The 111,835-nt window shown below is 58.8% G+C and carries 114 protein-coding genes, 1 tRNA gene and 1 pseudogene (1 of these 116 cut by a window edge); 68 read left to right on the plus strand and 48 right to left on the minus strand.

Translation table 11 applies throughout. The features are described from left to right. Positions 1 to 226: integrase core domain-containing protein (locus F475_RS22495; RefSeq protein WP_146602951.1), on the plus strand; the 226-nt coding region annotated here is incomplete at its 5' end. A 59-nt stretch (positions 227 to 285) separates the two neighbouring features. Here the strand turns inward: F475_RS22495 and F475_RS22500 are convergent. After that, on the minus strand, positions 286 to 1,614 hold the full coding sequence (locus F475_RS22500) for an OprD family porin (RefSeq protein ID WP_018926508.1): 1,329 nt from the start codon (positions 1,612 to 1,614) through the stop codon (positions 286 to 288). Between the two features lie 897 nt (positions 1,615 to 2,511). Between F475_RS22500 and F475_RS22505 the strand changes: the two genes are divergently transcribed. Continuing rightward, positions 2,512 to 2,937 (plus strand): HIT domain-containing protein, encoded by a 426-nt coding sequence (locus F475_RS22505; protein WP_018926507.1) that lies wholly within the window; start codon positions 2,512 to 2,514, stop codon positions 2,935 to 2,937. A 3-nt stretch (positions 2,938 to 2,940) separates the two neighbouring features. Further along, complete coding sequence (locus tag F475_RS22510) at positions 2,941 to 3,150, plus strand: SlyX family protein (protein ID WP_018926506.1); 210 nt, start codon at positions 2,941 to 2,943, stop codon at positions 3,148 to 3,150. A 60-nt stretch (positions 3,151 to 3,210) separates the two neighbouring features. Here the strand turns inward: F475_RS22510 and F475_RS30910 are convergent, their stop codons facing one another. Beyond that, entirely contained in the window at positions 3,211 to 3,813 is a 603-nt protein-coding gene (locus tag F475_RS30910; RefSeq protein WP_019651434.1) for a cold-shock protein, read from the minus strand. A gap of 463 nt (positions 3,814 to 4,276) precedes the next feature. Between F475_RS30910 and F475_RS22520 the strand changes: the two genes are divergently transcribed. From F475_RS22520 to nadA, 18 genes are all read left to right on the plus strand, one after another. After that, on the plus strand, positions 4,277 to 4,615 hold the full coding sequence (locus F475_RS22520; RefSeq protein ID WP_111454753.1) for a ribbon-helix-helix domain-containing protein: 339 nt from the start codon (positions 4,277 to 4,279) through the stop codon (positions 4,613 to 4,615). A gap of 136 nt (positions 4,616 to 4,751) precedes the next feature. Next, complete coding sequence (locus F475_RS22525) at positions 4,752 to 4,973, plus strand: FmdB family zinc ribbon protein (RefSeq protein WP_010457489.1); 222 nt, start codon at positions 4,752 to 4,754, stop codon at positions 4,971 to 4,973. Between the two features lie 122 nt (positions 4,974 to 5,095). Next, positions 5,096 to 6,871 (plus strand): aspartate--tRNA ligase, encoded by a 1,776-nt coding sequence (gene aspS / locus F475_RS22530; RefSeq protein WP_018926502.1) that lies wholly within the window; start codon positions 5,096 to 5,098, stop codon positions 6,869 to 6,871. Between the two features lie 120 nt (positions 6,872 to 6,991). Further along, the gene (locus F475_RS22535) at positions 6,992 to 7,738 is read left to right on the plus strand and encodes a YebC/PmpR family DNA-binding transcriptional regulator (protein WP_018926501.1); all 747 of its coding nucleotides are present in this window, start codon (positions 6,992 to 6,994) and stop codon (positions 7,736 to 7,738) included. 143 nt (positions 7,739 to 7,881) lie between these two features. After that, positions 7,882 to 8,406 (plus strand): crossover junction endodeoxyribonuclease RuvC, encoded by a 525-nt coding sequence (gene ruvC / locus F475_RS22540; protein ID WP_018926500.1) that lies wholly within the window; start codon positions 7,882 to 7,884, stop codon positions 8,404 to 8,406. Positions 8,407 to 8,521: 115 nt separating this feature from the next. Further along, entirely contained in the window at positions 8,522 to 9,133 is a 612-nt protein-coding gene (gene ruvA / locus F475_RS22545) for a Holliday junction branch migration protein RuvA (protein WP_007933256.1), read from the plus strand. Then, positions 9,134 to 10,195, plus strand: a complete 1,062-nt coding sequence (gene ruvB, locus F475_RS22550; RefSeq protein ID WP_111454754.1) for a Holliday junction branch migration DNA helicase RuvB — start codon at positions 9,134 to 9,136, stop codon at positions 10,193 to 10,195. Between the two features lie 127 nt (positions 10,196 to 10,322). Beyond that, on the plus strand, positions 10,323 to 10,790 hold the full coding sequence (gene ybgC / locus F475_RS22555) for a tol-pal system-associated acyl-CoA thioesterase (RefSeq protein ID WP_007933231.1): 468 nt from the start codon (positions 10,323 to 10,325) through the stop codon (positions 10,788 to 10,790). Next, positions 10,780 to 11,475 carry a protein TolQ gene (tolQ, locus tag F475_RS22560; RefSeq protein ID WP_018926498.1) on the plus strand — a complete coding sequence of 232 codons (696 nt, stop codon included), beginning with the start codon at positions 10,780 to 10,782 and terminating at the stop codon, positions 11,473 to 11,475. Before ybgC ends, tolQ begins: the two co-directional genes overlap by 11 nt. A gap of 23 nt (positions 11,476 to 11,498) precedes the next feature. Further along, the gene (gene tolR / locus F475_RS22565) at positions 11,499 to 11,951 is read left to right on the plus strand and encodes a protein TolR (RefSeq protein ID WP_167331185.1); all 453 of its coding nucleotides are present in this window, start codon (positions 11,499 to 11,501) and stop codon (positions 11,949 to 11,951) included. After that, on the plus strand, positions 11,951 to 13,030 hold the full coding sequence (tolA, locus tag F475_RS22570) for a cell envelope integrity protein TolA (RefSeq protein ID WP_018926496.1): 1,080 nt from the start codon (positions 11,951 to 11,953) through the stop codon (positions 13,028 to 13,030). Before tolR ends, tolA begins: the two co-directional genes overlap by 1 nt. A gap of 29 nt (positions 13,031 to 13,059) precedes the next feature. Then, on the plus strand, positions 13,060 to 14,328 hold the full coding sequence (tolB, locus tag F475_RS22575; RefSeq protein WP_018926495.1) for a Tol-Pal system beta propeller repeat protein TolB: 1,269 nt from the start codon (positions 13,060 to 13,062) through the stop codon (positions 14,326 to 14,328). 52 nt (positions 14,329 to 14,380) lie between these two features. Beyond that, positions 14,381 to 14,878: a peptidoglycan-associated lipoprotein Pal gene (gene pal, locus F475_RS22580; protein WP_003178634.1), complete on the plus strand. Its 498-nt coding sequence runs from the start codon at positions 14,381 to 14,383 to the stop codon at positions 14,876 to 14,878. Positions 14,879 to 14,884: 6 nt separating this feature from the next. Then, positions 14,885 to 15,724 (plus strand): tol-pal system protein YbgF, encoded by an 840-nt coding sequence (gene ybgF / locus F475_RS22585; protein WP_064616359.1) that lies wholly within the window; start codon positions 14,885 to 14,887, stop codon positions 15,722 to 15,724. A gap of 166 nt (positions 15,725 to 15,890) precedes the next feature. Further along, positions 15,891 to 16,538 carry a 7-carboxy-7-deazaguanine synthase QueE gene (gene queE, locus F475_RS22590; protein ID WP_018926493.1) on the plus strand — a complete coding sequence of 216 codons (648 nt, stop codon included), beginning with the start codon at positions 15,891 to 15,893 and terminating at the stop codon, positions 16,536 to 16,538. Position 16,539: 1 nt separating this feature from the next. Further along, positions 16,540 to 17,232, plus strand: a complete 693-nt coding sequence (queC, locus tag F475_RS22595; protein ID WP_064616361.1) for a 7-cyano-7-deazaguanine synthase QueC — start codon at positions 16,540 to 16,542, stop codon at positions 17,230 to 17,232. Positions 17,233 to 17,295: 63 nt separating this feature from the next. Next, positions 17,296 to 17,371 (plus strand) — tRNA-Lys (locus F475_RS22600). A gap of 262 nt (positions 17,372 to 17,633) precedes the next feature. Continuing rightward, on the plus strand, positions 17,634 to 18,692 hold the full coding sequence (gene nadA, locus F475_RS22605) for a quinolinate synthase NadA (RefSeq protein ID WP_018926491.1): 1,059 nt from the start codon (positions 17,634 to 17,636) through the stop codon (positions 18,690 to 18,692). A gap of 63 nt (positions 18,693 to 18,755) precedes the next feature. Here nadA and F475_RS22610 read toward each other — a convergent pair whose 3' ends face one another. The 15 genes from F475_RS22610 to gap form a co-directional block, all read right to left on the minus strand. After that, positions 18,756 to 19,244 carry an RDD family protein gene (locus F475_RS22610; RefSeq protein WP_111454755.1) on the minus strand — a complete coding sequence of 163 codons (489 nt, stop codon included), beginning with the start codon at positions 19,242 to 19,244 and terminating at the stop codon, positions 18,756 to 18,758. Between the two features lie 96 nt (positions 19,245 to 19,340). Next, positions 19,341 to 19,553 carry a cold-shock protein gene (locus F475_RS22615; protein WP_007934683.1) on the minus strand — a complete coding sequence of 71 codons (213 nt, stop codon included), beginning with the start codon at positions 19,551 to 19,553 and terminating at the stop codon, positions 19,341 to 19,343. Positions 19,554 to 19,946: 393 nt separating this feature from the next. Then, the gene (gene gcvT / locus F475_RS22620; protein ID WP_111454756.1) at positions 19,947 to 21,071 is read right to left on the minus strand and encodes a glycine cleavage system aminomethyltransferase GcvT; all 1,125 of its coding nucleotides are present in this window, start codon (positions 21,069 to 21,071) and stop codon (positions 19,947 to 19,949) included. A gap of 33 nt (positions 21,072 to 21,104) precedes the next feature. After that, positions 21,105 to 22,481, minus strand: coding sequence for an L-serine ammonia-lyase (locus tag F475_RS22625; RefSeq protein WP_111454757.1), 1,377 nt, complete (start codon positions 22,479 to 22,481; stop codon positions 21,105 to 21,107). 179 nt (positions 22,482 to 22,660) lie between these two features. Further along, positions 22,661 to 25,513: an aminomethyl-transferring glycine dehydrogenase gene (gene gcvP, locus F475_RS22630; protein ID WP_086944501.1), complete on the minus strand. Its 2,853-nt coding sequence runs from the start codon at positions 25,511 to 25,513 to the stop codon at positions 22,661 to 22,663. Positions 25,514 to 25,524: 11 nt separating this feature from the next. Beyond that, positions 25,525 to 25,902, minus strand: a complete 378-nt coding sequence (gene gcvH, locus F475_RS22635) for a glycine cleavage system protein GcvH (RefSeq protein ID WP_111454758.1) — start codon at positions 25,900 to 25,902, stop codon at positions 25,525 to 25,527. A 438-nt stretch (positions 25,903 to 26,340) separates the two neighbouring features. Beyond that, positions 26,341 to 27,849: a sigma-54-dependent transcriptional regulator gene (locus F475_RS22640; RefSeq protein ID WP_111454759.1), complete on the minus strand. Its 1,509-nt coding sequence runs from the start codon at positions 27,847 to 27,849 to the stop codon at positions 26,341 to 26,343. Between the two features lie 145 nt (positions 27,850 to 27,994). Next, positions 27,995 to 28,357 carry a DUF5064 family protein gene (locus tag F475_RS22645; protein ID WP_111454760.1) on the minus strand — a complete coding sequence of 121 codons (363 nt, stop codon included), beginning with the start codon at positions 28,355 to 28,357 and terminating at the stop codon, positions 27,995 to 27,997. Positions 28,358 to 28,422: 65 nt separating this feature from the next. Then, positions 28,423 to 29,352 carry a carbamate kinase gene (arcC, locus tag F475_RS22650; protein WP_018926482.1) on the minus strand — a complete coding sequence of 310 codons (930 nt, stop codon included), beginning with the start codon at positions 29,350 to 29,352 and terminating at the stop codon, positions 28,423 to 28,425. 95 nt (positions 29,353 to 29,447) lie between these two features. Beyond that, positions 29,448 to 30,458, minus strand: a complete 1,011-nt coding sequence (locus tag F475_RS22655; protein ID WP_018926481.1) for an ornithine carbamoyltransferase — start codon at positions 30,456 to 30,458, stop codon at positions 29,448 to 29,450. Between the two features lie 69 nt (positions 30,459 to 30,527). Continuing rightward, the gene (gene arcA / locus F475_RS22660) at positions 30,528 to 31,784 is read right to left on the minus strand and encodes an arginine deiminase (protein ID WP_111454761.1); all 1,257 of its coding nucleotides are present in this window, start codon (positions 31,782 to 31,784) and stop codon (positions 30,528 to 30,530) included. A 51-nt stretch (positions 31,785 to 31,835) separates the two neighbouring features. After that, a complete protein-coding gene (gene arcD, locus F475_RS22665) occupies positions 31,836 to 33,263 on the minus strand; it encodes an arginine-ornithine antiporter (RefSeq protein ID WP_111454762.1) in 1,428 nt (475 codons plus the stop codon). Positions 33,264 to 33,709: 446 nt separating this feature from the next. Beyond that, positions 33,710 to 35,041, minus strand: a complete 1,332-nt coding sequence (locus F475_RS22670) for a CoA transferase (protein WP_111454763.1) — start codon at positions 35,039 to 35,041, stop codon at positions 33,710 to 33,712. 206 nt (positions 35,042 to 35,247) lie between these two features. Beyond that, positions 35,248 to 35,712, minus strand: a complete 465-nt coding sequence (locus F475_RS22675; RefSeq protein ID WP_064616377.1) for a methylglyoxal synthase — start codon at positions 35,710 to 35,712, stop codon at positions 35,248 to 35,250. Between the two features lie 18 nt (positions 35,713 to 35,730). After that, positions 35,731 to 36,732, minus strand: a complete 1,002-nt coding sequence (gene gap / locus F475_RS22680) for a type I glyceraldehyde-3-phosphate dehydrogenase (RefSeq protein ID WP_018926476.1) — start codon at positions 36,730 to 36,732, stop codon at positions 35,731 to 35,733. Positions 36,733 to 36,951: 219 nt separating this feature from the next. On the opposite strand from gap, the gene edd reads away from it, so the two are divergent. From edd to F475_RS22735, 11 genes are all read left to right on the plus strand, one after another. Next, positions 36,952 to 38,778: a phosphogluconate dehydratase gene (gene edd, locus F475_RS22685; RefSeq protein WP_018926475.1), complete on the plus strand. Its 1,827-nt coding sequence runs from the start codon at positions 36,952 to 36,954 to the stop codon at positions 38,776 to 38,778. Further along, the gene (locus F475_RS22690) at positions 38,775 to 39,725 is read left to right on the plus strand and encodes a glucokinase (protein ID WP_086944506.1); all 951 of its coding nucleotides are present in this window, start codon (positions 38,775 to 38,777) and stop codon (positions 39,723 to 39,725) included. Before edd ends, F475_RS22690 begins: the two co-directional genes overlap by 4 nt. Before the next feature lie 160 nt (positions 39,726 to 39,885). After that, positions 39,886 to 40,617, plus strand: coding sequence for a response regulator (locus F475_RS22695; RefSeq protein ID WP_007934711.1), 732 nt, complete (start codon positions 39,886 to 39,888; stop codon positions 40,615 to 40,617). Next, on the plus strand, positions 40,607 to 42,076 hold the full coding sequence (locus F475_RS22700; RefSeq protein ID WP_111454764.1) for an ATP-binding protein: 1,470 nt from the start codon (positions 40,607 to 40,609) through the stop codon (positions 42,074 to 42,076). Before F475_RS22695 ends, F475_RS22700 begins: the two co-directional genes overlap by 11 nt. Positions 42,077 to 42,305: 229 nt before the next feature. Further along, entirely contained in the window at positions 42,306 to 43,565 is a 1,260-nt protein-coding gene (locus F475_RS22705; protein ID WP_111454765.1) for an AGE family epimerase/isomerase, read from the plus strand. 117 nt (positions 43,566 to 43,682) lie between these two features. Further along, complete coding sequence (locus F475_RS22710) at positions 43,683 to 44,984, plus strand: ABC transporter substrate-binding protein (RefSeq protein WP_064616384.1); 1,302 nt, start codon at positions 43,683 to 43,685, stop codon at positions 44,982 to 44,984. 143 nt (positions 44,985 to 45,127) lie between these two features. Then, the gene (locus tag F475_RS22715) at positions 45,128 to 46,036 is read left to right on the plus strand and encodes a carbohydrate ABC transporter permease (RefSeq protein ID WP_018926470.1); all 909 of its coding nucleotides are present in this window, start codon (positions 45,128 to 45,130) and stop codon (positions 46,034 to 46,036) included. Further along, positions 46,029 to 46,874, plus strand: a complete 846-nt coding sequence (locus tag F475_RS22720; RefSeq protein WP_019581464.1) for a carbohydrate ABC transporter permease — start codon at positions 46,029 to 46,031, stop codon at positions 46,872 to 46,874. The genes F475_RS22715 and F475_RS22720 overlap by 8 nt, the downstream gene beginning before the upstream one ends. Before the next feature lie 2 nt (positions 46,875 to 46,876). Next, positions 46,877 to 48,037 (plus strand): ABC transporter ATP-binding protein, encoded by a 1,161-nt coding sequence (locus F475_RS22725; RefSeq protein ID WP_018926468.1) that lies wholly within the window; start codon positions 46,877 to 46,879, stop codon positions 48,035 to 48,037. A 129-nt stretch (positions 48,038 to 48,166) separates the two neighbouring features. Further along, positions 48,167 to 49,513, plus strand: coding sequence for a carbohydrate porin (locus tag F475_RS22730; RefSeq protein ID WP_018926467.1), 1,347 nt, complete (start codon positions 48,167 to 48,169; stop codon positions 49,511 to 49,513). Positions 49,514 to 49,629: 116 nt separating this feature from the next. Then, positions 49,630 to 50,484, plus strand: a complete 855-nt coding sequence (locus tag F475_RS22735) for a D-hexose-6-phosphate mutarotase (protein ID WP_111454766.1) — start codon at positions 49,630 to 49,632, stop codon at positions 50,482 to 50,484. Positions 50,485 to 50,531: 47 nt separating this feature from the next. Here the strand turns inward: F475_RS22735 and F475_RS22740 are convergent, their stop codons facing one another. Continuing rightward, entirely contained in the window at positions 50,532 to 51,392 is an 861-nt protein-coding gene (locus tag F475_RS22740; RefSeq protein ID WP_172901244.1) for a MurR/RpiR family transcriptional regulator, read from the minus strand. Positions 51,393 to 51,619: 227 nt separating this feature from the next. Here F475_RS22740 and zwf point away from each other — a divergent pair, with 227 nt between their 5' ends. The 4 genes from zwf (at position 51,620) to F475_RS22760 (ending at position 55,416) form a co-directional block, all read left to right on the plus strand. Beyond that, positions 51,620 to 53,089, plus strand: a complete 1,470-nt coding sequence (gene zwf / locus F475_RS22745) for a glucose-6-phosphate dehydrogenase (protein ID WP_018926464.1) — start codon at positions 51,620 to 51,622, stop codon at positions 53,087 to 53,089. Continuing rightward, on the plus strand, positions 53,076 to 53,789 hold the full coding sequence (pgl, locus tag F475_RS22750; protein WP_111454767.1) for a 6-phosphogluconolactonase: 714 nt from the start codon (positions 53,076 to 53,078) through the stop codon (positions 53,787 to 53,789). Before zwf ends, pgl begins: the two co-directional genes overlap by 14 nt. Before the next feature lie 17 nt (positions 53,790 to 53,806). Continuing rightward, positions 53,807 to 54,472 (plus strand): bifunctional 4-hydroxy-2-oxoglutarate aldolase/2-dehydro-3-deoxy-phosphogluconate aldolase, encoded by a 666-nt coding sequence (locus F475_RS22755; RefSeq protein ID WP_018926462.1) that lies wholly within the window; start codon positions 53,807 to 53,809, stop codon positions 54,470 to 54,472. A gap of 218 nt (positions 54,473 to 54,690) precedes the next feature. Beyond that, positions 54,691 to 55,416, plus strand: a complete 726-nt coding sequence (locus F475_RS22760) for an intradiol ring-cleavage dioxygenase (protein ID WP_018926461.1) — start codon at positions 54,691 to 54,693, stop codon at positions 55,414 to 55,416. A 2-nt stretch (positions 55,417 to 55,418) separates the two neighbouring features. Here F475_RS22760 and F475_RS22765 read toward each other — a convergent pair whose 3' ends face one another. Both F475_RS22765 and F475_RS22770 read right to left on the minus strand, forming a co-directional pair. Further along, positions 55,419 to 56,600, minus strand: a complete 1,182-nt coding sequence (locus F475_RS22765) for an aminotransferase class V-fold PLP-dependent enzyme (RefSeq protein ID WP_111454768.1) — start codon at positions 56,598 to 56,600, stop codon at positions 55,419 to 55,421. 25 nt (positions 56,601 to 56,625) lie between these two features. Further along, complete coding sequence (locus tag F475_RS22770; protein WP_007949456.1) at positions 56,626 to 56,862, minus strand: DUF3820 family protein; 237 nt, start codon at positions 56,860 to 56,862, stop codon at positions 56,626 to 56,628. Positions 56,863 to 57,064: 202 nt separating this feature from the next. Between F475_RS22770 and F475_RS22775 the strand changes: the two genes are divergently transcribed. Further along, the gene (locus F475_RS22775; RefSeq protein WP_111454769.1) at positions 57,065 to 57,532 is read left to right on the plus strand and encodes a PA2169 family four-helix-bundle protein; all 468 of its coding nucleotides are present in this window, start codon (positions 57,065 to 57,067) and stop codon (positions 57,530 to 57,532) included. A gap of 232 nt (positions 57,533 to 57,764) precedes the next feature. Here F475_RS22775 and F475_RS22780 read toward each other — a convergent pair whose 3' ends face one another. Together F475_RS22780 and F475_RS22785 are read right to left on the minus strand one after the other, a co-directional pair. Then, a complete protein-coding gene (locus F475_RS22780) occupies positions 57,765 to 58,235 on the minus strand; it encodes a MaoC family dehydratase (RefSeq protein ID WP_018926458.1) in 471 nt (156 codons plus the stop codon). A 44-nt stretch (positions 58,236 to 58,279) separates the two neighbouring features. Next, a complete protein-coding gene (locus tag F475_RS22785) occupies positions 58,280 to 59,224 on the minus strand; it encodes an alpha/beta hydrolase (RefSeq protein ID WP_018926457.1) in 945 nt (314 codons plus the stop codon). A gap of 233 nt (positions 59,225 to 59,457) precedes the next feature. On the opposite strand from F475_RS22785, the gene fadD2 reads away from it, so the two are divergent. Both fadD2 and fadD1 read left to right on the plus strand, forming a co-directional pair. Next, a complete protein-coding gene (fadD2, locus tag F475_RS22790) occupies positions 59,458 to 61,146 on the plus strand; it encodes a long-chain-fatty-acid--CoA ligase FadD2 (RefSeq protein WP_064616391.1) in 1,689 nt (562 codons plus the stop codon). Positions 61,147 to 61,502: 356 nt separating this feature from the next. After that, positions 61,503 to 63,203, plus strand: coding sequence for a long-chain-fatty-acid--CoA ligase FadD1 (gene fadD1 / locus F475_RS22795; protein WP_018926455.1), 1,701 nt, complete (start codon positions 61,503 to 61,505; stop codon positions 63,201 to 63,203). Between the two features lie 217 nt (positions 63,204 to 63,420). Here the strand turns inward: fadD1 and F475_RS22800 are convergent, their stop codons facing one another. After that, positions 63,421 to 63,798 carry a hypothetical protein gene (locus F475_RS22800; RefSeq protein WP_018926454.1) on the minus strand — a complete coding sequence of 126 codons (378 nt, stop codon included), beginning with the start codon at positions 63,796 to 63,798 and terminating at the stop codon, positions 63,421 to 63,423. Between the two features lie 201 nt (positions 63,799 to 63,999). Here F475_RS22800 and F475_RS22805 point away from each other — a divergent pair, with 201 nt between their 5' ends. The 3 genes from F475_RS22805 (at position 64,000) to def (ending at position 65,837) form a co-directional block, all read left to right on the plus strand. Further along, positions 64,000 to 64,191: a CsbD family protein gene (locus tag F475_RS22805; RefSeq protein WP_018926453.1), complete on the plus strand. Its 192-nt coding sequence runs from the start codon at positions 64,000 to 64,002 to the stop codon at positions 64,189 to 64,191. Positions 64,192 to 64,356: 165 nt separating this feature from the next. Then, on the plus strand, positions 64,357 to 65,301 hold the full coding sequence (locus tag F475_RS22810; RefSeq protein ID WP_018926452.1) for a YihY/virulence factor BrkB family protein: 945 nt from the start codon (positions 64,357 to 64,359) through the stop codon (positions 65,299 to 65,301). Then, the gene (gene def / locus F475_RS22815; RefSeq protein ID WP_018926451.1) at positions 65,298 to 65,837 is read left to right on the plus strand and encodes a peptide deformylase; all 540 of its coding nucleotides are present in this window, start codon (positions 65,298 to 65,300) and stop codon (positions 65,835 to 65,837) included. Before F475_RS22810 ends, def begins: the two co-directional genes overlap by 4 nt. 19 nt (positions 65,838 to 65,856) lie before the next feature. On the opposite strand, the gene F475_RS22820 is transcribed toward def, so the two are convergent. Next, on the minus strand, positions 65,857 to 66,276 hold the full coding sequence (locus tag F475_RS22820) for a GNAT family N-acetyltransferase (RefSeq protein WP_019581452.1): 420 nt from the start codon (positions 66,274 to 66,276) through the stop codon (positions 65,857 to 65,859). A 340-nt stretch (positions 66,277 to 66,616) separates the two neighbouring features. Between F475_RS22820 and F475_RS22825 the strand changes: the two genes are divergently transcribed. The 4 genes from F475_RS22825 (at position 66,617) to F475_RS22840 (ending at position 70,079) form a co-directional block, all read left to right on the plus strand. Then, on the plus strand, positions 66,617 to 67,558 hold the full coding sequence (locus F475_RS22825; protein WP_111454770.1) for a fatty acid desaturase: 942 nt from the start codon (positions 66,617 to 66,619) through the stop codon (positions 67,556 to 67,558). A gap of 24 nt (positions 67,559 to 67,582) precedes the next feature. Beyond that, positions 67,583 to 68,374 carry a phosphate/phosphite/phosphonate ABC transporter substrate-binding protein gene (locus F475_RS22830; RefSeq protein WP_111454771.1) on the plus strand — a complete coding sequence of 264 codons (792 nt, stop codon included), beginning with the start codon at positions 67,583 to 67,585 and terminating at the stop codon, positions 68,372 to 68,374. A 131-nt stretch (positions 68,375 to 68,505) separates the two neighbouring features. Continuing rightward, positions 68,506 to 69,069, plus strand: coding sequence for a sigma-70 family RNA polymerase sigma factor (locus tag F475_RS22835; RefSeq protein WP_111454772.1), 564 nt, complete (start codon positions 68,506 to 68,508; stop codon positions 69,067 to 69,069). Continuing rightward, positions 69,066 to 70,079, plus strand: a complete 1,014-nt coding sequence (locus F475_RS22840; RefSeq protein ID WP_064616399.1) for an ABC transporter substrate-binding protein — start codon at positions 69,066 to 69,068, stop codon at positions 70,077 to 70,079. The genes F475_RS22835 and F475_RS22840 overlap by 4 nt, the downstream gene beginning before the upstream one ends. 57 nt (positions 70,080 to 70,136) lie before the next feature. On the opposite strand, the gene gstA is transcribed toward F475_RS22840, so the two are convergent. Then, positions 70,137 to 70,739 carry a glutathione transferase GstA gene (gene gstA / locus F475_RS22845; RefSeq protein ID WP_111454773.1) on the minus strand — a complete coding sequence of 201 codons (603 nt, stop codon included), beginning with the start codon at positions 70,737 to 70,739 and terminating at the stop codon, positions 70,137 to 70,139. Positions 70,740 to 70,838: 99 nt separating this feature from the next. On the opposite strand from gstA, the gene F475_RS22850 reads away from it, so the two are divergent. After that, on the plus strand, positions 70,839 to 71,738 hold the full coding sequence (locus tag F475_RS22850) for a LysR family transcriptional regulator (protein WP_111454774.1): 900 nt from the start codon (positions 70,839 to 70,841) through the stop codon (positions 71,736 to 71,738). Positions 71,739 to 71,836: 98 nt separating this feature from the next. On the opposite strand, the gene F475_RS22855 is transcribed toward F475_RS22850, so the two are convergent. The 3 genes from F475_RS22855 to F475_RS22865 form a co-directional block, all read right to left on the minus strand. Continuing rightward, on the minus strand, positions 71,837 to 72,580 hold the full coding sequence (locus F475_RS22855; RefSeq protein ID WP_018926442.1) for an NAD(P)-dependent oxidoreductase: 744 nt from the start codon (positions 72,578 to 72,580) through the stop codon (positions 71,837 to 71,839). 43 nt (positions 72,581 to 72,623) lie between these two features. After that, a complete protein-coding gene (locus tag F475_RS22860; RefSeq protein WP_019651718.1) occupies positions 72,624 to 73,256 on the minus strand; it encodes a glutathione S-transferase family protein in 633 nt (210 codons plus the stop codon). 64 nt (positions 73,257 to 73,320) lie between these two features. Further along, positions 73,321 to 74,352, minus strand: coding sequence for a LacI family DNA-binding transcriptional regulator (locus F475_RS22865; RefSeq protein WP_018926440.1), 1,032 nt, complete (start codon positions 74,350 to 74,352; stop codon positions 73,321 to 73,323). A 215-nt stretch (positions 74,353 to 74,567) separates the two neighbouring features. On the opposite strand from F475_RS22865, the gene F475_RS22870 reads away from it, so the two are divergent. Beyond that, positions 74,568 to 75,101, plus strand: a complete 534-nt coding sequence (locus tag F475_RS22870; RefSeq protein ID WP_019581445.1) for a gluconokinase — start codon at positions 74,568 to 74,570, stop codon at positions 75,099 to 75,101. An 81-nt stretch (positions 75,102 to 75,182) separates the two neighbouring features. Next, positions 75,183 to 76,535 carry a GntP family permease gene (locus F475_RS22875; RefSeq protein WP_111454775.1) on the plus strand — a complete coding sequence of 451 codons (1,353 nt, stop codon included), beginning with the start codon at positions 75,183 to 75,185 and terminating at the stop codon, positions 76,533 to 76,535. Between the two features lie 65 nt (positions 76,536 to 76,600). Here F475_RS22875 and alaC read toward each other — a convergent pair whose 3' ends face one another. Further along, on the minus strand, positions 76,601 to 77,809 hold the full coding sequence (gene alaC, locus F475_RS22880) for an alanine transaminase (protein ID WP_007934798.1): 1,209 nt from the start codon (positions 77,807 to 77,809) through the stop codon (positions 76,601 to 76,603). Positions 77,810 to 77,948: 139 nt separating this feature from the next. Between alaC and F475_RS22885 the strand changes: the two genes are divergently transcribed. The 3 genes from F475_RS22885 (at position 77,949) to F475_RS22895 (ending at position 79,756) form a co-directional block, all read left to right on the plus strand. Further along, positions 77,949 to 78,611 carry a LysE family translocator gene (locus F475_RS22885; RefSeq protein ID WP_018926436.1) on the plus strand — a complete coding sequence of 221 codons (663 nt, stop codon included), beginning with the start codon at positions 77,949 to 77,951 and terminating at the stop codon, positions 78,609 to 78,611. Positions 78,612 to 78,680: 69 nt separating this feature from the next. Next, complete coding sequence (locus tag F475_RS22890) at positions 78,681 to 79,166, plus strand: GyrI-like domain-containing protein (RefSeq protein WP_111454776.1); 486 nt, start codon at positions 78,681 to 78,683, stop codon at positions 79,164 to 79,166. A 101-nt stretch (positions 79,167 to 79,267) separates the two neighbouring features. Beyond that, positions 79,268 to 79,756, plus strand: a complete 489-nt coding sequence (locus tag F475_RS22895; RefSeq protein WP_018926433.1) for a GNAT family N-acetyltransferase — start codon at positions 79,268 to 79,270, stop codon at positions 79,754 to 79,756. A 38-nt stretch (positions 79,757 to 79,794) separates the two neighbouring features. On the opposite strand, the gene F475_RS22900 is transcribed toward F475_RS22895, so the two are convergent. Next, positions 79,795 to 80,400, minus strand: a complete 606-nt coding sequence (locus F475_RS22900) for a pyridoxamine 5'-phosphate oxidase family protein (protein WP_007934805.1) — start codon at positions 80,398 to 80,400, stop codon at positions 79,795 to 79,797. 19 nt (positions 80,401 to 80,419) lie between these two features. Beyond that, positions 80,420 to 80,905: an N-acetyltransferase gene (locus F475_RS22905; protein ID WP_111454777.1), complete on the minus strand. Its 486-nt coding sequence runs from the start codon at positions 80,903 to 80,905 to the stop codon at positions 80,420 to 80,422. Positions 80,906 to 81,044: 139 nt separating this feature from the next. On the opposite strand from F475_RS22905, the gene F475_RS22910 reads away from it, so the two are divergent. From F475_RS22910 to F475_RS22920, 3 genes are all read left to right on the plus strand, one after another. Further along, positions 81,045 to 81,470 carry a nuclear transport factor 2 family protein gene (locus F475_RS22910; RefSeq protein WP_111454778.1) on the plus strand — a complete coding sequence of 142 codons (426 nt, stop codon included), beginning with the start codon at positions 81,045 to 81,047 and terminating at the stop codon, positions 81,468 to 81,470. Positions 81,471 to 81,568: 98 nt separating this feature from the next. Next, a complete protein-coding gene (locus F475_RS22915; protein WP_111454779.1) occupies positions 81,569 to 81,913 on the plus strand; it encodes a YciI family protein in 345 nt (114 codons plus the stop codon). 76 nt (positions 81,914 to 81,989) lie between these two features. Continuing rightward, positions 81,990 to 83,225 (plus strand): RNA polymerase sigma factor, encoded by a 1,236-nt coding sequence (locus F475_RS22920; RefSeq protein ID WP_111454780.1) that lies wholly within the window; start codon positions 81,990 to 81,992, stop codon positions 83,223 to 83,225. Positions 83,226 to 83,256: 31 nt separating this feature from the next. Here the strand turns inward: F475_RS22920 and F475_RS22925 are convergent, their stop codons facing one another. Beyond that, positions 83,257 to 84,111 carry a LysR family transcriptional regulator gene (locus F475_RS22925; protein WP_018926428.1) on the minus strand — a complete coding sequence of 285 codons (855 nt, stop codon included), beginning with the start codon at positions 84,109 to 84,111 and terminating at the stop codon, positions 83,257 to 83,259. Between the two features lie 89 nt (positions 84,112 to 84,200). Here F475_RS22925 and F475_RS22930 point away from each other — a divergent pair, with 89 nt between their 5' ends. Beyond that, on the plus strand, positions 84,201 to 84,638 hold the full coding sequence (locus tag F475_RS22930; protein WP_111454781.1) for a multidrug/biocide efflux PACE transporter: 438 nt from the start codon (positions 84,201 to 84,203) through the stop codon (positions 84,636 to 84,638). 60 nt (positions 84,639 to 84,698) lie between these two features. Here F475_RS22930 and F475_RS22935 read toward each other — a convergent pair whose 3' ends face one another. The 4 genes from F475_RS22935 to F475_RS22950 form a co-directional block, all read right to left on the minus strand. Then, positions 84,699 to 85,421, minus strand: a complete 723-nt coding sequence (locus F475_RS22935; RefSeq protein WP_018926426.1) for a TylF/MycF/NovP-related O-methyltransferase — start codon at positions 85,419 to 85,421, stop codon at positions 84,699 to 84,701. Continuing rightward, positions 85,418 to 86,284, minus strand: coding sequence for a hypothetical protein (locus tag F475_RS22940; RefSeq protein ID WP_111454782.1), 867 nt, complete (start codon positions 86,282 to 86,284; stop codon positions 85,418 to 85,420). The genes F475_RS22935 and F475_RS22940 overlap by 4 nt, the downstream gene beginning before the upstream one ends. Before the next feature lie 205 nt (positions 86,285 to 86,489). After that, positions 86,490 to 88,106, minus strand: a complete 1,617-nt coding sequence (locus F475_RS22945; protein ID WP_111454783.1) for an inorganic phosphate transporter — start codon at positions 88,104 to 88,106, stop codon at positions 86,490 to 86,492. Positions 88,107 to 88,375: 269 nt separating this feature from the next. After that, positions 88,376 to 89,398, minus strand: coding sequence for a transporter (locus F475_RS22950; protein ID WP_018926423.1), 1,023 nt, complete (start codon positions 89,396 to 89,398; stop codon positions 88,376 to 88,378). A 275-nt stretch (positions 89,399 to 89,673) separates the two neighbouring features. Between F475_RS22950 and F475_RS22955 the strand changes: the two genes are divergently transcribed. Together F475_RS22955 and F475_RS22960 are read left to right on the plus strand one after the other, a co-directional pair. After that, positions 89,674 to 91,299: a methyl-accepting chemotaxis protein gene (locus tag F475_RS22955; RefSeq protein ID WP_111454784.1), complete on the plus strand. Its 1,626-nt coding sequence runs from the start codon at positions 89,674 to 89,676 to the stop codon at positions 91,297 to 91,299. 294 nt (positions 91,300 to 91,593) lie between these two features. Next, positions 91,594 to 91,956 (plus strand): hypothetical protein, encoded by a 363-nt coding sequence (locus tag F475_RS22960; protein ID WP_111454785.1) that lies wholly within the window; start codon positions 91,594 to 91,596, stop codon positions 91,954 to 91,956. 16 nt (positions 91,957 to 91,972) lie between these two features. Here the strand turns inward: F475_RS22960 and F475_RS22965 are convergent, their stop codons facing one another. From F475_RS22965 to F475_RS22975, 3 genes are all read right to left on the minus strand, one after another. Next, positions 91,973 to 93,133 (minus strand): GAF domain-containing sensor histidine kinase, encoded by a 1,161-nt coding sequence (locus tag F475_RS22965; RefSeq protein ID WP_111454786.1) that lies wholly within the window; start codon positions 93,131 to 93,133, stop codon positions 91,973 to 91,975. A gap of 158 nt (positions 93,134 to 93,291) precedes the next feature. Continuing rightward, positions 93,292 to 93,597, minus strand: coding sequence for a PepSY domain-containing protein (locus tag F475_RS22970; RefSeq protein ID WP_007934833.1), 306 nt, complete (start codon positions 93,595 to 93,597; stop codon positions 93,292 to 93,294). A 172-nt stretch (positions 93,598 to 93,769) separates the two neighbouring features. Next, complete coding sequence (locus tag F475_RS22975) at positions 93,770 to 94,897, minus strand: glycerophosphodiester phosphodiesterase (protein ID WP_018926417.1); 1,128 nt, start codon at positions 94,895 to 94,897, stop codon at positions 93,770 to 93,772. Positions 94,898 to 95,133: 236 nt separating this feature from the next. Here F475_RS22975 and F475_RS22980 point away from each other — a divergent pair, with 236 nt between their 5' ends. Next, on the plus strand, positions 95,134 to 95,460 hold the full coding sequence (locus F475_RS22980) for a DUF2025 family protein (protein WP_064616425.1): 327 nt from the start codon (positions 95,134 to 95,136) through the stop codon (positions 95,458 to 95,460). Between the two features lie 72 nt (positions 95,461 to 95,532). Here F475_RS22980 and F475_RS22985 read toward each other — a convergent pair whose 3' ends face one another. Further along, positions 95,533 to 95,856: an antibiotic biosynthesis monooxygenase gene (locus tag F475_RS22985; protein WP_111454787.1), complete on the minus strand. Its 324-nt coding sequence runs from the start codon at positions 95,854 to 95,856 to the stop codon at positions 95,533 to 95,535. Continuing rightward, on the minus strand, positions 95,853 to 96,560 hold the full coding sequence (locus F475_RS22990; RefSeq protein WP_111454788.1) for a CTP synthase: 708 nt from the start codon (positions 96,558 to 96,560) through the stop codon (positions 95,853 to 95,855). The genes F475_RS22985 and F475_RS22990 overlap by 4 nt, the downstream gene beginning before the upstream one ends. A gap of 15 nt (positions 96,561 to 96,575) precedes the next feature. Here F475_RS22990 and F475_RS22995 point away from each other — a divergent pair, with 15 nt between their 5' ends. Continuing rightward, positions 96,576 to 97,535, plus strand: coding sequence for a LysR family transcriptional regulator (locus tag F475_RS22995; protein WP_111454789.1), 960 nt, complete (start codon positions 96,576 to 96,578; stop codon positions 97,533 to 97,535). Here F475_RS22995 and F475_RS23000 read toward each other — a convergent pair. Both F475_RS23000 and F475_RS23005 read right to left on the minus strand, forming a co-directional pair. Continuing rightward, the gene (locus F475_RS23000; RefSeq protein WP_018926412.1) at positions 97,510 to 98,055 is read right to left on the minus strand and encodes a DUF1003 domain-containing protein; all 546 of its coding nucleotides are present in this window, start codon (positions 98,053 to 98,055) and stop codon (positions 97,510 to 97,512) included. The two genes, F475_RS22995 and F475_RS23000, sit on opposite strands and share 26 nt — an antisense overlap. Positions 98,056 to 98,196: 141 nt before the next feature. After that, on the minus strand, positions 98,197 to 98,805 hold the full coding sequence (locus F475_RS23005) for a TetR/AcrR family transcriptional regulator (RefSeq protein ID WP_018926411.1): 609 nt from the start codon (positions 98,803 to 98,805) through the stop codon (positions 98,197 to 98,199). Between the two features lie 215 nt (positions 98,806 to 99,020). On the opposite strand from F475_RS23005, the gene F475_RS23010 reads away from it, so the two are divergent. Continuing rightward, positions 99,021 to 100,079: an MBL fold metallo-hydrolase gene (locus tag F475_RS23010; protein WP_111454790.1), complete on the plus strand. Its 1,059-nt coding sequence runs from the start codon at positions 99,021 to 99,023 to the stop codon at positions 100,077 to 100,079. Between the two features lie 44 nt (positions 100,080 to 100,123). Here F475_RS23010 and F475_RS23015 read toward each other — a convergent pair whose 3' ends face one another. After that, a complete protein-coding gene (locus F475_RS23015; RefSeq protein ID WP_111454813.1) occupies positions 100,124 to 100,318 on the minus strand; it encodes an XRE family transcriptional regulator in 195 nt (64 codons plus the stop codon). Positions 100,319 to 100,329: 11 nt separating this feature from the next. Continuing rightward, positions 100,330 to 100,647 carry a helix-turn-helix domain-containing protein gene (locus F475_RS23020; RefSeq protein ID WP_018926408.1) on the minus strand — a complete coding sequence of 106 codons (318 nt, stop codon included), beginning with the start codon at positions 100,645 to 100,647 and terminating at the stop codon, positions 100,330 to 100,332. 254 nt (positions 100,648 to 100,901) lie between these two features. Here F475_RS23020 and bglX point away from each other — a divergent pair, with 254 nt between their 5' ends. Continuing rightward, complete coding sequence (bglX, locus tag F475_RS23025; RefSeq protein ID WP_111454791.1) at positions 100,902 to 103,265, plus strand: beta-glucosidase BglX; 2,364 nt, start codon at positions 100,902 to 100,904, stop codon at positions 103,263 to 103,265. 69 nt (positions 103,266 to 103,334) lie between these two features. Here bglX and F475_RS23030 read toward each other — a convergent pair whose 3' ends face one another. Then, the gene (locus F475_RS23030) at positions 103,335 to 104,102 is read right to left on the minus strand and encodes a helix-turn-helix transcriptional regulator (protein WP_111454792.1); all 768 of its coding nucleotides are present in this window, start codon (positions 104,100 to 104,102) and stop codon (positions 103,335 to 103,337) included. Between the two features lie 112 nt (positions 104,103 to 104,214). Between F475_RS23030 and F475_RS23035 the strand changes: the two genes are divergently transcribed. Both F475_RS23035 and F475_RS23040 read left to right on the plus strand, forming a co-directional pair. Continuing rightward, a complete protein-coding gene (locus F475_RS23035) occupies positions 104,215 to 105,033 on the plus strand; it encodes a sulfite exporter TauE/SafE family protein (protein WP_111454793.1) in 819 nt (272 codons plus the stop codon). A gap of 100 nt (positions 105,034 to 105,133) precedes the next feature. Then, the gene (locus F475_RS23040) at positions 105,134 to 106,309 is read left to right on the plus strand and encodes a hypothetical protein (RefSeq protein WP_111454794.1); all 1,176 of its coding nucleotides are present in this window, start codon (positions 105,134 to 105,136) and stop codon (positions 106,307 to 106,309) included. Positions 106,310 to 106,316: 7 nt separating this feature from the next. Here the strand turns inward: F475_RS23040 and F475_RS23045 are convergent, their stop codons facing one another. Together F475_RS23045 and F475_RS23050 are read right to left on the minus strand one after the other, a co-directional pair. Next, entirely contained in the window at positions 106,317 to 107,306 is a 990-nt protein-coding gene (locus F475_RS23045) for a hypothetical protein (RefSeq protein ID WP_111454795.1), read from the minus strand. A 31-nt stretch (positions 107,307 to 107,337) separates the two neighbouring features. Beyond that, positions 107,338 to 107,781: pseudogene (locus tag F475_RS23050) on the minus strand (BRO family protein); the annotation flags it as partial. Between the two features lie 565 nt (positions 107,782 to 108,346). Between F475_RS23050 and F475_RS23055 the strand changes: the two are divergent. The 4 genes in view from F475_RS23055 to F475_RS23070 are tightly spaced (each overlapping or abutting the next) and all read left to right on the plus strand, a layout consistent with a single transcriptional unit that may run on beyond the window. Then, positions 108,347 to 108,610, plus strand: coding sequence for a hypothetical protein (locus F475_RS23055; RefSeq protein WP_111454814.1), 264 nt, complete (start codon positions 108,347 to 108,349; stop codon positions 108,608 to 108,610). Beyond that, the gene (locus F475_RS23060) at positions 108,585 to 110,549 is read left to right on the plus strand and encodes a hypothetical protein (RefSeq protein WP_146602952.1); all 1,965 of its coding nucleotides are present in this window, start codon (positions 108,585 to 108,587) and stop codon (positions 110,547 to 110,549) included. The genes F475_RS23055 and F475_RS23060 overlap by 26 nt, the downstream gene beginning before the upstream one ends. After that, a complete protein-coding gene (locus tag F475_RS23065) occupies positions 110,524 to 111,282 on the plus strand; it encodes a hypothetical protein (protein ID WP_111454797.1) in 759 nt (252 codons plus the stop codon). The genes F475_RS23060 and F475_RS23065 overlap by 26 nt, the downstream gene beginning before the upstream one ends. Further along, a protein-coding gene (locus F475_RS23070; RefSeq protein ID WP_111454798.1) for a hypothetical protein crosses the window boundary here: on the plus strand, positions 111,269 to 111,835 show its 5' portion. It continues 177 nt past the right edge of the window; only the first 567 of its 744 coding nucleotides appear in the window; its start codon is at positions 111,269 to 111,271; its stop codon lies off the right edge, out of view. The genes F475_RS23065 and F475_RS23070 overlap by 14 nt, the downstream gene beginning before the upstream one ends.

Below are 111,835 nucleotides of genomic sequence, written 5' to 3' on the forward strand. Positions count from 1 at the left end.
CAAACATGGAATCAGGTGCTCGATGACCGACGGGTATGACTGTTATCAGAACGCTTTGGCAGAGCGTGTGAACGGGATCTTGAAGACAGAGTTTCTGCTTCACCGACCTAGAGATCTGGCCGAGGCGATTCGAATGGTCGACGAGTCGATAAGCATCTACAACAGCAAACGTCCGCACCTATCGTTGAAATGCAAAACGCCCGATGCGGTGCATCGGGCGTTTTGAGGGTGAAACAGGTGTAAACCTATTTCAGGACTAGACAACCGCGAACTAACTTTCTGCAATTACAGAATGTTGAGCGGGTAGTCGGTGATCAGGCGGAACTCAGAGATATCGCCTTCGCCTTCGTCTGCGTTGGCGGTGTGCCATGCTTGACGGATGCGGAACGACAGATCTTTAGCTGGGCCGGATTGAATTACGTATTTAACTTCCACGTTGGTTTCGTGGTGTTTACCGTCTGCACCGTACAGGCCAGCGTAAGGGCTGCCTGCTGGAGTGTTGGTGCCGTCAATGTCCCAACCTTTCACGTAACGGGTCATGAAGCTCAGACCAGGGATGCCGTATTCGGCCATTTTCAGGTCGTAACGGGCCTGTACCGATTTCTCGCCAGGGGCGTTGAAGTCAGAGTACTGGATGGAGTTGGCGAGGAAGATCGAGTCGCCACCACGGTTGTTTTTACCCACGCCGATATAGTCGAACGGAGTGTCGCCATTCACTTTCTGGAAGCCCAGGGTGATGGTGTGTGCCTTCAGGAACGAGAAAGCAGCAGCGAGGGAGTAGGCGGTGTTATTGATTTCGCCTGCTTTAGCGCTACCAGTGTCCCTGGTGTTGTAGATGTTACCGTCGAAGTTGATCGACTGATCGCCACCCAATGCGAGGGTGTAGTTCGCGTTGGCGTAGTACTGGTTCCAGATGTCTTCGAGCTTGGCACCGTAGAGCGACACGCTCAGGTCTGGGGTAATGCCGTACTTGCCACCGAAGTAGTCGATGGAGTTGGCTTTCACGCCAGCGTAGGTTGCCCACAGGTCGCCATCACGGGCATTTCGGTCCTGACTGGTCGCCGAGTAGAAGTGACCGGCTTCGAGGTCAAGGTCTTTGACTTCGCTGCTCTGCAGTTGGATACCGCTGGCAGTTTGGTGAAGGATGCGGGAGCCGCCAACAGCGAACACCGGAGAAGTGCTTGGCTGCATGTCGCCGATTTTCAGCTCGGTCTTGGAGATGCGGAACTTGGCGGCAGCGCCGGCTTTGCCCTGGTTGTTTTCGACTTCGCCATCATTGCCCACGGGCATGTTGCCGGTACCCGAATACTTGTCGGAACCGTCCAGCTTAATGGCCAGTTGGCCCCATGCTTCAACGCCAACACCGATCAGACCTTGGGTGTAGCCCGAGCTGTACATGCCCTGGATGCCCTGGGTCCAGTCTTTGTCATCGACGGCGCCGTCTTTCTTGTTACGGTTGTAGTAGTAGTTGCGAACCAGCAAGTCGAGCTTGCTATCTTCAACAAAACCTTTGGCGTCAGCCTGGTCACTTACGAAAGGTGCGGCCGTAGCCAATTGAGTACTGGCTGCTGCTGCAACTGCCAGTGCGATCATGCTCCACTTCATCACGCGCATCGTGATTTGCTCCTTTGGTTTTTAGAAGAGTACTGCCGTCCCACCTGTTTTATTATCTGGGCGGCTCTTTCTTTTTGTGTCGGCGCAAACTTATATCACGCCGACCCTATTGGCGATACTTGCACATCTAACCTTTCAGCTTCTTTACGACCCTGTCGCAAATGGCTGGGTAGATGTCGCAAATTCACAGTCCCGACGCAATCGGACTGACAACTTCAGCGCTGTTTTCCAGGGCTTGAGCATCGGTAAAAAAGAGTCCCTGGTCCTGCACTTGAATCTCCATCGGGCAACCCTGCCACTGTTTTTATTGGCCTTAAGGCTTCCACTTCCAGCGGAGCACTTATAGACGATACGGGGGTGAATGCAACAAGCGTGCACAAACCAGAATTCTGTTGCTGTTTTTTTCTGAAAGCCTGCCTGTTGCTGTAAAAACCTCATAAAACCGGGGGGTTCAAGCTCGTTTTTCTTAGGCTTGACGCCATGCTTTGCATCGTGGTTACCACATTGGAGCTGCGAGGTGACAACCAAAAACGTTACCGGTTCACCCCGTCAGTGAGTAATTGGCGGATGCTGACGCACTGAGCGTAGACGCGTTGTGCGGTTTTGGTGCAAAAAATTTTATTTCCTGTACTGAATTCACACATGGTGGCGTTGCCGTGGGTTCGAACAGTGCGTTGTTTATGGGCTGTTTCGGCGTTTTTTCCGTGATGGCCGGTTCCGTCATGGTGCGTCCCGAATCAAAATGGCGCATCTCGGCGCGCCCGCAGGGCGGTGCTGGCGGCAGTTCGTCGTGAAGCGCATGGCATTCGCAGGTATGCTGCCGTCCTGTCGCTTGGTGCGCCGTCTTTCGGTGGGGGCGCTAAGCTGAAAAAGGATGACCAGAGGGGAGTGTGCGCTGTGTTCGCTTTAGATCCACGACTTCAACAAGACACGTTGCCAATCGGCGATTTCCCGCTCTGCCGGTTACTGCTGTCCAATGATTCGAATTACCCCTGGTTCATCCTCGTGCCACGCCGCGAGGATATCAGTGAAATATTTCAGCTGGATGGCGCAGATCAACAGCAGCTGTGGCGGGAAACGACTGAGCTGGCGGAAATCCTCAAGGACTCTTTCGACGCGGACAAGTTGAACGTCGCGGCCCTGGGTAACGTCGTCAATCAGTTGCATATGCATGTGATTGTGCGCAAGCGTGAGGACGCCGCCTGGCCAGCTCCGATCTGGGGCAAACAGGAGGCCAAGCCATACAGTCCAGAGCAGATCGCGACGATTCGCGAGCGACTGCGTCTGGTATTGACCGACGATTTCAAGTTTCTGGAGGGCTGAATCATGAGCCTGGGCGAGCGCGTTACCGATCTGGAAAGCCGACTGGCATTTCAGGATGACACCATCCAGGCATTGAATGATGTGCTGGTGGCGCAGCAGCGGATGGTCGAGCGTCTGCAATTGCAAATGTCGGCGTTGCTCAAGCGGCAGGAGGAAATGGCCGGCCAGTTTGCGACGCTTGAAGAAGAAGAGGCACCACCGCCTCATTACTAAGAAACAGGCAATAAAAAACCGCGAACAGCCAAGCTGTTCGCGGTTTTTTTTAGCCTTGAATCAGCGGCGCGGCAGTGCGGCGATCACATCTTCGGCTTGCAGGCCTTTGTCACGATTCATGACGGAGAACTCCACGCGCTGACCTTCCACCAGAACGCGGTGGCCTTCACCGCGAATCGCCCGGAAATGCACGAAAATATCATCGCCGGAGTCGCGGGAAATAAAGCCGAAGCCTTTGGAGGTGTTGAACCATTTGACGGTGCCAGTATCGCGGTTGCTCATGTCATAGCTTGGCGCGGCGGCGGCTGGTGAAGATTTGTAGAAGCTGATGGCCAGGTGCAGGAATACGGCGATCAGGGCAGCGACCAGGCTGAACAGAACGGCAGGTTGACCGGCGATGACAGGCATCGGAGCGATCAGCGTCAGGGTTTGCAGTACGACAGCCAGAACCAGCAAAGCGCTGACCAGGTTTTGCAATTGATGACGCGGGCCTTTGTTCCAGTAAGGGATAACAGGCGCGAGGGTGAGGTTGAGCAGGCCGAAAAAGGCCAGGTAAAGCGCATCGGGTTGTTGCAGGTAAGGTACCGCTTCGGATCGCAGGCTAGGGATGAAGGACAGCAGCAGGGCTGCTGCGCCCATTAGCAGGTGGACGATTTTCAACATTTTGATTAACTCACGTTAAGACGGATCACAAGGAAGAGCTGATAGAGCACGGTTCGCTTCAGAACAATAAGAGGCGTTGGGCACGTACCTGATATCAGCCTATGCGCAGCCCCCGGAAAATAGGTGGTAGCGACACACTGCCTATTTAACAGCAAAGCCTGCGGCTACTCAAATCAGGCGGTCCGGCGGTGTTTCCATTGGCATGGCGCGCGGATGACGATGCCGAGTGTTATTCGTGCGCTGTGTTTCTCGGATCTTTCGCCTTTTCGTTGAGTGATGTTGCGTCAGTTTTCGTAGGAAATCGTCCGGCCTAGGACGAGCTCCATGATCGCCCCTTCGTTGTTGGCTTATCCTACGTTGATGGTCATAAAGTCATCTGGATATACCGTAGCGCCTGCGCTTTTATAAGGAAACGGAATATGGCCCTTACAAGCAGCAAGGATGACAAAGGAGTGTCAACGGTATGGTTCATGAAGACAGGCAAGGCGAGGGGAGGAACGGTCCACTCAAGGATATAAGGATTGATTCACTTGTCGGCGAATTCGATATGGGGCTGGCCCAGCCCTTATCCCGGTCGGTGCGTTTGAATGGTTTTGCGACCTGTTTGCGGCTTGAACAGGTCTATTGGGATATTTTGGGCGACATGGCCAAGGTCAATTGCTGCTCGGTCAGTGCGCTGTTGTCCCATGTGGATCGCGAGGTGCACTTGCGCCATGGCGGGGTGAAAAATTTCACCGGGCTGGTGCGGGTTGTCTGCGTCGTGCACAGCCTGAAGGAGGGCAGTTGCCCCGTCATGGCTTAGCGAGAGCGGCTGAATGAGTCGAGTGTCGGTCTGTGCAGTCTTACGGCTGCACAGGCTGCATTTAATGGATATAATCCCGCTCTTTGCCGCGAAGCCCTGCATGCGCGGTAGCAATCTGATCGCCGAGACAACCCCCATGCCGATGTACGATTACCAATGTGCTTCCTGTGGTCATCAGTTGGAAGCCATTCAAAAGATCAGCGCAGCACCGCTGGTCGACTGCCCTGCCTGCCAGGCGCCAGAGCTTAAAAAGATGCTGTCCATGCCCGGTTTCCGCCTCAGTGGCACCGGCTGGTACGAAACCGACTTCAAGACCGGTTCCAAGAAAAATCTGGCCGGTGGCGACAAAGCTGACTAGGGTCTAGCGCCCGGGCTGAACGACACGCGCGAGCTCTTGCATCATCTGGCACCTTATTCAAGTGCGGTGGTGCGGCAAGACCTCCACCCGAATTTCGAATTACGAGAAGTGAAACCACTACCATGATGCGCAGCCATTATTGCGGCCAACTGAACGAAAGCCTGGAAGGCCAGGAAATTACCCTTTGCGGATGGGTTCACCGTCGCCGTGACCATGGCGGGGTGATTTTCCTCGATATCCGTGATCGTGACGGTCTGGCCCAGGTGGTGTTCGATCCGGACCGTGCCGAGAGCTTCGCCGCCGCCGATCGCGTGCGCAGCGAGTACGTCGTGAAGATCACCGGCAAGGTTCGCCTGCGTCCGGCCGGTGCAACCAACGCCAACATGGCGTCGGGCATGATCGAGGTCCTGGGCTACGAGCTGGAAGTGCTGAACGAATCGGAAACTCCGCCGTTCCCGCTGAACGAGTTCTCTGACGTTGGCGAAGAAACCCGCCTGCGTTATCGCTTCCTTGATCTGCGTCGCCCTGAAATGGCCGAGAAGCTGCGTCTGCGTTCGCGCATGACCACCAGCATCCGCCGCTACCTGGACGAGAACGGTTTCCTCGACGTCGAGACGCCGATCCTGACCCGTGCGACGCCGGAAGGCGCGCGTGACTATCTGGTGCCGAGCCGTACTCACGCCGGTTCGTTCTTCGCCTTGCCGCAATCGCCTCAGCTGTTCAAACAGCTGCTGATGGTGGCCGGCTTCGACCGTTACTACCAGATCGCCAAGTGCTTCCGCGACGAAGACCTGCGGGCTGATCGCCAGCCGGAATTCACTCAGATCGACATCGAGACCAGCTTCCTCGATGAAAAAGACATCATGGGCCTGACCGAAGGCATGATCCGCAACCTGTTCAAGGAAGTGCTGGGTCTGGAATTCGGCGAATTCCCGCACATGACCTTCGAAGAGGCCATGCGCCGCTACGGTTCCGACAAGCCAGACCTGCGTAACCCGCTGGAACTGGTGGATGTTGCCGATCAGCTCAAGGAAGTCGATTTCAAGGTGTTCAGTGGCCCGGCCAATGACCCGAAATGCCGTATCGCCGCCTTGCGCGTTCCAGGCGGTGCGAGCATGCCGCGCAAGCAGATCGACGATTACACCAAGTTCGTCGGCATCTACGGTGCCAAGGGCCTGGCGTACATCAAGGTCAACGAGCGTGCTGCCGGTGTTGAAGGTCTGCAGTCGCCGATCGTGAAAAACATCCCGGAAGCCAACCTGAACGTGATCCTCGATCGCGTGGGTGCGGTCGATGGCGACATCGTGTTCTTCGGCGCCGACAAAGCCAAGATCGTCAGCGAAGCCCTGGGCGCGCTGCGGATCAAGCTGGGTCATGACCTCGAGCTGCTGACCTGCAAGTGGGCGCCAATGTGGGTCGTCGACTTCCCGATGTTCGAAGAGAACGACGACGGCAGCTTCAGCGCCTTGCACCACCCGTTCACCGCGCCGAAATGCACTCCTGAAGAGCTGGAAGCCAACCCGGCTGGCGCTTTGTCCCGTGCCTACGACATGGTTCTGAACGGCACCGAGCTGGGTGGCGGTTCGATCCGTATCCACCGTAAGGAAATGCAACAGTCGGTGTTCCGTCTGTTGGGTATCAACGAAGCGGAACAGGAAGAGAAATTCGGCTTCCTGCTCGACGCCCTGAAATATGGCGCGCCGCCGCACGGTGGTCTGGCCTTCGGTCTGGACCGTCTGGTGATGCTGATGACCGGCGCCCAGTCGATCCGTGAAGTGATCGCCTTCCCGAAAACCCAGAGTGCTGCGGACGTGATGACGCAGGCTCCGGGCGTGGTAGATGCCAAGGCGTTGCGTGAGCTGCACATTCGTCTGCGCGAAACGCCAAAGGCAGAGTAAGGCTGACCGCAAAGGCGCATCCTGTGGGATGCGCCTTTTCTTTAGGTCGAGATTTTTTTGTTGCTGGCCGACACTCCCTGTGTGGCGGGCGATGTTTCAAAGAGAAATTCGGAGCGAGTTATGGCGGGTCATTCCAAGTGGGCGAACATCAAGCACCGCAAAGAACGTCAGGATGCCAAGAAGGGCAAGATTTTCACCAAGTGGATTCGTGAGCTGACGGTCGCTGCCCGTCAGGGCGGCGCTGATCCGGGCTCCAACCCGCGTCTGCGTCTGGCGCTGGATAAAGCGCTGGGTGCGAACATGAGCCGCGACATCATCGACCGCGCGGTGGCCCGTGGTGCCGGCGCTGCCGATACCGATGACATGGTCGAGCTGACCTACGAAGGCTATGGCCCGGGCGGTGTGGCGGTGATGGTCGAATGCATGACCGACAACCGCAACCGCACCGCGGCCGCAGTTCGCCATGCGTTCAGCAAGTGCGGCGGCAACCTCGGTACCGACGGTTCGGTGGCTTATCTGTTCGAACGCAAAGGGCAGATTTCCTTCGCGCCAGGGGTTGATGAAGACGCGCTGATGGAAGCAGCCATGGAAGCCGACGCCGATGACGTGGTGACCAACGAAGACGGCTCCATCGACGTGTTCACCTCGTTCGCCGGCTTCTATTCCGTGCGTAACGCCTTGGAGGCCGCAGGCTTCAAGGGCAGCGATGCGGAAATCGTCATGTTGCCGACCACCAGTGCCGAACTGGATCTGGAAGGCGCCGAGAAGGTTCTCAAGCTGATCGACATGCTCGAAGACCTGGATGACGTGCAGAACGTGTACTCCAACGCGGACATTCCAGAGGCGGTGGCCGCGCAGCTCGGTTGATGCCTTTATAAAGATCGCAGCCTTCATCAGCCCTGCAGGCGCTGGCGAAGCCTGCGATCTTTTGATTTTCAGAATGAAAAGATCGCAGCCTTCGGCAGCTCCTACGGTTACTCTCAGATATTCGCACTAGCTTCGCAGGCGTTATGACTTTAATTCTTGGTATCGACCCCGGCTCGCGTATCACCGGTTACGGCATTGTTCGCGATACTGGCCGTGGTTGTGTTTACGTGGCATCGGGCTGTATCCGCACCGGTGCTGGCGAGTTGCATGAGCGTCTGCAGATCGTCTATCGCGGCGTGCGTGAAATCATTCAGACTTATGGCCCGGTCACCATGGGCATCGAAAAGGTGTTCATGGCGCGCAATGCCGACTCCGCGCTGAAACTGGGGCAGGCCCGTGGCGCGGCGATTGTCGCCGGCGCCGAAGAGAGCCTGGAAATTGCCGAGTACACCGCAACCCAGGTCAAGCAGGCCGTGGTCGGCACCGGCGCCGCCAATAAAGAACAAGTGCAAATGATGGTCATGCACATGCTGAAACTGACCAGCAAGCCGCAAATCGATGCCTCGGATGCCCTGGCCATCGCGATTTGCCACGCTCACACCCGTTCCAGCCTGTTGCCTCATGGCCTGGGCGCGGCACGCAGTCGTGGCGGGCGCCTGCGTCTCTGATAGCATCAGCAATCATTTTTTTTGGGATGAGGGTTTTGCGCCTGTGTTGTCGGCGCAAAACCCTTGTTCTGTCAGTCGCCAGCACTGATCTGGCCAACGCTCAAGGATCTGAAACGTGATTGGACGCTTGCGCGGCACATTGGCTGAGAAACAGCCGCCGCACCTGATTCTGGATGTAAACGGTCTGGGGTATGAGCTGGAAGTGCCCATGACCACGCTTTATCGCTTGCCGTCGGTCGGTGAACCGCTGACCTTGCACACCCATTTGGTCGTACGCGAAGACGCGCAGTTACTCTATGGCTTCTTCGGCAAGCGTGAGCGAGACTTTTTTCGCGAACTGATCCGTCTCAATGGGGTAGGGCCGAAACTGGCGTTGGCCCTGATGTCGAGCCTGGAAGTCGACGAGTTGATCCGTTGCGTGCAGTCCCAGGACACCTCGGCACTGACCAAGGTGCCGGGCGTTGGCAAGAAGACTGCCGAGCGTTTGCTGGTGGAACTCAAGGATCGCTTCAAGGCCTGGGAAACCGTACCGAGCATGTTTGCGTTGGTGCCGAACCAGCCGGATGCGCCAGCGCAACAAGTCGCTGCCGCCGAAAATGACGCGGTCAGCGCGCTGATTTCCCTGGGCTACAAGCCGCAGGAAGCCAGCAAGGCGATTTCTGCGATCAAGGAGAAAGGTTTGAGCAGTGAAGACATGATTCGTCGCGCCCTTAAGGGAATGATCTAAGTGATTGAAGCTGATCGTCTGATCGCCGCTACGGGTGGCCCCCGTGAGCGCGAAGAAGTCCAGGATCGGGCGATTCGTCCCGTCAGCCTGGCCGAATACATTGGCCAGCCGACCGTTCGCGAGCAAATGGAGTTGTTCATCCAGGCCGCGCGCGGGCGCAATGAATCGCTGGATCACACCCTGATTTTCGGCCCGCCGGGCCTGGGTAAAACCACCCTGGCCAACATCATTGCCCAGGAAATGGGCGTGTCGATCAAAAGCACCTCGGGGCCGGTCCTCGAGCGTCCTGGTGATCTGGCTGCATTGCTGACCAATCTTGAGCCCCATGACGTGCTGTTCATCGACGAGATCCATCGGTTGTCGCCGATCGTCGAAGAAGTGCTGTACCCGGCCATGGAAGATTTTCAGCTCGACATCATGATCGGCGAAGGGCCGGCCGCGCGCTCGATCAAGCTTGATCTGCCACCGTTTACCCTGGTTGGCGCTACCACCCGTGCCGGTATGCTGACTAACCCGTTGCGCGACCGTTTCGGGATCGTCCAGCGCCTGGAGTTCTACAGCACCGCCGATCTGGCAACGATTGTCAGCCGTTCGGCGAACATTCTCGGTTTGCCGCTGGACCCGGAAGGCTCCTTTGAAATCGCCCGGCGTGCCCGCGGTACACCGCGAATCGCCAACCGCTTGCTGCGCCGGGTCCGGGATTTCGCCGAGGTTCGTGCCAAGGGCCACATCACCAAACCAATCGCCGACCTGGCCTTGAACCTGCTGGATGTCGATGAGCGTGGCTTCGACCATCAGGACCGACGCCTGCTGTTGACCATGATCGAGAAGTTCGACGGTGGGCCGGTGGGGGTGGACAGTCTGGCCGCTGCGATCAGCGAAGAACGCCACACCATTGAAGACGTGCTGGAGCCGTACCTGATCCAGCAGGGCTATATCATGCGCACGCCGCGGGGGCGGGTAGTGACCCGGCATGCGTATTTGCACTTCGGCTTAAACATTCCGTCACGATTGGGCGAGATGCCCGTGGTAGACGAGTTCCTCGATGCCGTGGACGATTAATCACCTTTGCGTGCTGATTTATTCGGGGTTTGTGCTGTCCCAGGACGGTACTTTCGCCAGAAAGCCGCGAATCAATGAAAAACAGTTGCCTGGCCGGATTGGCAACCTGAGGAGTAAGCACTAGAGTATGCGCGCGCAAAACGGGCTTGAGCCGTTCGCACATCGTTGTCGCGTTTATTACGAGGACACCGATGCCGGCGGCATCGTGTATTACGTCAATTACCTCAAGTTTATGGAACGGGCTCGAACCGAGCGGCTCCGAGAGCTGGGCTTTGCCCAGTCGGCGCTGGCAGGGGAGGACCTGTTGTTCGTCGTGCATTCCAGCGAAGCGCGTTACCACGCGCCGGCGCGACTGGACGACGAACTGCTGGTAAGCGCCGAAGTAATTGAATTGAACCGGGTCAGCCTGCGCTTCAAACAGCAGGTCAGGCGGGCTACGGATAACGTGCTGCTCTGCGAAGGGCAGTTTCTGGTGGCCTGTGTGCGCACTAACAGTTTGAAACCCCGGGCCATTCCCGAAGCTCTACGTGCGGCCTTTGCCGACGTGAGCGGCGCGGGTACACACTCAAAGCAGGAGATAAAGCGTGGAAGCTAACGTCGTCGACCATTCCTCCATGTGGAGCCTGGTCAGCAATGCCAGTGTCGTGGTGCAACTGGTAATGCTGATCCTGGTAGCCGCATCGGTGACCTCGTGGATCATGATCTTTCAGCGCAGCAACTTGCTGCGCGCCGGTCGACGTGCCCTGGAGAGCTTTGAAGAGCGCTTCTGGTCCGGTATCGACCTGTCCAAACTCTACCGTCAGGCTGGCAGCAACCCTGATCCGGATTCCGGTGTCGAGCAGATCTTCCGTGCCGGCTTCAAGGAATTCTCCCGTCTGCGCCAGCAGTCGGGCGTTGATCCGGAAGCGGTCATGGAAGGCGTGGCGCGTGCCATGCGCGTAGCCATCTCCCGCGAGGAAGAGAAGCTCGAGCAGAGCCTGCCGTTCCTCGCCACCGTCGGTTCCGTCAGCCCGTATATCGGTCTGTTCGGTACAGTCTGGGGCATCATGAACTCCTTCCGTGGTCTGGCGACTGCCCAGCAAGCGACCCTGGCCACTGTGGCTCCAGGTATCGCCGAAGCACTGGTTGCTACTGCGATCGGTCTGTTTGCCGCCATTCCGGCCGTTATCGCCTACAACCGTTTTGCTGCCCGCAGCGAAACCCTGCTGGGCCGCTATTACACCTTCGCCGACGAATTCCAGGCGATCCTGCACCGCAAAGTGCACACCAGCGAAGAATAAGCAGGTAATTTCCAATGGCTTTAATCGCTCGAGCTCGCAAAAAGCGCAAGCCGGTTGCCGAGATGAACGTGGTGCCTTACATCGACGTGATGCTGGTACTGCTGGTCATCTTCATGGTGACCGCGCCGATGCTCAATCAGGGCGTGAAAGTTGATCTGCCCAAGGTTTCCAGCGAAGCCTTGCCGCAGGACAACAACACTCAGGTCCTGACCATTTCGATCAAGGCTGACAAGACCTACTACTGGAACCTTGGCAGCGAAGTCGACACCGAAAAGCAGCAGGACAAGGCCATGACCTTGCCGCAAATGACCGACGCCGTGACCAAGATCATTCGCGTTGGTAACGGTAACGGTAAGCGCACGCAGGTGTTCATTCGTGGCGACAAAACCGTCGATTATGGCTCCGTCATGGGCGCCATGGGCGGGTTGCAGAAGGCCGGGGTCGGTAATGTTGGCTTGATTACCGAGGCGCCCTGATGCAGCAACTGCGAGAGCCGTCCGCCTCGGAAAGCTACTTCTGGCCTAGTGTCTGGGCGATTGTCTTGCACGTGCTGGTGTTCGGCATGCTGTTCGTCAGTTTCGCCTTCACACCGGAGCTGCCGCCGGCCAAGCCGATTGTCCAGGCAACCCTGTACCAGCTGAAATCGAAAAGTCGGGCGACCACCCAGACCAATCAGAAGATCGCGGGTGAGGCGCAGAAATCTGCTGCGCGTCAGACCGAAGTCGAGCAGATGGAACAGAAGAAGGTCGAGCAGGAAGCGGTGAAGGCTGCGGAACAAAAGAAAGAAGAAGCGGCTCAAAAGGCCGAGGAAGCCAAGAAGGCCGACGAGTCGAAGAAAGCGGAAGAGGCGAAAAAGGCTGATGAAGCCAAGAAAGCCGACGAAGCGAAGAAGACCGCCGAAGCCAAAAAGGCCGAAGAGAAACAATTGGCTGATATAGCCAAGAAGAAAGCCGAAGAAGAAGCCAAAAAAGCTGCTGAAGAAGAGGCCAAGAAAGCGGCCGCTGAAGAAGCGAAGAAAAAGATCGTCGAAGACGCGAAGAAGAAAGCCGCGGAAGACGCCAAGAAGAAAGCTGAAGCGGAAGAGGCGAAGAAGAAAATCGCCGAAGACGCGAAGAAGAAAGCGACTGCCGATGCCGCGAAGAAGAAAGCGCAGGATGCGGCTCGCAAATCGGTAGAGGACAAGAAGGCTCAGGCTCTGGCTGACTTGCTGTCCGATAAGACCGAGCGTCAGCAGGCTTTGGCGGATGAGCAAGGCGATGAAACCGCGGGCAACTTTGATGATCTGATTCGTTCGCGAGCATCTGAAGGTTGGGCGCAGCCACCGTCGGCCCGCAAGGGCATGAAGGTGATTCTGCAAATCAACATGCTCCCTGACGGAACGATCTCCGGTGTTTCGGTTGCTCATTCCAGCGGTGACGCGCCGTTCGACAGTTCTGCAGTCGCGGCTGTAAAAAATATTGGTCGATTGACCGAAATGCAGGGTCTGAAGCCAGCTGATTTCGCACCCTATCGTTCATTCAAGATGACATTCACACCTGAGGATCTAGCCTTGTGAGAAACCTTCTTCGAGGACTGCTTGTAGTCATGTTCTGCTTTGCAGGACTGGCCACGGCAGATGAAAAAAATATCCTGGTCAGCAGTGGCAGCTCCCAGGCAACTCCAATTGCCGTTGTGCCTTTCGGCTTCCAGGGCGGTAGCGTGCTGCCGGACGACATGGCTGAGATTATCGGTAACGACCTGCGCAATTCGGGTTACTACGCGCCGATTCCAAAGCAGAACATGATCAGCCAGCCAAGCCAGGCCAGCGAAATCATCTACCGTGACTTCAAGGCGGTGGGTGCCCAGTACGTCATGGTCGGCAGCATTGTTCCGGCGGGCGGTCGCCTGCAGGTGCAGTACGCACTGTTCAACGTCGCCACCGAGCAGCAAGTGCTGACCGGCAGCGTGTCGGGCGGTGTCGATCAACTGCGCGACATGGCGCACTACATCTCCGACCAGTCGTTCGAAAAACTCACTGGTATCAAAGGTGCGTTCTCGACGCGTCTGCTGTACGTGACGGCCGAGCGTTTCTCTGAGAAGAACACTCGCTACACACTGCAACGTTCGGACTACGACGGTGCCCGTGCCGTGACGCTGCTGCAATCGCGCGAGCCAATCCTGTCGCCGCGTTTCGCACCGGATGGCAAGCGCATTGCCTACGTGTCGTTCGAGCAGAAGCGTCCACGCATTTTCATGCAGAACATCGACACCGGTCGCCGTGAGCAGATCACCAACTTCGAAGGCCTGAATGGCGCGCCAGCCTGGTCGCCGGATGGCAATCGCCTGGCATTCGTGTTGTCGAAAGACGGTAACCCGGACATCTACGTGATGAACCTGGGGTCGCGTCAGATCACCCGTGTCACCAATGGTCCAGGCATCAACACCGAACCGTTCTGGGGTAAGGATGGTTCGACCATCTACTTCACCTCTGACCGTGGCGGCAAGCCTCAGATCTATAAAACCAGCGCAGGCGGTGGTGGTGCGGAGCGTGTGACCTTCATCGGTAACTACAACGCCAACCCTAAACTGTCGGCCGATGAAAAGACCCTGGTAATGATTCACCGCCAGGACGGTTTCACCAACTTCAAGGTGGCGGCCCAGGATTTGCAGCGCGGTAGTGTAAAGATCCTCACTGATAGCACTCTGGACGAGTCTCCTACTGTTGCGCCCAACGGCACCATGGTAATCTACGCCACCCGCCAGCAGGGCCGGGGAGTCTTGATGCTCGTGTCCATTAATGGACGCGTGAGGCTCCCGCTTCCTACCGCACAAGGCGAAGTCAGAGAACCGTCCTGGTCCCCTTACCTGAACTGACGCGGCGCTATACGTTTTACTTAACACACTGGGGTTCATTAGGAGTTTCACGATGGAAATGCTGAAGTTTGGTAAATTTGCTGCGCTGGCTCTGGCCATGGCTGTAGCTGTAGGTTGCTCGTCCAAAGGCGGCGACAACGCCGGTGAAGGCGCTGTAGATCCAAACGCTGGTTACGGCGCTAACACTGGTGCAGTTGACGGCTCCCTGAGCGAAGAAGCTGCTCTGCGCGCAATCACCACCTTCTACTTCGAATACGACAGCTCGGACCTGAAGCCAGAAGCCATGCGCGCTCTGGACGTTCACGCCAAAGACCTGAAAGCAAACGGCGCTCGCGTTGTTCTGGAAGGCAACACCGACGAACGTGGTACTCGTGAGTACAACATGGCACTGGGCGAGCGTCGTGCGAAAGCCGTTCAGCGCTACCTGGTACTGCAAGGTGTTTCCCCAGCTCAGCTGGAACTGGTTTCCTACGGCGAAGAGCGTCCAGTTGCTACCGGCAACGACGAGCAGTCCTGGGCTCAAAACCGTCGTGTCGAACTGCGTAAGTAATTCGTCATGCGAACGTGCCGTCGTGCTGTAACTATTTTGGCTCTCAGTCTCGCACCGCTTGCGGTGTGGGCTGCGGTTCCTGTGGTCGAGGACAACTCCGGCTATAACAATAGCGGGAGCAGTTATCCGCCTGCAGGTTACGGTACGAACGGCGCCTATGCCGGGGGAGGGGTTTCGGCCCCTGTCTCGGCACAGGGCGAGCTGTTCAACCAACTGCAATCGATGCAGGAGCAGATCTCGCGCCAACAAGGCATCATTGAAGTTCTGCAAAATGATGTAGCGCGCATGAAGCAAGAGAACTTGGAGCGATATCAGGATCTTGATCGGCGCATAGGAACCGGCGTTGCACCAGCCGCGACTCCTGATAATTCTTCCGCCGGTGGCAATTTGAATGCCCCCGGTGCAGCAGCCGGCGCAGGTGCGGGAGCGGCTGCCGCTCAAGCCCCGGCCGCGGGTGGCGAACCGGCTGACCCGGCGAAGGAAAAACTGTATTACGATGCAGCCTTCGACCTGATCAAAGCCAAGGATTTCGACAAGGCCAGCCAGGCTTTCACCGCATTCCTGCGCAAATACCCGAACAGCCAATACGCGGGCAATGCCCAGTACTGGTTGGGGGAAGTGAACCTGGCCAAAGGCGATCTGCAAGGTGCGGGTCAGGCATTTGCCAAGGTTTCGCAGTTGTACCCCAAGCACCCCAAAGTGCCTGATTCGCTGTACAAGCTCGCTGATGTAGAGCGTCGTCTCGGTCATACCGACCGGGTCAAAGGCATTCTGCAACAGGTCGTGTCCCAATATCCGGGCACTTCCGCCGCTCAGCTGGCGCAACGGGACTTGCAGCGCATGTAAGCCTGTTTAGCCCGTTTTGAAGAAACCCGCGCTTGTCGCGGGTTTTTTCGTTAGAATTCATGCCCTTTTTATGAAACACGCTTTTTGGGATCTGCGCGTTGGCGGGGTTCCTTGAAGTGCCTGACGGAGGCGGACAGCCTGTTTAGCTGTTACGCCCGTGGCGACTATGCAAGACACATTGAGAATCACCGAAGTTTTCTACTCGTTGCAGGGTGAAACGCGGACTGCCGGGCTGCCCACTGTTTTTGTGCGCCTGACCGGTTGCCCATTGCGTTGCCAATACTGCGACAGCGCCTACGCGTTCACTGGCGGCACCCTCCGCACGCTCGACGACATCCTCGAGCAAGTGGCCGGTTTTCGCCCGCGTTACGTCTGTGTCACGGGCGGTGAGCCCTTGGCGCAGCCCAATGCCATTCCCTTGCTCAAGCAGTTGTGTGACGCCGGTTACGAAGTGTCGCTGGAAACCAGCGGCGCGCTGGACATCTCGGCGGTCGATCCACGGGTCAGTCGCGTCGTCGACCTGAAAACCCCGGGTTCGAAAGAAGCCCACCGCAACCGCTACGAGAACATCGAACTGCTCACGCCCAACGATCAGGTGAAGTTTGTCATCTGCTCGCGGGAAGACTATGACTGGGCCGTGTCCAAGCTGATTCAATACGGTTTGAACGAGCGTGCCGGCGAAGTCCTGTTCTCGCCGAGCCACCATGACCTGAATGCACGTGATCTGGCGGACTGGGTGGTGGCGGACAATCTGCCTGTGCGTCTGCAATTGCAGCTGCATAAATATCTTTGGAATGACGAGCCGGGGCGCTGAAATGACTGAACAACTGAACACTGCTGAAAAACGTGCGGTCATCCTGCTGTCCGGCGGCCTAGACTCGGCGACGGTCGTGGCCATGGCCCGTGCCGAAGGCTATAGCTGCTACACCATGAGCTTCGATTACGGTCAGCGCCACCGTGCCGAACTGCAAGCCGCCGAGCGTGTTGCCCGCGACTTGGGTGTGGTCGAGCACAAGGTGATCGGCCTGAACCTGAACGGTATCGGCGGCTCGGCCCTGACCGACAGTTCCATCGACGTACCGGAGGCGCCGAGCGAAGGCATTCCGGTGACTTATGTGCCGGCGCGCAACACGGTGTTTCTGTCCCTGGCGTTGGGTTGGGCCGAAGTGCTGGGTGCGCGTGACATCTTTATCGGTGTAAACGCGGTGGATTATTCCGGTTACCCGGATTGCCGTCCCGAGTTCATCGAAGCCTTCGAGCTCATGGCTAATCTGGCGACCAAGGCCGGTGTAGAAGGGAATGGCTTCCGTATCCAGGCGCCCCTGCAGAACCTGAGCAAGGCGCAGATCGTTCAGGCGGGCGTGAAGCTTGGCGTCGATTACGGGCTGACCGTTTCCTGCTATCAGGCGGACGATAACGGCCGTGCTTGCGGTAAATGCGACAGCTGCCGTCTGCGTGCAGAAGGCTTTGCGGCGGCCGGAATCAGCGACCCGACACCTTATTTTTGATTTATTTCAAATTAGGTGTTGAATAGTCCTTAAAAATCAGTATTATACGCGCCACCACACAGCGGGTCGTTAGCTCAGTTGGTAGAGCAGTTGGCTTTTAACCAATTGGTCGTAGGTTCGAATCCCACACGACCCACCATTTTAAAAAATCTGGAAGGCCCACGTAAGTGAGGATTTCCGGGTTTTTTTTTGCCCGCGATTTGAGGTTGTCCCGGTCCGGGATCGCACCGAGTGACGCAGGTCAGAATCATCTTTTGCATCCGCCGGATATTCTGTAGCCTTGCGCAGCTTCAACGCTGTCCATGCCTGATGAATACTCACTCTCCCGGCGGTACCCCGAAGGGTCCGGAGCCGGGTGTATACTCGACTTTCGCGCGAAAGCGCCTGCAGGTCTTGCGAACATGACGCAGATTTCCGAACGCCTTCTGGTTCAAGCCCACCTCGACGCCAAGCAGCCCAAGCCGCTGACAGCCGAGGAAGAGGCTTATTACCGCACAGCCATCGCAGCCGAGCTCAAAGCTCAGGACGCGGTGCTGGTTGCACACTTCTATTGTGATCCAGTCATTCAGGCCCTGGCCGAAGAAACCGGTGGCTGCGTCTCCGACTCTCTGGAGATGGCCCGCTTCGGCAATGCTCACCCGGCCAAGACCGTAGTGGTCGCCGGTGTGAAATTCATGGGCGAAACCGCCAAGATCCTCAACCCTGAAAAACGTGTGCTGATGCCAACCCTGGAAGCGACCTGCTCGCTGGACCTGGGTTGCCCGGTGGACGAGTTCTCGGCGTTCTGCGATCAGCACCCGGAACGCACGGTGGTGGTATATGCCAACACCTCGGCGGCAGTCAAAGCCCGGGCGGATTGGGTGGTGACTTCAAGTTGCGCGCTGGAAATCGTCGAAAGCCTGATGGATAACGGCGAAACCATCATCTGGGGCCCGGACAAGCACCTGGGGACTTACATCCAGCGCCAGACCGGCGCCGACATGCTGCTGTGGGACGGTGCCTGCATCGTTCACGAAGAGTTCAAGGCCAAGCAGCTCGAAGACATGAAGGCGCTGTACCCGGACGCGGCCATTCTGGTGCATCCGGAGTCGCCGACCGCCGTGATCGAATTGGCCGATGCGGTGGGTTCCACCAGTCAGCTGATCGCTGCCGCGCAAAGCCTGCCGAACAAGACCCTGATCGTTGCCACCGACCGCGGCATCTTCTACAAGATGCAGCAGCTGTGCCCGGACAAGGTCTTTATCGAAGCGCCAACGGCCGGTAACGGCGCGGCTTGCCGCAGTTGCGCGCATTGCCCGTGGATGGCGATGAACACCCTTGAACGCACGCTGAAGAGCTTGAAGGAGGGGACCAACGAGATCTTCGTCGATCCGGCGTTGATTCCGCAGGCGATTCGGCCGTTGAAGCGCATGCTCGATTTCACGCAGGCGGCGCGGATGAAGCTGGCGGGTAACGCCTGATTCGTTGGCAGTGAGCCAAAAAAAACGCCCCGGGTTGATCGGGGCGTTTTTGCATCTGGAGGATTATTTGGTCTTCTTCGGAATCCGCACCAACTGGGTGTTGGAATAGATGTCGTGCCAGCTGCGCTTCTGCTTGTCGAACAGCGACCAGAAGAACCCCAGCCCGAGGCATAACCAGGACGCGATCGACACCACAAAGCGCAGCAGCGCCTGCCACAGGCTGATGGATGAGCCGTCGACGTTCTGTACGCGGATGCACCACACCTGCATGCCCAGGGTCTGGCCCGACCAGGTCCAGAACTTGGCGAAGAAGCCGAACAGCACAAACAGCAGAACCGTCGACAGCAGTGGGTCACCGTCCAGGGCGCCGGCCTCGGTCAGGGTGCGCATCCGGTCTTCGCCGATGATCGCCATCTGGATCATCTTGTAGATGCCGCTGGTGACGATCAGCAGCGCGGTGCACAGCAGGAAGTCGTAGAACATCGCTGCCAGGCGACGACCCAGGCCTGCGGCGGGAAAGTCGCCTTGGGGGTTGAGCAGGTGTTTCGACATGGCTGCCTCAGAACGGAAAAAAGAAGCCATTTTACGGATTTGCGCGCACAAAAAAGCCCCTGATGTCAGCATCAGGGGCTTTTTCGTAACAGAAGATTAGCCTTCTGCTTGTACTTCGTCAGCCTGCATGCCTTTCTGGCCTTGCACAGCAACGAACGTCACTTTCTGGCCTTCTTTCAGGCTCTTGAAGCCGTTGCCCTGAATAGCGCGGAAATGCACGAACAGATCCGGACCGCTTTCTGGAGTGATAAAACCAAAACCTTTCTCGTCGTTAAACCACTTGACGGTACCGCTCTGACGTTGGGACATTTCTTATTTCCTTTGACGCAAAAATGAATGACAGTCTCCTTCTCGTGAAAGAGTACTGGGGCTGGTTGCAGGAGAGTAAGAAGACGTCGAACGGGATGTAGCTAACTTGTAGGCTACTGCCCAGGTCACGATTTCCAAGCGACCCATGCAAACACAGTGAACAAACTCTACGCCAACTACGGGAGAAAAAACAAGCCCCGCGAAGGCCCGGATTTCCTCAGGTTGATGGCAATTAGAGTGGTCACTAGTGCGGGCTTATTCGATCGAGTTGTTCATTGCTTTTCGATTGTTATAAGTAACGTTCATAAACGAAACGTATGCACTATTTTATGGCGGTTGCGTTACAGATTAGTGCACTGTTAACGCAACCGCGTTACTTATAGAAACAGTCAATCAGCCACGATAGTAGCGTTGTGGAACAAATGGCATTTTGCTTACAAGCAAAGGCACCTTTTTCCCACGCACAATGGCCCAAACTGGCGTTTCCAAAACGGTATAAGCGCTGTCGAGGTAACCCATGGCCAAAGGACCGCCCAAGGTCGGACCGAAGCCGCCGCTACAAACGCTGCCGATGATTTCGCCAGCTTCGTTGACGATCTCTGCACCTTCACGCACCGGTGTACGTTCCTGCGGCAGCAGGCCAACGCGCTTGCGGCTGACACCGGTTTGCTGTTGGGCGAACACGGTTTCGGCGCCAGGGAAACCGCCGGCCCGCGCACCATCGGCACGTCGAGGCTTGGAGATGGCCCACAGCAGGCTTGCTTCGATCGGCGTGGTTTCAGTGTTCATGTCGTGGCCGTACAGGCACAGACCGGCTTCCAGGCGCAGGGAATCGCGGGCGCCGAGGCCGATGGCCGCGACTTCCGGTTCGGCCAGCAGGGCGCGAGCCAGCGCTTCGGCGTTGGCCGCCGGTACGGAGATTTCGTAACCGTCTTCACCGGTGTAGCCCGAACGGCTGACAAAGCAGTCCACGCCCAACAGTTTCACGCGGGTGAACTGCATGAAGGTCATCTTCGCAACTTCCGGTGCCAGGCGTGCGAGCACGGTGACGGCGGCCGGGCCTTGCAGAGCGAGCAGGGCACGCTCTTCGAACAGCGGTTCAATGGTGCACTGGTCGCCGATGTGCTTGCGCAGGTGCGCCAGGTCTTGGTCCTTGCAGGCGGCGTTGACCACCAGGAACAATTCGTCGTTACCGAGGTTGGCGACCATCAGGTCGTCGAGGATGCCACCGGTCTCGTTGGTGAACATCGCGTAGCGCTGCATGCCCTCCGGCAGGTCGATGATGTCCACCGGCACCAGGGTTTCCAGGGCTTTGGCGGCGTTGGCACCGGTCAGGCGGATCTGGCCCATGTGCGACACATCGAACAGCCCGGCCTGATCACGGGTGTGCTGGTGTTCTTTCATCACGCCCAACGGGTATTGCACCGGCATGTCATAACCGGCGAACGGCACCATGCGGGCGCCGAGTTCGAGGTGCAGTGCGTGCAACGGGGTCTTCAACAGTTGTTCGGTGGACATATACAGCTCCTGAAAATAGTGCAGATGCGCGCATCAGCACTCGATAATGTTGACCGCCAAACCGCCACGGGCGGTTTCCTTGTATTTGCTTTTCATGTCGGCGCCGGTCTGGCGCATGGTGCGGATGACCTTGTCGAGGGAGACGAAGTGCTGACCGTCGCCACGCAGGGCCATGCGCACCGCATTGATGGCCTTGACCGAACCCATGGCGTTGCGCTCGATGCAAGGCACTTGCACCAGTCCGCCAATCGGGTCGCAGGTCAGGCCGAGGTTGTGTTCCATGCCGATTTCGGCCGCGTTTTCCACCTGCTGCACCGTACCGCCGAGCACTTCGCACAAGGCGCCGGCCGCCATGGAACAGGCAACGCCGACTTCACCCTGACAGCCGACTTCGGCGCCGGAGATCGAAGCGTTTTCCTTGTACAGAATGCCGATTGCAGCGGCCGTCAGTAGAAAACGCACCACGCCGTCTTCGTTGGCACCGGGGATGAAGCGCATGTAGTAATGCAGCACCGCCGGGATAATGCCGGCTGCACCATTGGTGGGCGCAGTGACCACGCGTCCGCCGTTGGCGTTTTCTTCATTGACCGCCAGGGCGTACAGGTTGACCCAGTCCAGTACCGACAGTGGATCGCGCAGCGACGATTCCGGGTTTTTGCACAGTTGCCGATGCAGCGCCGCCGCCCGCCGTTTGACCTTCAGCCCACCGGGCAGGATGCCTTCGTTGCGGCAACCGGCGGCGACGCAGTCTTGCATCACTTGCCAGATCTTCAGCAGTCCGGCACGGGTTTCCGCTTCCGGGCGCCAGGCGCTTTCGTTGGTCAGCATCACCTGACTGATCGATAAACCGTAAGTGCTGCAGTGACCAAGCAGGTCCTTGGCGCTTTTGAACGGGAAGGTCAGCGGTGTGGCGTCTTCAACGATGCGATCGGCACCGGCCGCGTCTTCATCGACCACGAACCCGCCACCGACCGAGTAATACTCGCGGCTGCGCACTTGCAGGCCGGCCGCGTCGAACGCGCGAAAGATCATGCCGTTGGGGTGATAGGCCAACGGTTTACGAATCATTGCCAGGTGTTCTTTCTCGTTGAACGCGATGCTGTGTTCACCGAGCAGGTTCAAGCGACCGCTGCTGCGAATCTCTTGCAGGCGGGCGGTGACGGTTTCGGTGTCCACGATGTCCGGGTGTTCGCCTTCCAGGCCCAGCAATACGGCCTTGTCGCTGCCGTGGCCTTTGCCGGTGGCGCCGAGCGAGCCGTAGAGCTCGACTTTGACGCAGGTGGTTGCCGATAGCAGCCCTTCACGGCGCAGACCTTCGGCGAAGCGCGCAGCGGCACGCATCGGGCCGACGGTGTGGGAGCTGGAGGGGCCGATACCAATTTTGAACAGGTCGAACACGCTTAACGACATGGTTGTTCTCCGGTTTTCTTGTTATAGGCGTTAGATGAAACCGTAGGAGCGAGGCTTGCCCGCGAAGGCGTTGTATCAGCCACCATCAATGCTGAATATGAAATCGCCTTCGCGGGCAGCCTCGCTCCTACAGAGAGTGCGGTGTTCTTGAGGGGGGCGAGCAACTCGCCCCCTTTAGATCAAGCGTAGCTTTCGATCGACGGGCAGGCGCAGACCAGGTTGCGATCGCCAAACACGTTGTCGACGCGACCGACCGGTGGCCAGTACTTGGCTTCGATCAGCGACGCTACCGGGTAAACGGCTTGCTCGCGGCTGTACGGATGAGTCCACTCGCCGACGATTTCCGCAGCGGTGTGCGGGGCGTTTTTCAGCGGGTTGTCATCCTTGTCCAGCGTGCCGTTTTCCACCGCGCGGATTTCTTCGCGGATGCGGATCATGGCGTCGCAGAAACGGTCCAGTTCTTCCTTGGATTCGCTTTCGGTCGGCTCGATCATCAACGTGCCGGCCACCGGGAACGACATGGTCGGGGCGTGGAAGCCGAAGTCGATCAGGCGCTTGGCCACGTCATCGACGCTGATGCCGCTGCTGTCTTTCAGCGGACGCAGGTCGAGGATGCATTCGTGCGCCACCAGACCGTTGCTGCCGGTGTACAGCACTGGATAGTGCTCTTCGAGGCGACGGGAAATGTAGTTGGCATTCAGGATCGCCAATTGCGAAGCGCGCTTGAGGCCGGCGCCACCCATCATTCGAATGTACATCCAGGTGATCGGCAGAATGCTCGCGCTGCCGAACGGTGCCGCGCAGACCGCGCCTTCCTTGCGTTCCATCTGGGCGTGGCCCGGCAGGAACGGCGTCAGGTGCGACTTGACGCCAATCGGGCCGACGCCTGGGCCGCCACCGCCGTGTGGGATGCAGAAGGTTTTGTGCAGGTTCAGGTGCGATACGTCGCCGCCGAACTTGCCCGGTGCGCAGAGGCCGACCATGGCGTTCATGTTCGCGCCATCGATATACACCTGACCGCCGTTGTCGTGAATGATGCCGCAGATTTCGCGGATGCCTTCTTCGAACACACCGTGGGTCGACGGGTAGGTGATCATCAGCGCGGCGAGGTGTTCGCGGTGCTCGATGGCCTTGGCGCGCAGGTCTTCGATGTCGACGTTGCCGCGGGCATCGCACGCGGTCACAACCACACGCATGCCGGCCATGTTGGCGGTGGCCGGGTTGGTGCCATGGGCGGACGACGGGATCAGGCAGATGTCGCGACGGTCTTCGCCACGGCTCTGGTGGTAGGCACGGATCGCCAACAGACCGGCGTATTCACCCTGGGAACCGGCGTTCGGTTGCAGGGAGATCGAGTCGTAACCGGTGGCGGCGCAGAGCATCGCTTCCAGTTCATCGGTCAGTTGCTGATAGCCGGCGCTTTGCTCGGCCGGAGCGAACGGGTGCAGGGCACCGAATTCAGCCCAGGTCACCGGGATCATTTCGCTGGCGGCGTTGAGTTTCATGGTGCAGGAACCCAGTGGGATCATGGTGCGATCCAGGGCCAGGTCCTTGTCCGCCAGTTTGCGCAGGTAGCGCATCAGCTCGGTTTCGGAGTGATAACGGTTGAACACCGGGTGGCTGAGGATTGGCGATTGGCGAACCAGTGCGGCCGGGAGGGTGCTTTGGACCGAGGCGGCCAATGCAGCGAAGTCCGGCAGGGCCTTGCCGTCGGCCAGCAGGCTCCACAGGGTTTCGACGTCAGCCTGGCTGCTGGTTTCGTCGAGGGACAGACCCAGACGCTCAGCATCGACCACGCGCAGGTTGATCTTCTGCGCATGAGCCTTGTCGTGCAGGGCCGCCGTTTGCGCGCCGGTTTTGATCGTCAAGGTGTCGAAGAAGCTGGCTTGCTCGACGCTCAGGCCCAGTGCGCTCAAGCCTTTGGCGAGGATCGCGGTCAGGTGATGAATGCGATTGGCGATCTGCGTCAGGCCTTTCGGGCCGTGGTACACGGCGTACATGCTGGCGATGTTGGCCAGCAGCACCTGGGCGGTGCAGATGTTGCTGGTGGCTTTCTCGCGACGGATATGTTGCTCGCGGGTCTGCATGGCCAGGCGCAGGGCCGGCTTGCCGAAACGGTCCACGGAAACGCCGACCAGACGGCCCGGCATGTCGCGCTTGAACGCATCCTTGGTGGAGAAGTACGCCGCGTGCGGGCCACCGAAGCCCAGCGGAACGCCGAAGCGTTGCGCGCTGCCGATGGCCACGTCGGCGCCGAACTCACCCGGCGGGGTCAGCACGGTCAGGGCCAGCAGGTCAGCAGCGACCGCGACCAGCGCATTCGCCGCGTGGAAGCGTTCGGTCAGTTCGCGGTAATCGAAGACGTCACCGTTGCTCGCCGGGTATTGCAGCAGCGCGCCGAAGAATGGCGTCACGTCGGTCAGTTCACGCTCGTCGCCCACCACAACGTCGATGCCCAAAGGCTCGGCACGGGTGCGCAAAACGTCGAGGGTTTGCGGGTGGCAATGAACGGAGGCGAAGAAGGCGTGGCTGCCTTTGTTCTTGCTCAGGCGTTTGCAGAACGTCATGGCTTCGGCAGCAGCGGTGGCTTCGTCCAGCAGCGAGGCGTTGGCGATCGGCAGGCCGGTCAGGTCGCTGATCAGGGTCTGGAAGTTCAGCAGCGCTTCGAGACGACCCTGGGAAATTTCTGGTTGGTACGGGGTGTAGGCGGTGTACCAGGCCGGATTTTCCAGCAGGTTGCGCAGGATCGGCGACGGCGTGTGAGTGCCGTAGTAGCCCTGACCGATGTAAGTCTTGAACAGCTGGTTTTTACCGGCGATGGATTTGATCAACGCCAGGGCATCGGCTTCGCTCAGGCCGTCTTCGAGACCGAGGACGCTGGTGCCTTTGATGCTGTCGGGAATGACGCTGGCGCTCAGGGCTTCCAGGGAGTCGAAACCGAGGCTGTTGAGCATGGCTTGCTCGTCGCCTGCACGCGGGCCGATGTGGCGGGTGATGAATTCGTTGGCGGTCGTCAGATTGACTTGAGTCATGTCGGCGCTCCTCAGGCTTGGGCTTTGATCAGACGGTCGTAAGCGTCTTGATCCAGCAGTTGGCCGACAGCCGAGGCGTCGGTTGGCTTGAAGCGGAAGAACCAGCCTTCGCCCAGCGGATCTTCGTTGACCAGTTCAGGGCTGTTATCGAGGGCCGGGTTGGTCTCGACCACTTCTCCGTCCAGAGGCATGTACACGCCGCTGGCAGCTTTTACCGACTCCACGGTGGCGGCTTCTGCGCCTTTGTCGTAGGACTGCAGCTCAGGCAGTTGTACGAAAACCACGTCGCCCAGTGCGTTCTGTGCGAAAGCGGTGATGCCGACCGTAACGGTGCCGTCAGCTTCGGTGCGCAGCCATTCGTGATCTTCAGTAAAACGCAACTCGCTCATGGAAACTCCTAAGGGGGCCAGACTCGTCTGGTGGACGCGATGGAATGCAGGGGCAAAAACCCTGCTTTATAGGAGGTTACTAAGCAAAAAGGCGGCCAATGTTATTTTTATGTTTAAAAACAATAACTTATAAGTTTTCGTAAGCCGTTATATTTCTGCAGCTGTAGCGAAATCGCTACAGCCTGAAGCAAAGAAAAAAGCCTAGGTGGATCAAAGCCTTGCACAGCGCTGATCGGGAGAGGGTGTATCGATATCGTTCCACTGTAGCGCTTTCAGTACAGATGGAGGTCGCTTTTTGGCATGGTTTTGAAGGCGACATGATCGTTCCCACGCGCAGCAAAGGAATGCCTCAATGGACGCTCTGCGTCTGCTCTTGGAACGCGGAGCGTCCCGGGCTGCATTCCCACGCAGAGCGTGGGAACGATCACCGAGTAAGCCTCACGGCTTATTGGGAATCCCGTACTTGCGCAACCGATGGGCAATCGCGGTGTGGGAGGTTTGCAGGCGGCTGGCCAGTTGGCGGGTCGAGGGGTAGCTGACGTAGAGCTTTTCCAGCAGGTCCTTCTCGAACGCTTCCATGGCCTGTTCGAGGCTGTCGACCTCAATGTCGCTCTGGCGCGCCACAGAGGTGCCGGCGATGTCGAGGTCGCCGATGTCCACCAGGCTGCTTTCGCAAATCGCCGCGGCGCGGAAGATCACGTTCTGCAATTGCCGTACGTTGCCTGGCCAGCGATTGCCCAGCAGCGCCGGGTAAGTGCCGGGGGCCAGGCGACAGACCGGGCGCTGGATCTGCGCGCAGGCCTGCTGCATGAAGTAACGCGCCAGCAGCAAAATGTCCTGGCCGCGCTCGCGCAGGGGCGGGACTTCGACATTCAGCACGTTGAGGCGATAGAACAGGTCTTCGCGGAAAGTGCCTTCGCTGACCATTTTTTCCAGGTCGCGATGGGTCGCGCTGAGGATCCGCACGTTGACCTTCACTTCGCGATCGCCGCCAACCCGACGGAAGCTGCCGTCGTTGAGAAAGCGCAGCAGTTTCGCCTGCAAATACGGCGACATTTCACCGATCTCGTCGAGAAATACCGTGCCCTGGTTGGCCAGTTCCATCAGCCCCGGCTTGCCGCCCCGTTGCGCCCCGGTGAAAGCGCCGGGGGCGTAGCCGAACAGTTCGCTTTCGGCGAGGTTTTCCGGCAATGCCGCGCAGTTCAAGGCCAGGAACGGCGAACTGTGGCGGGCGCTGATGGCGTGGCAGGCGCGGGCCACCAGTTCTTTGCCGGTGCCGGTTTCACCCTGGATCAGCAACGGTGCATCGAGGGCTGCGACGCGCTGGGCGCGGGCCTTGAGCGTACGAATCGCCGGGGATTCGCCGAGCAGCGCATCGAAACCTTCAGCGTGATCGTGGTGCAGCGCCGAGAGGCGTTCACCGATGCGGTTCGGTTGATACAGGGTCAGCAGGGCGCCGGCGTCGGTGATCGGCGTGGCATCCAGCAGCAGGGTTTGACCGTTGACGGTGATCTCGCGCAGCGGCAGGCGGAAGCCGTTTTCCAGCAATGTGTCGAGCAGCACCGGGTCGGCAAACAGCTCGCTGATGCTTTCACCCGCCGGTTCGCGACCGTACAGGGCAATCAGTGCCGGGTTGGCCAGCAGCACCTTGCCGGCGCTGTCCAGGGCCAGCACCGGGTCGGTCATGGCGGCGAGTAGCGCATCGAGCTGCAAGTGACGGCGTTGGCCGGGAAGGATGTCGACCACCGTCACCGCTTGTACACCACGCACGTTGAACAGCGCATCGCGCAGCTCTTCGAGCACGGCCGGGCTCAAGGTCGGGGCGTCGATGTAGACGTTGGGCGGCACCATTTCCACCGCATCCAGATTGAGATTGCGCCCACCGAGCAGAGCCAGGACTTCCTGGGTGATACCGACGCGGTCGATGAAACTGACGTGGATGCGCATGGGGCGGTTTGGTTCTGGAGTGCGGAGGGTGGCAAGTATGCCTTGGGGCGGGCCAATGGTGAAATCCTGTACAGGACTTCATGACAACGATGATCTCCTGTGGGAGCGGGCAAGCCCCGCTCCCACAGGTTCAGCGTTCACCGTTTTATCCCAGGTGTTCAGGTTTGACCGGGTCGCCGGATTTGATGTCGAGTTGGGCCCGCACGTCTTCAAACATTTCGTCGTAGTACTTGTGCATGGCGCCGATGTTGGCGGTCTTGGGCATGCCGTACTTTTGCGCGATGCGCGTGGCGTGGCGGGCAAAGTCGAAGGCCTGGTCCTTGGGCAGATAAAACTCTTCATTATTCAGCTCCTTGCCCTCGACCGAACCACGCAGCGTGAAGAGCATGCCTTGGCCTTCCTTGGGATCCTGAGCAATTTTGTATTCAATGTGCAGGTTGTAGCTGTAATCGTCCTTGTTCAGCGCATGGCGCTCGATGTGCAGGTGTCCGGGTTCGAACGTAGCCATTGGCGTCTCTCCTTCAAAGGCATTGAATCAGGGCAGACCTCACGCCTGCCCCCCTGCGTTTCTTTCTATTGATAACTGATGCCAGGTGTCGCTGTGCTGATACGGGTGCCTGCCTTGCCCTGGATGATCGCTTCGATGTCCGAGAGTGAACCGATTACCGCGACTTTCCCAGTATGGCGGGCGAACTCGCAGGCCGCCTGGACCTTTGGTCCCATGGAGCCGGCGGCGAAGCCGAGTTTGTCCATTTCATCGGGGTGAGCCTGGGCGATGGCTTTCTGGGTGGGCTTGCCGAAATCGATAAAGGCCGCATTGACGTCAGTGGCGATCACCAACAGATCGCTTTCCAACTGTTCGGCCAGCAGTGCCGAGCACAGGTCTTTATCGATCACCGCTTCCACACCCTGCAGTTTGCCGTTGGCGTCGTAGATCGTCGGGATGCCGCCACCACCGGCGCAGATCACGATGCTGCCTTTTTCCAGCAGCCACTTGATCGGGCGGATTTCGAAGATACGTTTGGGTTTCGGGCTGGCGACCACGCGCCGGAACTTGTCGCCGTCCGGGGCGATGGCCCAGCCTTTCTCGGCGGCGAGTTTCTCGGCGTCGGCCTTGGAATAAACCGGGCCGATCGGTTTGCTGGGGGCCTGGAACGCCGGGTCGTTGGGGTCGACTTCGACCTGGGTCAGCAGGGTGGCGAACGGCACTTCGAAGTCCAGCAGGTTGCCCAGTTCCTGTTCGATGATGTAGCCGATCATGCCGTCGGTTTCGGCGCCGAGTACGTCCAGCGGGTAAGGCGAAACCTGGCTGTAGGCCGCCGCTTGCAGCGACAACAGGCCGATCTGCGGACCATTGCCGTGGGCGATCACCAGTTGGTTGCCGGGATGAATCTTGGCGATCTGTTCGGTGGCGATCCGGATGTTCGCGCGCTGGTTGTCCGCGGTCATGGGCTCACCCCGGCGGAGCAGGGCGTTACCGCCCAGAGCAATGACGATACGCATAGTGCAGTCCTTCTAAATAGGGGCGGGCAATCTGATCTCCCTGATGATCGTGCCCACGCTCTGCGTGGGAACGATCATGAGCAAGTGTTCAGCCGTCAGATATCCGCCAGCGCCGACACCAGAATAGCCTTGATGGTGTGCATACGGTTTTCCGCTTGCTCGAAGGCGATGTTGGCCGGCGATTCGAAGACTTCTTCAGTCACTTCGACGCCGTTGGCCAGGTGCGGATAGCGTGCGGCGATGTCCTTGCCGACCTTGGTTTCGCTGTTGTGGAACGCCGGCAGGCAATGCATGAACTTCACGCGCGGGTTGCCCGAGGCCTTCATCATGTCGGCGTTGACCTGATACGGGAGCAGTTGCTCGATGCGCTCGTCCCACGCTTCCACCGGCTCACCCATCGACACCCAGATGTCAGTGTGGATGAAGTCCACGCCCTTGACCGCGGCTTTCGGGTCTTCGGTGATGGTGATGCGCGCACCGCTCTCTTCGGCGAAGGCTTTGCACTGATCGATGAAGTCCTGATGCGGCCACAGCGCTTTCGGTGCGGCGATGCGCACGTCCATGCCGAGTTTGGCGCCGATCATCAGCAACGAATTACCCATGTTGTAGCGCGCATCGCCCAGGTAGGCGTAGCTGATGTCGTGCAGCGGTTTGTCGCTGTGTTCGCGCATGGTCAGGGTGTCGGCGATCATTTGCGTCGGGTGGAATTCAGCGGTCAGGCCGTTGAATACCGGTACGCCGGCGAACTTGGCCAGCTCTTCGACGATTTCCTGTTCGAAACCACGGTACTCGATGGCGTCGAACATCCGCCCCAGCACGCGGGCGGTGTCCTTCATGCTTTCCTTGTGGCCGATCTGCGATGACACCGGGTCGATGTAGGTGACGTGGGCGCCCTGGTCATGGGCCGCGACTTCGAAGGCGCACCGGGTGCGGGTCGAGGTTTTTTCGAAGATCAGCGCGATGTTCTTGCCTTGCAGGTGCGGACGCTCGGTGCCGGTGTATTTGGCGCGCTTGAGGTCGCGGGACAGGTCCAGCAGGTAGTGCAGCTCGCGAGTGGTGTGGTGCATCAGCGAGAGCAGGCTGCGGTTGCGCATGTTGAAAGCCATGATTGGATCTCCTTGGGTGTCGGTTATCCCCTCGGCCGTGCTGGATAAGCATCGGCCAAGGCTCGAAAGTTAATAATCGATAGGGTCGCGAATGATCGGGCAGGTCATGCAGTGGCCACCGCCACGCCCGCGCCCGAGCTCACTGGCGCTGATGGTGATGACCTCGACGCCGGCCTTGCGCAGCAGGGTGTTGGTGTAGGTGTTGCGGTCGTAGCCGATGACCACGCCTGGCTCCACCGCCACCACGTTGTTGCCGTCGTCCCATTGCTCGCGTTCGGCGGCAAAGGCGTTACCGCCGGTTTCGACGACGCGCAGCGCCTTGAGGTTGAGGGCCTTGGCCACGGTGTCGAGGAAGCTGGTTTCTTCACGGCGCACGTCGATGCCGCCCGGTTTGCTTTCATCGGGGCGCAGGCTGAAGGCGACGATCTGCTTCACCACTTCCGGGAAAATCGTCACCAGGTCGCGGTCGCAGAAGCTGAACACGGTGTCCAGGTGCATCGCCGCGCGGGATTTCGGCAGGCCGGCGACGATGACTCGTTCCACGGCTTTGTTCTTGAACAGGTTGACCGCCAATTGGCCGATGGCCTGGCGGGACGAGCGCTCGCCCATGCCGATCAATACCACGCCGTTGCCGATCGGCATCACGTCACCGCCCTCAAGGGTAGCGTTGCCGTGGTCCTGGTCGGGGTCGCCGTACCAGATCTGGAAGTCGGCGTTGGTGAACTGCGGGTGGAATTTGTAGATGGCGGTGGCCAGCAAGGTTTCCTGACGACGCGCCGGCCAGTGCATCGGGTTCAGGGTCACGCCGCCATAGATCCAGCAGGTGGTGTCGCGGGTGAACTGGGTGTTGGGCAGCGGCGGCAGAATGAAGCTGGAATGACCGAGGAAGTCGCGGAACATCTGAATGGTCTTGCCACCGAAACTGTCCGGCAGGTCATCGGCGGAAACCCCGCCGATGAGGAATTCGGCGATCTTGCGTGGCTCCAGGCTACGTAGCCAGGCCCCCACTTCATGGACCAGGCCGAGACCGACCGAATTGGCGGTGATCTTGCGCTCCAGAATCCAGTCCAGCGCTTCAGGCATCGCGACGATGTCGGTCAGCAGGTTGTGCATTTCCAGCACGTCGACACCACGCTCGCGCATCTTGGTGACGAAGTCGAAGTGGTCGCGTTTGGCTTGGGCGACCCACAGCACATCATCGAACAGCAGTTCGTCGCAGTTGTTCGGGGTCAGCCGCTGGTGGGCCAGGCCGGGGGAGCAAACCATGACTTTGCGCAGTTTGCCGGCTTCGGAATGGACGCCGTACTTAACTTTTTCCGTGGTCATTACCGTGTTCCTCCAGATGAAAACAATCAGGTGCTGCTTTTCATTACAGTGCTAAAGGGTCAGAAAACCGGCATACAGCCCATAGGCCGCCACCAGGGCGCCTACGACGACGGCGGCGAAAATCAGCTTCTCGACGTTAGTGAAAACCGGTTTGTCGACTTCAAGTTTGGCCTTGGCGAACAGGATCGCGCCGGGGGCATACAGCAGGGCGGAGAGCAGCAGGTATTTGACGCCGCCGGCGTACAGCAGCCAGATCGCGTAGATCAGTGCGATGCCACCGATGACCAGGTCTTTGCTGCGCTCGGCCGCAGCGTTTTCATAGCTCTCGCCGCGCACTGCCAGCAGCAGGGCATAGGCCGCCGACCACAGATAGGGCACCAGGATCATCGACGTGGCGAGGTAGATCAGCGACAGGTAAGTGCTGGCCGAAAACAGTGTGATGATCAGAAACAGCTGCACCATCGCGTTGGTCAGCCATAGCGCGTTGGCCGGTACAAGGTTGGCGTTTTCACGGCGCAAAAACGCCGGCATGGTGTGGTCCTTGGCGGCAGCGAACATGATCTCCGCGCACAGCAACACCCATGACAGCAACGCCCCGAGCAAGGAAATGATCAGGCCGACGCTGATCAGCACCGCGCCCCAATGACCGACCACATGTTCCAGCACCGCGGCCATCGACGGGTTCTGCAGTTTCGCCAGCGCAGGTTGGGTCATGATCCCCAGGGACAACACGTTCACCAGCATCAGGAACAACAGCACGGTGATGAAGCCGATGACGGTGGCTTTACCCACGTCGCTGCGTACTTCGGCACGGGCCGAGAAAATGCTCGCGCCTTCGATGCCGATGAACACCCACACGGTGACCAGCATCATGTTGCGCACCTGGTTCATCACACTGCCCAGGTCAGGGTTTTTGATGCCCCAGATGTCGGCGGTGAAGATCTCCAGTTTGAACGCGAACAAGGCGATCAACACGAACAGCAGCAGCGGTACGACCTTGGCGACGGTGGTCACCAGGTTGATGAACGCCGCTTCCTTGATTCCTCGTAAAACCAGAAAGTGCACCGCCCAAAGCAGCAGCGAGGCGCCGATGACGGCAGCAACGGTGTTGCCTTCGCCGAAGATCGGAAAGAAATAACCGAGGGTGCTGAACAACAGAACGAAGTAACCCACATTGCCCAGCCAGGCACTGATCCAATATCCCCAGGCCGACGAGAAACCCATGTAGTCGCCGAAACCGGCCTTGGCGTAGGCATAAACACCGCCATCCAGCTCAGGCTTGCGATTGGCCAGGGTCTGGAAGACGAAAGCGAGGGTCAACATGCCCACTGCGGTGATTACCCAACCAATAAGAACAGCACCGACATCCGCACTGGCGGCCATGTTCTGGGGCAAAGAGAAGATTCCGCCACCAATCATTGAACCGACCACTAAAGCAACGAGCGCACCGAGTTTCAGTTTTCCGGGGGATTCAGACATAGCATGACTCCAGTGCAGGAGAAGAGAGACAACAGAGTAGTTCTGCTGGCTGTTCAATCAGCTGACATAGATCAGTGCATGGGCACATTCCATTGTTAATGAAAGACTTATGTATCTTTCTCGGACATCGCGGTTTTGCCGGGGAAGTCCTGTTCAGAGGGGGGTAAGTCAGGTGGGCGTAAGCGGTATTGCTTGGGCTTTGAAATTAGTGTGTTTCTGCGGTTTCGCCAATTTTCTGATAACTGTTTATATGACAGATTTGATTTATCAGGTGCGCGGTACTGGAATTAATGAATAAACGTTATTTCGTTTTATCTGTTTAGTTAAAAATAACTACGTGACAGTGTTTGCAGTGACTGTTCTGGCCTCATCGCGGGCAAGCCACGCTCCCACAGGATCACGCTGTACCTGTGGGAGCGGGCTTGCCCGCGAAAGCTATCTGATGATCACCACCACTGCGCGCGATGGGCGCCCAGTTCCCCGGCCGGCAGCGCCCATTGCAGTGGCGTCCCGGTGATCTTCAACGGCACCTGTAACCGATGGGCCGGTCCCCACGGCGTTTGCTCAATCAACATCCCTTGATCGTGGTCATCCTCTGCGCGCAACGGCTCGTTGGTTCCGGCGCCATGTTCGATCAACAGCTTCGCCGTCCGTGCCAGCGACAGCCGCGCAGAGCCACCGTGCCCCAATAGCTTGATCGCACTGGCCGCCATCAAATACCCCGTGGCGTGATCAAGGGCCTGGACCGGCAGCGGTGTCGGTTTATCCGCCTTCTTCCAGTGCATGCCCGCGTCGGCAATCCCGCTGCTCATCTGCACCAGGCTGTCGAAGCCGCGACGGTTCTGCCAAGGGCCGCTCCAGCCGTAAGCGTTGAGGCAAACATCGATCAGGCCCGGGGCCAGTGCCTGGCGTTGGGCGATGCCGTAACCCAGGCGTTCCAAGGCATCGGCGCGGTAGCCGTGGAGCAGGATGTCGGCGTCCTTGAGCAGGCTTTCGAACACCGCGCGATCGGCTTTGTCGTGCAGATCCAGGCGCGCACAGCGTTTGCCCAGGGTGACTTCCGGCACCACGCCCGGTTCGTTCCAGGTCGGTGGGTCGATGCGCAGCACGTCGGCGCCGAGCCCGGCGAGGAAGCGGCTGGCGATCGGGCCGGCGAGCACTCGCGTGAGGTCCAGTACCTTGATTCCGGCCAGCGGTTGCGCCACCGAGCCTTGCCACGGTTTGGCGTTCTGGCTGCCATCGGCGCTGAATTGGATCAACGGTTCGGCGTTCACGGCTTGACCTTGGGGGTGAGCTTGCCATTGCTTCCAACTGCGCATTTCGGCGGCGCATCCACCGGCCGCGACCACCGCCTGTTCCAGATCGCTTTTCGCCCACTGAGCCACTTTGCTCGCCATCGCTGCGCGGTCGGCACAGGCGCCGAGCACTGATTCAGCAGCGGCGCGGTGATGGGGCGCGTTGGTGTGCAGGCGGATCCAGCCGTCCTTGGTCGCGTAGTCGCCGGCGACCGGGTCCCACAGCGGCGGGACGCTCCAGCCCATGGGGCGGATCGAGGTGGCGAACCAGAACGACGCCAGGCGGCGGTCGACTTCAAGGCTGGGCAAGCGACCGGTTTGTTGATGCAGCAGTTCGCTGGCGGCCTGGCCGGCGGCAGCAATGCTGGCGCAAGCCAGATCGGTCACGGCAAACGCCGAGGGCAGGGCGCCGCTCGAGGTGAACGGGATTGGGGTGTGGGGCAAGCCGAGTGCGGCTTGAATGGACGTGAGTAAATCAGTCATCGAAGGCCCTCCGGAGCGAGAGCCCGAGCATAGTTCAAAAAGACGGCTCGGCCAGATGAAATCCTGTAGAGAGAGCGGTGCGGCGATCCGACTTGCCCGCGAAGTCGTTGACCGTGTTGCGACCTTCGCGGGCAAGCCTCGCTCCTACGGGGATATGCATTCCCGTGGGAGCGAGCCTGTTGTCACAGAGGATTTATGCCAGCGCTTTACCCGCGCCCCTGCAGATAGGTCGCGTAATCCGGGATGCGGTGTTCGTGAGCCTGATCCATCAACGGGCTGCTGAGCAGGTAGTCGGCGCTGCATTCGTTGCAGGCCACGGGGATGTTCCACACCGCCGCGACCCGCAGTAATGCCTTGATGTCCGGGTCGTGGGGTTGCGGTTCGAACGGGTCCCAGAAGAACACCAGCATGTCGACCCGCTGCTCGGCGATTTGCGCGCCGAGCTGCTGGTCGCCGCCCAGTGGACCGCTGATCATACTTTCTACCGGCAGGCCGAGGCGTTGTTGCAACAACAACCCCGTGGTGCCGGTGGCGACCAGTTCATGCTGCGCGAGTTTGTCTTTCTGTCGCTCGGCCCAGTCCAGCAAAAACACTTTGCAATGGTCATGGGCGACCAGGGCGATACGCTTGCGCGCCGCCATGGTCTTATGCGTAAAGCTGATACCGATCATCGGTTGCTGCTCCACGGTTTACTCTGCGTTGCAGAGCGCCAGGCAGTTATCGAGCATGCGGTTGGAGAAGCCCCACTCGTTGTCGTACCAGGCCAGCACTTTGAGCAGCTTGCCGCTGGACTTGGTGTGGTTGGCGTCGAAGATCGACGACAGCGGGTTGTGGTTGAAGTCGCTGGATACCAGCGGCAGGGCGTTGTAGCCGAGAATCTTCGAGTGTTGGCTGGCTTGTTTGAGCAATGCGTTGACTTCATCGGCCGACGCTTCGCGCTTGAGCTGCACGGTCAGGTCCACCAGCGACACGTTGATCACCGGAACACGCACTGCCATGCCGGTCAGTTTGCCCGCCAGGTCCGGCAGCACCAGGCCTACCGCTTCAGCGGCGCCGGTCTTGCTCGGGATCATGTTCTGGGTGGCGGAACGGGCGCGGTACGGATCGGTGTGGTAGACATCGGTCAGGTTCTGGTCGTTGGTGTAGGCGTGAATAGTGGTCATCAGACCGCTTTCGATGCCCAGCTCGCGGTGCAGCACCTGGGCCACCGGGGCCAGGCAGTTGGTGGTGCACGAAGCGTTGGAGATGATCTGGTGCGACTGGCGCAGAATGTCGTGGTTAACCCCATAAACCACAGTGGCGTCGGCGCCCTTGGCCGGGGCCGAGATAATCACTTTGCGCGCGCCGGCCGTAATATGGGCGGCGGCTTTGGCACGGTCGGTGAACAGACCGGTGCATTCGAACACGACGTCGACCTTCTCTGCGGCCCAGGGCAGTTCGGCCGGGTTGCGAATGGCGCTGACCGAAATACGGTCGCCGTTGACGGTCAGGCTTTCCTGATCGTGCTGGACATCGGCATCGAATGTGCCGTGAACGGTGTCGTATTTCAGGAGGTGAGCATTCATCGAGCTGTCGCCCAAGTCATTGATTGCCACGATCTGCAGATCCTGACGATAGCCTTGGGTATACAGTGCGCGCAGGACATTACGGCCGATACGGCCAAAACCATTGATTGCGATTCGAAGAGTCATTTACAGCGCCGCCGTCGTTTTGTTGTTGGAATTACAAGATTATTCGCAAAAAAATAGAAAACAAGCCTTTTTAGTGGCAATATTTTGTTTTATCTACAACGAGTGACCTGAATCAACTGGTCCGAATGATCAAGAAAGCCGTCTGTCATCCCGATCACAACGGCGTTTGATCAGCATAGACAATCAGGTCGCCACATCCGTTAGCCTGGAGTTCTACACATGCATCCCCGCGTCCTTGAGGTCACCGAACGGCTTATCGCCCGCAGCCGCGCCACGCGTGAGGCTTACCTTGCATTGATCCGTGGCGCCGCCAGTGACGGCCCGATGCGTGGCAAGCTGCAATGCGCCAACTTCGCCCACGGCGTGGCCGGATGTGGCAGCGACGACAAGCACAGCCTGCGGATGATGAACTCCGCCAACATCGCAATTGTTTCGTCATATAACGACATGCTCTCGGCGCACCAGCCGTACGAAGTCTTTCCTGAACAGATCAAAAAAGCCCTGCGCGAAATCGGCTCCGTCGGCCAGTTCGCCGGTGGCACCCCGGCCATGTGCGATGGCGTGACCCAGGGCGAACCGGGCATGGAACTGAGCCTGCCGAGCCGTGAAGTGATCGCGTTGTCCACCGCCGTGGCGCTGTCTCACAACATGTTCGACGGCGCGCTGATGCTCGGTATCTGCGACAAGATCGTGCCGGGCCTGATGATGGGCGCGTTGCGCTTCGGTCATCTGCCGATGATTTTCGTGCCGGGCGGGCCGATGGTGTCGGGCATCTCCAACAAGCAGAAAGCCGATGTGCGCCAGCGCTACGCCGAAGGCAAGGCGACCCGCGAAGAGCTGCTGGAATCGGAGATGAAGTCCTACCACAGCCCTGGCACCTGCACCTTCTACGGCACCGCCAACACCAACCAGTTGCTGATGGAAGTCATGGGCCTGCACTTGCCGGGCGCCTCGTTCGTCAACCCGAACACGCCGTTGCGCGATGCCCTGACCCGCGAAGCGGCGCATCAGGTCACGCGCCTGACCAAGCAGAATGGCAACTTCCTGCCGATCGGCGAAATCGTCGACGAGCGTTCGCTGGTCAACTCCATCGTGGCCCTGCACGCCACCGGCGGCTCGACCAACCACACCTTGCACATGCCGGCCATCGCCATGGCTGCGGGCATCCAGTTGACCTGGCAGGACATGGCCGACCTCTCCGAGGTGGTGCCGACCCTGAGCCACGTGTACCCGAACGGCAAAGCCGACATCAACCACTTCCAGGCGGCGGGCGGCATGTCGTTCCTGATCCGTGAACTGCTGGAAGCCGGCCTGCTCCATGAAAACGTCAACACCGTGCTCGGCCACGGCCTGAGCCGCTACACCCAGGAGCCGTTCCTCGATAACGGCGAGTTGGTCTGGCGCGAAGGCCCGATCGAAAGCCTCGACGAAAACATCCTGCGCCCAGTGGCTCGTGCATTCTCGCCAGAAGGCGGTTTGCGGGTGATGGAAGGCAATCTCGGTCGTGGCGTGATGAAGGTCTCGGCAGTCGCCCTGGAAAACCAGGTCGTCGAAGCCCCGGCCATGGTGTTCCAGGATCAACAGGACCTGGCCGATGCATTCAAGGCCGGTCTGCTGGAGAAGGATTTTGTCGCGGTGATGCGCTTCCAGGGGCCGCGCTCCAACGGCATGCCGGAACTGCACAAAATGACGCCATTCCTCGGCGTGCTGCAGGACCGTGGCTTCAAAGTTGCGTTGGTGACCGACGGACGCATGTCCGGCGCCTCGGGGAAAATCCCGGCGGCGATCCACGTCAGCCCCGAAGCTTATGTGGGCGGCGCTTTGGCACGGGTGCGTGAGGGCGATATCATCCGCGTCGATGGCGTCAAAGGCACCCTGGAGCTTAAGGTGGACGCCGAAGAATTCGCAGCACGCGAGCCGGCCAAAGGCCTGTTGGGCAACAACATCGGCACCGGTCGCGAACTGTTTGGTTTCATGCGCATGGCCTTCAGCTCCGCAGAGCAAGGCGCCAGCGCCTTTACTTCTGCCCTGGAGACGCTTAATTGAAACTGGCTTTGGTCGGTGACATCGGTGGGACCAACGCACGTTTCGCGTTGTGGAAAAACCAGCAGCTGGAATCGGTCCAGGTGCTGGCGACGGCAGACCACGCCAGCCCGGAAGAAGCGATTGCGCTGTACCTGAACGGGCTCGGCCTGGCGCCGGGTTCGATCGGTTCGGTGTGCCTGTCGGTGGCCGGCCCTGTGAGCGGTGATGAATTCAAGTTCACCAACAATCACTGGCGGCTCAGTCGCAAGGGTTTCTGCAAGACCTTGCAGGTGGATCAACTGCTACTGGTCAACGATTTTTCGGCCATGGCGCTGGGCATGACCCGCTTGCAGCCGGGCGAGTTCCGGGTGGTCTGCGAAGGCACGCCGGAACCGTTGCGGCCAGCAGTGGTAATCGGTCCGGGTACAGGCTTGGGCGTAGGCACGTTGCTCGATCTGGGCGAGGGCCGTTTTGCCGCGTTGCCGGGGGAGGGTGGTCACGTCGATCTGCCGCTGAGCAGCCCGCGGGAAACCCAACTGTGGCAACACATCTACAACGAGATCGGCCATGTCAGCGCTGAAACGGCATTGAGCGGCAGTGGTTTGCCGCGAGTGTACCGGGCGATCTGCGCGGTGGATGGTCACACGCCTGTGCTCGACACACCTGAGGCGATCACGGCGGCCGGGCTGGCGGGTGATCCGATTGCCCTGGAAGTGCTCGAGCAGTTCTGCTGCTGGCTCGGTCGCGTGGCCGGCAACAATGTGCTGACCACCGGTGCACGGGGTGGTGTGTACATCGTTGGCGGGGTGATTCCACGGTTTGCCGACTTTTTCGTTAAAAGCGGTTTCGCCCGGTGCTTTGCCGACAAGGGTTGCATGAGCGATTACTTCAAAGGCATTCCGGTGTGGCTGGTGACAGCGCCGTATTCCGGCCTTGTTGGCGCGGGTGTGGCGCTGGAGCAGGCCTGAGACCGCGTCACCTCATTCGCGGGCAAGCCTCGCTCCTACAAGGAATGTCACGAACCCTGTAGGAGCGAGGCTTGCCCGCGAAGAGGCCGGAACAGACAACATAGATCCATGATCGATCAGGCATAATCCTCCCTAACACAAACAACAAGGACGCCGCCCCGTGAGCTCAGTCAACAAGTCGATTTTGTTGGTCGATGACGATCAAGAGATACGCGAGTTGCTGGACACCTACCTGACCCGTGCCGGTTTCCAGGTCCGCACCACGCCCGATGGCGCAGGCTTTCGTCAGGCGCTGAACGAGGCGCCGAGCGATCTGGTGATCCTCGACGTGATGCTGCCGGACGAAGATGGTTTCAGCCTCTGCCGCTGGATCCGCCAGCACCCGCGCCAGGCCCACGTGCCGATCATCATGCTCACCGCCAGTTCCGATGAGGCTGACCGCGTCATCGGCCTGGAACTGGGCGCCGACGACTACCTCGGCAAGCCCTTCAGCCCCCGTGAATTGCAGGCGCGGATCAAAGCCTTGTTGCGTCGCGCGCAGTTCGGTCAGGAGCGTTCCGGCGGTGAAGTGCTGGCCTTCGACGACTGGCGGCTGGACATGGTCAGCCATCGGCTGTTCCACACCGACGGCGAGGAAGTGATTCTCTCCGGCGCCGATTTCGCCCTGCTGAAATTGTTCCTCGATCACCCCCAGGAAATCCTCGACCGCGACACCATCGGCAACGCCACCCGTGGCCGTGACCTGATGCCGCTCGATCGCATCGTCGACATGGCGGTCAGCCGTTTGCGCCAGCGTCTGCGCGACACTGAAAAGCCGCCGCGGCTGATCCGGACCGTGCGTGGCAGCGGCTACCAATTGGCAGCCAACGTGGTTGCCGGCAATGGTCACTGAGTTCCTGCGCAAGCTCGCCGGGCGCGTGCCGGTGCCGCGCTCGCTGCTCGGGCGCATGTTGCTGCTGACCCTGTTGGCGGTGCTGTTTGCCCAGACGCTGTCGAGCGTGATCTGGGTTTCGCAACTGCGTGCTACCCAACTCGAAGGCCTGGTCACCAGCGCCCGCAGCCTGGCCCATTCGATGACGGCCAGCGTCAGTTATTTCCGCTCGTTGCCTGTGGCGTTCAGGCCGCTGGTGCTCGACCAGTTGCGCAGCATGGGCGGCACCCGGTTCGTGGTGACCCTCAACGACAAACCCTTGGGCATGGAAGTGCTGCCGATCACGCCGCGCAAAGAAGCGGTGCTCAAAGCGGTGGACGAAGTGCTGCGCCAGTCGCTGGGCCAGGACGCCGATATTTCGGTGACGTTCGTCAGCCCCGAAGACCTGCGGATCTTCAATAGCGGGCTGAAACTCGATGAATTGCCACGCTCCTGGGCGCACTACGCGTTGACCCTGGAGCCAGTGAACCCACCGGTGCTGGTCACGCAAATCCAGATGGCGCCGGGGGAATGGCTGTACATCGCTTCGCTGTTGCCCGAGCCCTACACCAGTCTTGAAGAACAAGGCCTGCCGGCACAGCAAGTCTGGTTTATCGTGCTCACCAGCGGCTTCTTACTCCTGTTCATCGGCCTGCTGGTGCACTGGCAGAGCCGACCGCTCAAACGATTGGCGCGGGCGGCGCGGGACATGTCCCTGGGTGCCGACGTCGAACCGGTCGCTCAGGGCGGCGGCAGTGAAGTGGTGGAAGTCGGTCGCGCGTTCAATGCAATGCGTGAACGCATCAGCCGTTACCTGACCGAGCGCAGCCAGTTGTTCAGCGCGATTTCCCATGACTTGCGCACACCGATCACTCGGCTGCGACTGCGGGTCGAACTGCTTGAAGACGAGAAGCTGCAAGCCAAGTTCGGTCGTGATCTGGATGAGCTGGAGTTGCTGGTCAAAGGCGCGCTGCAATGCGTGAAAGACACTGACATCCACGAAAACATCGAGCCGGTGGACCTCAACCATGTGCTCGACTGCCTGGTGGAACCGTATCTGGCGCCTAACGGCAATGGCCGCGTGACTCAGCAGGGGCGGGCGCTGCTGCCGTATCCCGGCAAGCCACTGGCGCTCAAGCGCTGCATCGGCAACCTGATCGACAACGCTTTGAAGTACGGGCAGAACGCGCATCTGCACATCGATGACGACGAGAGCGCGTTCGTCCTGCATGTCGACGACGAAGGCCCGGGTGTGCCGGAGCAGCGGCTGGAGCAAGTGTTCGAGCCGCACTTCCGCCTGGCCGGGCAGCAACAGGGTTATGGCCTGGGGCTGGGGATTGCCCGCAACATCGCCCATAGCCATGGCGGCGAAGTCAGCCTGCAAAACCTGCGTGAAGGCGGGTTGCGCGTGACGTTGCAGTTGCCGCGACCAATGGATTGAAAGCGACCCTGTGGTGAGGGGGCTTGCCCCCGTTGGGGCGCGGAGCGGCCCTGAAAGAGGGACTGCTGCGCAGTCCAACGGGGGCAAGCCCCCTCGCCACAAGTAACCACTCACTTCAAAATCAGGGTGAATGTCACAGGTCGGTGACATAACGCTCCCCCTTCGTTACCTGCCCGCCACCGACCGTTGTTTAGACTGGTCCCAGTCATAACAACAAAAAAGGTATCGCATGGACACCTTCCAACCCGCCTTCAGCAGTTGGCTGAACGCGCCTGCCCATCAGCAATGGCTCGCCGCCGAAGGCCTGCGCCTGTTGGCATTTGCCAGGGCTTCAAAGCTTCCCGAAGGTTTCGGCAACCTTGATGAAAAGGGACGCCTCCCAGCCAGCGCCCAAGCCGAAACCATGAACACCGCGCGCATGACCCACAGCTTCGCCATGGCCCACATCCAGGGTTTGCCGGGGTTCGCGGAGCTGGTGGATCACGGCGTCAAAGCCCTCAGCGGGCCGCTGCGTGACGCCGAACACGGTGGCTGGTTCGCCACGCCCGAACACCGCGACGGCAATACCGGCAAAGCCGCTTACCTGCATGCCTTCGTGGCGTTGGCCGCGAGTTCTGCGGTGGTTGCCCAGCGTCCCGGTGCGCAAGCCTTGCTCGATGATGCGATCCACATCATCGACAGCCATTTCTGGAGCGAGGAGGAGGGCGCCATGCGCGAGTCCTTCAACCGCGACTTCAGTTGTGAGGAAGCCTATCGCGGCGCCAACAGCAACATGCACGCCACCGAAGCCTTTCTCGCCCTGGCCGATGTCACCGAGGACCACCGCTGGCTGATTCGCGCGCAGCGCATCGTCGAGCGTGTCATTCACGAACACGCCGCCGCCAACGATTACCTGGTGGTCGAGCATTTCGACCGCGACTGGCAGCCGCTGCGTGACTACAACCACGACAACCCGGCCGACGGTTTCCGCCCTTACGGCACCACGCCGGGTCATGGTTTCGAATGGGCGCGGTTGTTACTGCACCTTGAAGCGGCGCGGGTACAGGCCGGGATGCTCACGCCGGGCTGGCTGGCCACCGATGCGCAAAAACTCTTCGAGCATAATTGCCGTCACGGCTGGGACATCGACGGTGCGCCGGGCATTGTCTACACCCTCGACTGGGACAATCGCGCGGTGGTTCGTCATCGTTTGCACTGGACTCATTGCGAAGCCAGCGCCGCCGCCAGTGCGCTGCTAAAACGCACCGGTGATGAGCAATACGAGCGTTGGTACCGACTGTTCTGGGAATTCTGTGACAGTCATTTCATCGACCGCTGCGATGGCAGCTGGCATCACGAGCTCGATCCGCTGAACCGCCCGAGCGCCGATATCTGGGCCGGTAAACCTGACCTGTATCACGCTTGGCAAGCCGTATTGATCCCGCGCCTGCCATTGGCGCCGAGTATGGCCAGTGCGCTGGCGCAATTGTCCCAGAGCGCTCCTGTGTAACCATGTGGTGACATTCGCGCGTCCCTTCGTTACCTGCGAAGGGCTATCCCCTGTTTAAAATCCTATGCAGCGCAAGCACCAGACTTGCATGCATAACAACAAGAAAGGTACTACTAGATGAATGCGATTTCTCGCCTCGCTACTGTCATTTCTCTCGCTTCACTGCTTCCCGTTGCTGCATTCCCGCTCAGTGCCCTTGCCGCCGATTCCAAAGGTTCGGTGGAAGTCGTTCACTGGTGGACGTCTGGTGGTGAAAAAGCAGCTGTCGATGTGCTCAAGGCTCAAGTCGAAAAAGACGGCTTCACCTGGAAAGACGGTGCAGTCGCCGGCGGTGGCGGTGCCACGGCCATGACCGTACTCAAAAGCCGCGCCGTGGCCGGTAACCCGCCGGGCGTAGCACAGATCAAAGGCCCGGACATTCAGGAATGGGCGTCTACCGGTCTGCTCGATACCGACGTCTTGAAAGACGCTGCCAAAGCTGAGAAGTGGGACAGCCTGCTCGACAAGAAAGTCTCCGATACCGTGAAGTACGACGGTAACTATGTGGCCGTGCCGGTGAACATTCACCGCGTCAACTGGTTGTGGATCAATCCGGAAGTCTTCAAGAAAGCCGGCATCGAAAAAGCGCCAACCACCCTTCAGGAATTCTACGCGGCCGGTGACAAGCTCAAGGCTGCGGGCTTCATTGCGCTGGCCCACGGTGGCCAGCCTTGGCAAGACAGCACCGTGTTCGAAGCGGTGGTCCTGTCGGTCATGGGCGTCGATGGCTACAAGAAAGCCCTGGTCGATCTGGATAACGCGGCGCTGACCGGTCCTGACATGGTCAAGGCGCTGACCGAGCTGAAGAAAGTCGCGACCTACATGGACGCCGACGGCAAAGGCCAGGACTGGAACCTGGAGGCGGCCAAGGTCATCAACGGCAAGGCCGGCATGCAGATCATGGGTGACTGGGCCAAGAGCGAGTGGACAGCGGCCAAGAAAGTCGCTGGCAAGGATTACGAGTGCGTAGCCTTCCCGGGCACCGACAAGGCCTTCACCTACAACATCGACTCGCTGGCGGTGTTCAAGCAGAAAGACAAGGGCACTGCTGCAGCTCAGCAGGACATTGCCAAGATCGTGCTGGGTGAGAACTTCCAGAAAGTCTTCAGCATCAACAAGGGTTCGATCCCGGTTCGAAACGACATGCTGAGCGACATGGGCAAGTACGGTTTCGACTCCTGCGCCCAGACGGCTGCCAAAGACTTCCTGGCGGACGCCAAGACCGGTGGCTTGCAGCCGAGCATGGCGCACAACATGGCGACCACGCTGGCGGTACAGGGTGCTTTCTTTGATGTCGTGACCAACTTCATCAACGATCCGAAAGCCGATCCTGCCACTGCCGCCAAGCAACTCGGCACTGCCATTAAAGCGGCCAAGTAATGCTTGGCCTGTAGGAGCCGGCTTGCTGGCGATAGCGATGTGTCATTCAACGCAGATGTCGACTGACACACCGCCTTCGCCAGCAAGCCGGCTCCTACAGGGGACCTGGCCGAATTCTCTCTCTCTTCGTACTGGATCTTCCCATGAGTTCTGTTGCTGTGTTCAGCAAGGCCTCGCCGTTCGATGCATTGCAGCGCTGGCTCCCCAAGCTGGTGCTGGCGCCGAGCATGTTCATTGTTCTGGTGGGGTTCTATGGCTATATCCTGTGGACCTTCGTTCTGTCGTTCACCACTTCGACCTTCCTGCCGACTTACAAATGGGCGGGTCTGGCGCAGTACCAGCGGCTGTTCGACAACGATCGCTGGTGGGTAGCGAGCAAGAACCTGGCGCTTTTCGGCGGCATGTTCATCGGCATCACCCTGGTGATCGGTGTGTTGCTGGCGGTGTTTCTTGATCAGCGCATTCGTCGCGAAGGTTTCATTCGCACCATTTACCTGTACCCGATGGCGCTTTCGATGATCGTCACCGGTACTGCCTGGAAATGGCTGCTCAACCCGGGCATGGGCCTGGACAAATTGCTGCGTGACTGGGGCTGGGAAGGCTTTCGCCTGGACTGGCTGATCGATCCGGATCGCGTTGTGTACTGCCTGGTGATCGCGGCGGTATGGCAAGCCTCGGGCTTTATCATGGCGATGTTCCTCGCCGGTCTGCGTGGCGTTGATCAATCGATCATCCGTGCCGCCCAGATCGATGGCGCGAGCATGCCGCGCATTTACCTGAAAGTGGTGTTGCCGAGCCTGCGCCCGGTGTTCTTCAGCGCAGTGATGATCCTGGCCCACATCGCTATCAAGAGTTTCGACCTGGTAGCGGCAATGACCGCCGGTGGCCCGGGTTATTCCTCCGATCTGCCTGCGATGTTCATGTATTCCTTCACCTTCAGTCGCGGCCAGATGGGCATGGGCTCGGCCAGTGCGATTCTGATGCTCGGTGCGATTCTCGCGATCATCGTGCCTTACCTGTACTCCGAGCTGAGGGCCAAACGTCATGACTAGTTTCGCTGCCAAACCTGCCATCAGCCTGAGTCGCATCGCGATCTATGGCGTGCTGCTCCTTGCGGTATTGCTGTACCTGATACCGCTGGTGGTCATGCTGTTGACCAGTTTCAAGACGCCGGAAGACATCAACTCCGGCAACCTGCTGAGCTGGCCGACCGTGGTCAGCGGTATTGGCTGGATCAAGGCCTGGGGCACGGTTGACGGGTACTTCTGGAACTCGATCAAGATCACCGTTCCGGCGGTAATGATCTCCACGGCCATCGGTGCGTTGAACGGCTATGTGCTGTCGATGTGGCGCTTTCGCGGCTCGCAGTTGTTCTTCGGCCTGCTGCTGTTCGGTTGCTTCCTGCCATTCCAGACGGTCCTGCTGCCGGCCTCGTTCACCCTCGGCAAGATGGGCCTGGCCAGCACAACGACAGGCCTGGTGTTCGTGCACGTGGTCTACGGCCTAGCGTTCACCACGCTGTTTTTCCGTAACTACTACGTCAGCGTTCCCGATGCACTGGTGAAGGCAGCGCGGCTCGATGGTGCGGGGTTCTTCACCATCTTCCGCTTGATCATCCTGCCGATGTCCACCCCGATCATCATGGTCTGCCTGATCTGGCAGTTCACTCAGATCTGGAACGACTTCCTGTTCGGCGTGGTGTTCTCAAGCGGTGACTCGCAACCCATTACGGTGGCGTTGAACAACTTGGTCAACACCAGTACCGGGGCCAAGGAATACAACGTTGATATGGCGGCGGCAATGATCGCCGGGTTGCCAACCCTGCTGGTCTATGTGGTCGCAGGTAAGTATTTCGTGCGCGGGCTGACGGCCGGCGCAGTCAAGGGGTAATCATGGCTACGCTCGAACTTCGCAATGTAAACAAAACCTATGGCCCCGGCCTGCCGGACACCCTCAAGAACATCGAGCTGTCGATCAAGGACGGTGAGTTCCTGATTCTTGTAGGCCCTTCGGGTTGCGGTAAATCGACCCTGATGAATTGCATCGCCGGCCTTGAGACCATCACCGGCGGCGCGATCATGATCGGTGACCAGGACGTCAGCGGCATGAGCCCCAAAGACCGCGACATCGCCATGGTGTTCCAGTCCTACGCGCTGTACCCGACCATGAGCGTGCGCGAAAACATCGCGTTCGGTTTGAAGATCCGCAAGATGCCTGCCGCCGATATCGACGCGGAAGTCGCTCGCGTGGCCAAGCTGTTGCAAATCGAACACCTGCTCAACCGCAAGCCGGGTCAGCTCTCCGGTGGTCAGCAACAGCGCGTGGCCATGGGTCGGGCGTTGGCGCGTCGGCCGAAGATCTACCTGTTCGACGAACCGCTGTCCAACCTCGACGCCAAGCTGCGGGTCGAGATGCGCACCGAAATGAAACTGATGCACCAGCGCCTGAAAACCACCACGGTCTACGTGACCCACGACCAGATCGAAGCGATGACCCTGGGCGACAAAGTGGCGGTGATGAAGGACGGGATTATCCAGCAGTTCGGTACGCCGAAAGACATCTACAACAACCCGGCCAACCTGTTCGTGGCGAGCTTCATCGGTTCGCCGCCGATGAACTTCATCCCCCTGCGTTTGCAGCGCAAGGACGGCCGTCTGTTGGCGCTGCTCGACAGCGGTCAGGCGCGCTGCGAATTGCCGCTGGGCATGCAGGATGCCGGTCTCGAAGACCGCGAAGTGATCCTCGGCATGCGCCCGGAGCAAATCGTGCTGGCGAACGGCGAAGCCAACGGCCTGCCGACCATCCGCGCCGAAGTGCAGGTCACCGAACCGACCGGTCCCGACACCCTGGTATTCGTCAATCTCAACGACACCAAGGTCTGCTGCCGTCTGGCACCGGACGTCGCACCAGCCCCGGGCGAGACCCTGACGTTGCAATTCGATCCATCGAAAGTGCTGCTGTTCGATGCCAAGACCGGTGAGCGTCTGGGCGTTGCCGGCCTGCCAAAAACCGAAGCTCACAGCGCCAACGTGGCCCAGTTCAAAGGCCGCTGAAGATCAAATGTGGGAGCGAGCAAGCCCGCTCTCACAGGGGGGATTAGTGGCGGATGGAGACATCCGTCGCAATCGATGTAAACCGCGTTAGATAAAAACAGTTAATAACAATAAAACGAGGATGTAGGGATGAAGAAGAAGAACAACGCTCAGCTGATCTGCCAATTGTCAGCGGTTGCGGCGATGATGCTGGCCGGTAGCGTACACGCGGCTGACGCGTTCAGTGCCGATTCCCAGTGGATGACGGGGGACTGGGGTGGCGAGCGGACCAAGCTGATCGAGCAAGGTATCGACATCAAGGCCGACTATGTCGGTGAAGTGGGCGCCAACCTGCACGGCGGCTACAACGACGACAAAACGGCGCGTTACGCCGACCAGTTTGGTCTGGGCGTGGCGCTGGACCTGCAAAAACTGTGGGGCTGGGATAACACCCAGGCCAAGATCCAGCTCACCAACCGTAACGGTCAGAACATCTCCAATGACCGTGTCGGTGACCCGCGTGCCGGCACCTTGAGCTCCTCCCAGGAAGTCTACGGCCGTGGCCACATGGTCCGTCTGACCCAGCTGTGGATCAAGCACCAGTTCCTCGACGGGAAACTGGACGTCAAGGCTGGTTACTTCGGCGAAGGCGAAGACTTCAACACCTTCCCTTGCGAGTTCCAGAACCTGGCATTCTGCGGTTCCCAGGCGGGTAACTGGGCGACCGGTATCTGGTACAACTGGCCGGTCATGCAGGCAGCGGTTCGCGTGAAGTACAACATCACGCCTGAGTTCTATGCGCAGATCGGCGCGTACAACCAGAATCCATCGCAACTTGAGCACGGTAACGGTTTCAAGCTCAGCGGCAGTGGTACCAAAGGCACCGTCTTGCCGGTTGAATTGGTCTGGTCGCCGAAGGTCAACAACCTGCCGGGCGAATACCGTGTTGGTTACTACAAGAGCACGGCCGACGCCAATGACGTCCGTAAAGACGACAACGGCAATGATGCAGCGACCACCGGCAATGCCTATCGCAGCCATGACAGCAAGCACGGTTACTGGTTCGTGGCGCAGCAACAACTGACCACCCATAACGGTGATGCTTCGCGCGGTCTGAACATCGCGGCCAACGCCACCTTCCACGACAAGGACACCAACTTCGTCGACAACTACCAGTCGCTGATGTTTGTTTACAAGGGCCCGTTCGATGCGCGTCCAAAAGACGACGTCGGGATCGGTTTCTCCCGTATCCATGTCAACGATGACGTGAAGAAAAACTCCGAGTTGGTCAACGCCGCCAATGGTGTCACCGACTACAACGATCCACTGTTCGCGCCACTGCGCAGCACCGAGTACAACTACGAGATCAACTACGGTTTCCACGTTACCAACTGGCTGACGGTGCGTCCTAACTTGCAATACATCACTCACCCGGGTGGTGTGGATGAAGTTGATAACGCGCTGGTCGCCGGCCTGAAAATTCAGTCGGTGTTCTAACGCTGTTGCGATAAGCTCCTCTCTATGTGCGCATATTTGCGGACGGCCATGGCTGTCCGCTTTTTTTTGGGGGTGGCGCACCCTCGGGTGACAGATGATTTTCAGGACCGTGGCACATGCTTGAGCATCCGCTACAACGCTTCTTCAAATCCTTGCGCGAACGTCCGGTGTTTGCGTGGGAGCGCTATCAGATGCGCGACGTGCTGGTGATCGACCATCCGCTGTGTCAGGCGGTGTTCAGTCGTCAGGGCGCGCAGTTGTTGCACTTCCAGCCGAAGGGTCAGAAACCCTGGTTGTGGTGCGCGGCGAAATGGCCGCACGTGGGTGCGATTCGCGGCGGCGTGCCAGTGTGCTGGCCGTGGTATGGCCGCCACCCAAGCGAAAACGCCTGGCCGTCCCATGGTTGGGCGCGCCTGCTCGACTGGAAACTGCTCGACAGCAGCAGTGACGACGATGGCGTGCGCCTGCACTGGCAGTTACAGCTGTGCGACTGGCAAGTGGACTTGCATGCGCACCTGGGCGAACGCATGGATTTGCACATGAGCACCGAGCATCAGGACGACATGCCGTGCCAGTTGAGTCAGGCGTTGCACGCCTATTGGCGTATTGGTGACGTCGGTGAGATAGCGCTGTCTGGGCTCGAAGGAGCGCAAGGTTACGACCAGTTGAACCGCCAGGCTTGCCAACAGGAAGGCGAGTTGCGGGTCGACGGTGGGTGTCAGCGCGTGTTCCAGCATGACGGCGAACTGCAGCTCAAGGACCACGCCTGGCAGCGCGAACTGTGCATCGACACCGGTGATCATGCGGACACGGTGGTCTGGCATCCCGGCTCGCGGCCATTACTGGGCGTGAGCTGGAACGAGATTTCCGAGTTCGTCTGTGTGGAAGCGGCCAGCGGCGGCACCGACAGCCTGTGCCTGGCGCCGGGGGAGCGGGCGTATCTGAGTTTGCAGGCGCGGGTTGGGGCGTAGCTGATAGTGATCATTCCCACGCAGAGCGTGGGAATGATCGGTGTAGGTTAATTAAACTCATCCCCAATCGGATACCGACTGGCATTGAGGCTTTCCTTGATCTTGCGCAAATGCGGCTGGAAATCCACGCCTCGGCGTAAGGTCATGCCGGTGGCGAGCACATCGAGCACGGTCAGCTGAATGATCCGCGAGGTCATCGGCATGTAAATGTCGGTGTCTTCCGGCAACGGAATGTTCAGGCTCAAGGTACTGGCCTTGGCCAGCGGCGAACCTTCGGCCGTCAGCCCCAGCACCGAAGCGCCGTTTTCCCGGGCGATGCGCGCTACTTCCACCAATTCGCGGGTGCGGCCGGTGTAGGAGATGATCACGAACAACTCACCGGTGTGGGCCACCGAGGCAATCATGCGTTGCATCAGCACATCGGCATGGGCGGTCACTGCCAGGTTGAAGCGGAAGAACTTGTGCTGCGCATCCAGTGCCACCGGGGCCGAGGCGCCGAGGCCGAAGAAGTGGATCTGCCGGGCCTGGATCAACAGGTCGACGGCGCGGCTGATCAGGTTCGGGTCCAGTGCCTGGCAGGCGCTGTCCAGGGACGCGATGGCGCTGCCGAAGATCTTCTGGGTGTAAGCCTCGGGGTTGTCGTCGGCTTCCACCGCACGGCTGACATACGCCGCGCCGCTGGCCAGGCTCTGGGCCAGCTGCAGTTTCAGTTCAGGGTAGCCGCTGACACCGAATGAGCGGCAGAAACGGTTGACCGTCGGCTCACTGACCGACGCGGCCTGGGCGAGGGCGGCGATGCTGAACCGGGTCGCCTGCTGTGGGTTGAGCAGGATCACTTCGGCGACTTTGCGTTCTGCCTTGTTCAGGTCTTCGAGGCGACTCTGGATCTGTTCCAGTAAATTTCGCACGCGGTCCATATGGGGTTCCTAAATTCACCTGCGCAAACAAGCGCTCGGCTATGCAAATTGGGCCTTTGATACGGCCCATAACGGTGGCCTATCCTACTGATGGCTCCGACCGACCACCACTCGGAATCTATATTTTGCGAAAATGTTGTGGTTATTACTACATTTTCCCTTGAGTGATGCCTTGAAAAAAGGTATTTGTAGCTTAACTTGATAAAAGAACAAACATCATGCCTTCGATTACGGTTGAACCGTGCACCTTTGCCTTGTTCGGCGCTCTCGGCGATCTAGCCCTGCGCAAGCTGTTTCCTGCCCTTTATCAACTCGATGGTGCCGGCCTGCTTCATGAGGATACGCGCATTATCGCACTGGCCCGTGAACCTGGCAGCGAGCAGCAGCATCTGGCGTTCATCGCCACCGAGTTGCGTCGCTACGTGGGCGCCAAAGAGCTGGATGAAGCCGTGCTCGAGCGCTTCCTGGCCCGGTTGAGTTACCTGCATGTCGACTTCCTCAAGGCTGACGATTACGTCGCCCTGGCCGAGCAGGCCGGCAGTGCCCAGCGGGTGATTGCCTACTTCGCCACGCCGGCTGCGGTTTACGGTGCTATTTGCGAGAACCTGTCGAAGGTCGGCCTGACCGAAAACACCCGCGTAGTGCTGGAAAAACCCATCGGTTCTGACCTGGAATCCTCGCGCAAGGTCAACGACGCCGTGGCGCAGTTCTTCCCGGAGAACCGCACCTACCGTATCGACCACTACCTGGGCAAAGAGACCGTACAAAACCTGATCGCCCTGCGTTTCGCCAACAGCCTGTTCGAAACCCAGTGGAACCAGAATTACATTTCCCACGTGGAAATCACCGTGGCCGAGCAGGTCGGGATCGAAGGCCGTTGGGGTTACTTCGACAAGGCCGGCCAGCTGCGGGACATGATCCAGAATCACCTGCTGCAGTTGCTGTGCCTGATCGCCATGGACCCGCCGGCCGACTTGTCCGCCGACAGCATCCGCGACGAGAAAGTCAAAGTGCTCAAGGCACTGGCGCCGATCAGCCCGGAAGGCCTGACCACTCAAGTGGTGCGCGGCCAGTACATCGCCGGTCACAGCGAAGGCAAGTCGGTGCCGGGGTATCTGGAGGAGCCTAACTCCAACACCCAGAGCGACACCGAAACCTTCGTTGCCCTGCGTGCCGACATTCGCAACTGGCGTTGGGCCGGCGTACCGTTTTACCTGCGCACCGGCAAGCGCATGCCGCAGAAGCTGTCGCAGATCGTCATCCACTTCAAGGAACCGTCGCACTACATCTTCGCCCCCGAGCAGCGCTTGCAGATCAGCAACAAACTGATCATCCGCCTGCAACCGGACGAAGGCATTTCCTTGCGTGTGATGACCAAGGAACAAGGCCTGGACAAGGGCATGCAGTTGCGCAGCGGTCCGTTGCAGCTGAATTTTTCCGACACCTGGCGCAGCGCACGGATTCCCGATGCCTACGAGCGGTTGTTGCTGGAAGTGATGCGTGGCAATCAGAACCTGTTTGTCCGTAAAGATGAAATCGAAGCCGCGTGGAAGTGGTGTGACCAGTTGATTGCCGGGTGGAAAAAGTCCGGTGATGCGCCCAAGCCGTACGCGGCCGGGTCCTGGGGGCCGATGAGTTCCATTGCACTGATCACGCGGGACGGGAGGTCGTGGTATGGCGATATCTGAATTGAAACTGCCTCAGGGCGTCAGCGCCCATGAGTTCAAAAAACCGATGCTGCTGGCCGAAGGCCTGGCATTGGCAGTGGCCAAACAACTGAGCGACGCGATTGCCGCACAAGGCACAGCGACGCTGGTGGTGTCCGGTGGGCGCAGCCCGGTGGCATTTTTCCAGCACCTGGCCAAGCAGGCGCTGGACTGGTCGAAGGTGGTGGTCAGCCTGGCTGACGAGCGCTGGGTGCCGGTGGAGCATGCCGACAGTAATGCCGGTCTGCTCAAGCGTTACCTGTTGCAAGGTCCGGCGGCCAAGGCCCAGTTCCTGAGCCTCTACAGTGCCACCGCCAACCTGGAGCAGGCCGCCGAGCAGGCTGATCGCTTGCTCGCCGAATTGCCGGCGATCGATGTGCTGGTGCTGGGCATGGGCGACGACGGTCACACCGCATCACTGTTCCCCAACAGCCCGAACCTGGCCGACGCCTTGAAAGTCGACGGCACTCGTCGTTGCTGGCCGATGCTGGCGCCGACCGTGCCGCGTCAGCGCCTGACCATGAGTCGCGCGCTGCTGGCTTCGGCCAGGCACATCGTTCTATCGATTTCCGGTCAGTCCAAGTTGACCACCCTGAGCGCCGCACTGGCCGGTGACGATGTCGCCGCCATGCCGATTCGGGCGTTTCTGCAACCTACGTTAGAGATTTACTGGTGCCCATGAACCAAGGATCAGCCGCTATGACAAACACATCCCCGACCGTTTCCATGGCGGACAAAGTTGCCCTGATCGACAGCCTCTGCGCCAAGGCGCGGATCCTGCCGGTGATCACCATCGCTCGCGAACAGGACGTGCTGCCGTTGGCCGACGCCCTGGCCGCCGGTGGCCTCACGGCGCTGGAAGTGACCCTGCGTTCGCAGTTCGGCCTCAAGGCCATCCAGATCCTGCGCGAAAAGCGTCCGGAACTGGTGACCGGTGCCGGTACGGTGCTTGATCGCAGCATGCTGGCCGCTGCCGAAGCCGCCGGTTCACAATTCATCGTGACGCCGGGCATCACCCGTGACCTGCTCGAAGCCAGTGTCGCCAGCCCGATTCCGCTGTTGCCGGGCATCAGCAACGCCTCCGGCATCATGGAAGGCTATTGCCTGGGTTATCGCCGCTTCAAGCTGTTCCCGGCGGAAGTCAGCGGCGGCGTCGCGGCCATCAAGGCCCTGGGCGGCCCGTTCGGCGAAGTTAAATTCTGCCCGACCGGCGGCGTCAGCCCGGCCAACATCAAGAGCTACATGGCGTTGAAAAACGTGATGTGCGTGGGCGGTAGCTGGATGCTTGACCCCGAGTGGATCAAGAACGGCGACTGGGCCCGCATCCAGGAGTGCACCGCCGAGGCGTTGGCGCTGCTGGACTGATCTGATTTACCGGATATACCGGATTTACCAAACACTTCGTTGTGTGTTCTACGGCTTTACGGTGCGCTTGGTCGGTGCACCGTTTTTTTTTGCCTGGTGAAAATCCCCATGACTGTCGAAATGCTCTTTTTAGGATCGACATCACGCGATACATAGTTACCGCATCTCGCCGCACGTCCAGCGTTAATCTGCGTTCATCTTATGGAAGAGAGAACGTCATGGACGACAACACCTCGGCTGCATCCCCACTACCGGTTTATCAACTGTCACCCGAGCAGATCGCCGGTCCGTATTTTCGAAATCCAAAACTGATCAGGCGAAACGTCAGCGAAGGCATGGACGGCATTCCCTTGGTGCTGCGGCTCACGATCGTCGATGCCATGACCGGTCAACCGGTTACCGGGGCATTGGTCGATATCTGGCATTGCAATGCGCGCGGGGCGTATTCGGGCTGGAGCAAGGTCAACCCGGACAAGGAAGTCGATGTGGATGATATCGGGTCGATCCCGCGCACCGACGATGACACCTACCTGCGTGGTGGGCAATTCACCGACAAAATGGGCATCGTGCGGTTTACCACTATTTATCCGGGGTTCTATGCCGGCCGCGCTTTGCATATTCACGTCGCGGTACGCATCACAGCCGGTAATAACTATCTGGAAGAGCGGCACGTCGCCTGGGTCGGCCAGCTTTACTTTCCCGAGGTCGCATCAAGGTCGGTGCTCAATGCCCGTGAGTACAGCGGTCGAGCCGTCTCACCGCTGACCAATGCGCAGGATATGTTTTATCAGCGCATGGGCGGCGAGGCCTCGACCCTGAATATTCACACCATCGGTCGAGACTCGAATGAGGACGGCTTTTTCGGGCACATGACCATCGGTGTCGACACGTTTGCGGCGTCATCGCAAATCAAGCCCGAGGACTTTGATAAATACACTGTGTGACGTCAGCGCAATTCGTTCAACGCCCGGGCCAGTACATCCATGTCCGCTGCCATGGTCGTGAGCCCCGGTGTGATGCGGATGCACGGGCCACACGCCGCGCCGCTGCGCGCCACGGTAAACAGGTTGTAGTCGTTGAGCAGGCGCTCGACCATCGCCTGTTGGTCGGCATGCCGGGTAAAGCGCATCGAGGTGATGCCGCAATACAGGCGCGGGTCATCCGGGGTCAGGACTTCGATCCCCGGTAACTCCCGAACGGCATCGACCCAGCGGTTGCGCAGGTAATTGAGCCGAGCGCCCTTGGCGACGGAACCGCCCATGGCCTGATGCTCTTCGAACACCAGCGGCAGGGTCAGCAGGGCCGGGATGTTCGGGGTGCTGTATGGCGTGCGGGCGCGAATGTCGGTGGCCGGGAAATGCATCTCGCCCATATCGGGATCAATGTCGACCAGGCGCTCGGGCGCGATGTAAATGAAGCCGAGAGTCAGCGGCGCACCGATCCATTTGTGCAGGTTGTAGCCGGCGAAGGCGATGCCCAGTTCATCGAGGTTGAACTCGATCTGGCCCAGAGCATGGGCGCCGTCAAGGATCACATCGATGCCATGCTCCTTGGCGGCAGCGGCGATCGCCTGCACCGGCATTACCAGACCGGTGCGATGGGTGACGTGGGTCAGGGCCATCAACTTCAGTCGCGGATAACGTGTGAAAGCTTCGCGGTACGTGGCCAGCAAGCTGTCGAAACTGGCGGGGCGACGGTGCTCGATCTCGATCACTTCCACGCCTCGATAGCGGGCCAGCCAACGCATTGCGCTCTTGACCGTGTCGTACTCCAGATCGCACAGCAGGACCTGATCGCCCGGTTCCAGGCGATTGTAGTTGCGGATCAGCGACTGCAAGCCGTCCGAGGCGTTGCGGGTGAAGGCGACGGCTTCGGCCGGGGCGCCGATCAGTTTGGCCAGCTGCGCGCGAATCTTGACGCTTTCGCCCTGTTCGAAGCGCTGGCGCACATGCACCGAGTTGCCGCGGTTGATGAGCTCGATGTTGCGTTGATACTCCTCGACCACGGTGCGTGACATGCGCCCGAAGTAACCGTTCTCCAGGTTCAGGGGGCCGGGTTCGACAGCGTAGCGGTCGGCAAAGGTCTGCCAAAAGGCTTCATCACGGGCACGGCGGGTGTTATCGGGCATGGGCGACTCGGTGCGATAGGGCGGTTCAGTGACGGGGGGCAGGTTTGCCGTGCTTGGCGCGCAGCGGTTCGAGCAGTTCCGACAGGCCGTTGTGGTCGATTTCCTGCATCAAGGCCAGCAACCCGCCCAGTTCCCCGTGAGGGAAACCTTCGCGAGCGAACCAGTTCAGGTACTGACCGGGCAGGTCGGCGATGATACGGCCCTTGTATTTGCCGAAGGGCATCTCGCGGGTAATCAGCAGTTCGAGCTTTTCGGGATTCATCATCAGTCGTCTTGATTTAGAACAGTCTGGAAAATACAGGCATTCTGCATGCAGGCCAATTGACAGATCATGCAAAAAAAGCGGATACAGATTTCGACTAAAGATTAAATCATTGAAATATAAGTAAAAAATTTCAATTCGAAGCTGGCATGCAGGGTGCAACGATTGATTGCATCTTTCATCAACCGCAAGGAATTGAAAAATGACCGACATTAATAAAGAAGCGATCTCTGTACTCAACGACCTGATTGAAACCTGTAAAGACGGTCAGGAAGGGTTCAAGACTTGCGCTGAAGACATCAAGAATCCCGAACTCAAAAACCTGTTCATTCAGCGCTCCGACGACTGCGCCTCTGCCGCTGCCGAACTGCAGGCCACTGTGCGTTCCCTGGGCGGTGATCCGGAAACCTCCACCAGTGTCAGCGGCGATCTGCACCGTCGTTGGGTGGATGTGAAGTCGATGTTCACCGGCAAGGATGAAGAGGCGGTGCTGAACGAAGCCGAACGCGGTGAAGACCATGCGAAGAAGGCTTACAAGGACGCATTGGATAAAATCAACAAGTACAACCTGGTGGGCATTCGTGACATCGTTGAACGCCAGTATCACGGCGTGCAACGCAACCACGATCAGGTCAAAGCCCTGCGCAACCAGGCTCGCGCACGCTCGTAAGCGTTCGTTACCCATCAAAAACGCCAGCCAGTCTGGCGTTTTTTTGTACCCAGCCTATGGGGCTCCTATGTGGCGAAGGGGCTTGCCCCCGTTGGGGTGCGCAGCGCCCCTGAAACAGGCGCCGCATTCGACCTGATTAAACGCGGTAGCAGGTTTTACGACTGCTTCGCAGTCGAACGGGGGCAAGCCCCCTCACCACAGGGAAGGCCTCTCATCACAAGGAAGTGATGAATCAGCCGATGCTGATCGCCGGCAACGTCGGCAATGTCACGGTCTGCTGTTTACGCGGCGCCAGAATCTCCGCCTCGCCATCCACTACCAGTTCATCACGCTGATTGAACACTCGGGTGGCGATCCGCACACGAAACTTCGGCATTTTCTCGAGAATTTCCAGGCGCACCGTCAGCGTGTCGCCAATCTTCACCGGCTTCTGAAAGCTCATCGTCTGACCGATATAAATAGTCCCCGGCCCAGGCAGCTCGCAAGCCACCGCCGCACTGATCAACGCGCCGCTGAACATGCCGTGGGCGATACGTTCCTTGAACATGGAGGCAGCGGCGAATTCGGCGTCCAGGTGCACCGGGTTGTGGTCGCCGGACATCGCGGCGAACAACTGAATGTCGCGTTCTTCGACGGTTTTGCTGTAGCTGGCGGTCTGGCCGACTTCGAGGGCTTCGTAAGGGGTGTTGGTAACCTGGGTCATCTGTCTCGATTCCTGTGACGAATTAAATGAATCCACAAAAAAAACTATTCGGCTCTGGGTGGCCGGCGGTTGCTCAAGGCCTGGGCGATCCAGTTCAGCACGTCGGCAGTCACTTCATCGCGATTGCTCTCATTGAACAGTTCGTGCCGGGCCTGCGGGTAAATATTCAAGTGCAGGCTCTGGCAGCCAGCGTCGCGCAGGGCGTGGGCCAGATCTTTCAGACGTTTGCCTTCGCTCACCGGATCACATTCGCCGCCAATTACCAGCAGCGGCAGGCCCGGATCGATCTGGGCGAGATTGGACGCTTTGCTGATTTGCTGCAAGCCGCCGAGCAAATCGATCCATAGCTGATTGGTGCAGCGAAAGCCGCAGAGCGGGTCGTTGGCGTACTTGTCGACCTCGGCCGGGTCGCGGCTCAGCCAGTCAAACGAGGTGCGAGCTGGCTTGAACTTCTTGTTGAACGAGCCGAACGACAGCCATTCGATCAATGCACTGCGACCCTTGGGGCCCTGGCGCAGGCGTTCGAGACGAGCAATTTGCCGCGCTGCGCGATAGAGCGCCACGGGCTGGAAGTTCGAGCCGCTGAGAATCGCCCCGTGCAGGCTGGCGCTGTGGTGCAGCAAGTAAGCCTGGGCGATGTAGCTGCCCATGCTGTGGCCCAACAGCACGATTGGCACGCCGGGATGCTGTTGGCCGATATGTTGGTTGAGGCAGGCGAGGTCACCGACCACTTTGCCCCAGCCATCGCTGTCGGCGAAGTGGCCCAGGGTGCCGTTTTCAGCGGTTTTGCCATGTCCACGCAGGTCCGGTGCGTAAACACCGTAGCCCTGTTCGCAGAGCTTTTCTGCCAGGCGAGCGTAGCGACCGCTGTGTTCCGCCATGCCATGGGCCAGCAGGATCACGGCTTTGAGCGGTGCAGTCGGCAGCCACTGGTTGACGAAGAGGCGGCTGCGGTCGCTCGCGGTCAGCCAGAAAGTGTCATGGATCATGGCGATTCCTTTGCATGGGACTGCATGCGGCATGGGCGTCGTTGCATTGTATAGCGCATCCCGCGCGCGCCGTCTGATCAGGCAGCGCCGGGGCAGCAAGATTCACGGGATCAATGAGGACTGTGCGCATATTTGCCTGATTCACCATAGCTGCTAGTGTCCGGGAAGCACCGCTTTTCAGAAGTGATAGAAAAAGCGGCCCCGGATAGATTCAGGTAATGAGGACAAGAACAATGCAACCTGATTTCTGGAATGACAAACGCCCGGCCGGCGTGCCCCTGGATATCGACCTTGGGGCCTATAAGTCGGTGATCGAGGTGTTCGAGCGTTCCTGCAAGAAATTTGCTGACCGCCCGGCATTCAGCAACATGGGCGTGACCCTGACCTACGCTGAACTGGAACGTTACAGCGCTGCGTTCGCCGGTTACCTGCAAGCCCACACCGACCTGGTGCCGGGGGATCGCATCGCGGTGCAGATGCCCAACGTCCTGCATTACCCGATTGCCGTGTTTGGCGCCCTGCGTGCCGGGCTGATCGTGGTCAACACCAACCCGCTGTACACCGCGCGGGAGATGCGTCATCAGTTCAAGGACTCCGGTGCCCGGGCTCTGGTGTACCTGAACGTGTTTGGACAGAAGGTCCAGGAAGTGTTGCCCGACACTGACATCCAATACCTGATCGAAGCGAAGATGGGCGACCTGATGCCCACCGCCAAGGGCTGGCTGATCAATACCGTGGTCGCCAAGGTCAAGAAAATGGTCCCGGACTATTCACTGCCCCGGGCCATCTCCTTCAAGAGCGCGCTACGTCTGGGCCGGGGCCTGGGCATCAAACCGCTGAACGTCGGTCTCGACGACATCGCCGTGTTGCAATACACCGGCGGCACCACCGGGCTGGCCAAGGGTGCGATGCTGACCCACGGCAACCTGGTGGCGAACATGCAGCAGGCGCGGGCATGCCTCAGTCAGTTGGGTGCCGACGGTCAGCCGCTGCTGCGCGAAGGCCAGGAAGTGATGATTGCGCCGCTGCCGCTGTACCACATCTATGCCTTCACGGCGAACTGCATGTGCATGATGGTGACCGGCAACCACAACGTGCTGATCACCAATCCACGGGACATCAAGGGCTTCATCAAGGAGCTGAAGAACTGGCGGTTCTCGGCGCTGCTTGGGCTCAACACGCTGTTCGTCGCGCTGATGGACCATCCCGACTTCAAGACCCTGGATTGCTCCAGTCTCAAACTCACCAACTCCGGCGGCACGGCGCTGGTCAAGGCCACCGCCGAGCGCTGGGAACAGCTCACCGGTTGCCGGATCACCGAAGGTTACGGCCTGACCGAAACCTCGCCGGTGGCCTGCACCAACCCTTACGGCGACAAATCGCGCATCGGCACGGTCGGCCTGCCGGTGCCGGGCACGACCCTGAAAGTGATCAACGACGAAGGCGTCGAGCAGCCGCTGGGCGAACGTGGCGAACTGTGCATCAAGGGCCCGCAGATCATGAAGGGCTACTGGCAGAAACCCGAAGCCACCGCCGAAGTGCTGGATGCCGACGGCTGGTTCAAGTCGGGCGACATCGGGGTGATCGACCCGGATGGTTTCGTGCGTATTGTCGATCGTAAGAAAGACATGATCATCGTCTCGGGCTTCAACGTGTACCCGAACGAGATCGAAGACGTGGTGATGGCCCACCCGAAAGTCGCCAACTGTGCGGTGATCGGCGTGCCGGACGAGCGTTCGGGGGAGGCGGTGAAACTGTTTGTGGTGGCCCGTGAGTCGGGGGTCAGCCTTGAAGAGCTGAAGGCTTACTGCAAGGAAAACTTCACGGCGTACAAAGTGCCCAAGCACATCGTGTTGCGTGAGTCGTTGCCGATGACGCCGGTGGGCAAGATTTTGCGGCGGGAGTTGCGGGATATCGCATAAACGGTCGTAGACCGAGGTGATGCCAAAAGATCGCAGCCTTCGGCAGCTCCTGAGGGGATCGCATTCCTCTGTAGGCGCTGCCGAAGGCTGCGATCTTTTGCGTTGAAAGCCGCGAATTCAGCGGCTTTCAGGGAGGTATAGGATTTTTGCTCTAAAATGACTGCTTGGCATTCTTGAGTCACAAAAGTGACTGTAGAGGCCTATTTAGGCTCTAGTCGGCCCTTGGCAAAGCTGCTACTCTCGGCGCGCTTTGTGACTTCTCGGCCTATGTAAAGCCAGATTCACCAATAGACAAACACCAATAATAATCGCATCAAATGCGGTGTTGAATTCGCGTTGCTGAGGAGTGGGCTTCCATGATCGAAGACTTTTGGAAGGATAAGTACCCAGCTGGAATTGCTGCCGAGATCAATCCAGACGAGTACCCGAATATTCAGGCAGTGTTGAAGCAATCCTGCCAACGCTTCGCTGACAAACCGGCATTCAGCAACCTGGGCAAGACAATCACCTACGGTGAGCTGTACGAATTGTCCGGTGCCTTTGCCGCTTACCTGCAACAGCATACCGATTTGCAGCCGGGCGATCGAATTGCCGTGCAATTGCCCAACGTGTTGCAGTACCCGGTCGCCGTCTTCGGTGCCATTCGCGCCGGGCTGATCGTGGTCAACACCAACCCGCTGTACACCGCGCGGGAAATGGAACACCAATTCAACGACTCCGGTGCCAAAGCCCTGGTCTGCCTGGCCAACATGGCGCATCTGGCACAGACCGTGGTGCCGAAAACCGGCGTCAAGCACGTGATCGTCACTGAAGTGGCCGACCTGCTGCCGCCGCTCAAGCGTCTGCTGATCAACAGCGTCATCAAGTACGTGAAGAAGATGGTCCCGGCGTATCACTTGCCCAAGGCCATCAAATTCAACGACGTGTTGAGCAAAGGCCATGGCCAGCCAGTGGTTGAAGCCAACCCGGCCAGCAGCGACGTGGCGGTGCTGCAATACACCGGCGGCACCACCGGCGTGGCCAAGGGCGCGATGCTGACCCACCGCAACCTGGTGGCCAACATGCTGCAGTGCAAGGCGCTGATGGGCTCCAACCTCAACGAAGGTTGCGAGATCCTGATCACGCCGCTGCCGCTGTACCACATCTATGCCTTCACCTTTCATTGCATGGCGATGATGCTGATCGGCAACCACAACATCCTGATCAGTAACCCGCGCGACTTGCCGGCGATGGTCAAGGAACTGTCGAAGTGGAAGTTCAGCGGTTTCGTCGGCTTGAACACGTTGTTCGTCGCGTTGTGCAACAACGAAGCGTTCCGCAAGCTGGATTTCTCGAACCTGAAAATCACCTTGTCCGGCGGCATGGCCTTGCAACTGGCTGCGGCTGAACGCTGGAAAGCGGTCACCGGCTGCCCGATCTGCGAAGGTTACGGCATGACCGAAACCAGCCCGGTGGCTACGGTGAACCCGAGCCAGAACATCCAGATCGGCACCATCGGTATTCCGGTGCCGTCGACCCGGTGCAAAGTCATCGACGATGCCGGCGTTGAGCAGCCGTTGGGCGGCATCGGTGAACTGTGTGTGAAAGGTCCGCAAGTCATGAAGGGCTACTGGCAGCGTCAGGAAGCCACCGATGAAATACTCGACAGCGAAGGCTGGTTGAAGACCGGTGATATCGCACTGATTCAGCCCGATGGCTACATGCGCATTGTCGATCGCAAGAAAGACATGATCCTGGTCTCCGGTTTCAACGTGTACCCCAACGAACTGGAAGATGTGCTGGCGACCCTGCCGGGCGTGCTGCAATGCGCGGCCATCGGCGTGCCGGACGAGAAGTCGGGGGAGGCGATCAAGATCTTCATCGTTGCCAAACCGGGCGTGACCCTGACCAAGGAACAGGTGATGGAGCACATGCGCGCCAACGTCACCGGCTACAAGGTGCCCAAAGCCGTGGAGTTCCGCGACGCGCTGCCAACCACCAACGTCGGCAAGATCCTGCGCCGCGAGTTGCGCGACGAAGAGCTGAAAAAGCTGGGCGTGAAGAAAGTCAGCGCCTGATCAAACAAAAAGCCCCGCAGATGCGGGGCTTTTTGTTTAAAGCGGTATCAAAAGCGCTTTTGTGGCGAGGGAGCTTGCTCCCGCTCGGCTGCGCAGCAGTCGCAAAAGCAGCCAGCGGCCTGATCAGGTGAATCGAGGTACCTGATTTAGGGGCGTTACGCACTCCAGCGGGAGCAAGCGCCCTCGCCACAGGGGACTCTTTGATGGCTTGAGAGGATTACTGGCGGAACTGCGCGAAATTGACGTTGGTGCCCGCCGGACGCATGTCCTGCAGGTACGAGTCCTTGTCGGCGCTCAGTTCCAGGCTCAGGGCGGCCTTGCGTTTACCCTGGTTGCGCACCACCAGGCCTTCGAGCTTCTCGCGCAGGAACACCGTCGGCACTTTCAGGTGCAGCAGTTCGTCGGTATCCGGGGTGTGCATCAGCAAGTGAATCCATTCGTACTGACCAATGGCCAGCCGCGCGACCGGGATATCGAACCAGAAAATGTTGCGGTTACGGTTCAATTCGGTGAAATGGCAGTTGTTGACGCCAAGCACGGCACCGCCAAGTTCCTGGTTTCTGCGGGCAATGGCCTGCTTTTTATCGAGTTTCATAACGTTCCTACGGGATTGGATCTTCAGCGCCATGGCCTGAATACGTTGCGCATTCTCGGGGCAAAGACTGCAAACATAAAGCCTAACCTGCCTTGCGCGATGAAATGTTCTGTTGGGAAATAAATGAAACTCCGCGCAAAGGCTTTCGGTCCACTCTTATGTAACGACTTTCCCCGTTGAAATGTTCTCAGGAGACATACCATGAGCAGCACTGGCGATAAAGTTAAAGGCATGGCAAACGAAGCGGTCGGCAACGTCAAGCAAGGCGTCGGCAAGGCCACCGGGAATGACAAAATGCGCGCCGAAGGCGTCAGGCAGGAACAGAAAGGCGAAGCCCAGCAAGCGATCGGTAAGGTCAAGGATGCTCTTAAAAAAGGCATCGATAAGGCTTGATCCGGTCTTTGACGAGTAACACAAACGGCCATCCGCGGATGGCCGTTTTTGTGTCAGCTTGAACTTGAGCAAGGAAATTGTTTCAAAGTCGCCAAGTAGGCTACTTTGTTGTAGAAAACGGCCCCTGAGTCGCCATGACTTCAACTTTTTTGCGGCGAGACGCTAATGTTTTTCCCGACCATGAAAGGTCTGCCCCTGCATCGCGTGATGATGCGCACGGTCACCGAGTTCGTCGCCGACGAGATGTCGACCTATGCCTCGGCGCTCGCCTATCAGATGCTGTTCTCGCTGTTTCCTTTCATCCTGTTCCTGATTGCCCTGATCGGCTTCCTGCACTTGCCGGACTTCTTCTCCTGGCTGCGCCTGCAATCGGAACTGGTGCTGCCGCCCCAGGCGCTGGAACAGGTGAACCCGGTGATCGACCAGCTCCAGCAATCCAAGGGTGGTTTGCTCTCGGTGGGTATTGTGATCGCCCTGTGGACCGCGTCCGCTGGTGTGCGGCTGATGATGAGTGCGATGAACGCCGCGTACGACGTGGTTGAAGGCCGTCCGGTGTGGAAGCGTTTTCCGCTGTCGATTTTCTACACCATCGGCATTGCCGGCATGCTGCTGGCCGCCGCTGCGCTGATGGTGCTCGGGCCGCAGGTGATGGCCTGGATCGCTTCGCAGGTGGGCCTTGAAGATTTCATTGTGACCGTCTGGACCATCGCGCGCTGGCCGGTGATCGTGATTCTATTGATGATGGCAGTGGCGCTGATTTACTACGTCATGCCCGACGTCAAACAAGAGTTTCGCTTCATCACCCCGGGTGCGGTGTTGTCCGTGGTGGTCTGGATCGTCGCTTCGCTGGGCTTCGGTCTGTACGTCAAAACCTTCGCCAACTACAACGCCATGTATGGCAGTATCGGCGCGATCATCGTGTTGTTGCTGTACTTCTATATTTCCGCCGCGGTGCTGCTGCTCGGTGCGGAAATGAACGCGGTGATCGAGCACATGTCATCCGAAGGCAAGAAACCCGGTGAAAAGGTGCACGAAGAACCCAAACAGCATGTCTCAGGACTGGGGCGAGATCACTCAATCCAGCCGACCACTGACGAAGTCATAAAATGATCCGTGAAATTCTGAAAATGGGCGATGAACGCCTGCTGCGCATCGCTCCGCCGGTGCCGGCGGAAATGTTCGACAGCCCCGAATTGTGGCAACTGATCGATGACATGTTCCAGACCATGGAAAGCGTCGGCGGGGTCGGCCTGGCCGCGCCGCAGATCGGTGTCGACCTGCAACTGGTGATCTTCGGTTTCGAGCACAGCGAGCGCTATCCGGACGCCGAAGCGGTGCCGCAGACGATTCTGATCAATCCGCTGATCACGCCCTTGAGCCCGACCCTCGAAGAGGGTTTCGAAGGCTGCCTGTCGGTGCCGGGCCTGCGTGGGGCGGTGGATCGCTATCAGCAGATTCGCTATGAAGGCTTTGATCCCAAGGGCGAGCCGATCGTGCGTATTGCCTCCGGATTTCATGCACGGGTGGTGCAGCATGAATGCGATCACCTGATCGGCCGGTTATACCCCTCGCGCATCACCGACTTCAGCAAGTTCGGGTTTACCGAAGTGATGTTCCCGGACCTTGATCCTGCGGCGGACGATTGAATCGCTAAAGGATCGCTGTTCATGCCGAACCTGGTTGCAAACCCATGGCAATCATCGGTTTGCTGCGCGCATAACGGCTCAACCGTTCGGCCAGGGCGTAGGGCAGGGGCGGGTCGAAGGTAAAACCACGACGCTCATAAAAGCCACGCAAATCCGGATGGCAGAACAGCCAGACCGGTTCTTCAAGGTGCTTGACGGCGTGGGCGATCAACGTCGCGGCGATTCCTTGTTCGCGACAGCTCGGGTCGACAAACAGCCCGGTCAGCCAATGCCCGCCGGCCACCGGCCGCAAACACAGCGCCGCGATGATCTCTTCACGTCTTGCGACCCACAATTGAGCGTCTCGCACCGCTTTCATCGACGATTGGTGGGCGCGGTAAAACTTGTTCATCAACGGCCATAACGGCGCGTCGAGCACGGTGTACTGGGTGTTGGGCATGGGCTCGGACAGTCGGTGGGCAGGGCACAGATTATAAAAGAACACGCGCGCCGGGATAGGTGTATACCTGATCTCACATCCCCTGTTAGTGGAGTACGCATCATGTCCAAAGGTATGGAATCAAAGAAAGCCGCGAAGAAAAAACCGGCGAAAACCGCAATTGAAAAACGCGCGGACAAGAAAGCCAAGAAGGTGAATGTGTTCGGCCACTGATCCCGCGTCCATGGAGCCCGAGTCCTCGGGCTCCTGTTTTTTGCGTCTATCGAAATAACCAAACAATCTGCAAGAAATCCCGGCGCCGTTGCACAGAGGGGGATTGGTTCCCGTTCTGAGCAAAGCCATGCCCCATTACTTTGACGCTGCCCATCGTGAAGAAATCGAAACCCTGCGCCAACGTTTCACCGCTCGCACCGAGTGGCCGACCTGGCTGTTGCTGATCGGCGTTTACGTCGGCTGGTTCAGTATTGTGCTGGGCAGTGCCCGGTTGGGGCTCTGGTGGAGCACGTTGTTGCTGATTCCACTGCTGGTGTTGTGGTTGTCGGTGCAGCACGAATTGCTGCACGGTCATCCCACCCGTTGGCCAATGCTGAATAAAGTCCTCGGTTATGCGCCGTTTGCGGTCTGGTATCCCTACACCTTGTACCGCGACAGCCATTTGCTGCATCACCGCGACGAAGACCTGACCATCCCAGGTAGCGACCCGGAAAGCCGTTACCTGAGCGCTGAACAGTGGCAGCGCAGTTCGCTGTTCGAACAGGGCCTGCACTGGCTGAACAAAACCGTGCTGGGGCGCTTGGCCCTCGGTGCGCCACTGGCCTTGCTGGCGCTGGCGCGGGAGGAGCTGCAACGGCTGAAAACGGGTGAGCGCCAAGCCTGGTTGATGTGGCTGAGCCATGGTGCGCTGACGCTGCTGATGCTGGCGTTCATCGCGCGCTACAGCGTGCTGCCGGTTTGGTATTACCTGTTGCTGATCAGCGTGCCGGCGCTGTCGATTGCAATGATTCGCTCCTACTATGAACACCGTCCGCATGCGCAACCGGAGCAACGCACCGTCATCAATGAAGCAGGGTGGCCGTGGCGCTGGCTGTTCCTGAATCTCAATCTGCACCTGGTGCACCATGACTTGCCGGGGTTGCCCTGGTACGACTTGCCACGGGTGTACCGCGCGCATCGCGATCAATGGCTGGCGCGCAGTGGCGGGTTTCTGGTGCGGGGTTATGGCCAGTGGGTGCGTTGGCACGGGGTGAGGGCGATTGACAGTCCGCGGCATCCGTTTCATTGATTTTCACTGGTGAAGAAATATTCGATGACACAACACCTTGCTGAATTACTGATGTACGTCGCTCCCGAGCCGATCCACCAAGCCAACGAGCGTTGGCTGTCGCAGATACTCGAACAGCTCGGCAGCACTCGCCTTGATGCCGAAGAACTGTCGCTGATGGACCTTTGGCTATCCCCGCACCTGCTGCTGACCCAAACCTGTGGTTACCCGTTGATGACAGCCTTGCGCGGTCGCGTCCGGGTCATTGGTCGTCCTCGTTATGAACTGCCGGACAGCAGCGGCGGCAACCATTGCAGCCTGTTGCTGACTCGCGCCGATGATCCTCGAAGAACCTTGTCGGCCTTGCGCGGCAGTCGCGGCGTGATCAACGGCGAAGACTCCAACAGTGGCATGAACCTGTTGCGTCACCGACTGGCGCCGTTGCACCGCGACGGGCAGTTTTTTGCCCGTGTCGCCATCAGCGGCAGCCACCGCGAAAGCCTGCGCTGGCTGCGTGACGACCTGGCGGACCTGGCCGCCATCGACAGCGTGACCTTCGCCTATCTGGCGCAGCACGCCCAGGCAGAAGTCGCTGGCTTGAGAATATTGGCGCGCACCGCGTTCAGTCCGACGTTGCCGTACATCGCGGCGGCTGACACCACTGATGTGCAGGCTGAACAGCTTCGACAGGTGATGAACCAGACATTGAAGGAACTGCCCGAGGTCGCCGAGACGTTGGGCCTGCAAGAAGTGTTGCCCGCCAGCGAGAGCGACTATCAGATTATTCTCGATTATCAGCGGGACGCCGAAGCGCTGGGGTATGGGCGGTTGCGATGAGGCTCATTCATGTAAATTCATTTATGGAATATAAAAATTCATTTTAAGTATTTTTAATGAATAAGGCTCCTTGCTAGGATCGCGCCACCGGATCACCGGACATTCAGCGACCCCTAACCCAAGGAGCCCCTATGTCCGGCGCCGACGTTTCCCATCGCAACGACGTGGGCGGATTGTTCCGCGCCCACTACACCTGGCTGTGCGCACGCCTGCGCCGATATCTGGGAGCCAGTCCCAGTGTCGAAGACATTGCCGCCGAAACCTTCGTGCAATTGCTCGAGTCGCCAGGCCTGACGCCGATTCGCGAACCCCGCGCCTTACTCACTACCATCGCCCAGCGATTGATTTATCAGCTGTGGCGCCATCGGGATCTGGAACGCCAACACCTCGAGCAGTTACTGCCGACTGATCCGATTGGCGGGCCATCGCCTGAAGACCTGGCGCAGTTCTCCCAGACCCTGAAGCACCTGGATCGAACCCTCGGCCGCCTGCCGGGCCAGGTCAGGGCAACGTTTCTGCTGTCGCGAGTCGACGGCCTGACCTACCCACAAATTGCCGCCGAACTGGGCATTTCCCAGCGTTCGGTCAGCGTCTACATGACCCGTTCCCAGGCTCTGTGCACGCTGCACAGCGCCAACGAACCCCTGAACCGAACGTCCTTGAACCGAACACCCCAGACCCGGAGGTCCGCATGAGATCGATCAAAACCCTGCTCGGCAGTTCGCTGCTGGCCCTGAGCCTTGTGGCTGGCCATGTTCCCGCCGCAGAAAAAGCCACACCCATCCATTTCGGCGACATCACCTGGGAAAGCGGCAGCCTGATCACCGAGATCCTGCGGCTGATCGTCGAGAAAGGTTATGGCTACCCAACCGACACCTTGCCCGGCAGCACCGTCAGCCTCGAAGCCGCGTTGGCCAAGAACGACATTCAGGTGATCGGCGAAGAATGGGCCGGGCGCAGTCCGGCCTGGGTCAAGGCGGCATCGGAGGGCAAAGTGTTTGGTTTGGGCGATACCGTCAAAGGCGCCACCGAAGGCTGGTGGGTGCCGGAATACGTGATCAAGGGCGACCCGGAGCGCGGCATTAAGCCCTTGGCGCCGGAGCTGAAATCCGTCGCCGACCTGGCCCGCTACAAGGACGTATTCCGCGACCCCGAAGACCCAAGCCGCGGACGCTTCCTCAACAGCCCGACCGGCTGGACGTCGGAGATCGTCAACAGCCAGAAACTCAAGGCCTATGACCTGACCGCCAGCTACGTTAACTTCCGCACCGGTTCCGGCGCGGCGCTGGATGCCGAGGTCGCTTCATCGATCCGCCGGGGCAAACCGGTGCTGTTCTACTACTGGTCGCCGACGCCACTGTTGGGCCGCTTCAAATTGGTGAAACTCGAAGAGCCACCGTTCGACGCGCAAGCCTGGAAAACCCTGGCCGATGCCAACAATCCGAACCCCAAGGGCACGCGTTCGATGCCGGCCAGCCTGGCCATCGGCGTGTCGGCACCGTTCAAGGCGCAGTACCCGGACCTGGTGGCGTTCTTCGAAAAGGTCGATTTGCCGATCGATCTGCTGAACCAGACCCTGGGGCAGATGAGCGAAAAACGCCAGCAACCGCGTCAGGTCGCCGAAGCGTTTTTGCGCGATCAGCCGCAAGTGTGGAAGGGCTGGGTGCCGGGTGAGGTGGCGAGCAAAGTGAGTGCGAGTTTGTAGTTCAGCGGTGTTTGATAGATAGCTATCGCGGGCTTGCCCGCGAAGCGATCTAAAGCCTTACACCAACTCCGCCGCCAACGCCGCTTTCACGCTTGGCCGCTGATCAACCCGCGCCTGAAACCGGGCCAACGCCGGCCAATCATCCAGATCAATCGCAAACAGCCGAGCCCAACGCAACACCGTAAACAGATACGCATCGGCAATGCTGAACCCGCCGGCCATCAAGTAGTCCTGCCGCTCCAGCGTCCGGCTCAACACGGCAAAGCGCTTGAACAGTTTCTCTTTGATGAGCGCCTTCACCTCGTCCGCAAACTGCGGATTGAACAGCCAACCCAGCCCGCCATGAATCTCGGTCGAAACGAAGTTCAGCCATTCCTGTAACCGCACCCGCTCGAACGTTCCGCTCGCCGGTGCCAGGTTTGCCTCCGGGTGCAGATCCGCCAGGTACTGCAGGATCGCCGGGCCTTCGGTCAGCACATCGCCGTTATCCAGCTGCAATGCCGCGACGTAGCCTTTGGGGTTAATGGCGAGGAAGTCATCGCCGGTGACGGTTTTCTTGCTGCTGTTGTCGACGCGGACCAACTCGAACGGCAGCTCCAGTTCGCGCAGCACAATGTGCGGCGCCAATGAGCAGGCTTGCGGGATGTAATACAACTTCATGGGCAGGGCTCTGGTTGCGGATTTGCGCCAGTGTCATAGTGCGCGGCACCCTCGGTAAAATTAATCTTTCAGAAAACTGCCATAAGGAAAGCTACTGCCATGATGAACTTGATGCATTGGCGAATGGTGGTGGCGGTGGCCGATACCGGCAACATTACCCGCGCCGCTGAACGGGTCGGCATAACCCAATCCGGTGCCAGCCAGGCACTGGCCTTGATTGAAGAAACCCTGGGCGTTCAGCTGTTCAGCCGGGAAAACCGCCAGACCTTGCCGACCGCCATCGGCTTGCCGGTGATCGAACAGGCACGAACCATGCTCGGTGCCCTGGAAAACATCCGCAGCACCGTCGACGCCGCTAAAGGCATCCAGCGCGGGACGATTCGTCTGGCCAGTTTCCCTATGGTGCTGACGACGTTCCTGCCGCCACTGTTGCGCCAGTTCAATCGGCTGTATCCCGGCATTCAAGTGGTGGCGCTGGAGGTCAGCGACGATGAAGTGGAAACGTTGCTCAGTGCCGGGCTGGTGGATGTCGGTGTGGCGTTGAACCCGGCACCCGCGCGCAATGCCGGACGTTTGGGGCGTGATGCCTGGGTGGCGGTTTTGCCCGGTGGCCATCCCTTGGCGCGTCGCTCGAATGAAGAGGGCGTCTCACTGGCGGAACTGGCGCAGCAACCCTTTGTGCTGGCCACGGGCGGGTGCTCGACCAATGCCCGCAGCCTGGCGGCTGATGCCGGGTTGCAACTGCTGGATGTGCGGGCCGAGGTGCGTGAGTGGAGCAGTGCGTTCACCCTGGTGCGGGAAAACATCGGCGTGACCGTGGTGCCGGAAATGACCCTGCCGACTCATCGCCAAGGCTTGCGGATAGTGCCGGTGACGCCGCGCATCGACCGGGAGTTTGCCTTGGTGGTCGCGCCCGACAAAGAACCTTCGGCGGCGGTGCGGGCGCTGCTGAGGATGCTCGCAGAACATCAGTTATCGGCTGATTCGTCCGGGAACTGAAAAGGAGGGCGATCAACCCTTGCCGCCGAGCGGCAGAGGTCGACCGACCTCAGGCTACAGCGCAAGAACCACGTTGCCCGGATTCTGGAGACGCACCGTCAAGGAAACCCAATGGGAATGTCGAACTCCTGAAATGCATCGTCCACCGGCCTATAACCCAACACCCGGGTAGTTTCACTGAGGTCCAGGCGTTTGAAACGGTTATTGGAGATACCGTGGGCGATCAGGTGTTGCACACCTTCGACCTCCACAGAGAGTTGCAGCAACTGCACTGCATCACGAGGGCTGAGCCATGCACTCAGGTCGCGAGCGTTGGTCAATTCGTGACGGTCCGCAAACTCGAAAGCGCCGATGCGTATGGCAATGCTCGAGAGGTTGTGTTTGGCAGCGTAGAACGCACACAAGGCTTCGCCATAACACTTGCTGACGCCATACAGATTGGCCGGCATCACCTGCATGCCCGGTGTGATCTGCCGGTCCACCGGATAGCCCTCGATGGTCTGCGCGCTGCTGGCGAACACCAATCGTTTACAACCCGCAGCCACGGCGGCTTCGAACAGGTAAGTGGTGGCCAGAATATTGTTGGGCAGTAACTCATCGAAAGAGGCGGTGGCGTGAGGGATGCCGGCCAGATGCACAATGACGTCGATGCCTTTCAGCACTTCGCTTATGGCGGTGAGGTCGGACAGGTCCAGGCGTACAAAGCGATGCGGTGCTTCGACATTGAAGTCGGGCTCGATGCGATCCGTCAGCACGAAGGTGTAGCGGTCCTGCGAAGCTTCAAAAAAGGTTTTGCCGATTCTGCCGCAGGCGCCGGTCAGCAGTACGTTGAGTCCGTTCATGGGGTTCTCTTTTTATGGAAGGGCAGAGGGAGCGGGTTTGGCGTTATGGCACGCCGTTGCAGGCGTGTTCCATGAACCCCGGTCGCAATGCCAGTCGTTGGCAATACGCGTCGACGGCGGGATAGTCCGGGCGTTCCATCGGGGTCATCCGCCAGCGGTTGACCGACAAGCCGATGAGGATATCGGCCAGGGTGAACCGAGGTCCGGCGACATACGCACCGGTCGACGCGAGTTGCTGTTCGAGGATGCCCATTTTCGCGTTCCAGCCGCGAACGCCATCGGCGATCCGCTGCGGATCCTGGAAGTTCGGCAATTGCCGCACCAGCGCAAAAAAGGCGTAGCCCCAGGACGGATTGAGTTCGGTGGCTTGCCAGTCCATCCACTGTTCCACGCGAGCGCGCGCCGCCGGCTCGATGGGCAACAGATCGGTGTTTTGGTATTTGCCGGCCAGATAGCGGCAGATGGTGTTGGACTCCCACAGCACGCCGGCTTCGTCGATGAGCACCGGCACCTGTGCGTTAGGGTTGAGCTGGAGAAACTCCGGACTCTGGGTCGAGGCAAAACCGCTGCCCCAGTCTTCCCGTTCGTAGGAAACGCCCAGTTCGTCGCAGGCCCACAGGACCTTTCTGACGTTGATTGACGAGGCCCTACCCAAAATCTTCAGCGCATGTCCCATTGAGCTTCTCCGTTTGCTGTTACAGGTGCCGGGAATCTAGCACGAGCAAAGGGACGATTGCGTATCAGGTACTCTCGCGCACCTTCAATTCAAACCCCATGTCCTGCACCGGTTTGGCCACCGAATTGCCGGCCATCAAGGTCAGCATCAACTCGGCCGAACGACGGCCAATGGCCTCTCGAGGCGTATTGATGCTACTCAGGCGCGGCACCATGTGTTCGGACATGGGCAGGTCGTTGAAGCCGAGGATCGCCACCTGTTCGGGGATCTTGATCCCGCAGCGCAAGGCTTCGAGCAGTGCGCCCTGGGCCAGGTCGTCGTTGCCGAAGAAAATCGCATCGAGGTCTGGATGCGCAGCCAGCAATTGCAGGAACAGTTCGCCACCGAGTCCGACCGATGAGGCCCGTGGCGTCAACACTTCCAGATCCGGGTCGTAGCGCCCGGCTTTTTGCAGCGCACGACGGAAACCTTCGCCCCGCAGCAACGTGCGCTGATCCAGCTGCGCTCCGATATAAGCCAGGCGTTTGCGACCGCGCGACAGCAAATGCTCGGCCGCTGTTTCGCCGGCGGCCAGCTGCGAAAAACCGACGCAATTGAGTCCCGCCGCACTGTCCAGTTCCATCATGTAGACGCAGGGAATGTTGCTGGCCTCGATCATCCGCCGCGAACTTTCGGTGCGGTCGAAACCGGTCAGCAGCAAGCCGCGCGGCTGATAAGCCATATAGTTGCGCAGCAGGTTTTCTTCTTCATCGCGCGAGTAATGGAAGTTACCGATCAGCACTTCGAAGCCCTTTGGTCGCAAAACCTGATGAATGGCTTCCAGCGTGTCGATGAACAGCAGGTTGGATAATGACGGTACCAACACCACGACGGAATGGCTCTGGGCCGAGGCCAGCGCGCGGGCGGCGGGGTTGACCACGTAGTTCAACTCGAGGGCAGCCTTCTGGACTTTTTCCACCAGTTCGGTGGCCACCGTGCTGACGCCACGCAGGGCGCGGGAGGCTGTAATCGGGCTGACACCGGCCAGGCGCGCGACTTCGTTGAGGGTAGGACGGCCAGTGGTTCGTGTATTTTTATCGTTTTTAGGGGTATTCATCGGACGGCTTGCCAAACAAAATTCAAGGCACTAAGGTAGCGCTGTCTCGATGCAGCTGCAAATGCGTGAGCGGGGTTTGCCTGATCCTCGCTTTTCGGCATCGAGAACGAACATGCTGCAACCCACAAAAATGACAAGAAGGCGTCGGCAACATCTGCTTTTGCACTAGAGTTTTACGTAGCAAAGGTAGCGCTGTCTGCGCGCTGAGGTGTTACATGAATCATCCCATCACCGCCCTGGTCATCATGGGCGTTGCCGGTTGCGGCAAGACGTGTGTCAGCCAGGCCCTGTGCCAGCTCAGCGGCGCAACCGCCATTGAAGGCGACACTTTCCACCCTGCCGCCAATATCGAAAAGATGAGCGCGGGTATCCCCCTGAACGACGAAGACCGTGCCGGCTGGCTCGACAGCCTGTGCGATGAACTGCGCCGCGTCGACGCCCGTGGCGAGCGCCCGGTGCTGACCTGTTCGGCCCTCAAACACAGTTACCGCGAACGCTTGCGCAGTGCCTTGCCGGGCCTGGGCTTTGTGTTCCTTGAGTTGACCCCTGAAGTCGCCGCCGATCGTGTCTCCCATCGGCCGGGCCACTTCATGCCGTCGACCCTGATCGACAGCCAGTTCGCCACCCTTGAATCGCCCGTTGGTGAGCCCCTGACCCTGGCTCTGGATGCTTCAAGTTACAGCGTCGACGAATTGGCCGCTCAGGCCCACCGTTGGTGGCTCGATCACGGCCTGAAACTCGCCAGTTGAGTTTTGCTGCAAAAGATAGCGCTGTCCTGACGGCTTCTGATTAATCGCTTTAATAACAACAACAAACAGGAGACACCCCCCATGTTTGGCATGTCCCACGAGTCGTTTCTGCTGCTCGATGCAGTGGTCACGGTGATCGGCTTGATTGTCCTGATCACCAAGTTCAAGTTTCACCCGTTCATTGCATTGATCATCGCCGCCGCGTTCCTCGGGCTGACCTCCGGCATGCCGATCGGCACCATCATCAAGGCGTTCCAGGATGGTTTCGGCGGCGTTCTCGGTTTCGTCGGGATCATTCTGGCGCTGGGCACCATGCTCGGCAAAATGATGGCCGAGTCCGGCGGGGCGGATCAGATCGCCCAGACCCTGATTCGGGCCTTCGGCAAGGACAAGGTGCAGTGGGCCATGATGTTCGCGGCCTTCCTGGTCGGCATCCCGCTGTTCTTCGAAATCGGCTTCGTGCTGCTGATCCCGCTGGTGTTCATCGTCGCCCGTCGTACCGGCGTGTCGATCATCAAGATCGGTATCCCGCTGCTGGCCGGTCTGTCCGCCGTGCACGGTCTGGTTCCTCCGCACCCGGGTCCGCTGCTGGCGATCGGCGTGTTCGGTGCCGACATTGGTAAAACCATTCTCTACGGCCTGATCGTTGCGCTGCCGACCGCCATCATCGCCGGTCCGATCTACGGTACGTTCATTTCCAAGTACATTCCCGGTCATCCAAACCAGGAATTGGTGGACCAACTGGCGCGGGAGTCGGATTCCGCCGATCTGCCGAGCTTCGGCATTACCCTGGTCACCGTGCTGTCGCCTGTGTTCCTGATGCTGCTCAAGACCTTTGCCGATGTGGTGCTGCCGGATGGCAACTTCTTCCGCACCTTCATGGACCTGATCGGTCACCCGATCTCGGCCCTCCTGTTGGCATTGCTGCTGTCGCTGTACACCTTCGGCTACAAGCAGGGCATCGGTTCGCAACAGATGCTCAAATGGCTGGACTCGAGCCTTGCGCCGACCGCCGCGATCATCCTGATCATCGGTGCCGGTGGCGGTTTCAAGCAGATGCTGGTGACCAGTGGTGTAGGTGATGTGATCGGTCACATGGCAGTGGCGGCTCAGATCTCGCCGATCCTGTTGGCCTGGCTGGTAGCCGCGGTGATTCGCATTGCGACCGGTTCGGCAACCGTGGCGACCATCACTGGCGCCGGCATCGTGGTGCCGGTAGTGGGGATGATTCCGGGAGTGAACCGTGAGCTGCTGGTGCTGGCCACCGGTGCCGGTTCGTTGATCCTGTCCCACGTCAACGACGCCGGTTTCTGGCTGGTGAAGCAGTACTTCAACATGACCGTGGCGGAAACCTTCAAGACCTGGACCGCGATGGAAACCATCCTGTCCGTGGTAGGCCTGGGCTTCATCCTGCTGTTGTCATTGTTCGTCTGACACGAACGGCCAACACAAAAAAACCGCAGCGATGCGGTTTTTTTGTGGGCGACTCCTACAGGGGGTTATTTGGTGACTAACCCATCCGCCCGAAACATCCCGCGAATTCCGCGTACGGCCTGACGAATCCGGTCCTGGTTTTCGATCAGCGCGAAGCGCACATGATCGTCCCCGTACTCACCAAACCCGACACCCGGCGAGACGCAAACCTTGGCCTCGGCCAGCAGTTTCTTGGCGAATTCCAGCGAGCCCAGGTGTGCATACGCCTCGGGAATCTTGGCCCAGACGTACATCGACGCCTTCGGGTTCTCGACCATCCAGCCCAATTCATGCAAGCCTTTGACCAGCACGTTGCGACGCTGGCGATACTGTTCGGCAATGTCGCGCACGCATTGCTGATCGCCTTCCAGCGCCGCGATGGCCGCGACCTGCAGCGGGGTGAAGGTGCCGTAGTCGTGGTAGCTCTTGATCCGCGCCAGAGCGTTGACCAGCTCCGGGTTACCGACCATGAAGCCGATGCGCCAGCCCGCCATGTTGTAGCTCTTGGACAGGGTGAAAAACTCCACCGCGATGTCCTTGGCGCCGGGCACTTGCATGATCGACGGGGCTTTCCAGCCGTCGTAGACGATGTCGGCGTAGGCCAGGTCGTGCACCACCAGAACGTCGTACTGTTTGGCGAGGGCGATCACCCGCTCGAAGAAGTCCAGCTCCACGCACTGGGCGGTGGGGTTGGACGGAAAGCCCAGGATCATCATCTTCGGTTTCGGGATCGAACCGCGAATCGCCCGTTCCAGCTCGGCGAAGAAATCCACGCCAGGGATCAGCGGCACCGACCGCACCTGGGCGCCGGCAATCACGGCACCGTAGATGTGAATCGGGTAGCTCGGGTTCGGCACCAGCACGGTGTCACCCTGGTCGAGGGTGGCCAGCATCAAATGCGCCAGGCCTTCCTTGGAACCGATGGTGACGATGGCTTCGTTTTCCGGGTCGATATCAACCTGGTAGCGATCCTTGTACCAATTGGAAATCGCCCGACGCAGGCGCGGAATCCCTTTGGACGTGGAGTAGCCGTGGGTGTCTTCACGCTGGGCGACGGTGACCAGTTTTTCGACGATGTGCGGCGGCGTGGCGCCGTCGGGGTTGCCCATGCTCAAGTCGATGATGTCTTCGCCACGACGACGGGCGGCCATCTTCAGCTCGGCAGTGATGTTGAAAACGTAAGGGGGGAGTCGATCTATGCGCGCAAAGCGGCGCGGCGAACCTTGTTCGGCCATTGTTGCCTCGAATAACGTAAGCGCCCGGAACCGTCCGAGCGACGCTGGCCACTGCGGTGGCCTGTGGCGGAATGTAAGGGCAGGTATGGCAAACTGTCCAGCCTCTACGTAAACAATTTTTTCCGAAGGAAACGGGTTGATGGAATTTACCAGTGGCTTCCTGCTCAGCCTTTCGCTGTGCCTGGACATCGGCGTGGCCAATATCGCGATGATCACGCTGGCGATGCAGCGCGGCTATTTCCAGGGTTTTGCCCTGGGGCTGGGGACTTGCGTCGGCGACCTGATTTACGCAGTGCTGGCACTGGCCGGCATGACCGTATTGCTGCAATACGAAACCGTGCGTTGGGTGTTGTGGATCGGCGGGTCGGCGTTGCTGCTGTACTTCGCGGCGAAGATGATTCATTCGGCGATCTACCACAGTGCCGTGTTGGCCGAGACCGCCGACGTTGGCCACAACTCCCATCGCAAAGAGTTCTTGCGGGGGATTTTCCTCGCCATGTCGTCGCCCAGTGCGATTCTCTGGTTCGCCGCGGTGGGCGGCACCCTGATTGCCCGTTCCGGTGGCGGCGGCACCCTCAGCTCGGCGTTGTTTCTCGGTGGATTTCTCTGTGCGGGAATTCTCTGGTGCGTCACGCTGTGCTTTGCGGCGAGCCATGGCGGCAAGCTGCTCGGAGACAAACTGCTGCGTTATTCCTACATGGCATCGGCCGCGATCTTCTGCTATTTCGCGGTGTACGTGATTCTTTCGGGTTACAACGAGTTTGTCGGTGCGCCCACCGCCGGGCAGCTTCCGGGGCTCTGACTGGGCGAATCGGGTTTGGCTTCTATACTCCCAGCCGAACCCATCTTTTTCGTTCCCAGGAGTCGAGTCATGGATGAGCAAAAACGCGTCGAACCGGCAGAACCACGCTTCGAAAATGGGCACTTCATGCTCATAGCGGGGCTTGGCGGGCGATTTACCCAAGAGACGGCCGGCAAGATTCCCGAGCTCTGGGATAAATTCGTTCCCCACATCGGCAATGTTCCCGGGCAAAAGGGCGAAGTGACCTACGGCGTTTGCTGCAACCCGGACGGCAAGGGCGGTTTTGAATACATCGCCGGCGTCGAGATCAGCAAGCTCGACGACCTGCCCGAGAAATACCGCTGGGTCGAGATTCAGCCCCAGTATTACGCGGTGTTCGAGCACAAGGGCTCGCTGGATACCTTGCCCCAGACCTTTCAGTACATCTGGAACACCTGGTTGCCGCAGTCCGGTCACGAGGCAGCGGATGCCCCGGAGTTCGAACGCTACAGCGAAGACTTCAACCCGAAGCTCAATACCGGCGTGCTGGAAATCTGGGTACCGCTCAAAGCGTGATGAACGGGGCGAGGGGCGGATCGGCGGTCCGCCTCTCTGATCGATATCAACACCTTATTAATTTATGATCCCAGCCTTTCCCCCGCCGATTCCGAGCTGCCATGAACACCGTCATCCGCCACGTCATTCCCGCTGACCTGGACCGTTGCTACGCCATCGAAACCGTTGCCTACGAAGGCGACGAAGCCGCCACCCGCGAGAAAATCGCCACCCGCATCGCCACCTGGCCCGAGGGCTTCATCGTCGCCGAAGTGGATGGCGTTGTGGCCGGTTTCGTCAATTCCGGTGCGGCGTTCGAGGTGGAAATGTCGGACGAGGCGTTCAAGGAACTGATCGGCCACGACCCGGCCGGTCCGCATGTGGTGATCATGTCGGTGGTGGTGCATCCGGATTATCAGGGGCAAGGCTTGGCGAAACGCTTGATGGGTGAATTCATCCAGCGCATGCGCGCACTGAACAAGGCAAGCATCCACCTGATGTGCAAAGAGCGGCACATTGCACTGTATGCCGGGTTTGGGTTTGTCTACATCAAGCCTTCGGCGTCCGACCATGGCGGGATGGCGTGGCATGAGATGGTGCTCACCCTCTGATGATCGTTCCCACGCAGAGCGTGGTAACGACCAATCCTCTAATAGAGACTATCGCGCACCCTGGCCGGTGCTTCCCGGTCATACGTCTCGGCATCGAACTGCCCATCGTTCAGCCGTTTGTGAAACGCGCCGGCGGTCGGTAGGGCAGAGCGGTCGAGGTAGCGCTCGGGGTTCCACAAATCCGAACGAACAATCGCTTTCGAACAATGGAAATACGCCGCTTCCACCGTCACCAGCATTACCGTGCGCGCCGGTTTGCCATTGACGGCAAAACTCTCCAGCAATGCGGGCTCGGCGCTGATCTGCGCCGTGCCGTTGACCCGCAACGTCTCGCCGATCCCCGGAATGATGAACAGCAATGATACCCGCGAATCGAGCACGACATTGCGCAGTGTGTCGATGCGGTTGTTGCCGGGACGATCCGGGATCGCCAGCGTGCGCTCATCGATGATCCGCACAAAACCCGGCGTATCGCCGCGCGGTGAGCCGTCCATGCCGTCGGGGCCGACCGAGCTGATAATCACCAGCGGCGAGGCGCGGACCATCGCCTGATAGTCCTCGTTCAAAAACGGGATCTGCTTGCGTACCGCGCGCTCATGGGGCAGGCCGTAGATCGCTTCCAGCGCTTCGATTGAGTTCAACATTCGTTCATCCCTCCATGAATCAGAAAACCAGTCCCATCCGTCGTTCGTAACCGATCCGGCCTTTGTACGCTTCGCCGCTGTCGACAAAACCGTATTTGGCATACAGCGCGATGGCCGATTCATTGTCGGCATCCACCGATAACTCCAGCCCCTTGATCTCCGGCCAGGCCTGGCGCGCAACCTCGGGCAGGGCTTGCAGGCAGGCCTTGCCGTAACCTTTGCCCTGGGCACGGTGATCGACTTGCAGGGCGTGCAGGGTGGCGCTGTTTTCGTCGGCCCAGGCCGGCAGCACCGGCGGACGCTTGAGCAGCAGGAAGGCCACCGGAACCTCTTCGGCCAGCAGGGCAAAGCCTTTGACGCCAGGGCCCGGTTTGGACAGCAAGGTGTGCAATGCACCGTGGATGTCGCCGGAGAATCTGATTTGTTCGGCGTGGATTTCGATGGCCTCGACCTGTCGGCGCTGCAAGGCGTTCAGGCTTTCGTAAGGCACGAGTCGGGCTGTCACTGGAGTGTCCTTTTTCCAACACAAATGAGCCTCGGATTCTAGCGAGTTTGCCTCCATGGATTATTTTTATTTCGGTTGTCGATTTGGCTTTTCGCCAGACGACTAAAGGTGTCTTCAACAAAAAACGTGGAGAACCCTCATGAACGCTCAGACACAAATCCATAATTTGATCGAGAGCTACCGTCAGGCAGTCATCGGCAAGGACGTGGAAAAGGTCATGGCCCTGTACGCCGACGACATCGTCTCCTTCGATGCCGTCAAAGCCCTGCAATTCAAGGGCAAGGCGGCCTACCGTGCGCATTGGCAGGAATGCATGGAGATGTGCCCCGGCCCGCATATTTTCGAGTTCCATGAAATCAACGTCGTGCCGTCGCAGGAGATCGCTTTCGCTCACTGGCTGGCGCATTGCGGCGGCACCAATGAAAAGGGTGAAACCCAGGCGTGCTGGATGCGCGTCACCGCGTGCTATCGGCAGGAAGCGGGGCTCTGGCAGATCGTCCACGAACACTGGTCGGCTCCGTTCGACATGACCAGCGGCGCGGCGCTGTTCAACCTGGAACCCTGATGGTCGGGTTGTTTATCGGAAAGCAGCGCCAAAGCGCCAATCGACAGCCATAGTTGATCAGTTCGGTCACGGCAAAGCCGCCTGAAATGGAGAGTCCCATGAAGTATCTATGCCTGGTCTACAGCAACGAGCACGAATTGCACTCGATGCCCGAAAGCCCCAACGACGCCGAGTGCATGGCCTATGCCGAGTCGATCCAGGGCAGCGGCCGGATGATCGCCGCCGAAGCGCTGGAGTCGGTGCAGACCGCGACCACCGTGCGCATGCGCAACGGCAAAATGTCGATCACCGACGGCCCGTTCGCTGAAACCAAGGAGCAGTTGGCCGGCTTCTACCTGATCGATGCCAAGGACCTCAATGAAGCCCTCCAGGTCGCCGGTAACATTCCGGCGGCCCGGGTCGGCTGCGTCGAGGTGCGGCCCGTTCGCCAGTTGAATGCCTGAATAACTATCACAACAGGAGTTCTTTTATGAGTGTGCAATCCGTCCAGCGAAAAATGGCCCCAGGCATGCCGGACTGATGCCGGGCGAATCGGTACGGGCGCAAGTCGAGCAGGTTTACCGCGACGAGTCGCGGCGAATCCTGGCGACCCTGATCCGCTTGCTCGGCGATTTCGACCTCGCCGAAGAAGCGCTGCACGAGGCGTTCTTCGTCGCGGTCGAGCGCTGGCAGCGCGACGGTGTGCCGGACAATCCGCGCACCTGGCTGGTGTCTACTGGCCGTTTCAAGGCCATTGATGTGTTGCGCCGGCGCGCACGTTTTAACGCATCCCGGCCGGTGTTGATCGCTCAACTGGAGGCGCTGGAGCAGGCCGACTGGAGTGACGAAGACGTGGAAGACGATCGCCTGCGCCTGATCTTCACCTGTTGCCACCCGGCACTGGCGGCGGACGCTCAAGTGCCGCTGACCCTGCGCGAAGTCTGCGACCTGACCACGGAAGAAATCGCCCGGGCATTTCTCTCGGCGCCGGCCACCATCGCCCAGCGCATCGTGCGCGCCAAGGCCAAGATCCGTGACGCGAAAATCCCTTACCAAGTGCCCACCCTGGCGGAACTTCCCGAGCGACTCGACAGCGTGTTGCGGGTGATTTACCTGGTGTTCAACGAAGGGTACTCGGCGTCTGTCGGCAGCGAGCTGACCCGTGAAGACCTGACGCGCGAAGCGATTCGTCTCGGTCGGTTGTTGATGGAGTTGTTGCCTGAGCCGGAGGTGATGGGGCTGCTGGCGCTGATGCTGTTGCATGAGTCTCGGCGCCTCGCCAGGACCTCCGCGAGCGGTGAGCTGATTGTGCTGGATGAACAGGATCGCTCGTTGTGGAACGCCGAGCTGATTGCCGAAGGCTGCGCCTTGATCGAGCGGGCGCTGACGACACGGCGCTTCGGGCCTTATTGCCTGCAAGCAGCGATTGCCGCGGTGCATGCCGAAGCGCCCTCGGCGGCAGAGACGGACTGGGCGCAGATTGTCGGTCTATATGACGTGCTGCTGCGGGCGGTGCCGTCGCCGGTGATCGAACTGAACCGCGCGGCGGCGCTGTCCAGGCGCGATGGCCCCCAGGCCGGGCTGACGTTGATCGAAGGGATTCTGGCCCGGGGCGAGTTGCTGGATTACCACCTGGCGCATTCGGCACGGGCAGAGTTTTGCCGGCAGTTGGGAAGGGTGGAAGAGGCGCGAGCGGCGTATCAGCGGGCGCTGGAATTGACACAGCAGGTGCCGGAACGGCGGTTTATCGAGGGGCGGCTCCGGGCGTTGGAGTGATGTGATTTCACCGGCCCCATCGCGGGCACCGCTATTCCAGCATCTTGCCCAATAACCAACTCCCCGCTGGCCCCGGCGGGTGCAAACGCGACCACAGCGCATCGACATACACCGGTTTTGGCCAGCCGCGCACTTTCAATTCCACCAACGAACCAGCCCCGAACCGTCCCACCAGCCATCGCGGCAACGGTGCCCAGCCGAACCCGCCCTGGGCCATTTCCAGCAGCATCAGGTAACTTGGCGCCGACCAGACCCGCCCCTTCGCGCGGCTTTCATACGGATTGACGATCGTCGCCAGACGCAGTTCGCGGTGCTGTTGCAGCACGTCCTGATCGATGTCGTTCAGCGTCGCCAATGGGTGCGCGTGGGACACGAACAGGGCGATTTCCGTGCGCTCGTCCACCGTCGAACTGACCAGGTCCGGCGGGTAGCTGTCCTGCATTTCGGCGAAGGCGACGTGCGCGCGGCCGCGTTGTACCAGTGCTACCAGGTCATCGCATTCGGCGATCAGGCATTCAAGTTCCAGGTCTGGGTAACGCTGCTCGAAAGCACTGAGCGCCGCTTCGAAACGGTCGGACTGGTAAGTGTCGGAAATCGCCACGGTCAACTTTGGCTCGATGCCTTGGGACAGTTGGCTGGCGGTCATTTCCAGACGGCTGGTGGCGGCCAGAATCTCCTCGGCCCGTTGCAGCATGACGTGCCCGGCCGGGGTCAGGCTCGGCTTGCGACTGCTGCGGTCGAAGAGGACAAGGTTCAGGTCGATTTCCAGGCTCGCCACGGCGGCGCTGATGGTCGACTGACTGCGCCCGAGCTTGCGCGCCGCGGCGGAAAACGAGCCTTGGGTCGCGGCCTCTACAAACGCCAGCAACACTTCGTGGGAAGCCATGAACTATCGCCTTGATCGATGGTTATTGGTTATGAAGTATCGGTTCGACGACAGATCATGGCAACCACAGTCACTCAGGGAGTCTGGCCATGAACGCCAACAAATCCATCACTGAACGCATCTTCCAGGCCATCGGTTTCGAGCTGCTGGCGATATTGATCTGTACTCCGCTGCTGGCCTGGATCATGGACAAACCCATGTTGGAAATGGGCGTGGCAACCATGGCGATTGCAGCCCTTGCCCTGGCCTGGAACGTGGTCTTCAACGGCCTGTTCGACCGCATGCTCAAGCGCTTTGCCATTGTGCGTAACGCTTGGGTGCGGGTGGTGCATGCGCTGTTGTTCGAAGGCGGGCTGGTGGCGTTTGGGGTGCCGTTGATTGCCTGGTGGCTGAAGATCAGCCTGTGGCAGGCGTTCCTGCTGGATATCGGCGTGCTGCTGTTTTTCCTGCCGTACACCTACGTGTACCACTGGGGTTACGACGTGGTGCGTGAGCGGTTGATGGTGCGCAGGGCGTTGGAAGGGTAAAAGCAAAGATCGCAGCCTTCGGCTGCGATCTTTTGATCTTTGTTTACAGGAACTTGTGCATCAAACGTGGAAGTAGCCCACGCACGAATCGAACGGCAGGCGCTTGAGTTCGATCTTGTTCAGGTCGAGCACTTCGCGCAGGGCTTTGGTTTCGCCGGGGAAGTTGCGATAGGCGACTTCGTCGAGCACTACGATCGCGCCTTTTGGCATGTACGGCAGGAAGGTTTCCAGAGCGACTTTGGTCGACTCGTACAGGTCGGTGTCGAGGATCAGCATCGCCACCACCAGGTCCGGACGCGTCTGGACCCACTCCGGCACAGTCTTGACGATGTCGCCTTTGACCAGCTCGCAGCGCGGGATACGGTTGACCGGGCGCAACAGGTCGTTGGCGTCGATCATGTCCTGGATCAGCGACTGGTCGGTGTCGGAGAACATGGTCTCGTTGACGTCCGCCGGGTCTTCTTTCTTGTCGATACTCTGGAAGCCTTCGAAGGTGTCGAAGCCGATGATCGACCGGTTGATCGCGTAGGGTTCCAGAATCATCGACAGGTGCATGTAGAGCATCAGCGAGTTGCCCTTGTACACGCCGCATTCAATGATCGCGCCAGGGATTTCGGCGACTTTCTTGAACAGCTCCATACGCGACAGTGCAGCGGTCACGCCGATGCGGTGGGCGAAGACAAATGGCGCGTCGGCCACATACTCGGCGTCGACCCGTTTCAGGACATTGGCACGGGTTTCGTTGTATTGAGCCTCGGCGGGCGTAATGCGACGCTTGGTCATTGCTGGATTCCTTGGAATTTCGAAAAGTCGTGAGCGTGGAAATAATCGTTGAACCCTGCACCGACGTCCGGGCAGGCGCTGTCGACGTTGATCGCGCCGCGCTTGTGCTTGAGGTCGTCAAGGTGCATCAGGCGGAAGTCCACACTGAAGCGGGTCTGTTGCGTGTAGTTGGGAACCGTACCATGCAGGTGAGAACCGGAAAAAATCAGCATGTCGCCCATGTTGCCGGCCACGCGGATTTCCGAAGAAGTATTGATCTCTTCCAGTGGAACCGGGTGTACCCGTACTTCCTCCTTGAGGTTTTCCTTGGCTCGATGACGCTGGTTGTTGATCCAGTCGGACAGGCTCCAATCCTTTGAAGTGTTCTTCACCGGTACATCGAAATAACCGCCATTGATCATCATGGTCTGGTCAGGGCTGATGGTATGCACCGGCATCCAAGTGTTGATCTGACAGTCGACGCCGCCGTACCAGGTGTCGCGATGGGGTTTGTAGGCATAGCTGACGCCGGCATGCAGGTAGTCGAAGTTAGGCACTACGCGGATCCGTGGCACATCGAAAATGTACTCGCGAGGGTCGACACCGATTTCATCGATGAAGCCCAGAATCAAGTCCTTGGCGCGTTGGCTGTTAGTGAACTGGCTCTTGAGGCGAGTGACCAGGACCACGAATTCTTCCACCGGCATCAACGTGTGCAGGGCCTGGTGATTGGTCTCGCCGTCGAAGGCGGCAGTGATGCTTTCTTGGGCAAACGCACACAATTCTTTGGCCGTGCGTAGCTGAGTGTTCAGGAAGATGTCGCCTGCGTAGATGGCTTCTTTGAAGTCAGCTTTCTTCTGAAGCTGATTGATATACAGATTCACGGTTCCCCTCCTGAATACATCGAGTCTCTTAATAGTCGGCAACACGGTAGCAAACTGAAGTGCTATCCGGCGGGAGAGGGATCAATAAACGATTAATCCCATGAATTTGCGACGAAATGCTTAAGGGGCGTATTACATTCGACGATGAGTCGACTGTCGGTCCGCCTTCGCGGGCAAGCCCGCTCCCACAGGGTATTGCGGGGCTTCAGAAAAACTTGGTGAACAACCAATACAAACTGCCCGACAACACAATCGCCGCCGGCAAGGTCAGCACCCAGGCCATCAGCAGGTTGCGGATGGTCTTCATCTGCAAGCCGCCACCGTTGGCGACCATGGTCCCGGCCACGCCTGAAGACAACACGTGGGTGGTCGATACCGGCAGGCCGAACATGTCGGCGGCGCCGATGGTCAGCATCGCCACGGTTTCTGCCGAGGCGCCTTGGGCGTAGGTCAGGTGCGTCTTGCCGATTTTCTCGCCGACCGTCACCACGATGCGTTTCCAGCCGACCATGGTGCCCAGCCCCAGGGCGATGGCCACCGCGATCTTCACCCACAGCGGAATGAACCGCGTGGCGTTGTCGATCTGTTGCTTGAACAGCTGCAGCTTGCCGGTGGTGTCGGCGTCGAAATTGCCGACCTTGTTCTTGTCCATCAGGCGAATGGTTTCGCTGGTCAGGTACATGTCGTTGCGCACGTTGCCCATCGCTTCGGCCGGGACTTTCGACAGCGAGCCGTAACCCTTCACTTCGTTACCGATTTGGCCCGCCAGCGCGGCGAGGGCGGGGATCAATTGCGGGGTGGCTTCCTTGTTGCGCATGTAGTCGGTCAGCACCGGGCGTGGATCGGTGGGCATCGGCAGTGGTGTGTTTCTCATCAGGGCTTGCTGGGTGACTTCGGCCACCGCGGCGAATTGCAAGGCCTGATCCGCCGGCATGGTGCGGTTCAGCGCATACGCCATCGGCAGCGTGCCCACCAGAATCAGCATGATCAGGCCCATGCCTTTCTGGCCGTCGTTGGAGCCGTGGGCGAAGGACACGCCGGTGCAGGTCAGAATCAACATGCCGCGAATCCACCACGGTGGCGGGGTATTACCCTTCGGCGCCTTGTACAGTGCGCGATTTTTGACGAAGACACGCAACGCCAGCAGCAACAACGCGGCGAATGCGAAGCCGATCAGCGGCGACAGCAGCAACGCGTAACCGACCTTGGTCGCCTGGGCCCAGTCCACGCCACTGGTGCCGTCGCGGCCGTGCATCAAGGCATTGGCTACACCGACACCGATGATCGAACCGATCAGGGTGTGCGACGAAGAGGCCGGCAAACCCAGCCACCAGGTGCCGAGGTTCCACAGAATGGCGGCGATCAACAGGGCGAAGATCATCGCGAAACCGGCAGAGGAGCCGACCTGCAGAATCAGCTCCACCGGCAGCAGGGCGATGATGCCGAACGCCACCGCGCCGCTCGACAGCAACACCCCCAGGAAGTTGAAGAACCCGGACCAGGCCACGGCGAAATTCGGTGGCAAGGAGTGGGTGTAAATCACCGTCGCCACGGCGTTGGCGGTGTCGTGAAAACCGTTGACGAACTCAAAGCCCAAGGCAATCAGCAGTGCCACGCCCAACAGCAGAAACGGCGTCCAGGTGGTGACCACCGTGCCGAGTTCGCTCATGTCGTGCATCAGGCTGTAGGCGGTGAACAACAGCCCGCTGCCCAGCACGGCAAAGAACATCACGAAGGTGAGCAGGCCGGGTTTTTTATCGAACTGCGGCCTGGCGCCGCTGGCGGGCGCCTGGGAGGCGGCGGTGAAGGAAGGCGTAGCCATGCCGGACAATCCTGAGCAGAGAAGGAGTGTCGCCCATGATCGTTGCTAAATATTACAGTGAGACTGCGCTGGGTCAGTGTTTGGTTTTTTTGTGATGCCGGATGCTAAGGCAGGCAAATACCTGTGGCGAGGGAGCTTGCTCCCGTTCGGCTGCGAAGCAGTCGTAAAACCAGAGAATTCTGTTTGAATGAATAAACCGGATAGGGGCCGCTGCGCAGCCCAGCGGGAGCAAGCTCCCTCGCCACAAGGTATCGGTGATGATGGGCGGTTTAATAATCGCGCCGCTTACGAAACGCCCAGCGCCCGGCAATCAGGGTAAACGTCGCCACCAGTGCCACCAGAATCCAGAACCCCTCCGGATCCCCGGCAAGCGGCACCCCGCCGACGTTCATGCCGAAGAAACCGGCAATGATGTTGATCGGCAGCGCCAACACCGTGACCACGGTCAGGGTGAACAGCGTGCGGTTGCTCTGTTCGTTGAGGTTGGCGGCGATTTCTTCCTGCAACAGCTTGATCCGCTCACCGAGCGCCGTAAGGTCGTTGATGATCAGCGCAAACTCCTCGGTGGATTTGCGCAACTCCTTGACGTCCTCCTTCTGCAACCATTGCGGCGGGCGATTGAGCAGGCGCAGCAACGAGCCCGGCTCCAGCGCCAGCAACCGTTGCAGGCGCACCAGCACCCGGCGGTTGGCGCCCAGTTCGGCACGGTTGGTGGACAGGCGCGACGACAGCAATTCATCTTCGATCTGATCGACACTGAGGCTGGTCTTGCGCACGATCTGCGTCAGCACTTCGCCCTGATCACGCAGCAAATGCACCAGCAATTCCAGTGGTGAGCGAAAACATTCACCGGCCTTCACCGAAGAGCGCAGCTTGTCCACCGAGTGCAGCGGTTGCAGGCGCGCGCTGATGATCAGCCGACTGCGGGCGCAGACCCACAGCGTCGAGACATCCGAGGAAACCATGCTACTGAGGTTGAACACCACATCGTTGACCACCGCCAGCAACGCCGAATCGACATGCTCGATGCGCGTTGAACGCGACCCCTCGTGCAAGGCTTCGAAAAACTCGTCGGGCAATTCCAGATGGCTTTTCATCCAGCGCTCGCACGCCGCATGGGCCAGGTTCAGGTGCAGCCAGAGAAACTCATCACTGTCGTCCAGTTGTTGCAGGCAGTGCAGTGCCTTGGCCGAATCGATCTCTCGACCGCGCTCGCCGGGGCGAAAACTGAAACCGTAAAGCAGGCCGAACAGGTCGGAATCGCGATGGCGTTGATCAATGCTGTGGTTCATGAAGTCTCGCTGCGGGGAGGCGCCTGTCGCGGGTTTCACAGGTTCACTTGAGCCTCATCATTGCAAGCGCTCATGACGGTTTTGTGACGGCAAGGTGTACGCAAACGATTGCGATACCGATGGTCGGATTTTCCTCAAGAACCGCTCTGGAACGCCGATCACGCTTGGGTTACGTTTGCGCGCCTTCGGCCAAGGGCCAACGTGGCAGACAGGGATGTCCGGATACTTTTCACGCCTTCATCCGCGTGCCTCATTCCTGTTTCGAGTACTTCCCGATGTCTTTACAAAAGTCCCTTCGAGCACAAATTCTCGCCCTGTTGAGCGGCAGCCTGTTGGCGATGTTGTTGATCGCTTTGGCCTGCTTTCACTTTTTGTCCAACGGCGTTCAGAACTACGCGAACCTGATCGAAGGCCCGTTGCACACCTCGCAACTGATCGATGAAGCCAACCTGCAATTCAAGGTGCAGGTTCAGGAGTGGAAAAACGTCCTGCTGCGCGGCAAGCAACCTGCGGACCTGGACAAATACTGGAAGCAGTTCGAGGAGGGTCAGCGCAATGTGCAGGGTATCCTTGGTGAACTGGCGGGGCAGAAGGGTATGGAGCCGCAACTCAAGACCCGCATCGAACGCCTGCGTGAGGAGCATCGTGTATTAGGTGCGGCGTATCAGAAGGGCCGTGATGCCTACGTGGCGGCCGGTGCCGACCCAGCGGCCGGCGACAATGCGGTCAAGGGCGTGGACCGCGCCGCCAGCGAGCAGATGAATGAACTGGTCGGCGAACTGCGCAAGCAGAGTGTCGAACAATCGAAATTGATCAGTGCCAGTGCCGATCAGACGGTGTTGTCGGGGCTCGCGGTGATGCTGGTGTCGGGCCTGCTGATTGGTTTGTTGAGTCTGTGGCTGGTCAATCGCAACCTGGTGGAGCCGATCCGCAAACTGATCGACTACGTGGAGCAACTCAGTCAGGGCCGGTTCGCCGAGCGCGTGGCCAGCACCCGTCAGGACGAGTTGGGCAACCTGGCCAGGGCCGCCAACACCTTGCGCGATTTCCTCGCCGAAACCTTCAGTCGTTTGCAGCGCAGCGCGTCGGACCTGGACAGTGCCAGCGGTGAGCTGAACTCGATTGCCGGCCTTATGGCCAGCGGCACCAACGAGCAGTTCAATCGCACCGATCAGGTGGCCACGGCGATGAACGAAATGTCCGCCACCGCGCAAGAAGTCGCGCGCCACGCCGCCGAAGCGGCACGTGCGGCCGACGATGCCGATCAGTCCGCCCAGCAAGGCGAGAAGGTCATGCAGGGCACCATTCACACCATCACCCAAATGCGTGGCGAAATCGCCAACACCGCCACGGTCATCCGTCGTCTGGAAGAAGACAGCGGGCGCATCGGCAAGGTGCTGGAAGTGATTCGCGGCATTGCCGAACAGACCAACCTGCTGGCGCTCAACGCGGCAATCGAAGCGGCCCGTGCCGGTGAAGCCGGGCGCGGTTTTGCGGTGGTCGCTGATGAAGTACGCAGCCTGGCCCAGCGCACGGCAGCGTCGATCATCGAGATCAACCAGATCATTCAAACCGTGCAAACCGGTGCGGTGGACGCGGCCCAGGCCATCGAAAGCGGCCAGTCGCGCAGCGAGCAAAGCGTCGAGCAAGTGACCCAGGCCGGCGCCATGCTCGAGCGGATCACCCATGCCGTGGAAGCCATTCGCGACATGAACCGCCAGATCGCCACCGCCGCAGAAGAACAGACTTCAGTGGCCGAAGACATCTCGCGCAACCTCACCGAAATCACCAGCATCGCCAGCACCAACCTGGACAACGTGCAGCGCACCGAAGCGGCCAGCCACAACCTGCATGGGCTGTCGGGGCAATTGAATGAGGTGACGGCGCGGTTGAGCGCCTAGTGAAATGGGCTGTGTACCGAATCGGTTACCGAGTCGGTACACAGGCGTTGCAGGATGAAGGTGGCAGTACGGCGGATTCGGTGGTCAGCACCTCGGCCTGATCCCTAAGCATTACAGCTGTACACCTTGTTAAGGTCGGTGTGCCGTTGATCGGGTACTTGCAACCAAGACGCCCGATTTCAGCGGTACCTGTTATTTCTGACAGTAGACAGTTTTTTTCTCGCGGCGCTAGATATCCCTTGGCGCGCCTACTCAAACTGAACCTGTGCCAATACTTTCACAAGGAGCATTGCGATGACCGAAACATTGAACCCTATGACTGTTGTCGGTGGACAGTCGATCATTTTTTTCGTTGATGAAGCAGACCCAGTGATTCCGAAAGTAATCATCCCGGCACGGGAAGAATTTGTAGAGGGCGAAGAAATCTTCGTGAAGTTTGGCAACGTGGAGGTTGCTTATCACAAATATCGACAAGGTGATTTCTTTCCCATACACATTCCTTTGGACAAAGGAGCGCTGAGTCAGGTGGCTGTCGCTGCGGAGGCTTACTACACGATCAAGCATCTGGATGGATCGACCTCCACCTCAAGTTCTTTCCGTGCCAAGGTCGAGATGTTTAACAGCCAATCGTCCGTGAGTCACGCTAACGCGGTCTAAGACATTGAGGCTGTCGTCACCGCGTCAAAGGCAGCGTGAATATGAACGCCGTTCCATGGGACTGCGTCGATTTCACTTCAAGCTGCCCCCCATGGGCCAGCGCAATCTGATTGGCAATGTACAACCCCAACCCGAGGCCGGCCTGCGGTGTTCCGCCGGTCGGTCGCGAGTAGGGCTGGAACAGATGCTGCAGCGCATCCTCGGCAATCAGCCCGTGGTTTTTCACGCTCAATATGAAGTGCCCTTCGTTGACCTGCGCACTGACCTCGACCGGGCCGTCGGGATCGCCGTGGACAACGGCATTCGCCAGCAGGTTGGACAGCAACTGCGCGACCCGTTCGCGATCGCAATGAATGTCGCTCAGGTCGCCAATCGACGACTGAATAATGCGCTTGGGGTGAATGCTCTGGATCTCGGCGATCACATGCCGCAGCACATCCCCCAAATCCGGGCACGGCTCGATATTCACCGGGATGCCGCGACCCAATGACCCGCGCGCGAAGTCCAGCACATCGTCGACCAGTTTGGTTGCACGCCGGGCGCTGGTGAGGATATGCCGAACCCGTTGCTCATTTGGCGGGTCTTTGAGTTTGCGCAGGAGCATTTCGGCGCCAGCGCTGATGGCGAACAAGGGGTTGCGCAGGTCATGGCCGAGCACGGCGATGAACTGTTCGCGCAGTTCGGTGGTTTTATGTTCCTTGATCGGCGCCGCTTCGGTCCGTTGCAGGTTTTCTTCGGCCTCGATCTGCAGCGCGAGCATCCGGGCGAAGGATTCCATGGTGCTCTGTATCGTGCTGGACCTGAGCGGCGCGGGATCAGGATCGAGGGCGCAGAGGGTGCCAAAGAAGCGCCCGTCGGTGCGAAGTATCGGCACCGCAATGTAGCTTTCGAAGGGATGATCGCGGCTGAGCGGGTCTTCACTGACCTTGTCGATGACCACCGAGTGCTGGCCCTGGCGAATTTCGTCGCTCAGCGTGGAGACCAGCTGCAGTTCATCGCCCACTTGCACGCCGAAACCCAGTCGATCGAGCACCGCGCAGGCGATCCAGGTGTTGTCGATGACGCGGGCCACCGCGGCGAACCGCAACCCGGTCAGCTCACTGATCACCTGAAGAACCGCCGGCACCGTGCTGATCCGGCCGATCGTGGCGATGTCTGCTGCCGCTGTTTGCCCCATATCCGTGGTTCTCTGCTTCAACATGCTGAGTGGTGTTGAGGGATTCTAGCGGGCCTGCGCAAAAGGGCGCGACTTCGTTCATGACTTCAGCGATTTGCCTTACGACGAACGCAAAAAAGCCGCACGACCCGAAGATCGTGCGGCTTTTTGCCGTTGAATCACTTGTCTTGTTTGTTGCTCAGGACCTTGCCAGTGGCGGCATCGAAGTCCACGTCCCATTCGGTGTTGTCAGCCAGACGCAGTTCCACTTCATATTCGTAACCGTTGAAGTGGTTATCCAGGTCGGTATCGGTAATCGTGGCGCCCGGATGCAACTTCAGCGCGGCCTGGTTCATTTCTTCCAGGGGTTTGATCTTGCCGCTTTTGACCAACTCGGGGATCTGGTCGACGCGAACATCAGCCTGGGCCAGGCCGGCGGTGAGGGTCAGGGCAGCAGCGGTGAACAGGGCAGTTAAGGTTTTCATCAAGTTCTTTCCTTGGAGGAGCTGTTTAAGTGGGATCAGGTTAAACAGCGCAACTTAATTCACCCTTAAAAAAACAATCGCGGGCAACCACGCTCTCACAGGTTTTGCGCAGACCTTGTGGGAGCGTGGCTTGCCCGCGATGGGGACGACGCGGTGCAGTGCCTGGCGCCAATCAGTACCCGTTGTTCTGCAACAACTGCGCAACGCTCGCCGCCGCCGGGCGCTTATAGAACTTCAGCAGTTCGCTGGCGCGATTGGTGAAGATGCCATCGACACCGGCATCCATCACTTTCTGATAATCCACGGCATCGTCGATGGTGTAGACGTGCACCAGCATGCCCTGATCGTGGGTGAACTGGTTCATCCACGGTTTCACCAGGTCTGAATAGCTCTGATCGCCGCCCTTGGTCAGCGCGGCAGAAGGCCCGGTGCCGATAGCGCCCTGGGCCTTGGCGTACTCGACCCATTGCTGGAATTCGGCTTTGTCTTTCGGTTCCTGTTTGGCGTAGTAAGTCGCCTTGTCCTTGTCTCCGGACTCAGCGAACGTCACTTTGGATTTCGGCTCGATGCTGCCTTCGCCGACCCACAACAGCAGGATTTTCGGCACTTGCGGCATTTCCTTCTCGAGCAGTTCGAGGCTGCTCTTCTCGAAGGTTTGCAGCACGACTTTGCCTTTCCCCTGGCCGACCGCCAGATTACTTTTTGCCAGTTTGGAACCCGTCGGGCTCAGCCAGCCACGGTCCTGCAATTTATCCTTGAGATCGCGTTCGATGCCGGGAAACTGCTTTGGCTCCTTGGTTTCGATGTACAGGCCAGGCTTGTGCAGTGGATTACCTTGGGCGATGTCGATGATTTCGTCCAGGGTCAGGATCTTCAGACCCACGTAGCCAGGACGCGCGCGATCCGGGTACGCCGTGTTGAACCAGCTGCCGGCATCCAGGGTTTTCAGTTCGGCGATGGTGAATTCGTTGGCCGGGCTGTCCTTGCGCTCAGGGAATTTGGTAGCGACGTCGGTGGTGCGTTGCAGGTTGTTGTCGTGCAGGGCGAACAGCACACCATCCTTGCTGCGTTGCAGGTCCATTTCCAGGTAGTCGGCGCCCAGGTCGCGAGCCAGTTTGTAGGCTGCGGCGGTGGATTCCGGTGCATCGAAAGAGGCGCCACGGTGGGCGATCACCGCCGGGTGCGGAATGCCCAGGCGGGTTGCCAGTGCGCTGGGGCTTGGCTCGCTGGTGGCCTGTGCCTGGCCGAGGCCGAGCATCAGGCTCAGCAGCAGGGCGCTTTTGGTGAAGGAGACAGGCATGGTCGAAGTCCTTTTGCGATGAGTTTTCAAAGACGTATCTTTTAACAACTGAGCGCCGCTTGTGCTATCACCAGACCGACATAAACGTGTTTAAAGAAGATTTCTTCGACGCTTTTGTGCGGCTCTTTGCAGTAATCTTCACACCTGCAGTTTCCCCGGCAGAGGGAAACCCGTTCACTTGCCCTGTGTGTAAACCATCGATCACCGGTCCTTAGCGACCTTTTGTGAGGTTTACCATGCGCATCACTTCCCAGCTCATTTGCCAGGCCGCCGACCAGCTCAAAGGCTTCGTCGGCCTCAATCGCAAAACCGGCCAGTACATCGTGCGCTTCAGCGAAGACGCCTTCGGCATGGACGTGGCTGACGACGGCATCATCCCCGCCAGCGAATTCGTCTGGGCACCCGGCCCCGAGCAGACCATGACGCTCAAGCGCGAACTGATTCAGTTGCTGCTGGACCAGAACATCGACGACCGGATCAACATCACCGAGCCGTTGCGGGTGTACATGAATCGACAGGACGTGCCGCAGATTACGGCGGTGAGGAGTTTGGTGCGGGGGTGAGGGTTTTGCGGTGGCTGTTCTGGCGTCTTCGCGGGCAAGCCCGCGAAGACGGCCTCCAGAACGCCGCATCATTTACTGTTTGAACCCATAGGCCCGCTCAACCTTGCACACCCGCGTATGACACGCCGAATACCAGGTCGATCGCCCGCGCTCACGAATCGCGCTGTGCTCGGGATGATGCTTCCAGGCCAGGATCGCCGCTTCGCTGGCCCAGTAGGACACCGTAATCCCGAGCCCATCCGCGCCCCGGGCCGATTCCACGCCCAGGAAGCCAGGTTGCTCACGGGCCAGTTCCACCATGCGTTCGGCGGCCTGTTCGTAACCCTGGTCGCCTTCGGTGCGCAGCGAGGTGAAAATCACTGCGTAGTAAGGTGCTGCAGGTGTCTGGGCGATCATGATTTTTGCCTCGCACAGGCCTCGATCAATGCCTTGACCAACGGCGGCAGCAGGCCTTTGAGCGCGGCGCGTTCCGGTTGGAACAGCGTTGCGACAAAGAATGGATGATCCTTCAGCTCCACTGCCCGCAGATCCCCCGCCGAATCGTGGCCAACCGCGTGCAACTGTCGCGTCAGTAGCTGCCGTTCAAACTCGGGATTCACACCGTAACGGCAGTGATAGCCTTCACGAATCTCCGCATTTTCGTACGCCTTGGCGATCAACGAGCCTTCAACCAAATGAATGCTGTCGACGGCTTCCACCAGCGCACAGGTCAGCGGCGTGAGCAACGCCCGCGTCGCGTCGGGCGAAGTCTCGCCGTGTTCGGCATCTTCCCAGCCCAATACGTTGCGGGCGAATTCCAGTACCGCGTGCTGAAAACCGCCGCACGTGCCGAGGAACGGCCGTTGTTGTTCCCGGGCAAAGCGGATCGCCCGTAGCGCGCCATCCATATCGCGATATGGGCTGGCGGGCACGCACCAGAAACCATCGTAGTCATCCAGTGGCGTATCGGCGGTGATGCGGTCGGTGGCCAGCCATTCAAACTGCAGGTTCATGCCGGTGTGTTCGGCGGCCATGCCGAGGGCAACGGGGATGGCTTGATGGGCGGAGACGTGTGGATCGTAGTCACCGATCAGGGCAATGCGGATGGCGTTGGTTTCCATGAGTGATCTCGACGCTTGTTGATTTCTGGCACCGACTATAGATTGGCGTTCACGCAATCAATATTGGCGTTATCCCAAGTGATCAATGCATCGACGCACTATCGGCTGGACTATCCCGACCTGTCGCTGATCCTCGCTTTGGTGCGCGGCGGCTCTCTGGCCCGGGCTTCGGCGTTGTTGAAGGTCGACGTCTCGACGGTGTTTCGCGCGGTCCGTCGACTCGAAGCCGCGCTGGGCCAGCAACTGTTCGAAAAGAGCCGCACCGGTTACCTGCCTACCACGTTGGCTCAGACCCTGGCCGAGCAGGCTGAACGCGCCGAACAAGCACTGGAGGCGGCGCGCCTTGGCGTGGAGCAGGGCGGAGAAATCATCAGCGGCACCGTGCGCCTGACCTGCACCGATTCGGTCCTGCAAAGTCTGCTGTTACCGGCACTGGCGCGGTTCATGCCGTCTTATCCGGCGCTGACCATTGAACTCTGCACCTCCAACGACTTCGCCAACCTCAGCCGCCGCGACGCCGACATCGCCTTGCGGCTGACCCGCACCCCGCCCGAGCATCTGGTTGGCCGGCGATTGGCAGACATTTCCTACCGGGTCTGTGCCAGCGCGGCCTATCTGCAATCGGTCGAATCCCACGACCTGGCCTCATTGACCTGGATCGCCCCGGACGACTTTCTTCCCGATCACCCCACCGTCGCCTGGCGGCGCCAGCAGTTGCCTGGCGTTACACCCGGTTATCGCTGCAACAGCATGTTGTCGGTGACCGAGTTGGTGCGGGCCGGACTGGGCATCGCGGCGTTGCCGGACTTTTTGATCGGTGACGGACTGCAACCGTTGACCGAGCCCCTGCACGGTTACGACACCGCGCTGTGGCTGCTGACCCGCCCGGACTGCCGCGCATTGCGCTCGGTGGTGACGTTGTTCGACGAGTTGGGGCGGGCGCTCCGGATCAAACCTTCGGTGGCTCCTTGCTGATGAAGTGTTGATGCATTTCCGAGGTCAGGCTTTCGATGCGCTCAGTCAGGGTCTTGGTGATTTCGGTGAGCCGGGTGTTTTGCTCCAGCAACTCCTTCAGTTGCGCAGTGTTCCGCGCGGCCTGGGCCTGACGTTCACTGTTGGCGATGGCCAAGGCTTCACGATGTCGCGCATCGGCTTCGGACTGGGCTTTGTCCCGCGCCGCCTGACGCGTCTGGGCCAGCAGAATCAGCGGCGCGGCGTAGGCCGCTTGCAGGCTGAACGCCAGGTTGAGCAGGATGAAGGGGTACACATCGAATTGGGTTACGCCGGACAGGTTCAGGCAAATCCAGATCACCACCACCAAGGTCTGGGCGCCAAGGAAGGTCGGCGTGCCAAAGAACCGCGCAAAAGCCTCGGCGCGCAGGGCAAAACGGTCGGTACCGAAAGTAGGTGCCAGGTGCGCGTGAGGGCGATGGAAGCGCAGGTGATCGACGGGGCCAGTGATTTCGGTTTCGGTTTCGTGGGTCGGAGTGCTCATGATGCTCTCTGAAGAGGGGATGGGACTGAGGCTCACTATAGCTCCAGCGCCAGTCTCATTCAGAAACACATTTCGGTGTTTTTATTCAGAGCGATCGAACAGCGATAAAGTGGCGGACGTTGTCATTTTTTGCAGCTCGGTTCAGCACTCATAGCACGCCAGGAACATGTCCAGCGCAGATTCCACCACTGTGTGCTGCATCTCGGGCGACAGGCCCGTTTGGCCCATGGAAATCTGCGGCCAGAAGGCAAAGGACTTGAGCAACCCGTGGATCTGTTGCGCAGCGAACTCAGGCGCGACCTGTTTCAAGCGGCCATCGGCCTGGGCGGCACGAATCCACACGGTCAAACTTTCTTCGCGCTCACCCATTCGGGCAACCATGTTCTGCGCACGCTCGGGAGAGTGGATGGTGGCGGCAATCGCCACCCGCGCCAAGTCGAGAAAATTGTCATCGGCCAGCATCTGCAATTTCGCCTGCAACATCAGGCGCAGCTGATCGCGCAGGGGCAGGTCGTGGCGGTAGGCCGTTTCCTGTTCGGCCGTTACTCGGGTCCATAACTGATTGAGGATTTCGGCAAACAACTCTTCCTTGCTCGGGAAGTGGTTGTACACCGTGCGCTTCGACACGCCGGCGGTGGCGGCGATCTTGTCCATGCTGGTGATATCGAAACCGTGGGTACGGAATTCGGCAATCGCTGCCTGGATGATGGCTTCGCGTTTTCGGTCGGTGAGGCGCTGTGGAGCTGTCATAAGTACGCTTCGGCAGGAAAAAGTGGAGAATTACACTTGGTAGTTTACTTGTGATCGGCTTTGATGCAACCTAGAAACTACACTGTGCAGTGTAATGTTGTGTTAATCCTGCACCGTGAGAAATTGAATCTTCGGCTGATGCGTGCATGCCTTGGCCATTTATCGTCCCAAGCGGAAAATCGTCGATTGTGCGGTTTTTCTGGAGTCATTCAGTCATGGACACTTCAACTTCCCCAGCGAACAACGCTTCAACGCCTGAAGCGTCCCGACAGGCTCAAGGGCAGTACCGAAACCATGTGCCGGTGCAGCGCGAAGGCTTTCGCAAAACCTTGCGCATCCTGTGGAACTTCATCTTCAACAAACCGCACGACACCCGGCCGTCGGCCCCCGTTCCGGTGCAAACCCTGACCCAGGCGGCGTTGATTGCCGCGCCTAACCACAGCGTCTATCGCCTGGGCCATTCCACGCTTCTGCTCAAGCTGCAGGACAAGTTCTGGATCACCGACCCGGTCTTCGCCGAACGCGCCTCTCCCGTGCAATGGGCCGGCCCCAAGCGTTTCCACCAGCCGCCGATCAGCCTCGAAGACCTGCCGCCGATTGAAGCGGTGATCCTGTCCCACGATCACTACGACCACCTCGATTATCAGGCCGTGCTCAAACTGGCGGACAAGACCCGCTACTTCCTCACGCCCCTGGGCGTGGGGGACACCCTGATCAAGTGGGGCATCGACGCCAGCAAAGTGCGCCAACTGGATTGGTGGCAGGGCACCGAGGTCGATGGCCTTCAATTCGTAGCCACACCTTCGCAGCACTTTTCCGGTCGCGGACTGTTCGACGGTAACAGCACCCTATGGGCATCGTGGGTGATGATCGACGGCGACACGCGGATCTTCTTCAGTGGCGACAGCGGCTACTTCGACGGCTTCAAAAGCATCGGCGAGCAGTACGGCCCATTCGACCTGACCCTTATGGAAACCGGAGCCTACAACGTCGAGTGGCCTCACGTGCACATGCAGCCCGAGCAAACCCTGCAAGCGCACATCGACCTTAAAGGGCGCTGGTTGCTGCCGATCCACAACGGCACCTTCGACCTGTCGATGCACGCCTGGTACGAACCTTTCGACCGTATTCTGGCGCTGGCCTGGGAACGGAACGTGTCGATCACCACGCCGCAAATGGGCGAGGCGTTCAACGTGATGTATCCGCAGCGTGGTGGCGCGTGGTGGTTGGGTGTGGAAGATGTAAGCGATCAGGCGACCGTGCAGAACGCTTGATGTTGTGCTGCCGGGGCGCTTGCGGTGCAAGCGCCCCGGACTTTTCAGCTGCGTTCGTCCAGTAACGGCTTTGTATATTCCGAGATTTTTGCCACGGTCAGATCGCAAAATTCTCCACGGAGTATTTCGTTCAGTTCCTCCTCAGACAATCCAAGCCTATAGGCCGCCTCAGCCTGACTCAGCTGACCGGTTTCGAGGAGCATGCCTATTTTCATAACGTGTTCGGCTTTGGCCCGCATCTGCTGCAACCTCACTCAACCATCGCATAATCCGCCCGCCCCACCGGATTCGGTGTGGACCCTTTCACATTCATCCCTCGGCCCGGTGCAAACCCCGGGAAGAACACCAAACCTTGCGATTCAAACCGATACGCCAACGCCAGCCGCGTGACATCCAGCACATTACGCTGCGCCTCGAATCGCTGGATGGCGTCAACGGAAACCCCGGATTCCTCGGACAACTCTTCCACACTCCAACCCAGCATCGCTCGGGCCTGGGCGCAGTGGGCGGGGGTGAACTGGAAGAGGGCGATGCGTTCCAGGGTGATTTTCATTGCAAGAGAGGCCATGGTTTTCTCCGGGGATCGAGCGTGGCGATTCGAAAATGTACTGTGTTTTTGTACAGTTGTTTTGCGCCCGGATCAAACTCATTTTTTGATCGATTCTCTTTTTTCGCTCAGGCAGGGGCGTTGGACCGACTACGCTGTCTCTAGGCGGTTTCCTGAAAGCTCCAAATGATTGAACGTCAGCCTTCTGATCTTCAATGCCGGAAAGGTGGCGTTTCAAAAGCAGTGCGCCACAGCGTTACGCGGGGAAGGGAATCATGAAAAGACTACGTCTGCTATGTGCCCTGATCAGCTTTACAACTCTGCCGGTCCTGGCCGATACGGTATCGCCAAACAAAGATGCCTTTGTCACCAACCTCATCAATCAGATGACCCTCGACGAAAAAGTCGGCCAACTGCGGCTGATCGCTATCGATGACAAGATGACGCCCGAAAAAATCTGCCAGGAGATCACTGCCGGGCGAATCGGGGGGACGTATGGCTCTGTGAGCCGTTATGTAAACCGCCCCATGCAAGACGCGGCTCAACAAAGCCGCCTGAAGATACCGATGTTTTTCGGTTGGGACGTGATACACGGTCATCGAACCATTTTCCCCATCGGCCTGGCCCTGGCCTCCAGTTGGGATATGGACGCCATCGAGTTGAGCGGTCGAACGGCGGCGAAAGAAGCCAGTGCGGACGGTATCGATATGACCTTCGCCCCGATGATCGATGTCGCCCGTGATCCTCGCTGGGGGCGCACATCCGAAGGCTTCGGTGAAGACACCTATCTGGTTTCGCGCATTGCCAGAGTGATGGTCCAGGCCTACCAGGGACAAAGCCTGAACGCGCCCGACAGCATCATGTCCAGCGCCAAGCACTTTGCGTTGTATGGGGCTGTCGAGGGGGGGCGCGACTACAACAGCGTCGACATGGGCCTGACCCGAATGTACCAGGACTACCTGCCACCTTATCGTTCGGCAATCGAGGGTGGCGCGGGAGCCGTCATGGCGGCGCTTAACTCGATAAATGGTGTACCGGCGGCGGCCAATAAATGGTTGATGCAGGACCTGCTTCGCAAAGCGTGGGGCTTCAAGGGACTGGTCATCAGCGACCATAACGGGGTCACCGATCTGGTTCAGCACGGTGTTGCGAGGAATCCTCGCGACGCGGCCAGGCTCGCCATCAGGGCCGGCATTGATATGAGCATGAACGACTCCTCCTATGGGCCGGAGTTACCAGGGCTGCTTGAGTCTGGCGCCATTTCCCAGAGCGATATTGATGACGCGGTGCGGGAAGTACTGGGTGCCAAGTACGACATGGGGCTATTCGAGGACCCTTACCGGCGCCTCGGCGCTGCCAGTGAAAGCGCTGCTGATAACAACGCCGAAAACCATCTGCACAGAGCGCAGGCCCGTGAAGTGGCACGCAAGACACTGGTGCTGTTGAAGAATGAAAACGGGCTCTTGCCGCTGAAAAAAGAGAGCACGATCGCGCTCATCGGCCCGTTGGCAAAAAGTACCGTCGATATCATGGGCAGTTGGTCTGCAAGTGGTGTGCCCGCGCAATCGGTGACGATCTACGACGGGTTGAAAAGCGCGATGAGCCAGGGCTCGCTGATCTATGCCCGAGGCGCCAATCTCGAGGAGGATCAGGAGGTTGTTAAATACCTGGAATACCAGGGCGTGTCTGAAATCGCCAACGACCCTCGCCCGGCAGAAGAAATGATTGACGAAGCAGTCAAGGTTGCACAGCAAGCCGATGTTGTCATCGCCGTGGTGGGCGAGCCCCGCAGCATGTCCCATGAAGCGGCCAGTCGAACCAGCCTCGATCTGCCGGGGCGCCAGAGTGAATTGATCACCGCCCTGAAAGCCACCGGCAAGCCGCTGGTACTGGTATTGATGAACGGTCGGCCGTTGTCGATCGGCAAGGAGCAGAAACAGGCCGATGCGATTCTGGAAACCTGGTACAGCGGTACCGAGGGAGGCAACGCCGTTGCGGATGTATTGTTCGGTGACTACAACCCGTCCGGCAAATTACCCATCACCTTTCCACGTTCCGTGGGGCAGATCCCCAATTACTACAGCCACCTGAACACCGGCCGTCCGTACCTGCCGGGTGCGCTTCGCAACTACACGTCGCAATATTTCGATCAATCCTATGGGCCGCTTTACCCCTTCGGCTATGGGCTGAGCTATACCGATTTCAGCCTGACCGACATGGCCCTGTCTTCGACCACACTGAACAAGACCGACAACCTCGTCGCCAGCATCATGGTGAAAAATACCGGCCAGCGTGACGGCGAAACGGTGGTTCAGCTGTATATCCGCGATGTCGTTGCCTCCGTCGCCCGGCCGGTCAAGGAACTGAAAAACTTTCAAAAAATCATGCTCAAGGCCGGAGAGGAGAGAGCAGTCCACTTCAGCATTAACGAGAACGACTTGAAGTTCTTCAATGCCCAACTGGAATACGTCGCCGAGCCGGGTGAGTTCCGGGTGCAAATCGGCCTGGATTCCCAGGATGTGAAGGAGCAGAGCTTTGAATTGCTGTCAGAACAAGCCACTCAAGACAATCATCCGCCCAGTGCAGAACCTGTAGACGCGAGCGGTGCGGCGATCCGACTTGCCCACGAAGAACGATGATGCGTAATCCCTGAGAAACCGCGGTGCATTCCTCAGGTTCTGCGCTTGGCGCATGATTGGCTTTAGTGGTCATTTCACCTGCTCCAACCAAACGGACGGTGCCTGCCCCAACACACGACGAAACATGGTCGAAAACGCCGCCGGGCTTTCATAGCCAAAATCCAGGGCAATGCGCGTCACCGGCGTGCCCACCGCCAGCCGCGCCAACGCCAACACCACACAAGCCCGCTGCCGCCATTGGCTGAAACTCAGCCCGGTCTGTTGGCGGAACAGGCGATTGAACGTACGCAAACTGATATGCAACTGATCGGCCCATTGTTGCGGCGATTGGTGAGCGTTCGGTTGCCGGAGAAACGTCTGACACAACCCGAGCAACCGCGAATCCACAGGCAGTGGAATGTGCAACGGCAGGGGAGCACTGCGCGCCAGTTCATGCCGCAACAAGTCTATCAGCGCCCCATCGCGCCCGGCCTCGTCGTACTCCAGCGCAACCTCCACCGCCTCCATCAATAAATGCCGCAGCAACGGCGAAACACTGATCACCTGGCAACGGCTGCCCAGATCAACCGCCCCCGGTTCGATATACACACTGCGAGTGCTCACTCCCAGCATCAACACCTCATGCGCCACCCCCGGCGGAATCCACACCGCCCGCTGCGGCGGCACCACCCAATTGCCGTCGAGCGTGCTCACCTGCATCACCCCGGTGGCGCCATACAACAACTGCGCCCGTCGATGGGTATGGCGCGGCAACCGATGACCGTCGGGATAATCCGTACCGATGGCCACCACCGGCCGTGGCGTGTCGTCCAGCAGATCAATCGAAACATTGCGCATCGAGCGGCACCCAGTGGTTGGCGTAAACGCAAACATTATTGGCTGACTTGCTGAATCAGGCCAAGCCCCGTCGCTCTATCGTCGGCCACTCTCAACCCACGGACGATGCGCGATGTTCTTCTACCTCTTGCTGGCACTCTTCGGCTGCATGACCGGCGTCACCGCCGTGCTGTTCGGCTTCGGCGGCGGATTTGTCGTCGTGCCCTTGCTGTACCGCATGCTCACGGCCAGCCACGGCATCGACGACCCCATCGGCCAATCGGCGATGCACATTGCCGTAGCCACCTCGACCTGCGTGATGATCATCAATGCCCTGATCGCCACCAGAAAACATCACCACGCGGGCAATCTCATTCGCCATTACCTGTGGCCGTTGGGCGGGTTCATCGGCTTGGGCGCGATCGTCGGAGCTGCGGCCGCGATGTGGGCGAGTGGTGAGCTGATCCGTTCTGCCTTCATCGTTTACCTGAGCGTGACCATTCTGGATTGCTTGTTCAGACGCGGTTTTCTTACACCGTCCTACATCGAAATCCCACGGCGATTGGGCGGGGCAGAAGTGTCTGGCGGCGGTGTGGGAATTGGCGCTATCGCCACGTTTCTTGGGGTGGGTGGCAGCGTCATGACCGTGCCGTTGCTAAGACGCTGTGGCCTCAGCATGTCGCAAGCCACATCCATGGCTAATCCATTGAGTCTTCCGGTTGCGGTGGCCGGAACGCTGACCTATATGGCGATGGCGGGGTTTACCGAGTTTGATCTGGGGGCGTGGTTTGTCGGCTATGTGGACGTGCTGGCGTTTGCGGTGCTGACGGTTGGGTCGCTGGTGGGGATTCGGCTGGCCACGCCGTGGATCGGGCGGATACCGGATCGGGTGCATGCGCGGGTTTATATTGGTTTGCTGGTAGTGGTGATGCTTAGCATGTGTCTGGGTTGAGTGTTATCGGCGTAGCTTTCCATCGATTCTCGGACGTTGCTTCGCCATAATCCGCGACAACTTCTCGCGAGCAGCGCTCGATTCACTCAAGGATGTTTTGATGTTCAAAGGACTGTTTCGTCTGACCGGCATTGTCGTGTTGGTGTGTTCAACTTTTTCTACCGCGCTGTGGGCTGAAAATGGCACTCAGGTTTACACCGGAACTGTGGGCAAATCGCCGATTGTGCTTGAGGTGAACGCCAACGGCAGTGAGGGGCGGTACTTTTACCAAAAGTATCGCAGTGATCTAGTACTCACCGGAAATAGAGAAGGCGAAACCCTGATACTCGACGAGGGCAGCCAGGCTGACGATGAGGGTAAAACTGTCCCGCAAATTCGCTTGCATCCCAAGCCCGACGGTTGGTCCGGCGAATGGACCAGTCCACAAGGCAAAGTCCTCAAGGTCGAATTACAGCAAGCCAAACTCCCGCCAGTGTCCGCCGAAACGTTGCCCTATCTCGTCAGACTCCATGACAAGGCGCCATACGAATATCTGCGTCTGCAAGGCCTGAAACTCAAACAAGGACGGACCGAAACGTTCATGGGGTACACGCTGCAATGGTGGGGCGAGCCACAGACAAAAATGGAAGGGTTTGAAGTGGTTTCGGGGTACACCGCTGAAACGCGCCAGCGTATCAATCAGCAGTTGATGGCGCGGTTGTGGCAGGGCGTGGTGGGGCATTTCGGGTGCTACGTCGATGGCAAACAGGGCTACTACAATCAGGGGATTCAGCCGTTGTGGATGACATCTTCCGTCATGAGCGCGACTATCTCATTCGAGTACTACTGCGGTGGGGCTTACCCGGATCAGTACAATGAGGCGCTCAATCTTGATACCCGTACCGGGAAAGTCCTGACGCTTGATGACGTGCTGTGGGTGGGGCAGGGCAAACCGCTGCATTTCGAGCAAAAAATCTACGACTACGATGAATCTTCATCCGAGTCATCCGCTGTCTATTACGACTACCGGTCCAAGGAGCTGGCGCCTTGGCTGGTGGCGCAACTGCTTAAGCTATATCCCAAGGAAATGACGACAACGGCTGAAGGGGAGAACGACTGCGGCTACAACGACGACTACCCTTGGCACTATCCGGATTGGTACTTCACCGAAAAAGGCATCAAGTTAGAGCCGTCTTTCCCTCACGTGTCTGCCGTCTGCCGAAACATTGGCTGGGGCGTCCTGCCCTACAGCCTCATCAAACAACATCCCGGCGGCGTAGCGCTGCAACTGCCCTGAGGCGAAGTCACTGATCCGCCAACCCCGGCGCTTCACGAATGATGAAGTGATCCAGGTTCTCGATGTTGGCACTGAACACCCCGAACGTCTGTTCGGGGTTTTTCTTGCTCGGCACCTGCTTCAACTCCGGCGTCACGCCATAAAAGAAGCAATACAACTCGGCATCACTGTCGACGGCGTGCTTGATCTCCTCCAGAAACGCCTTGCGCTTGCGGTAGTTATCGATCAGCTTCTTACTCAGATAAACGTTGACCGAATAAGGCTTCTTCTTCGCCTCGTCCGGTTGCTTGAACCAGACCTTCTGTTCGAAATCGATGCGAAAGCTCTGGGTGTAATCCTTGATCTCCTTGATCTTGCCCCAGTAAATCAGCCCCTTGTTGTCCTGCAGGTACTCGATCTTCTTGAAGAACGACCCATAAGGCGCCGTGTGCTCGCCAATCTTCAGCGGCATGCGCTTGAGCAACTCCTTGTCCGCGAAGTTCGACACAAAACACTCCACCGGGTGGGCGAAGACACTGGTCTTGTCCGGCGCCGACTCCCGGCTTGGCTGCTCGACGTTACTGCTCGCTGAAGTGAGTGTCGGGGCATCGCGCAAAACATCCGCCGCCACCGCCGGGCTCGCAGGCTTACGCACATACTCACGCCGAGTCAGCAACAACTCCGACGGGAAATGCTCCTCCCGACCGTCATCCGACTCCGCCCCGTCCACCTCCAGACCCGACGCCGGCGTCTTCAGACTGACATAAGGACAATCCGCCACATGCCGCGTGCTGGGCATGTTCTTGAAGTGCGGCGTGCGCACGTAATTCACATTCTTGGCGTTGAACGTTCCCAACACGTTGGCGGCATCGAAGGACAAACGACAGGCATCGTTGGGGCACTGGAAGTGCTCTTTGGCGGAATCGAACTCCATGGTTTCGTCGAAATTCAAATCGCGCACGTCATAGATCGACAGTTTTTCGTCGAGGCTGAGGCAGTAGGCGAGGTCGAATTTCATGGCGGGCTCGGGTCCTTGAGTGGGAAGGGTATTAGAAACGAAAAAAGCGAGAGGGTGCATCCCACCAAGATCGTTTGCGCTCACTCGATCTGACTTTATCCATGTGTGGATGAGTTAAAACTACAGGTAAGTCCTGCAATTTGATCCATGGCTCGTTCTGCCACTGCAGCATGCTTACAGACAGCTCTGCCCATTTCAGTAGGCTGAGGCTGGGAATGTGAGTGCCTGGATTGGCATGCTCATCGCGCATTACTGTAATGATCTCATTGGTCAGCCATTGGCGAAGGTTACGATTTTCCGGGGTGTAGTGGTGCACCAACGTGGTGTAGGTCGCTGATTCGTTGATCATCACGGTTGGCTGATAGGTGCCATTGCACAGGAACGTGAGGGCTCTAGTTTGGTCGGCGTCGAGCTTACGAAGAGCGTGGGATTTGAGATGGCGGCAAAGCAAACGGCCTAGGTCGCGAGCGCAGAACCATGCTTGGGATTCGAGTCAGATGGTGTGGAACGGCTGGTTATGGCGGGTGGAGACGATGGTGGCTGTAACTGTCGCTGACGCTGTGTGTATTGGTGGTGATTCAGTCTGCCTTCGAGTCGAAGGGCGGAGTTGGATAGGCATTTCCATTACCTCTACTTGTAGCTTTCTTAGGGCTAAGGCGTCGGGAGTTAAGAAACCTCAAGTAGAAGGCCGGACATATTCCCCTTACGGGGCTTGTATTAGTCCACTCCCGACATAGCAGAGATTTTAAGACGCGCAGCCGGGAGCCGCAGGTACAAGAAAGCCGCATATTTCGGGAGCGGTCAGGCCGCTACTTGACGCGTTTCTTAGGCGCGTTGTCAGGGGATGAGCCACCGCTTGGGAGGTTAAGGACGGACCGTGTAGGCATTTTCCTAAGCTGCCTAGCAAATTATCAGTAATGCAGAACTGATCATGGAGCAAGGATCCGCTACAAAAGCGATATGTAGCCAAATATATATACCGATAAAGAATTGGTATTTTCATGAGGTGTAACTAATATTTAAAGATGTAGGAGATGTACATGAGCGAACAGAAGAGTCGAGATTCTGATTCCATGCCAGTGACGCGTGACCCGCGCGAGCGTTTTGTCAGCTTGGCGAACAGTAGGGTCACAGCTGCAATCAAGCAGATTCGGTTGGTGGGTAACCTAGCAAACAAGAAAAATTACCAATACGAATCGGAGGATGCCGGGAAAATTATTCGCGCCCTTCAGCGTGAATTGGACGAGTTGAAAGAAAAGTTCAAAGGAGAAGAAAAGAGTGAATCAACCATCTTCCGCCTTTAGTGTAAATACCGCACATTGGGGTTACATCAGGCCCGGACTGGGTCGTACGGGTCGCAGCCTATCAGAGAACAACTTTGCCAAGGAGCGGCGGGAGTGGTTGTCAATTCTTCTGAGGGAGGTCTTCCAAAACGCGCTGGACGCACGCGATACTTCGGCAGAACGAGTTGAAGTAACGCTACGAAATCATCCAATCGTCGATAACAATAGCTTCCTCAGCGAACTCCTGCCGGATGAACACCTCAATCGGTTCAATCAGTCGGTTCCGCACCTCCAGCAGATCGATATGAAGAAGGTAACCAACTGTTTGGTCGTGGAAGACTTTGGAACATCCGGACTTACGGGCAGCATTGACAATCCGGAGCTTGATGGTGAAGGGCAGAACTGGAACGCATTCTGGTTTCGTGAGGGGGAGGGCGGTAAAGAACACGGTTCTGGAAACGGAGGCGCAGGGCAAGGGAAGATTACTTACTTCAGTACCAGTGGTATTAGAACGATTTTCGGTTATACCGTACGCAACGATGGTAAGGATGAAGCGCTGTTTGGTGCAAGCTCCTTCCTTCGCGATTACGACTACTGCAATCATAAATGGAAGCGGGATGCATACTGGGGGATATGGCAAGGAGAAGGGCCCGACCAACGCGTCCTACCTATCCAAGTAGGGCTTTCGATTGAGCAGTTTCGGGAACAGCTAGGTATTCAACGAACATCCACTCAACCGGGCCTTTCTCTGGTGATTCCTGCACCAAAGGTTGTAAATACAGCAGATGCAATTCAGATCACCATAGCCGAGTTTTTCGTTCCGATTTATCAAGGTAAGCTTATTGTGAACATCGAGGGCACGACCATCGCTCGCGCAACGATTATCGCTTTAGCAGACCAGCATCTCTCGGACAAACTCGCGCGGGAACTACATACCTGCACAACCAAGGGATATCGTGACTTTCTTGTTCAGGCGATCGATAAGTCCTCAAAGAATGAGGTCGTCACCGCAAAGATTGTTGATTCTGCAAACAAGATCACAGAGGCGAATTTTAGCTCCGATCAATTGGAGGAGATGCGATCTGCATTCAATTCTGAAGAGTCGATCGCAGTCCGATTCCCATTGATGATCAAGCCGCGAAAAGGGGGCGGGGCTATTGAGTGCGCTTTCGACGTTCATTTGTGCCATCCCGGCGACTTGGAAATGCCGGAGCAAGCTGTGATTCGACGCGATTTGTTAATTGGTGAAGAGCCGGTAGGGGGGGGGAAGTTGCGTTTTCGAGCCCGTGGACTGACCCTCATCAACGACTTGGAACTTTCCAAGTTATTGTTGAGCGCTGAAGAGGCCACTCATCTGCGGTGGAACAATAAATTGCCAAGGCTGACCGAATACTATCGCTCTGGGGACACAGTCGTGGCGATCGTGCGCAACGCGATGGTTAAGCTGCTGGACGTGCTCACCGAGGGTGATCAAAAGCGAGACTTTAAATTGTTGGCGAAATATTTTTCTGCGCCCGGCATCACTTCCAAAGAGCAGACGAAAGGCAAGAAATCACCCAATGGAACACAACCGAAGCTGCCGAACGATATTCCGTCGCCATATCCCAAACTTCTTATAATCGAGCCATTGACCGAAGGTTGTAGAATTCGCCCAGCCTCTGCTGGGGCGCTTGCAAATGCGCATTTACCACTTACCGTGAATGTCGAATTTGCATATGAGGGGCTGGATAAGGATGCCTTTAGTGAATACGACCCTTTAGATTTTGATCTTAAGGACAAGATCTTCACAGTGACTGGCTTTGGATACACGATACTTGAGACTGATTTGAATAATTTGAGTTTTTCTATTGAGGATACGGATTTTAGTTTGACACTGATTGGGTTTGATAAGAACCTTCGATTGCGTATACGGTTGAAGTATGAGGAGGCGGTTGATGCCACGCTTATCAGCGCTCAGTAATCCAACGGGTCTTATCGACATCGAGAAAAGCCGTATTACGATAATCCTCGATGAGAGTGCGAAACGCTTGGCTTTCAGTCTTGCGCGCCTCGACCTTTCGGGAATTGAAGTACACCCCGCAGTGAGCGTGGTTGTAATTGTGAAACGAGGAAACTCGGAAGAGCGAGTATATCTTGGTGAAGTATCAGATTGGAACAAAGGTTTTGTTGTTCTCAGTGAAATCGCTGATGAGGGGACATGGTTGTTTCGAGTCTTGCTCGTCCAGGCAGCAGACTCGTTGCTTGTTGCCGCGGCAGAGAATATTCGACCTGATGGACAGGGTGACACTACGAGTTTCATTGCGCTTGAGCCAGCGGAACTGGGGCAGCGCCCTTGGGAAATTCAAATTCTCGAAAGCGACGGAAGAGCTATTTTGCGATTTAATAAAGATATCTATCATTCTTCAGTTGAAGCTGAAGCCGATAAGTTCTTTACCGGACTAATTCTTCCTGAGGTGGTTCGCCGGCTAGCAGAATGGCTTGCGAGGGATCCGGCCAAACTATCTGAGTCGACTTGGGAGGACTTTAAAGCTTGGCTCCTTCTACATGGAATCACCGATGAGCCTAGCGAAGACAACGAGGAAGAGCAGGCGGATTGGAGCACGCGAGTGACAGCAGCCTTTTGTAATCGCTTCAAGATAGCGACGCAATTGCTCGAAGCGCGAAAGAAGGAGGAGAAGGATGAAGATTCATAAGTTGACTGATGCTGGAAAAAAAATCTACCGTGAATGGTTGGATCGACGTACTCCCAGTGAATTACCACCTAAAGAATTGCTGGACGAACCTTCAAATGCGTCGGTGGCCGTCGACGTTGAGATTGATCTTACTAAGATATTCAAGAATCGCTTTGAATTCGGCAAGTATGTTCACGATCTTTTGTGTGAGAATTTTGATGCTAAGTTGTTCCTCGCTCAAAAAAATGACGGTATTTGGGAGTGGTTAACGATCGCTTATTTTTCTCAGTTTGGGAAGAAAATGAGTAAATACTGGCACTACCGTATCGAGCGAAAAGGTCACTCCGGATCGCTCGCGTATCGTCATCTTGCACGGACATCATTTGAGATGTACTGGCGACATGGGCCCGAAGCTTTAGTAATGCTTAGTGCTGAAATGCCTACTTGGGGTGATCTTTCTGAGCAGCTTACGTCTCGACAGAATGTTGTCTACCATCGCGCTTATATCCAAACTGCTAATGCGATGTATATGAAAGGTGGCGAGCCTCTGACGGGGGCGGCAAGTCGTGTTAAG

The sequence above is a fragment of the Pseudomonas sp. URMO17WK12:I6 genome (assembly GCF_003253625.1).
Classification (GTDB): Bacteria; Pseudomonadota; Gammaproteobacteria; order Pseudomonadales; family Pseudomonadaceae; genus Aquipseudomonas.

Bases quoted from the DNA above. Each gene is read 5' to 3' on its own strand.
- F475_RS23055 (WP_111454814.1), top strand. From the start codon at position 108,347: ATGAGCGAACAGAAGAGTCGAGATTCTGATTCCATGCCAGTGACGCGT.
- F475_RS23040 (WP_111454794.1), top strand. From the start codon at position 105,134: ATGTTCAAAGGACTGTTTCGTCTGACCGGCATTGTCGTGTTGGTGTGT.
- F475_RS22760 (WP_018926461.1), top strand. From the start codon at position 54,691: ATGGACGACAACACCTCGGCTGCATCCCCACTACCGGTTTATCAACTG.
- ruvC (WP_018926500.1), top strand. From the start codon at position 7,882: ATGACTTTAATTCTTGGTATCGACCCCGGCTCGCGTATCACCGGTTAC.
- F475_RS22865 (WP_018926440.1), bottom strand. From the start codon at position 74,352: ATGAATACCCCTAAAAACGATAAAAATACACGAACCACTGGCCGTCCT.
- F475_RS22715 (WP_018926470.1), top strand. From the start codon at position 45,128: ATGAGTTCTGTTGCTGTGTTCAGCAAGGCCTCGCCGTTCGATGCATTG.
- F475_RS23015 (WP_111454813.1), bottom strand. From the start codon at position 100,318: ATGCGGGCCAAAGCCGAACACGTTATGAAAATAGGCATGCTCCTCGAA.
- F475_RS22930 (WP_111454781.1), top strand. From the start codon at position 84,201: ATGAACGCCAACAAATCCATCACTGAACGCATCTTCCAGGCCATCGGT.
- F475_RS22510 (WP_018926506.1), top strand. From the start codon at position 2,941: ATGAGCCTGGGCGAGCGCGTTACCGATCTGGAAAGCCGACTGGCATTT.
- gcvH (WP_111454758.1), bottom strand. From the start codon at position 25,902: ATGAGCGAGTTGCGTTTTACTGAAGATCACGAATGGCTGCGCACCGAA.
- F475_RS23000 (WP_018926412.1), bottom strand. From the start codon at position 98,055: ATGAGCACTCCGACCCACGAAACCGAAACCGAAATCACTGGCCCCGTC.
- fadD1 (WP_018926455.1), top strand. From the start codon at position 61,503: ATGATCGAAGACTTTTGGAAGGATAAGTACCCAGCTGGAATTGCTGCC.
- gcvP (WP_086944501.1), bottom strand. From the start codon at position 25,513: ATGACTCAAGTCAATCTGACGACCGCCAACGAATTCATCACCCGCCAC.
- arcC (WP_018926482.1), bottom strand. From the start codon at position 29,352: ATGCGTATCGTCATTGCTCTGGGCGGTAACGCCCTGCTCCGCCGGGGT.
- F475_RS22625 (WP_111454757.1), bottom strand. From the start codon at position 22,481: ATGTCGTTAAGCGTGTTCGACCTGTTCAAAATTGGTATCGGCCCCTCC.
- fadD2 (WP_064616391.1), top strand. From the start codon at position 59,458: ATGCAACCTGATTTCTGGAATGACAAACGCCCGGCCGGCGTGCCCCTG.
- F475_RS22935 (WP_018926426.1), bottom strand. From the start codon at position 85,421: ATGACCAAGCGTCGCATTACGCCCGCCGAGGCTCAATACAACGAAACC.
- F475_RS22705 (WP_111454765.1), top strand. From the start codon at position 42,306: ATGGACACCTTCCAACCCGCCTTCAGCAGTTGGCTGAACGCGCCTGCC.
- F475_RS22900 (WP_007934805.1), bottom strand. From the start codon at position 80,400: ATGTTGAACTCAATCGAAGCGCTGGAAGCGATCTACGGCCTGCCCCAT.
- F475_RS23010 (WP_111454790.1), top strand. From the start codon at position 99,021: ATGGACACTTCAACTTCCCCAGCGAACAACGCTTCAACGCCTGAAGCG.
- F475_RS22755 (WP_018926462.1), top strand. From the start codon at position 53,807: ATGACAAACACATCCCCGACCGTTTCCATGGCGGACAAAGTTGCCCTG.
- tolA (WP_018926496.1), top strand. From the start codon at position 11,951: ATGCAGCAACTGCGAGAGCCGTCCGCCTCGGAAAGCTACTTCTGGCCT.
- F475_RS22990 (WP_111454788.1), bottom strand. From the start codon at position 96,560: ATGGAAACCAACGCCATCCGCATTGCCCTGATCGGTGACTACGATCCA.
- F475_RS22770 (WP_007949456.1), bottom strand. From the start codon at position 56,862: ATGAATCCCGAAAAGCTCGAACTGCTGATTACCCGCGAGATGCCCTTC.
- edd (WP_018926475.1), top strand. From the start codon at position 36,952: ATGCATCCCCGCGTCCTTGAGGTCACCGAACGGCTTATCGCCCGCAGC.
- F475_RS22965 (WP_111454786.1), bottom strand. From the start codon at position 93,133: ATGGGGCAAACAGCGGCAGCAGACATCGCCACGATCGGCCGGATCAGC.
- F475_RS22925 (WP_018926428.1), bottom strand. From the start codon at position 84,111: ATGGCTTCCCACGAAGTGTTGCTGGCGTTTGTAGAGGCCGCGACCCAA.
- F475_RS22525 (WP_010457489.1), top strand. From the start codon at position 4,752: ATGCCGATGTACGATTACCAATGTGCTTCCTGTGGTCATCAGTTGGAA.
- arcD (WP_111454762.1), bottom strand. From the start codon at position 33,263: ATGTCTGAATCCCCCGGAAAACTGAAACTCGGTGCGCTCGTTGCTTTA.
- F475_RS22820 (WP_019581452.1), bottom strand. From the start codon at position 66,276: ATGCCCAACACCCAGTACACCGTGCTCGACGCGCCGTTATGGCCGTTG.
- tolB (WP_018926495.1), top strand. From the start codon at position 13,060: ATGTTCTGCTTTGCAGGACTGGCCACGGCAGATGAAAAAAATATCCTG.
- ybgF (WP_064616359.1), top strand. From the start codon at position 14,885: ATGCGAACGTGCCGTCGTGCTGTAACTATTTTGGCTCTCAGTCTCGCA.
- F475_RS22885 (WP_018926436.1), top strand. From the start codon at position 77,949: ATGGAATTTACCAGTGGCTTCCTGCTCAGCCTTTCGCTGTGCCTGGAC.
- F475_RS22805 (WP_018926453.1), top strand. From the start codon at position 64,000: ATGAGCAGCACTGGCGATAAAGTTAAAGGCATGGCAAACGAAGCGGTC.
- F475_RS22985 (WP_111454787.1), bottom strand. From the start codon at position 95,856: ATGATCGCCCAGACACCTGCAGCACCTTACTACGCAGTGATTTTCACC.
- F475_RS22910 (WP_111454778.1), top strand. From the start codon at position 81,045: ATGAACGCTCAGACACAAATCCATAATTTGATCGAGAGCTACCGTCAG.
- F475_RS22725 (WP_018926468.1), top strand. From the start codon at position 46,877: ATGGCTACGCTCGAACTTCGCAATGTAAACAAAACCTATGGCCCCGGC.
- aspS (WP_018926502.1), top strand. From the start codon at position 5,096: ATGATGCGCAGCCATTATTGCGGCCAACTGAACGAAAGCCTGGAAGGC.
- zwf (WP_018926464.1), top strand. From the start codon at position 51,620: ATGCCTTCGATTACGGTTGAACCGTGCACCTTTGCCTTGTTCGGCGCT.
- F475_RS22870 (WP_019581445.1), top strand. From the start codon at position 74,568: ATGAATCATCCCATCACCGCCCTGGTCATCATGGGCGTTGCCGGTTGC.
- F475_RS22655 (WP_018926481.1), bottom strand. From the start codon at position 30,458: ATGGCTTTCAACATGCGCAACCGCAGCCTGCTCTCGCTGATGCACCAC.
- F475_RS22535 (WP_018926501.1), top strand. From the start codon at position 6,992: ATGGCGGGTCATTCCAAGTGGGCGAACATCAAGCACCGCAAAGAACGT.
- F475_RS22610 (WP_111454755.1), bottom strand. From the start codon at position 19,244: ATGTCGAAACACCTGCTCAACCCCCAAGGCGACTTTCCCGCCGCAGGC.
- alaC (WP_007934798.1), bottom strand. From the start codon at position 77,809: ATGGCCGAACAAGGTTCGCCGCGCCGCTTTGCGCGCATAGATCGACTC.
- pal (WP_003178634.1), top strand. From the start codon at position 14,381: ATGGAAATGCTGAAGTTTGGTAAATTTGCTGCGCTGGCTCTGGCCATG.
- F475_RS22810 (WP_018926452.1), top strand. From the start codon at position 64,357: ATGTTTTTCCCGACCATGAAAGGTCTGCCCCTGCATCGCGTGATGATG.
- queC (WP_064616361.1), top strand. From the start codon at position 16,540: ATGACTGAACAACTGAACACTGCTGAAAAACGTGCGGTCATCCTGCTG.
- F475_RS22800 (WP_018926454.1), bottom strand. From the start codon at position 63,798: ATGAAACTCGATAAAAAGCAGGCCATTGCCCGCAGAAACCAGGAACTT.
- F475_RS22500 (WP_018926508.1), bottom strand. From the start codon at position 1,614: ATGCGCGTGATGAAGTGGAGCATGATCGCACTGGCAGTTGCAGCAGCA.
- F475_RS22920 (WP_111454780.1), top strand. From the start codon at position 81,990: ATGCCGGGCGAATCGGTACGGGCGCAAGTCGAGCAGGTTTACCGCGAC.
- F475_RS22730 (WP_018926467.1), top strand. From the start codon at position 48,167: ATGAAGAAGAAGAACAACGCTCAGCTGATCTGCCAATTGTCAGCGGTT.
- F475_RS22835 (WP_111454772.1), top strand. From the start codon at position 68,506: ATGTCCGGCGCCGACGTTTCCCATCGCAACGACGTGGGCGGATTGTTC.
- F475_RS22710 (WP_064616384.1), top strand. From the start codon at position 43,683: ATGAATGCGATTTCTCGCCTCGCTACTGTCATTTCTCTCGCTTCACTG.
- F475_RS23020 (WP_018926408.1), bottom strand. From the start codon at position 100,647: ATGGCCTCTCTTGCAATGAAAATCACCCTGGAACGCATCGCCCTCTTC.
- F475_RS22780 (WP_018926458.1), bottom strand. From the start codon at position 58,235: ATGACCCAGGTTACCAACACCCCTTACGAAGCCCTCGAAGTCGGCCAG.
- F475_RS22975 (WP_018926417.1), bottom strand. From the start codon at position 94,897: ATGCCTGTCTCCTTCACCAAAAGCGCCCTGCTGCTGAGCCTGATGCTC.
- F475_RS23045 (WP_111454795.1), bottom strand. From the start codon at position 107,306: ATGAAATTCGACCTCGCCTACTGCCTCAGCCTCGACGAAAAACTGTCG.
- F475_RS22915 (WP_111454779.1), top strand. From the start codon at position 81,569: ATGAAGTATCTATGCCTGGTCTACAGCAACGAGCACGAATTGCACTCG.
- F475_RS22825 (WP_111454770.1), top strand. From the start codon at position 66,617: ATGCCCCATTACTTTGACGCTGCCCATCGTGAAGAAATCGAAACCCTG.
- F475_RS22855 (WP_018926442.1), bottom strand. From the start codon at position 72,580: ATGAACGGACTCAACGTACTGCTGACCGGCGCCTGCGGCAGAATCGGC.
- F475_RS22765 (WP_111454768.1), bottom strand. From the start codon at position 56,600: ATGCCCGATAACACCCGCCGTGCCCGTGATGAAGCCTTTTGGCAGACC.
- F475_RS22840 (WP_064616399.1), top strand. From the start codon at position 69,066: ATGAGATCGATCAAAACCCTGCTCGGCAGTTCGCTGCTGGCCCTGAGC.
- F475_RS22785 (WP_018926457.1), bottom strand. From the start codon at position 59,224: ATGATCCATGACACTTTCTGGCTGACCGCGAGCGACCGCAGCCGCCTC.
- F475_RS22860 (WP_019651718.1), bottom strand. From the start codon at position 73,256: ATGGGACATGCGCTGAAGATTTTGGGTAGGGCCTCGTCAATCAACGTC.
- F475_RS22955 (WP_111454784.1), top strand. From the start codon at position 89,674: ATGTCTTTACAAAAGTCCCTTCGAGCACAAATTCTCGCCCTGTTGAGC.
- F475_RS22980 (WP_064616425.1), top strand. From the start codon at position 95,134: ATGCGCATCACTTCCCAGCTCATTTGCCAGGCCGCCGACCAGCTCAAA.
- def (WP_018926451.1), top strand. From the start codon at position 65,298: ATGATCCGTGAAATTCTGAAAATGGGCGATGAACGCCTGCTGCGCATC.
- nadA (WP_018926491.1), top strand. From the start codon at position 17,634: ATGACGCAGATTTCCGAACGCCTTCTGGTTCAAGCCCACCTCGACGCC.
- arcA (WP_111454761.1), bottom strand. From the start codon at position 31,784: ATGACCACGGAAAAAGTTAAGTACGGCGTCCATTCCGAAGCCGGCAAA.
- ybgC (WP_007933231.1), top strand. From the start codon at position 10,323: ATGCGCGCGCAAAACGGGCTTGAGCCGTTCGCACATCGTTGTCGCGTT.
- F475_RS22945 (WP_111454783.1), bottom strand. From the start codon at position 88,106: ATGGCTACGCCTTCCTTCACCGCCGCCTCCCAGGCGCCCGCCAGCGGC.
- gcvT (WP_111454756.1), bottom strand. From the start codon at position 21,071: ATGTCCACCGAACAACTGTTGAAGACCCCGTTGCACGCACTGCACCTC.
- F475_RS22875 (WP_111454775.1), top strand. From the start codon at position 75,183: ATGTTTGGCATGTCCCACGAGTCGTTTCTGCTGCTCGATGCAGTGGTC.
- queE (WP_018926493.1), top strand. From the start codon at position 15,891: ATGCAAGACACATTGAGAATCACCGAAGTTTTCTACTCGTTGCAGGGT.
- gstA (WP_111454773.1), bottom strand. From the start codon at position 70,739: ATGAAGTTGTATTACATCCCGCAAGCCTGCTCATTGGCGCCGCACATT.
- F475_RS22960 (WP_111454785.1), top strand. From the start codon at position 91,594: ATGACCGAAACATTGAACCCTATGACTGTTGTCGGTGGACAGTCGATC.
- F475_RS22615 (WP_007934683.1), bottom strand. From the start codon at position 19,553: ATGTCCCAACGTCAGAGCGGTACCGTCAAGTGGTTTAACGACGAGAAA.
- F475_RS22640 (WP_111454759.1), bottom strand. From the start codon at position 27,849: ATGCGCATCCACGTCAGTTTCATCGACCGCGTCGGTATCACCCAGGAA.
- F475_RS23030 (WP_111454792.1), bottom strand. From the start codon at position 104,102: ATGCGCAATGTTTCGATTGATCTGCTGGACGACACGCCACGGCCGGTG.
- gap (WP_018926476.1), bottom strand. From the start codon at position 36,732: ATGACTCTTCGAATCGCAATCAATGGTTTTGGCCGTATCGGCCGTAAT.
- F475_RS23005 (WP_018926411.1), bottom strand. From the start codon at position 98,805: ATGACAGCTCCACAGCGCCTCACCGACCGAAAACGCGAAGCCATCATC.
- bglX (WP_111454791.1), top strand. From the start codon at position 100,902: ATGAAAAGACTACGTCTGCTATGTGCCCTGATCAGCTTTACAACTCTG.
- F475_RS22895 (WP_018926433.1), top strand. From the start codon at position 79,268: ATGAACACCGTCATCCGCCACGTCATTCCCGCTGACCTGGACCGTTGC.
- F475_RS22890 (WP_111454776.1), top strand. From the start codon at position 78,681: ATGGATGAGCAAAAACGCGTCGAACCGGCAGAACCACGCTTCGAAAAT.
- F475_RS22970 (WP_007934833.1), bottom strand. From the start codon at position 93,597: ATGAAAACCTTAACTGCCCTGTTCACCGCTGCTGCCCTGACCCTCACC.
- F475_RS22670 (WP_111454763.1), bottom strand. From the start codon at position 35,041: ATGACTGATTTACTCACGTCCATTCAAGCCGCACTCGGCTTGCCCCAC.
- F475_RS23065 (WP_111454797.1), top strand. From the start codon at position 110,524: ATGCCACGCTTATCAGCGCTCAGTAATCCAACGGGTCTTATCGACATC.
- F475_RS22950 (WP_018926423.1), bottom strand. From the start codon at position 89,398: ATGAACCACAGCATTGATCAACGCCATCGCGATTCCGACCTGTTCGGC.
- F475_RS22775 (WP_111454769.1), top strand. From the start codon at position 57,065: ATGACCGACATTAATAAAGAAGCGATCTCTGTACTCAACGACCTGATT.
- F475_RS22735 (WP_111454766.1), top strand. From the start codon at position 49,630: ATGCTTGAGCATCCGCTACAACGCTTCTTCAAATCCTTGCGCGAACGT.
- F475_RS23035 (WP_111454793.1), top strand. From the start codon at position 104,215: ATGTTCTTCTACCTCTTGCTGGCACTCTTCGGCTGCATGACCGGCGTC.
- F475_RS22830 (WP_111454771.1), top strand. From the start codon at position 67,583: ATGACACAACACCTTGCTGAATTACTGATGTACGTCGCTCCCGAGCCG.
- F475_RS22720 (WP_019581464.1), top strand. From the start codon at position 46,029: ATGACTAGTTTCGCTGCCAAACCTGCCATCAGCCTGAGTCGCATCGCG.
- F475_RS22520 (WP_111454753.1), top strand. From the start codon at position 4,277: ATGGTTCATGAAGACAGGCAAGGCGAGGGGAGGAACGGTCCACTCAAG.
- F475_RS22645 (WP_111454760.1), bottom strand. From the start codon at position 28,357: ATGGCTACGTTCGAACCCGGACACCTGCACATCGAGCGCCATGCGCTG.
- F475_RS30910 (WP_019651434.1), bottom strand. From the start codon at position 3,813: ATGTTGAAAATCGTCCACCTGCTAATGGGCGCAGCAGCCCTGCTGCTG.
- pgl (WP_111454767.1), top strand. From the start codon at position 53,076: ATGGCGATATCTGAATTGAAACTGCCTCAGGGCGTCAGCGCCCATGAG.
- F475_RS22675 (WP_064616377.1), bottom strand. From the start codon at position 35,712: ATGATCGGTATCAGCTTTACGCATAAGACCATGGCGGCGCGCAAGCGT.
- F475_RS22700 (WP_111454764.1), top strand. From the start codon at position 40,607: ATGGTCACTGAGTTCCTGCGCAAGCTCGCCGGGCGCGTGCCGGTGCCG.
- F475_RS22850 (WP_111454774.1), top strand. From the start codon at position 70,839: ATGATGAACTTGATGCATTGGCGAATGGTGGTGGCGGTGGCCGATACC.